At 58.0% G+C, this 111,147-nt stretch carries 99 protein-coding genes, 4 tRNA genes and 1 riboswitch; of the genes, 37 read left to right on the top strand and 66 right to left on the bottom strand.

Features of this window, described 5'->3' with window-relative positions; genetic code table 11:
- Window positions 1-105 precede the first annotated feature (105 nt).
- Window positions 106-1,053: an IS30-like element ISAeca1 family transposase gene (locus AB5Z09_RS08715; protein ID WP_012564931.1), complete on the top strand. Its 948-nt coding sequence runs from the start codon at window positions 106-108 to the stop codon at window positions 1,051-1,053.
- Here AB5Z09_RS08715 and AB5Z09_RS08710 read toward each other — a convergent pair.
- The 9 genes from AB5Z09_RS08710 to AB5Z09_RS08670 form a co-directional block, all read right to left on the bottom strand.
- On the bottom strand, window positions 1,007-2,488 hold the full coding sequence (locus tag AB5Z09_RS08710) for a S8 family serine peptidase (protein WP_368195076.1): 1,482 nt from the start codon (window positions 2,486-2,488) through the stop codon (window positions 1,007-1,009). The two genes, AB5Z09_RS08715 and AB5Z09_RS08710, sit on opposite strands and share 47 nt — an antisense overlap.
- Window positions 2,485-3,570 carry an AAA family ATPase gene (locus AB5Z09_RS08705; protein WP_081849388.1) on the bottom strand — a complete coding sequence of 362 codons (1,086 nt, stop codon included), beginning with the start codon at window positions 3,568-3,570 and terminating at the stop codon, window positions 2,485-2,487. Before AB5Z09_RS08705 ends, AB5Z09_RS08710 begins: the two co-directional genes overlap by 4 nt.
- Before the next feature lie 273 nt (window positions 3,571-3,843).
- Window positions 3,844-5,445: a Tn7-like element transposition protein TnsE gene (locus tag AB5Z09_RS08700; RefSeq protein ID WP_368195074.1), complete on the bottom strand. Its 1,602-nt coding sequence runs from the start codon at window positions 5,443-5,445 to the stop codon at window positions 3,844-3,846.
- Window positions 5,445-6,950 carry a TnsD family Tn7-like transposition protein gene (locus AB5Z09_RS08695; protein WP_368195073.1) on the bottom strand — a complete coding sequence of 502 codons (1,506 nt, stop codon included), beginning with the start codon at window positions 6,948-6,950 and terminating at the stop codon, window positions 5,445-5,447. The genes AB5Z09_RS08700 and AB5Z09_RS08695 overlap by 1 nt, the downstream gene beginning before the upstream one ends.
- A gap of 2 nt (window positions 6,951-6,952) precedes the next feature.
- Window positions 6,953-8,623 (bottom strand): AAA family ATPase, encoded by a 1,671-nt coding sequence (locus AB5Z09_RS08690; protein ID WP_368195071.1) that lies wholly within the window; start codon window positions 8,621-8,623, stop codon window positions 6,953-6,955.
- Window positions 8,624-10,708: a Mu transposase C-terminal domain-containing protein gene (locus tag AB5Z09_RS08685; RefSeq protein ID WP_368195070.1), complete on the bottom strand. Its 2,085-nt coding sequence runs from the start codon at window positions 10,706-10,708 to the stop codon at window positions 8,624-8,626.
- Window positions 10,692-11,546: a TnsA endonuclease C-terminal domain-containing protein gene (locus tag AB5Z09_RS08680; protein WP_368195069.1), complete on the bottom strand. Its 855-nt coding sequence runs from the start codon at window positions 11,544-11,546 to the stop codon at window positions 10,692-10,694. Before AB5Z09_RS08680 ends, AB5Z09_RS08685 begins: the two co-directional genes overlap by 17 nt.
- 118 nt (window positions 11,547-11,664) lie before the next feature.
- Window positions 11,665-13,497: a glutamine--fructose-6-phosphate transaminase (isomerizing) gene (gene glmS / locus AB5Z09_RS08675; protein WP_005355853.1), complete on the bottom strand. Its 1,833-nt coding sequence runs from the start codon at window positions 13,495-13,497 to the stop codon at window positions 11,665-11,667.
- 56 nt (window positions 13,498-13,553) lie between these two features.
- Window positions 13,554-14,327, bottom strand: a complete 774-nt coding sequence (locus AB5Z09_RS08670) for a DeoR/GlpR family DNA-binding transcription regulator (protein WP_064335026.1) — start codon at window positions 14,325-14,327, stop codon at window positions 13,554-13,556.
- 122 nt (window positions 14,328-14,449) lie between these two features.
- Between AB5Z09_RS08670 and blrA the strand changes: the two genes are divergently transcribed.
- From blrA to creD, 5 genes are all read left to right on the top strand, one after another.
- Window positions 14,450-15,124 (top strand): beta-lactam response regulator transcription factor BlrA, encoded by a 675-nt coding sequence (gene blrA / locus AB5Z09_RS08665; RefSeq protein WP_013724228.1) that lies wholly within the window; start codon window positions 14,450-14,452, stop codon window positions 15,122-15,124.
- A complete protein-coding gene (blrB, locus tag AB5Z09_RS08660; protein ID WP_368195068.1) occupies window positions 15,121-16,542 on the top strand; it encodes a beta-lactam sensor histidine kinase BlrB in 1,422 nt (473 codons plus the stop codon). Before blrA ends, blrB begins: the two co-directional genes overlap by 4 nt.
- A 78-nt stretch (window positions 16,543-16,620) precedes the next feature.
- Window positions 16,621-17,415 carry an OXA-12 family class D beta-lactamase gene (gene blaOXA / locus AB5Z09_RS08655; RefSeq protein WP_368195067.1) on the top strand — a complete coding sequence of 265 codons (795 nt, stop codon included), beginning with the start codon at window positions 16,621-16,623 and terminating at the stop codon, window positions 17,413-17,415.
- Window positions 17,416-17,498: 83 nt separating this feature from the next.
- On the top strand, window positions 17,499-17,978 hold the full coding sequence (locus tag AB5Z09_RS08650) for a DUF1566 domain-containing protein (RefSeq protein ID WP_159164639.1): 480 nt from the start codon (window positions 17,499-17,501) through the stop codon (window positions 17,976-17,978).
- 117 nt (window positions 17,979-18,095) lie between these two features.
- The gene (gene creD, locus AB5Z09_RS08645) at window positions 18,096-19,445 is read left to right on the top strand and encodes a cell envelope integrity protein CreD (RefSeq protein ID WP_368195065.1); all 1,350 of its coding nucleotides are present in this window, start codon (window positions 18,096-18,098) and stop codon (window positions 19,443-19,445) included.
- A gap of 51 nt (window positions 19,446-19,496) precedes the next feature.
- Here the strand turns inward: creD and glmU are convergent, their stop codons facing one another.
- From glmU to mioC, 15 genes are all read right to left on the bottom strand, one after another.
- Window positions 19,497-20,858 (bottom strand): bifunctional UDP-N-acetylglucosamine diphosphorylase/glucosamine-1-phosphate N-acetyltransferase GlmU, encoded by a 1,362-nt coding sequence (glmU, locus tag AB5Z09_RS08640; RefSeq protein WP_368195064.1) that lies wholly within the window; start codon window positions 20,856-20,858, stop codon window positions 19,497-19,499.
- A gap of 93 nt (window positions 20,859-20,951) precedes the next feature.
- Window positions 20,952-21,380 (bottom strand): F0F1 ATP synthase subunit epsilon, encoded by a 429-nt coding sequence (locus AB5Z09_RS08635; protein ID WP_005339345.1) that lies wholly within the window; start codon window positions 21,378-21,380, stop codon window positions 20,952-20,954.
- An 18-nt stretch (window positions 21,381-21,398) separates the two neighbouring features.
- Entirely contained in the window at window positions 21,399-22,787 is a 1,389-nt protein-coding gene (gene atpD, locus AB5Z09_RS08630) for a F0F1 ATP synthase subunit beta (RefSeq protein ID WP_005339344.1), read from the bottom strand.
- 33 nt (window positions 22,788-22,820) lie between these two features.
- Window positions 22,821-23,687 (bottom strand): F0F1 ATP synthase subunit gamma, encoded by an 867-nt coding sequence (atpG, locus tag AB5Z09_RS08625; protein WP_005339343.1) that lies wholly within the window; start codon window positions 23,685-23,687, stop codon window positions 22,821-22,823.
- A gap of 43 nt (window positions 23,688-23,730) precedes the next feature.
- Window positions 23,731-25,272: a F0F1 ATP synthase subunit alpha gene (atpA, locus tag AB5Z09_RS08620; RefSeq protein ID WP_005339342.1), complete on the bottom strand. Its 1,542-nt coding sequence runs from the start codon at window positions 25,270-25,272 to the stop codon at window positions 23,731-23,733.
- Between the two features lie 15 nt (window positions 25,273-25,287).
- Window positions 25,288-25,821, bottom strand: a complete 534-nt coding sequence (atpH, locus tag AB5Z09_RS08615) for a F0F1 ATP synthase subunit delta (RefSeq protein WP_005339341.1) — start codon at window positions 25,819-25,821, stop codon at window positions 25,288-25,290.
- A 13-nt stretch (window positions 25,822-25,834) separates the two neighbouring features.
- On the bottom strand, window positions 25,835-26,305 hold the full coding sequence (gene atpF, locus AB5Z09_RS08610) for a F0F1 ATP synthase subunit B (protein WP_005339336.1): 471 nt from the start codon (window positions 26,303-26,305) through the stop codon (window positions 25,835-25,837).
- 54 nt (window positions 26,306-26,359) lie between these two features.
- The gene (gene atpE, locus AB5Z09_RS08605; RefSeq protein ID WP_005307205.1) at window positions 26,360-26,602 is read right to left on the bottom strand and encodes a F0F1 ATP synthase subunit C; all 243 of its coding nucleotides are present in this window, start codon (window positions 26,600-26,602) and stop codon (window positions 26,360-26,362) included.
- Between the two features lie 58 nt (window positions 26,603-26,660).
- Window positions 26,661-27,443 (bottom strand): F0F1 ATP synthase subunit A, encoded by a 783-nt coding sequence (atpB, locus tag AB5Z09_RS08600; protein ID WP_005339335.1) that lies wholly within the window; start codon window positions 27,441-27,443, stop codon window positions 26,661-26,663.
- A gap of 8 nt (window positions 27,444-27,451) precedes the next feature.
- A complete protein-coding gene (locus AB5Z09_RS08595) occupies window positions 27,452-27,862 on the bottom strand; it encodes an ATP synthase subunit I (RefSeq protein WP_019445506.1) in 411 nt (136 codons plus the stop codon).
- A gap of 190 nt (window positions 27,863-28,052) precedes the next feature.
- Window positions 28,053-28,961, bottom strand: a complete 909-nt coding sequence (locus tag AB5Z09_RS08590; protein WP_005342343.1) for a ParB/RepB/Spo0J family partition protein — start codon at window positions 28,959-28,961, stop codon at window positions 28,053-28,055.
- Window positions 28,958-29,761, bottom strand: coding sequence for a ParA family protein (locus AB5Z09_RS08585; RefSeq protein ID WP_005357226.1), 804 nt, complete (start codon window positions 29,759-29,761; stop codon window positions 28,958-28,960). Before AB5Z09_RS08585 ends, AB5Z09_RS08590 begins: the two co-directional genes overlap by 4 nt.
- Window positions 29,762-29,787: 26 nt before the next feature.
- Window positions 29,788-30,414, bottom strand: a complete 627-nt coding sequence (gene rsmG / locus AB5Z09_RS08580; RefSeq protein WP_219594920.1) for a 16S rRNA (guanine(527)-N(7))-methyltransferase RsmG — start codon at window positions 30,412-30,414, stop codon at window positions 29,788-29,790.
- A gap of 21 nt (window positions 30,415-30,435) precedes the next feature.
- Window positions 30,436-32,325 carry a tRNA uridine-5-carboxymethylaminomethyl(34) synthesis enzyme MnmG gene (gene mnmG, locus AB5Z09_RS08575; protein ID WP_058056584.1) on the bottom strand — a complete coding sequence of 630 codons (1,890 nt, stop codon included), beginning with the start codon at window positions 32,323-32,325 and terminating at the stop codon, window positions 30,436-30,438.
- A gap of 508 nt (window positions 32,326-32,833) precedes the next feature.
- On the bottom strand, window positions 32,834-33,283 hold the full coding sequence (gene mioC, locus AB5Z09_RS08570) for an FMN-binding protein MioC (RefSeq protein WP_033138545.1): 450 nt from the start codon (window positions 33,281-33,283) through the stop codon (window positions 32,834-32,836).
- A 396-nt stretch (window positions 33,284-33,679) separates the two neighbouring features.
- Here mioC and AB5Z09_RS08565 point away from each other — a divergent pair, with 396 nt between their 5' ends.
- The 5 genes from AB5Z09_RS08565 to fhuB all read left to right on the top strand — a co-directional run bounded on the left by AB5Z09_RS08565 (window position 33,680) and on the right by fhuB (window position 41,211).
- A complete protein-coding gene (locus tag AB5Z09_RS08565; protein ID WP_346215505.1) occupies window positions 33,680-35,776 on the top strand; it encodes a TonB-dependent siderophore receptor in 2,097 nt (698 codons plus the stop codon).
- Window positions 35,777-35,855: 79 nt separating this feature from the next.
- The gene (locus AB5Z09_RS08560) at window positions 35,856-37,502 is read left to right on the top strand and encodes a multidrug ABC transporter permease/ATP-binding protein (RefSeq protein WP_368195063.1); all 1,647 of its coding nucleotides are present in this window, start codon (window positions 35,856-35,858) and stop codon (window positions 37,500-37,502) included.
- 46 nt (window positions 37,503-37,548) lie between these two features.
- Window positions 37,549-38,313, top strand: coding sequence for an ATP-binding cassette domain-containing protein (locus tag AB5Z09_RS08555; RefSeq protein WP_368195062.1), 765 nt, complete (start codon window positions 37,549-37,551; stop codon window positions 38,311-38,313).
- A gap of 34 nt (window positions 38,314-38,347) precedes the next feature.
- Window positions 38,348-39,232, top strand: coding sequence for an ABC transporter substrate-binding protein (locus AB5Z09_RS08550; protein ID WP_368195077.1), 885 nt, complete (start codon window positions 38,348-38,350; stop codon window positions 39,230-39,232).
- Window positions 39,229-41,211 carry a Fe(3+)-hydroxamate ABC transporter permease FhuB gene (gene fhuB, locus AB5Z09_RS08545; RefSeq protein ID WP_368195061.1) on the top strand — a complete coding sequence of 661 codons (1,983 nt, stop codon included), beginning with the start codon at window positions 39,229-39,231 and terminating at the stop codon, window positions 41,209-41,211. Before AB5Z09_RS08550 ends, fhuB begins: the two co-directional genes overlap by 4 nt.
- Before the next feature lie 82 nt (window positions 41,212-41,293).
- Here fhuB and mnmE read toward each other — a convergent pair whose 3' ends face one another.
- The 8 genes from mnmE to AB5Z09_RS08505 form a co-directional block, all read right to left on the bottom strand.
- Window positions 41,294-42,655: a tRNA uridine-5-carboxymethylaminomethyl(34) synthesis GTPase MnmE gene (gene mnmE, locus AB5Z09_RS08540; RefSeq protein WP_019445516.1), complete on the bottom strand. Its 1,362-nt coding sequence runs from the start codon at window positions 42,653-42,655 to the stop codon at window positions 41,294-41,296.
- 99 nt (window positions 42,656-42,754) lie between these two features.
- Window positions 42,755-44,401, bottom strand: a complete 1,647-nt coding sequence (gene yidC / locus AB5Z09_RS08535) for a membrane protein insertase YidC (RefSeq protein WP_111900872.1) — start codon at window positions 44,399-44,401, stop codon at window positions 42,755-42,757.
- 5 nt (window positions 44,402-44,406) lie between these two features.
- Window positions 44,407-44,655 (bottom strand): membrane protein insertion efficiency factor YidD, encoded by a 249-nt coding sequence (yidD, locus tag AB5Z09_RS08530; RefSeq protein ID WP_010672280.1) that lies wholly within the window; start codon window positions 44,653-44,655, stop codon window positions 44,407-44,409.
- Window positions 44,622-44,981 (bottom strand): ribonuclease P protein component, encoded by a 360-nt coding sequence (gene rnpA / locus AB5Z09_RS08525; RefSeq protein WP_005339313.1) that lies wholly within the window; start codon window positions 44,979-44,981, stop codon window positions 44,622-44,624. The genes yidD and rnpA overlap by 34 nt, the downstream gene beginning before the upstream one ends.
- Window positions 44,981-45,115 carry a 50S ribosomal protein L34 gene (gene rpmH, locus AB5Z09_RS08520; RefSeq protein WP_005307156.1) on the bottom strand — a complete coding sequence of 45 codons (135 nt, stop codon included), beginning with the start codon at window positions 45,113-45,115 and terminating at the stop codon, window positions 44,981-44,983. The genes rnpA and rpmH overlap by 1 nt, the downstream gene beginning before the upstream one ends.
- Before the next feature lie 270 nt (window positions 45,116-45,385).
- Complete coding sequence (locus AB5Z09_RS08515; RefSeq protein ID WP_005339311.1) at window positions 45,386-46,120, bottom strand: amino acid ABC transporter ATP-binding protein; 735 nt, start codon at window positions 46,118-46,120, stop codon at window positions 45,386-45,388.
- Between the two features lie 12 nt (window positions 46,121-46,132).
- Window positions 46,133-46,801: an amino acid ABC transporter permease gene (locus tag AB5Z09_RS08510; protein ID WP_019445518.1), complete on the bottom strand. Its 669-nt coding sequence runs from the start codon at window positions 46,799-46,801 to the stop codon at window positions 46,133-46,135.
- Complete coding sequence (locus AB5Z09_RS08505) at window positions 46,802-47,560, bottom strand: amino acid ABC transporter substrate-binding protein (RefSeq protein WP_005339308.1); 759 nt, start codon at window positions 47,558-47,560, stop codon at window positions 46,802-46,804. It lies immediately after the preceding gene.
- 311 nt (window positions 47,561-47,871) lie between these two features.
- Here AB5Z09_RS08505 and dnaA point away from each other — a divergent pair, with 311 nt between their 5' ends.
- From dnaA to gyrB, 4 genes are all read left to right on the top strand, one after another.
- Window positions 47,872-49,242, top strand: coding sequence for a chromosomal replication initiator protein DnaA (gene dnaA / locus AB5Z09_RS08500; RefSeq protein ID WP_005339307.1), 1,371 nt, complete (start codon window positions 47,872-47,874; stop codon window positions 49,240-49,242).
- A gap of 83 nt (window positions 49,243-49,325) precedes the next feature.
- Window positions 49,326-50,429 (top strand): DNA polymerase III subunit beta, encoded by a 1,104-nt coding sequence (gene dnaN / locus AB5Z09_RS08495; protein WP_005339306.1) that lies wholly within the window; start codon window positions 49,326-49,328, stop codon window positions 50,427-50,429.
- A 2-nt stretch (window positions 50,430-50,431) separates the two neighbouring features.
- The gene (gene recF / locus AB5Z09_RS08490; protein ID WP_005339305.1) at window positions 50,432-51,535 is read left to right on the top strand and encodes a DNA replication/repair protein RecF; all 1,104 of its coding nucleotides are present in this window, start codon (window positions 50,432-50,434) and stop codon (window positions 51,533-51,535) included.
- A complete protein-coding gene (gyrB, locus tag AB5Z09_RS08485) occupies window positions 51,532-53,943 on the top strand; it encodes a DNA topoisomerase (ATP-hydrolyzing) subunit B (protein WP_005357188.1) in 2,412 nt (803 codons plus the stop codon). Before recF ends, gyrB begins: the two co-directional genes overlap by 4 nt.
- Window positions 53,944-54,042: 99 nt before the next feature.
- Here the strand turns inward: gyrB and AB5Z09_RS08480 are convergent, their stop codons facing one another.
- Both AB5Z09_RS08480 and AB5Z09_RS08475 read right to left on the bottom strand, forming a co-directional pair.
- Window positions 54,043-55,002: a helix-turn-helix domain-containing protein gene (locus tag AB5Z09_RS08480; protein ID WP_368195060.1), complete on the bottom strand. Its 960-nt coding sequence runs from the start codon at window positions 55,000-55,002 to the stop codon at window positions 54,043-54,045.
- A gap of 91 nt (window positions 55,003-55,093) precedes the next feature.
- Window positions 55,094-55,864, bottom strand: coding sequence for an MBL fold metallo-hydrolase (locus AB5Z09_RS08475; protein WP_123174074.1), 771 nt, complete (start codon window positions 55,862-55,864; stop codon window positions 55,094-55,096).
- A gap of 280 nt (window positions 55,865-56,144) precedes the next feature.
- Here AB5Z09_RS08475 and AB5Z09_RS08470 point away from each other — a divergent pair, with 280 nt between their 5' ends.
- Together AB5Z09_RS08470 and AB5Z09_RS08465 are read left to right on the top strand one after the other, a co-directional pair.
- Window positions 56,145-56,558, top strand: a complete 414-nt coding sequence (locus AB5Z09_RS08470; RefSeq protein WP_005339298.1) for an Hsp20 family protein — start codon at window positions 56,145-56,147, stop codon at window positions 56,556-56,558.
- Between the two features lie 92 nt (window positions 56,559-56,650).
- The gene (locus tag AB5Z09_RS08465) at window positions 56,651-57,091 is read left to right on the top strand and encodes an Hsp20 family protein (RefSeq protein WP_005339297.1); all 441 of its coding nucleotides are present in this window, start codon (window positions 56,651-56,653) and stop codon (window positions 57,089-57,091) included.
- A 55-nt stretch (window positions 57,092-57,146) separates the two neighbouring features.
- Here AB5Z09_RS08465 and AB5Z09_RS08460 read toward each other — a convergent pair whose 3' ends face one another.
- The 3 genes from AB5Z09_RS08460 to AB5Z09_RS08450 all read right to left on the bottom strand — a co-directional run bounded on the left by AB5Z09_RS08460 (window position 57,147) and on the right by AB5Z09_RS08450 (window position 60,079).
- A complete protein-coding gene (locus AB5Z09_RS08460) occupies window positions 57,147-58,301 on the bottom strand; it encodes a VopS family T3SS effector adenosine monophosphate-protein transferase (protein WP_128815757.1) in 1,155 nt (384 codons plus the stop codon).
- The gene (locus AB5Z09_RS08455) at window positions 58,288-58,719 is read right to left on the bottom strand and encodes a CesT family type III secretion system chaperone (RefSeq protein ID WP_128815756.1); all 432 of its coding nucleotides are present in this window, start codon (window positions 58,717-58,719) and stop codon (window positions 58,288-58,290) included. Before AB5Z09_RS08455 ends, AB5Z09_RS08460 begins: the two co-directional genes overlap by 14 nt.
- Window positions 58,720-58,831: 112 nt before the next feature.
- On the bottom strand, window positions 58,832-60,079 hold the full coding sequence (locus tag AB5Z09_RS08450) for a valine--pyruvate transaminase (RefSeq protein WP_368195057.1): 1,248 nt from the start codon (window positions 60,077-60,079) through the stop codon (window positions 58,832-58,834).
- A 293-nt stretch (window positions 60,080-60,372) separates the two neighbouring features.
- Between AB5Z09_RS08450 and AB5Z09_RS08445 the strand changes: the two genes are divergently transcribed.
- The gene (locus AB5Z09_RS08445; protein ID WP_005342304.1) at window positions 60,373-60,606 is read left to right on the top strand and encodes a hypothetical protein; all 234 of its coding nucleotides are present in this window, start codon (window positions 60,373-60,375) and stop codon (window positions 60,604-60,606) included.
- On the opposite strand, the gene AB5Z09_RS08440 is transcribed toward AB5Z09_RS08445, so the two are convergent.
- Window positions 60,536-61,360, bottom strand: a complete 825-nt coding sequence (locus AB5Z09_RS08440; protein ID WP_368195056.1) for a helix-turn-helix domain-containing protein — start codon at window positions 61,358-61,360, stop codon at window positions 60,536-60,538. The two genes, AB5Z09_RS08445 and AB5Z09_RS08440, sit on opposite strands and share 71 nt — an antisense overlap.
- A 92-nt stretch (window positions 61,361-61,452) precedes the next feature.
- Between AB5Z09_RS08440 and AB5Z09_RS08435 the strand changes: the two genes are divergently transcribed.
- Complete coding sequence (locus tag AB5Z09_RS08435; RefSeq protein ID WP_368195055.1) at window positions 61,453-62,580, top strand: multidrug effflux MFS transporter; 1,128 nt, start codon at window positions 61,453-61,455, stop codon at window positions 62,578-62,580.
- A gap of 4 nt (window positions 62,581-62,584) precedes the next feature.
- Here AB5Z09_RS08435 and AB5Z09_RS08430 read toward each other — a convergent pair whose 3' ends face one another.
- The 10 genes from AB5Z09_RS08430 to AB5Z09_RS08385 form a co-directional block, all read right to left on the bottom strand.
- Entirely contained in the window at window positions 62,585-63,268 is a 684-nt protein-coding gene (locus AB5Z09_RS08430; protein ID WP_368195054.1) for a response regulator, read from the bottom strand.
- Window positions 63,268-65,856, bottom strand: coding sequence for an ATP-binding protein (locus AB5Z09_RS08425; RefSeq protein WP_368195053.1), 2,589 nt, complete (start codon window positions 65,854-65,856; stop codon window positions 63,268-63,270). Before AB5Z09_RS08425 ends, AB5Z09_RS08430 begins: the two co-directional genes overlap by 1 nt.
- Before the next feature lie 126 nt (window positions 65,857-65,982).
- Complete coding sequence (locus AB5Z09_RS08420; RefSeq protein ID WP_042054362.1) at window positions 65,983-66,510, bottom strand: potassium-transporting ATPase subunit C; 528 nt, start codon at window positions 66,508-66,510, stop codon at window positions 65,983-65,985.
- A 62-nt stretch (window positions 66,511-66,572) separates the two neighbouring features.
- Window positions 66,573-68,630, bottom strand: coding sequence for a potassium-transporting ATPase subunit KdpB (gene kdpB, locus AB5Z09_RS08415; protein ID WP_368195052.1), 2,058 nt, complete (start codon window positions 68,628-68,630; stop codon window positions 66,573-66,575).
- A 67-nt stretch (window positions 68,631-68,697) separates the two neighbouring features.
- Window positions 68,698-70,392: a potassium-transporting ATPase subunit KdpA gene (kdpA, locus tag AB5Z09_RS08410; RefSeq protein WP_368195051.1), complete on the bottom strand. Its 1,695-nt coding sequence runs from the start codon at window positions 70,390-70,392 to the stop codon at window positions 68,698-68,700.
- A gap of 562 nt (window positions 70,393-70,954) precedes the next feature.
- The gene (gorA, locus tag AB5Z09_RS08405; protein ID WP_368195050.1) at window positions 70,955-72,304 is read right to left on the bottom strand and encodes a glutathione-disulfide reductase; all 1,350 of its coding nucleotides are present in this window, start codon (window positions 72,302-72,304) and stop codon (window positions 70,955-70,957) included.
- 76 nt (window positions 72,305-72,380) lie between these two features.
- Window positions 72,381-74,348 (bottom strand): ATP-binding protein, encoded by a 1,968-nt coding sequence (locus AB5Z09_RS08400; protein WP_368195049.1) that lies wholly within the window; start codon window positions 74,346-74,348, stop codon window positions 72,381-72,383.
- Window positions 74,349-74,466: 118 nt separating this feature from the next.
- On the bottom strand, window positions 74,467-77,547 hold the full coding sequence (locus tag AB5Z09_RS08395; RefSeq protein WP_005355755.1) for a multidrug efflux RND transporter permease subunit: 3,081 nt from the start codon (window positions 77,545-77,547) through the stop codon (window positions 74,467-74,469).
- 15 nt (window positions 77,548-77,562) lie between these two features.
- Window positions 77,563-78,696 carry an efflux RND transporter periplasmic adaptor subunit gene (locus tag AB5Z09_RS08390; RefSeq protein WP_005355753.1) on the bottom strand — a complete coding sequence of 378 codons (1,134 nt, stop codon included), beginning with the start codon at window positions 78,694-78,696 and terminating at the stop codon, window positions 77,563-77,565.
- Window positions 78,693-79,289: a TetR/AcrR family transcriptional regulator gene (locus tag AB5Z09_RS08385; RefSeq protein WP_005339267.1), complete on the bottom strand. Its 597-nt coding sequence runs from the start codon at window positions 79,287-79,289 to the stop codon at window positions 78,693-78,695. The genes AB5Z09_RS08390 and AB5Z09_RS08385 overlap by 4 nt, the downstream gene beginning before the upstream one ends.
- Before the next feature lie 232 nt (window positions 79,290-79,521).
- On the opposite strand from AB5Z09_RS08385, the gene AB5Z09_RS08380 reads away from it, so the two are divergent.
- The 5 genes from AB5Z09_RS08380 to AB5Z09_RS08360 all read left to right on the top strand — a co-directional run bounded on the left by AB5Z09_RS08380 (window position 79,522) and on the right by AB5Z09_RS08360 (window position 80,679).
- Window positions 79,522-79,598 (top strand) — tRNA-Arg (locus AB5Z09_RS08380).
- 51 nt (window positions 79,599-79,649) lie between these two features.
- A tRNA-His gene (locus AB5Z09_RS08375) sits at window positions 79,650-79,725 on the top strand.
- Between the two features lie 20 nt (window positions 79,726-79,745).
- A tRNA-Leu gene (locus AB5Z09_RS08370) sits at window positions 79,746-79,831 on the top strand.
- Window positions 79,832-79,907: 76 nt separating this feature from the next.
- Window positions 79,908-79,984 (top strand) — tRNA-Pro (locus tag AB5Z09_RS08365).
- 179 nt (window positions 79,985-80,163) lie between these two features.
- Window positions 80,164-80,679: a ricin-type beta-trefoil lectin domain protein gene (locus tag AB5Z09_RS08360; protein ID WP_005339265.1), complete on the top strand. Its 516-nt coding sequence runs from the start codon at window positions 80,164-80,166 to the stop codon at window positions 80,677-80,679.
- A gap of 34 nt (window positions 80,680-80,713) precedes the next feature.
- Here AB5Z09_RS08360 and AB5Z09_RS08355 read toward each other — a convergent pair whose 3' ends face one another.
- The 8 genes from AB5Z09_RS08355 to AB5Z09_RS08320 form a co-directional block, all read right to left on the bottom strand.
- Window positions 80,714-81,529: a Cof-type HAD-IIB family hydrolase gene (locus AB5Z09_RS08355; protein WP_005339262.1), complete on the bottom strand. Its 816-nt coding sequence runs from the start codon at window positions 81,527-81,529 to the stop codon at window positions 80,714-80,716.
- Window positions 81,530-81,618: 89 nt separating this feature from the next.
- A complete protein-coding gene (locus AB5Z09_RS08350; protein ID WP_139429249.1) occupies window positions 81,619-82,659 on the bottom strand; it encodes an alpha/beta fold hydrolase in 1,041 nt (346 codons plus the stop codon).
- Entirely contained in the window at window positions 82,659-83,318 is a 660-nt protein-coding gene (locus AB5Z09_RS08345) for a CatB-related O-acetyltransferase (RefSeq protein WP_219265249.1), read from the bottom strand. Before AB5Z09_RS08345 ends, AB5Z09_RS08350 begins: the two co-directional genes overlap by 1 nt.
- Entirely contained in the window at window positions 83,318-84,049 is a 732-nt protein-coding gene (gene trmH / locus AB5Z09_RS08340) for a tRNA (guanosine(18)-2'-O)-methyltransferase TrmH (protein ID WP_123174060.1), read from the bottom strand. Before trmH ends, AB5Z09_RS08345 begins: the two co-directional genes overlap by 1 nt.
- A 44-nt stretch (window positions 84,050-84,093) precedes the next feature.
- Window positions 84,094-86,211, bottom strand: coding sequence for a bifunctional GTP diphosphokinase/guanosine-3',5'-bis pyrophosphate 3'-pyrophosphohydrolase (gene spoT, locus AB5Z09_RS08335; protein ID WP_019446267.1), 2,118 nt, complete (start codon window positions 86,209-86,211; stop codon window positions 84,094-84,096).
- 131 nt (window positions 86,212-86,342) lie between these two features.
- Window positions 86,343-86,618 carry a DNA-directed RNA polymerase subunit omega gene (gene rpoZ / locus AB5Z09_RS08330; RefSeq protein ID WP_005307060.1) on the bottom strand — a complete coding sequence of 92 codons (276 nt, stop codon included), beginning with the start codon at window positions 86,616-86,618 and terminating at the stop codon, window positions 86,343-86,345.
- A gap of 79 nt (window positions 86,619-86,697) precedes the next feature.
- Window positions 86,698-87,324, bottom strand: a complete 627-nt coding sequence (gmk, locus tag AB5Z09_RS08325; protein ID WP_139405247.1) for a guanylate kinase — start codon at window positions 87,322-87,324, stop codon at window positions 86,698-86,700.
- 299 nt (window positions 87,325-87,623) lie between these two features.
- Window positions 87,624-88,679, bottom strand: coding sequence for a glycosyltransferase family 9 protein (locus tag AB5Z09_RS08320; protein WP_368195048.1), 1,056 nt, complete (start codon window positions 88,677-88,679; stop codon window positions 87,624-87,626).
- Between the two features lie 222 nt (window positions 88,680-88,901).
- Here AB5Z09_RS08320 and AB5Z09_RS08315 point away from each other — a divergent pair, with 222 nt between their 5' ends.
- Window positions 88,902-89,615: a 3-deoxy-D-manno-octulosonic acid kinase gene (locus AB5Z09_RS08315; protein WP_005339249.1), complete on the top strand. Its 714-nt coding sequence runs from the start codon at window positions 88,902-88,904 to the stop codon at window positions 89,613-89,615.
- Window positions 89,616-89,685: 70 nt separating this feature from the next.
- Window positions 89,686-90,549 (top strand): sensor domain-containing diguanylate cyclase, encoded by an 864-nt coding sequence (locus AB5Z09_RS08310; protein ID WP_368195047.1) that lies wholly within the window; start codon window positions 89,686-89,688, stop codon window positions 90,547-90,549.
- Between the two features lie 6 nt (window positions 90,550-90,555).
- Here the strand turns inward: AB5Z09_RS08310 and AB5Z09_RS08305 are convergent, their stop codons facing one another.
- On the bottom strand, window positions 90,556-91,410 hold the full coding sequence (locus tag AB5Z09_RS08305) for a carboxylate/amino acid/amine transporter (protein ID WP_129503003.1): 855 nt from the start codon (window positions 91,408-91,410) through the stop codon (window positions 90,556-90,558).
- 39 nt (window positions 91,411-91,449) lie between these two features.
- On the opposite strand from AB5Z09_RS08305, the gene AB5Z09_RS08300 reads away from it, so the two are divergent.
- On the top strand, window positions 91,450-91,911 hold the full coding sequence (locus AB5Z09_RS08300; RefSeq protein ID WP_368195046.1) for a DUF6314 family protein: 462 nt from the start codon (window positions 91,450-91,452) through the stop codon (window positions 91,909-91,911).
- 124 nt (window positions 91,912-92,035) lie between these two features.
- Here AB5Z09_RS08300 and AB5Z09_RS08295 read toward each other — a convergent pair whose 3' ends face one another.
- Window positions 92,036-92,197, bottom strand: a complete 162-nt coding sequence (locus AB5Z09_RS08295; RefSeq protein ID WP_005339236.1) for a hypothetical protein — start codon at window positions 92,195-92,197, stop codon at window positions 92,036-92,038.
- Window positions 92,182-93,081: a DMT family transporter gene (locus AB5Z09_RS08290; protein ID WP_005357113.1), complete on the bottom strand. Its 900-nt coding sequence runs from the start codon at window positions 93,079-93,081 to the stop codon at window positions 92,182-92,184. The genes AB5Z09_RS08295 and AB5Z09_RS08290 overlap by 16 nt, the downstream gene beginning before the upstream one ends.
- Window positions 93,082-93,172: 91 nt before the next feature.
- On the opposite strand from AB5Z09_RS08290, the gene AB5Z09_RS08285 reads away from it, so the two are divergent.
- Window positions 93,173-94,132 (top strand): LysR family transcriptional regulator, encoded by a 960-nt coding sequence (locus tag AB5Z09_RS08285; protein ID WP_005357110.1) that lies wholly within the window; start codon window positions 93,173-93,175, stop codon window positions 94,130-94,132.
- On the opposite strand, the gene trpS is transcribed toward AB5Z09_RS08285, so the two are convergent.
- On the bottom strand, window positions 94,111-95,124 hold the full coding sequence (gene trpS / locus AB5Z09_RS08280) for a tryptophan--tRNA ligase (RefSeq protein ID WP_069529120.1): 1,014 nt from the start codon (window positions 95,122-95,124) through the stop codon (window positions 94,111-94,113). The two genes, AB5Z09_RS08285 and trpS, sit on opposite strands and share 22 nt — an antisense overlap.
- Before the next feature lie 192 nt (window positions 95,125-95,316).
- Window positions 95,317-95,754 carry a universal stress protein gene (locus AB5Z09_RS08275; protein ID WP_005339229.1) on the bottom strand — a complete coding sequence of 146 codons (438 nt, stop codon included), beginning with the start codon at window positions 95,752-95,754 and terminating at the stop codon, window positions 95,317-95,319.
- A 401-nt stretch (window positions 95,755-96,155) separates the two neighbouring features.
- Here AB5Z09_RS08275 and fabV point away from each other — a divergent pair, with 401 nt between their 5' ends.
- The 6 genes from fabV (at window position 96,156) to AB5Z09_RS08245 (ending at window position 103,140) form a co-directional block, all read left to right on the top strand.
- The gene (gene fabV, locus AB5Z09_RS08270; protein WP_368195044.1) at window positions 96,156-97,343 is read left to right on the top strand and encodes an enoyl-ACP reductase FabV; all 1,188 of its coding nucleotides are present in this window, start codon (window positions 96,156-96,158) and stop codon (window positions 97,341-97,343) included.
- A gap of 92 nt (window positions 97,344-97,435) precedes the next feature.
- Window positions 97,436-97,960, top strand: a complete 525-nt coding sequence (gene ftnA / locus AB5Z09_RS08265) for a non-heme ferritin (RefSeq protein WP_005339225.1) — start codon at window positions 97,436-97,438, stop codon at window positions 97,958-97,960.
- 150 nt (window positions 97,961-98,110) lie between these two features.
- Window positions 98,111-99,295 carry an NAD(P)/FAD-dependent oxidoreductase gene (locus tag AB5Z09_RS08260; protein ID WP_005355716.1) on the top strand — a complete coding sequence of 395 codons (1,185 nt, stop codon included), beginning with the start codon at window positions 98,111-98,113 and terminating at the stop codon, window positions 99,293-99,295.
- Between the two features lie 81 nt (window positions 99,296-99,376).
- Entirely contained in the window at window positions 99,377-101,050 is a 1,674-nt protein-coding gene (locus AB5Z09_RS08255) for a sensor histidine kinase (protein WP_005357096.1), read from the top strand.
- Window positions 101,051-101,096: 46 nt separating this feature from the next.
- The gene (locus AB5Z09_RS08250) at window positions 101,097-101,840 is read left to right on the top strand and encodes a LytR/AlgR family response regulator transcription factor (protein ID WP_368195043.1); all 744 of its coding nucleotides are present in this window, start codon (window positions 101,097-101,099) and stop codon (window positions 101,838-101,840) included.
- A gap of 109 nt (window positions 101,841-101,949) precedes the next feature.
- Window positions 101,950-103,140 carry an MFS transporter gene (locus AB5Z09_RS08245; RefSeq protein ID WP_040069602.1) on the top strand — a complete coding sequence of 397 codons (1,191 nt, stop codon included), beginning with the start codon at window positions 101,950-101,952 and terminating at the stop codon, window positions 103,138-103,140.
- Window positions 103,141-103,213: 73 nt separating this feature from the next.
- Here the strand turns inward: AB5Z09_RS08245 and AB5Z09_RS08240 are convergent, their stop codons facing one another.
- From AB5Z09_RS08240 to AB5Z09_RS08225, 4 genes are all read right to left on the bottom strand, one after another.
- A complete protein-coding gene (locus AB5Z09_RS08240; RefSeq protein WP_368195042.1) occupies window positions 103,214-104,338 on the bottom strand; it encodes a 5-(carboxyamino)imidazole ribonucleotide synthase in 1,125 nt (374 codons plus the stop codon).
- Window positions 104,335-104,844, bottom strand: a complete 510-nt coding sequence (purE, locus tag AB5Z09_RS08235) for a 5-(carboxyamino)imidazole ribonucleotide mutase (RefSeq protein WP_368195041.1) — start codon at window positions 104,842-104,844, stop codon at window positions 104,335-104,337. Before purE ends, AB5Z09_RS08240 begins: the two co-directional genes overlap by 4 nt.
- 63 nt (window positions 104,845-104,907) lie before the next feature.
- Window positions 104,908-105,210 (bottom strand): transcriptional regulator, encoded by a 303-nt coding sequence (locus tag AB5Z09_RS08230; protein WP_368195039.1) that lies wholly within the window; start codon window positions 105,208-105,210, stop codon window positions 104,908-104,910.
- Between the two features lie 4 nt (window positions 105,211-105,214).
- Window positions 105,215-106,141 carry a sodium-dependent bicarbonate transport family permease gene (locus tag AB5Z09_RS08225; RefSeq protein WP_005342109.1) on the bottom strand — a complete coding sequence of 309 codons (927 nt, stop codon included), beginning with the start codon at window positions 106,139-106,141 and terminating at the stop codon, window positions 105,215-105,217.
- A gap of 109 nt (window positions 106,142-106,250) precedes the next feature.
- Between AB5Z09_RS08225 and AB5Z09_RS08220 the strand changes: the two genes are divergently transcribed.
- The 3 genes from AB5Z09_RS08220 to murI all read left to right on the top strand — a co-directional run bounded on the left by AB5Z09_RS08220 (window position 106,251) and on the right by murI (window position 110,156).
- Complete coding sequence (locus tag AB5Z09_RS08220; protein WP_368195038.1) at window positions 106,251-107,153, top strand: LysR family transcriptional regulator; 903 nt, start codon at window positions 106,251-106,253, stop codon at window positions 107,151-107,153.
- A gap of 35 nt (window positions 107,154-107,188) precedes the next feature.
- Window positions 107,189-107,367, top strand: a riboswitch (cobalamin riboswitch).
- A gap of 51 nt (window positions 107,368-107,418) precedes the next feature.
- Window positions 107,419-109,242, top strand: coding sequence for a TonB-dependent receptor (locus AB5Z09_RS08215; protein ID WP_368195037.1), 1,824 nt, complete (start codon window positions 107,419-107,421; stop codon window positions 109,240-109,242).
- A 110-nt stretch (window positions 109,243-109,352) separates the two neighbouring features.
- A complete protein-coding gene (gene murI, locus AB5Z09_RS08210) occupies window positions 109,353-110,156 on the top strand; it encodes a glutamate racemase (protein WP_368195036.1) in 804 nt (267 codons plus the stop codon).
- A 7-nt stretch (window positions 110,157-110,163) separates the two neighbouring features.
- Here murI and AB5Z09_RS08205 read toward each other — a convergent pair whose 3' ends face one another.
- The gene (locus AB5Z09_RS08205; protein WP_005339200.1) at window positions 110,164-110,655 is read right to left on the bottom strand and encodes an RNA-binding protein; all 492 of its coding nucleotides are present in this window, start codon (window positions 110,653-110,655) and stop codon (window positions 110,164-110,166) included.
- Window positions 110,656-111,147 lie beyond the last annotated feature (492 nt).

Below are 111,147 nucleotides of genomic sequence, written 5' to 3'. Positions count from 1 at the left end.
CGTGAATTCAGATAATAAGTGCAATGCCCATGGTGCATAGGAGAGAGGCGGTCAACTACCAGTTAGGGTACGCTTCTTCTCGCCAAAGAAACAAAGCGATACACCATGAAATACCAGCAGTTGACCGAGGGGCTACGATACCAGATTGCCTGCCTCCGTGACCATGGCCTGTCACAGGCCCGCATTGCCAAACAGCTCGGGGTTCATCCATCGACTATCAGTCGTGAGCTTCGTCGTAATTGTGCTGGGCAGGCCTATCAGCCGCAGCAGGCTCACCAACTTGCCACGGCACGACGGCTGACGAGTCAGAAGCGTACTGTCCCGTCTGATACCATCGACTTTGTTTGCATGGCGCTGGTCGCGGACTGGAGTCCCGAGCAAATCAGTGGCGTTGGAGACATGATTAACTGCCCGGTTAGCCACGAGTGGATATACCGCTATGTGGCACGCGACAAGGCCAACGGTGGCACGCTATACCGGCATCTGCGTCAGGGTCACAAACGCTATCGCAAGGGTAAGAACAGCAAACGCAGTGTCATTCCCAATCCGGTATCGATTGATGAACGCCCTGCGATAGTCAATGAGCGGAGCCGTGTGGGAGATTGGGAAGTCGATACCGTGTTGGGTAAGCAAGGCAGCGGTGCAATAGTGAGTCTGTTGGAGCGTAAGAGCCGGCTCTACCTGGTTCAATACGTTCCCAGCAAAACAGCCAGCGCGGTGGCGGACACCATTATCAGCATGCTGAAACCCTACCAGGCACATGTCCATACCATCACAGCTGACAATGGTAGCGAGTTTGTCGAACATGAACGTGTTGCAGCAGAGCTGGAAGCGCAGGTGTACTTTGCGCATCCATACAGTGCATGGGAACGGGGACAGAATGAGAATAGCAATGGTCTGCTGCGGCAATATGTGCCCAAAGGCAGTGATTTGAGTGTGGTGACAGCAGAGGCACTGTCAGCCGTCGAAAAGCGGCTGAACTTCAGGCCGCGCAAATGCTTGGGATTCAAACAGCCACAGGTGGTTTTTGACGAACTTCTGAAAGCAGCCTGATTTTTAATCGGGAATTGCACTTCGAAGTTGAATTCGCGCCACCGAACATAACTCCATCCGGCTTGACTAATCCAGGGCTTCTTCCAGGGCCAATGCAGCTATATTCAGCACGACTCCAACTTTCACCATCAGCATCCGATGCACCTATTGAAAAACAATTTACCATATCACTAGGTGGTTGAATTCGAGCATATTCACCCTCTAAATCCCCATCATTTCCAACAGCGACAGTTGCCAAACAGTGACCATCTTGCAATAGAGCATCAATAACTGAAGTCCACACATGAACATCGTCATCCTCAATTGCTAATCTTGGGCCTAGACTAAGATTTACATATTTATATTGTTTGGTTTTAAGTACATTTTCTATACGGGTTAGAACATCAAAAAGGTCTGGATCTGTATCACTTTCAGACAGAACCCTCACAATATCTACTGTTGTATATGGTTCATCGAAAACCTTATTCTTGGAATTATAAGGACCAAATAAATACGTCGAACAAACTTCACTACCATGAGCAAGTAAACTTGGATGGCTACTTATAACATCAGAAGGAACATTCTCATTTACCCACTGAGAGAGTAAATGATTACTCCCAATCCCACCATCAAAAATGCAAACTTTAAAGTCATTATTAAGAGGTTTGAAGTCTGGTAGTGAAAAATCATCATTAATAGTTTTTCGCATTATTTCTGGTTTGTTAAACCTCAACTTAGGCATGCTTCTCAATGCTCTTAAGTGTGAAAACTCTGCTAAACTTAATTCGCAACCCTTATGTATAGCTACTGGCAGGAACGTCAATCCACCGACAACTTTTGCGCGATCCCAATCAGCAACCCCACCTAAAGACTCAGAATATCCATTGAAAGAGCTCCTAATATACTCATCATGTACTGATGCATGCAAAACCACTTCTAGCTTTAATTTTTCTGAGCCAAGTTCAATGTTTTTAACTTTCTCATTAATACTGATTGTACTTACCTGCTCAAACGTTCTTATGGCTGTTTTTGTTGTTTCAGGTAAATCATCATACCTTATACTATTCAACATGGCCTCAAACTGATTCCGCCGACCTGACACGAAGATACAGGACGCCAATCCTTCTTCTGGGTGATTTGTAACAGCCCATTTTCTTGGCTTTATTTTTACCGAGCGAGAACCAACATCCTTAACACCAAATCGCTTAAAAAACTTATTTGGGTAATAAGATTTTGCGAGATATGATGGATGTTGCACAAACTTAATAACGAATTCGCCATTAGCAGATTGAATTATTGGTTTATTATCAATTTCATTAAGTACTTTCGTTAAATTATCTACAAATAAAGATCGAGCTTCTGAAAAGGTATATGGATGCTTTTTGGGACCAGAACCTGAGTTTATGGTTACACTTTTTGTTAATGTCTCACCATAACCAATCATGAAGTTTTTCATTTCATCCCCTTATTCCGTGACAAATCTTCTATTGCTTTTTTTACTGTAGGTCGACTAATATTTAATTTACTCGCGATAACACGTTGAGATAACCCCTGGGAGTGCAATTTAAAAGCCATAGATTTTTTGTCTTCCATGCTTAATGTTTCAAAACAACCTATATGCACATCCCCAGCTAGTTCTCTTAATGAGATAGCAGATATAACTCGCTCTCTTTTAGCTTGTTTTAACTCACGATCAATATTACTAAAAGACATTCCTTCAAATGAATCAACACTCCAAACTTTGCTATCAAAAATATCTGGCCAATATTCTTGCAGATATTTCTTTATCATAGATTGAGATGGCATTCCAAAAGAAACTTCCATATCAAATCTTCGCCAAATAGCAGGATCGAGTAGTTCACCGTGATTTGTCGCAGCAACAAGCAATGATGTTGATGGCCATTCATCAATCGTCTGAAGAAGTACTGTCACCAGTCTCTTCAACTCCCCCAGCTCTCTATCATCATCACGTCTTTTAGCAATTGCATCAAATTCATCTAGTAAAAGCACACAAGGGAATGACATTGCGTGTTCTAGCACTGATCTTACGTTGCTACCTGTTTTCCCCAAAAAACTGCTCATCACAGTAGCCAAATCCAGAACTAGAAGAGGCAGCCCCAACTTACTGGCAAGCCAACGGGCAGACATTGTTTTACCAACGCCAGGAGGCCCCTGAAAAATTATAGATTTTGTTGGCTGTAATCCTTCGGAAAGTAATGCATCAAAATATTTCCTTTCTAATAAAACCTGTTCAAATAATACATTAATCTCTTCTGAGTGAATCGGTGCTTTATCTATAAAAACAGGATCCTCAACTCGAACTAAACTTTGTCGACTGTCTGAGTCAACAGGTAATGGACGATTTTTTTGAGGAAGGCCTCTCAAGGCCCCCACAGCCAGCCTCTCCGATACCTGTTCATATAATGAACTATTTGTCGTTCTAATCTTGGAAGCAAGTTTACGAACAGCCATCTGAGCTACAGCTTTATCCCCTTTCAGGGCGGCGTCGACTAAACCTAAAATAACATTATCTTCCATTTTGTGGCCTGTAAATCAAAAATACACCTCAACATGGTAAAGCAAGAGACCAAAAACTGCCACCAAAACAGGCAAAAGTGCCACCAAAAACAGTTGATCTGCCCACCCAAAACCAGAAAAAAACCACCAAAAACGCCACCAGATCTCATATGAAGCCAAGACTGAGATTTAGGTATCAAAATATAACTGGACTCTCCCCAAAGGACGCATCTGTCTGCTTGGTCATCCAAAATGGAGTGATAAATAATGATTAAAAATCAATCACATAAAACACTATCCCATTCTAGTCATCCAGCTGTAAAACCTGGACGACCAACATTCTATTGATTCCATCTGCAACTTTCCCTTGTCCGTTGACTTAGTCTGTGGATGAGGAATACTGGAATAACAATCTTTGCCACACAGCTCATTCAGCCGCTTGCTTGGCCAGTGCAGTGATTTCTGAGTTAACTCTTCTTCCAATAATCTCAGCTGCTCCTGCCACCCCTGCTGCGATGTCAGCCTCAATAATTGGGTTGATAAGGAGCAGATCCCATCAGAGGTATCCACTTCAAGGATATGAAAAATCCGGTTCTGCGACTCGACTTCGACAACAGCCAGGCATCTCGGATTACCATCCAGAAGCAGATGCCGATTGCATCGATAGAGTTTTGGTAACTTGCGCAGTTGCTTGGATCTAATCACGCAACCATGAGCTGTGACCAACTGATCCAGCATTGTCCCAAAGCAATCAAACTTGTTGGCGTAGAGGTGCAGATCATCAGTTTCGTCCGATTCGGCAGTCCACTCGGCGCAGGGCAGCACACCGCCAACAACTGACTCCTCTGTACTGACATCGGCTGAAGCCGGAGCTCCTAACTCTTCATCAGCCTTGCCCTTTGCGCCCTCCTGCTTTTTCTCGGCAACCTTGCGTGTATTGAAGGCCTTGGAAAACTCAAAGACTACGGCTGGCGCCCGTAATAACACTGGTGAGGTATCCGCGTTGGCTTCCACACCATCATGCACCGAGTGAATATGAGGACGTTCACCTACCAAGCGCACCGAACCTTCCCCCTCCCCACGTACATACTCCCGCAGCTTGGGATGGAAAAACTGGACCTCATCTGGGATAGCAGCCTTAATATTTTTCAGACTGGCAATCTCGTAAACCAGCATGCTTCTGGTTTGTTTATCAAACCGGCCCCTGACCTCAAAAGAGACTAACTGCAAAGGCGGGGGAGTAAACTCGAACTCCCATTGCCGGTACCCCCCTTTCTCATAACCGTTCAGCTTCTGATAGTGACCGATGCTCTCATAGGAGGCTCGGGCGTCCGGATCGATCAAGATCCAACTCAATAGGCGCCGCGACTCATAGTCATCAAGAGACTTGAGCGGATAGCTGGAGGAAGGCAACACATTCACCCGGGCAACATCGGGACTGACGTGTTCAATCGAAAACTCACTTCTTAGACAATCCGGATCCAACGCTGAACGGGAGAGGTAACCATCATGCAACAACAGCGCTCGCGCCAATTCCATTTGGGGAAGATAAATCTCTATGTCATTGGCAAGAAAACAGAAACAGTGTTGGCGCTTGTCCATAGCACGAACCGTCGACGCAACCGGGTAATCACCCAGTTTCTTTCTTTGCCAAGTTCCCGTGTTATCGATAGTAAAAACGAGATGATACCCCGCAGGCTTATGATCCTGAGTCGGGTTCAATACTCTCTTACGGGCCAGAACCGGGATATTCGAGAGCCTCAATGAAGCAGTTGCTGCCTTGGGAGAAAGATCCAGATTGATTCCCCATTGGGAGTTATCAATCCGTCGAAAAAGCGAACCTATCGCCAAGATGGTGGTATCGTCAGACACCTTTTCAAAACGGATATCCTGCATCAATTCCCCAACACATCTCGCAATAGGTCATCAGCCAGCGAGGTTAATCGCTCATCACTCAATCCAGCTAAACGAAGAAGTCGCCACCGGCGCAATGAATGCCCATTCTGCACCAGCAATCTGGCAGCAAGAGCCAAACGACGAATCTGATAATCAGCTATATCTTCACAATATCTCTGCAAAAACAAGCTTGTAAGTGGCATTTTGCTGAGGTTCTTCTCAATCATCGCGCTTGATGAAAGCTCTGATAGAAACCATCGCCTAGATAGCCGGGGACAATCTAAACTCAGCTCATGCACATTGAGGATTTTGAGTAACTGGCGGCAAGTTACACGGTCCTTTTGTGGCCAATTGACCCGCTGATTTTCTCTAACACTGCTCTGGTAGTTCTGTCTGTTAAACTCCAGAAGCCAACGACGATCATGACGGTACAACCAAGCATATAGCGCCTGATGATATAAACGGGCCTGCTTCACCCCATGGCTTTCCAGCAACTGCTGCCATCTGGCTCGATACCCTGCCGATAGGGAGCTCTTTTTATCTGGAGGACAGGGATGAAAAGCATGAATGCCAGTTGGAATACTCAGCACCTCACCCAGCACTGTGTCCATGTCCCAAGAATCGGGCAACAGGCTATCCAGGACAACGATATGTTCCAGATAGCTGAAAGATTTTCGGTGCTTGCGAAAGATAGCCTGCAACCAATTACCCGAATCGTTATTAAGCGCCAATCCATGCTGCTCTAGCCAATAAACCGACCAGCGAGCCATGACAAGTTCATGGATAGTTTGATGATTTACATGCCTCGCCTTAGCACAACCCACCAGATTGGCGAGCTGATGGTAAAAAGCACTCCATTGCGAAAATGAGGGCGAAGTATCAGGTTGCCGTTGCAACAGAGCAGTCACTTGGCGAGTGATCCGAATGGCATGCACATCCGCTACAGGCTGGGACGATAGGGGACAAACCAAAGGAGAGGCCGCAACAAACTGGTGGCGATGATAGGCGTGGCGCTCAATATTGGCCTCCAGTAACCCACCATGCACCAGACAACAATCAGCCCCCATCACCTGCCATTGCCGTTGCCAGTAGTATTCACCATGGGCACTGCGCTGATTTTGCAAACATTGCGGACAGTAGCGCAGGGCGTGAGACTGTTTAATTCGGGATGCAGCTACCCCCAGGATCAGATGAATGGCGCCTTGCGAATCCCCGCCCATCTGCTCAAGACAGTAACGCCTGCGCTCTTCAGTGGTAAATGGGGCATAAAGAGGAAATAGCGTATTCAGATAAGCCAAACGAGCGACATCGAGCCCCATACTCTCCGGTAATAATTGGACCAGAGGTGCCAGATGATTGGGCAGATCAACCGTTGCAATGACATGCCGGTTTGCAAAAACCTCATCCAGCAACTGCTTGGGGCTGGTTAACCCCAGATGTATTCCGGCTCTGGCCACCAAGCTGTAAATCAGCTCATCGGGATAGGGAACCGGAAAGTTCAGCACGGCTAACCCATCCTTCTCAACCAATCATCCACATCGAAGGTGAGCCCAGCTTTCTTGAATACAGGGTAGAGGTGGTTGCCCTTGCCACATTGGGAAAATTTGAAACGCAGGTCATCGGAGTGCAGCGTGTGCCACTCCTTCTGCCCAATGCCAGCAAGTTTGGGCTTAGTCTTTTTCTCTGGCTTTTCATCCGGGTTGTACCAATCAAGAACAATGGGCATCAACTCTCTGACGGACAGATTGGGATATGAGCTAAAAGCGCGTTCAATTAACGGCACAATCAATTCAGAATGACAGTCCATTCCCACAAGCAGGTTATGCAAGCGGATGGTCTGCTCATTGCTACCATAACGATTCTGATGTGAGTCCTGAGAAGCTTTTGCCTCATCAATCTTGGTACTCAACGCCAGGATCTTTTTGTCTATGTCCGGGATACTCAGGTCCGAATATCTGGCGATTAACTCAGGATCTCTGGAGCGTAAAGCCGCCAACATGGAATGAACAGGCTTGAGCTCATCCTCATAAACCTGTCGCAACAACTGAGGGGTGATCCGTTCAATACGGGTGGCAATGGCTCGTAACTGGGCAAGAACAAAGAGTTTTACCACTATATCCAACACCCCCTGAGACAGCTCGAACCAGCATTCCCGTACCTCATCAGACAAGATTTCCTCTCGTCGTTGTAGCCATTGGAATTGCCAAAGCTTATCGGTGAAGGCCATCCACTCCGTGAGTTTGGGCTGATTGGTTTCCGGATCAAAACTTGGTTTGGTTGCCTGCATAGGCTCCCAGAGCAATGACCCAAAACCGGCTCCACGCCTTGCCGATCTCAAATCCATTTCAAAAATAGCTCTCGCCTTGGGTGTGCCAACCATGACAACAGGCAAGCCAATCACATTCACCAACGTCACGAAGAAGTTGAGCATCTTCTCCACCCCGCCGGAACGACTCATACTGAGATGCTGAATCTCATCGATAACCAGCACCCCAATTGCATGTACATTGGCGATTTGGCTCATCAAAGCCATCAACGTCTCAACACTATGGCGCTTGAGTGCATACTTGCGTTCATAGTCGGTATGCAGCACCGCATCGATAGCCCTGAAGAAATGATGACACAGGCTTTTCAGTGAACCATCATGGGGGCAATCCAGCTTCAAGTAGACAATCTGGGTAAAGTTGTATTGCTCGTGGTAGATCACCTGAGGGTAGGTCGCCAATATCCGGTTGATAGTGCTGCTTTTCCCTGATCCAGAACACCCGATCAGAGAAAGGCTGCGAGCAGTCGATTTAACCTGCTCGAACCGAAAAACATTCAGCTCGCCGGACATAACCCGCTCATAGCCATTTTGCAGATGAGCATTCAAAGAACCATCACTAAGGTTACGTCCGACATATCCCTGCCGGATCATAATGGATAATTTTGACTCCAACTGTAAGTGGCGGCTTATCGGTTGGAAAAAGTCATCCAGTAACTGGGATATCACATGAACACGCCAAGGGCCGTCTACATAGATATCCTTTGGATCAAACTTGATGGAGCCGCTTAACCCCTGCTTTATCTGCTGTGTGGTCATGATAGGTGGCAACGCCTCTATCAGAGGATTGCCACGGTACTGTTCTATGCTTGGGTCGTTGTATACGGCTTTGGCCATATTGGCTGGTAATACCATCTAGTCATCCTTGAAGAGCTCATCGATATAATCCGGATACTTATAGTCATCGGTACTTGGGGAAAGAGGTATCACGGTTGCAGGCACTGCTGATGGCTCGGATGTTGTAACCGGCTCGGCGCGTTTTCTCTCCTCGTCCTTCGCCTTGGCTCGATTACCCCTGATAGCGGCAATCCGCTGACGATCTGACGCTTCTGGTGAATATTCAGCTTGCACGTGGGCTTTTGCTTGCTTAATTTTTGAGTCAATCAGGTCATCAGCTTTTCGCTTCTCACGATCAGCAACCAGCTTACCCTCCGCCACAACGACCTTCTGTTGTTTGGTTATTAACCATACATCCCAGAAAGAACAACCACGGAACTCTCGGGCACGATCGGTTAATCCACATACCCAATATTCAGCGCTGTTTTGTCGAGGAAGCAAATAGACAACATCAGCAACAGCTGGATCATAAGCAACCTCTACTGATTCTGGCCTAGAGACATCCTTGCCCCTATGCAACCACCCCATTTTGAGTATTTCTTGGCAGGTGTAATACACACCAAAGACGCGGAGCCCCAGAGGTGAGATAGTCGCCAGAGTTCTCGGCAGCAAACTAACCCGGAGAGCATCCTCCGGAACCATCCGTAACCGCCCAGACCTATGCTGCAATCCCCAGTTCCATAGCGATAATGGCGTCATAGGCAAATCGGTAGGCATATCGATATCGCGATCATAGGTTGCAAGCACGTGGTATCGGTTGTGAAACAAGATGGCTGACAGAATGATGGATGTGAACTCATGGATATTAAGCATCGCATCCAACCGGTAATCCTTTCCTCCCCGTTTCTTTATTGTGGTGCCAGACACAACTCCGGGAGCAAAAGGTTTGAATACCGCCTGTATGGTTCTGAAAAAACGCTCGACTATGCCTTTGCAATCACCTCTAAAAGGGGGGGTATTCTCAATCCGGGTAGAGAAGCTTTTTTCCAGAGATTCGATCTGGCAACCCAGCAATTCGCCCCGATCAGCTAATATGGCATCTGGGATACCTGCAACCGGCCAGTCAGATTCATCAATCTCTATACCAAACTGTTGGCAAAACTTGATCTTGTCAGTCATGGCCATCGACAGAGTCTGCATTGCTGCCACATAGGAGGGATTCTCAAAACCGATGTAAAAACCGGCTACCATGCGGCTAAACACATCAATGACCATATAGACAATAGGCCGACCCACAATGTTTTGTCGGTCGCTATCGGAAACCAGATAGATATCGGCTATCGTTGCATCAATCTCATATCGGGACCCGGGGCCGAGGGCTTGCGTGTTCGCTGTTGCCCGTAATGGCTTGATATCCTTGTTGTAATCTATCTTGCTGATTCTCTTCTGCAGTTTTTCAACCTGGGAGTATTCCCTCTTGAAGAAGTGTTTCATCTGCCAAATAGTAGGAAACTCCGATTCTGGAACACTTGGGTTATAGTTTTGATACATCCCCTTGAAACGATTGTGAGTTTCAACGAACGATTTACCATTGTTGATCAGATAGTGTTTTTCTATAGCAGTACGAAAAAGTCGTTCTATATGCTCATCAACGACGACTCCGGCCCCCGCTACCATCTGTCTTGGACGACCAAGTTTTCCACCCTTTGAAACCCTCTTCTTTCCCCTCGCGCCTGAGTTTTTATAATCAGGTAAAAGAGCATTCGGCGTCTGCCCCCGCTGCCAATAACGACGGACTAACCGGTAAAGAGTCTGTTTTGTTGATCTTTGAGTGGAGACAATCTCATTTACCGCTCTTGTTCTGGCCCTGGGAAAAAGACATTCTGGATTGGTTATCAGCGGTTGGATAAGCTGGTAATTTTTATCACGCAGCTCTCTTGCCTTTGTTCCCTCATCGGGCTGTGCGTAGTAAAGCTTGGTATAGGGGTCTTCGCTCCGTTGCAGTACTTCATTATCGATAGCATCCAGCAATACCTGTCGAGAGATCAGTGAAGGAAAAGCCGACTCGTCATCCAGAGAAATCCAGACTATTTCATCCTGCTGTTCAGCCAGAATGCGGTAGGTCACACCTTCAACACAGATAACCTCATTGATTCGAAACACGTAACGCTCCTGACATCGCCTCAATATTTTCTAACTGCAAATCCCCGGCTTTCAACTTGGTCACAGGTGTCAAAATGTCGAACAGGAAACAGCGCTGAGCCAGTAGCTGCCTAATCTCCAATAATGATTGCCCTATGGGTTGCTGATAGGCCGTATCCAGCTGTTTGGCCACCTCAATTACGCTTCTCCTTGGAGCATTCTGAAAGTGATGCTGATAAAACGCAGCTCGCTCCATCAGGACATCAATCTCTATCTCATCCCGTTGTGCCGGATAGAGCCAACTGATGTTTTGCGTAACCACGCCGGGAATGTCCTTCTCCGTGATCAGCCACCAGGGAACACCTTTTTGTAACCAATAGCGGCGTTCCAGTTCCAATTTTTCAATGGTTCTGGCATCACTCAGTGCCTCTGCATACTTGGCTTGCAATGCAAATTTTGGCTGGCTGGCGTTAGTGGTGTTGACGAGGAAATCTGAACTCATCACTTGCAAAACGCCGCGAACGGATGGGTGACCTATCCCAGACTCCAAAGCCAAGGCCTTGGTATCTTCCAATCGAAGAGGAAATTGCTCACGAATATCTACAGTTGAACGATTCCACTCCAAAAGCAGGAATACAGCCAATTCCAGATCTGACAACAAGTGGTGGGTTCGTTGGGATTTATGGCCAAATACACGATGTGAACGCCCTTGAGAGGATAGGTCCCTGACAGTTAGCCATGGTTTGTAATCAGAACCGTGGCCACTACCTCGCCCCTCACGTAGCCACTTCTGACTCTGCAACTCGGTGTTGACGTACTTTTTCCCAGCCATGAAAAAACCGCCCAGCCATTGGCTCATAAATTGAGCTTAGCTAGGGCGGCCTTAGTATGCAACTTTATTACTTAGTATGATTCTTTATTACTTGGTATGAATCTTTATTGCTCGCATACAGCTCTTTGTCATTTAAGAGAGTGACTTACTCGACGGTCACCGATTTTGCCAGGTTGCGCGGCTGGTCAACGTCAGTGCCCTTGATCAAGGCAACGTGGTAGGAGAGCAGCTGCAGCGGCACGGTATAGACGATGGGGGCGATCACCTCTTCCACATGGTTGAGGTTCATGACCCGCATGGTCTCGTCGCTCTTGAAGCCGGTATCGGCATCGGCGAACACGTAGAGGATACCGCCACGTGCGCGCACCTCTTCCACGTTGGACTTGAGCTTCTCCAGCAGATCGTTGTTCGGCGCCACCACAATGATGGGCATCTCGGCATCGATCAGCGCCAGCGGGCCGTGCTTCAGTTCGCCAGCGGCATAGGCTTCGGCGTGGATGTAGGAGATCTCTTTGAGCTTGAGCGCCCCCTCCATGGCGATGGGGTACTGGCTGCCACGGCCGAGGAACAGGCTGTGCTGCTTGTCGGCAAACTCTTCGGCCAGGGTTTCGATATCCTTGGCCAGCGCCAGACTCTCTTTAATACGCAGCGGCAGGGCTTGCAGCGCCTTGACCAGTTCGGCTTCGGCGGCGGCGCTCAGGTGGCCACGGCAGTGACCGACCGAGGCCACCAGCATCAACAGGCCAGCCAGCTGGGTGGTGAACGCCTTGGTGGAGGCCACTCCAATTTCTGCCCCCGCGCGGGTCATAAAGGCCAGATCCGATTCACGCACCAGCGAGGAGCCCGGCACGTTGCAGATAGCCAGCGAGCTCATGTAGCCGGATTCCTTGGCCAGACGCAGCGCCGCTAGGGTATCGGCGGTCTCGCCGCTCTGGGAGAGGGTCACCAGCAGGCTGTTGGGGCGCACTACCGATTTGCGATAGCGGAACTCGGAGGCGATCTCCACATCGCAGGAGACACCAGCGATCTCTTCGAACCAGTAGCGAGCCACCATGCCGGAGTGGTAGGAGGTGCCGCAGGCGACGATCTGTACGTGCTCGACCTTGTCAAAGATGGCGCGTGCACCGTTGCCGAAGGATTCGACCACCACGTGATCGCTGCCCAGACGCCCTTCCAGGGTGTTGGTGATCGCTTTGGGTTGCTCGTGGATCTCCTTGAGCATGTAGTGACGGTATTCGCCCTTGTCACCGGCATCGTGGGAGAGTTCGGACTCCTGCTCTTCACGCACCACGGCGTTGCCGTTGGTATCGAAGATGTGCACGTCACGGCGGGTCACTTCGGCCACATCACCCTCTTCCAGGAAGATGAAACGGCGGGTCACCGGCAGCAGCGCCATCTGGTCGGAGGCGATAAAGTTTTCGCCGATACCGCGGCCGATCACCAGCGGTGAACCGGAACGGGCAACCACCACGCGGCTGTCGTCGCGGCTATCCATCACCACGGTACCGTAGGCTCCGCGCAGCTGCTTCACCGCAGTCTGCATGGCGGCCAGCAGGCTGCCGGCGCTCTTCAGCTCATGATGGACCAGATGGGCAATCACTTCGGTGTCAGTGTCGGAGCTGAACACATAGCCCAGCGCCTTCAACTCTTCCCGCAGCTCTTCGTGGTTCTCGATAATGCCGTTGTGCACCACCACGATATGCTCGGAAACGTGAGGGTGGGCGTTGCGCTCGGAGGGCTCGCCGTGAGTGGCCCAGCGGGTATGGGCGATGCCGGTACCACCATGGACGGACTGCTCGTCGAGCGCCTTGGCCAGCTCGGCCACCTTGCCCAGACGGCGAACCCGCTGCAACGGCTGGTTGGCGCTGAACACGGCCACACCGGCTGAGTCATAACCGCGGTACTCCAGACGGCGCAGGCCCTCTACCAGAATTTCAGCCACATCACGTTGGGCGACAGCCCCGACGATGCCACACATACACTTCTCCTTGAGATGCAAATCGTAAAGTCAGTTGGATGGTTCAGAGCTCGATGTCAGCAAGTGACCGGGGCGCAGATAAGCGTCACCCCCTGGGCTTGAATCTGTTCTCTGGCCTCGCTGGCCAGCCCCTCGTCGGTCACCAGGGTATGGATGCTCGACCAGGGAAGTTCGAGATTGGGGATCTTGCGGCCGATCTTTTCCGATTCGACCATCACAATGACCTCCCGCGACACCTCGGCCATCACCCGCGACAGGCCCACCAGCTCATTGAAGGTGGTGGTGCCCCGCTCCGGGTCGATGCCGTCGGCACCGATAAAGAGCTGGTCAAAGTCGTAGGAGCGCAGCACCTGTTCCGCCACCTGCCCCTGGAAGGATTCGGAGTGAGGGTCCCAAGTGCCACCGGTCATTAACAGGGTGGGCTCATTTTCCAGCTCGCGCAGGGCACCGGCCACATTGAGAGAGTTGGTCATCACGATGAGGCCGCGCTTGTTGCCCAGCATGGGGATCATGGCGCTGGTGGTGCTGCCGCTGTCGATGATGACGCGGTTGTGATCACGCAGCCGCTCGGCCGCCGCACGGGCAATAGCTAACTTTCGGTTCGAAACTTGTTCAGGGTTGACCTCGACCACCATCTCGTTCGGCAAGGGAACGGCACCACCGTAACGGCGCAGCAGCAGACCGCCGGTCTCCAGTACCGCCAGATCTTTACGGATAGTCACTTCGGAGGTAGAAAAGTGTTTGGCGAGGGCGTCGACGCTCACTTCACCCTGCTCTTGTACCAGGGTCACTATGGTGTGTCGGCGTTGTTGAGTATTACGTTTAGTCATTTTTAAGTTTCGATTCGAAAGAACATCGAAATATTAGCCCCTTTTTCGGAAAAATAAAACAGCAAATAGGATCCGATTTGGTTCGATGCCAGAATGGGGTGCCAATTTGCGACGAGGATGCCATGCAAAAGAGAGTCATCTGGCTGGTGGAGGATGAGGCCAGCATCGCCGACACCCTGATTTATGCCCTGCAGACCGACGGGTTCGAGGTGGAGTGGTTCATGTTGGGCCAACAGTTGCTGACACGACTGGAACAGACGCGACCCGACTTCCTGATCCTCGATGTGGGGCTGCCCGACATCAGCGGCTTCGAACTCTGCAAGCAGGTGAGGGCGTTGACCGATATCCCCCTGATGTTCCTCACCGCCCGCAGCGAGGAGATAGACCGGCTGATCGGACTGGAGATCGGTGCCGACGACTATGTGGCCAAACCCTTCTCGCCACGGGAAGTGTGCGCCCGGGTGCGGGTCATCCTGCGCCGCAGCCAACCCGTCGCTCCCCAACCCAGCGCCCTGCTGGTGCTGGATGAGGAGCGTGCCCGCATTCACTTTCGCGGCCAGCCGCTGGCCCTCACCCGCTACGAATATCTGCTGCTCAAGACCCTGATGCTGGCGCCGGGGCGGGTCTACTCCCGCCAGCAGCTGATGGATCTGGTGTGGCAGGATGCCGAGGAGAGTCTGGATCGCACCGTCGATACCCATATCAAGACCATCCGCGCCAAGCTGCGCGAACATGATCCAGAAGCCAACCTGATCCTCACCCATCGCGGGCTGGGCTACAGCCTGGAGCTGGCATGAGACTCGGGTTGCAACTGCTGTGCGGCCTGCTGCTGATCTTCGCGCTGGCCGCCTGGTTCGTGCTGGAGATCTTCGTCGAGGAGATCAAACCCGGGGTGCGCAGCGCCACCGAGGATACTCTGGTAGACATGACCCAGCTGCTGGCGCCGCTCGCCCTCGATGATCTGCAAGAGGGGAATATGATGAACGGGCGGTTGGCCAGCGCCTTCGCCCGCCTCAACCAGAATCCCATCAATGCGATGATCGATGGCCACCTCAAGCAGCAGGCGGAGTACCGCATCTATGTCACTGACCAGAAGGGCATGGTGATTTACGACTCCGACGGCACGGATCTGGGCAAAGACTATTCCCGCTGGAACGATGTCTACCGCACCCTGCGCGGCCAATATGGCGCCCGCAGCACCCGCACCGATCCCGACGATGCCGCCAGCTCGACCATGTATGTGGCGGCGCCGCTGCGGGAGGGGGCCGAGATCATCGGCTCCCTCACCGTCGCCAAACCCAATCGCACCCTGATGCCCGCCATCGAGCGGGGGGAACAGGAGCTGCTGCGGGCCGGCGGCCAGATGCTGCTCATCTCGCTGCTGATCGGCAGCCTGCTGGTGTGGTGGCTCAACCGCGCCATCGGCAAGCTGGTGCACTATGCCGACTCGGTCAGCAAGGGGGAGGCGGCACCGCTGCCACGGCTGCACACCGTCGAGCTGGATCGGCTCGGCCGCTCACTGGAGACCATGCGCCACCAGCTCGATGGCAAGAGCTATATCGAGGGCTATGTCCACAGCCTGACCCACGAGCTGAAGAGCCCGCTGGCCGCCATTCGCGGGGCAGGGGAGATCCTGGCCGAAACGCCGCCCCCCGAGGTGGCCAGGCGCTTTATCGGCAACATCAATCAGGAGAGCGCCCGCATGCAGCAGCTGATCGAGCGAATGCTGCAACTGGCGCGGCTGGAGTCGGGGCAGGGGCTGGATCGGCAAGCGGTAGAGCCAGCCGGGCTCGGCAAGCGGACGCTCGATGCCCGCCAGATTATCGCCCAGCGCCGGCAGGTAGCGCTGATGGCCGAGCTGGCCAGCGCGCCGAAACAGAAGTGGGACCCGCTGCTGGTGGAGCAGGCCATCGGCAACCTGCTGGACAACGCCATCGACTTTTCACCGGCAGGCTCCAGCGTCACTCTCAGCGGCACCCAGCAGGAGGATGGCTACTGTTTTCGGGTCACCGACAGCGGCCCCGGCATTCCCGACTACGCATTGCCACGGATTTTCGAGCGCTTCTACTCCCTGCCACGCCCCGACAAGGGCAAGAGCAGTGGTCTCGGGCTCAGTTTCGCCCATGAGGTGGCCCACCAGCATGGCGGCCGTCTGACCCTCGCCAACCGGCCGGAAGGTGGCGCCATCGCCGAATTCTGGCTGCCGCTCATCTAGCAACGGCCACTTCACATTCACCACACAGAGCGGCGCTATCCTGCCGCTCTTTCACTTATCAACCCAAGGAATCGCCCCATGTCTCGCCTGCTTCTTTCCGGCCTGCTGGCTACCGGTCTGCTCTGCGCAATGCCGGCCTCCGCCGCCAGCGGCTGCTTTCTCTATGCCGATGGCAACGGTCAGACCCTCTCCAGCGAAGGGGACTGCTCCAGCCAGCTGCCGCCCGCATCCACCTTCAAGATCCCGCTGGCACTGATGGGTTATGACAGTGGCTTTCTGGTGGATGAAGAGCATCCGGCGCTGCCCTACAAGCCTAGCTATGACGGCTGGCTACCCGCCTGGCGCGAAACCACTACCCCGCGCCGCTGGGAAACCTACTCGGTGGTCTGGTTCTCCCAGCAGATCACCGAATGGCTGGGGATGGAGCGCTTCCAGCAATATGTCGACCGCTTCGACTACGGCAATCGGGATCTCTCCGGCAATCCGGGCAAACATGACGGCCTGACCCAGGCCTGGCTCAGCACCAGCCTCGCCATCAGCCCGGAGGATCAGGCTCGCGTCCTCGGCAAGATGCTCAGCGGCAAGCTGCCGGTCTCGGCGCAAACCCTGCAATACACCGCCAATATCCTCAAGGTGAGCGAGATCGACGGCTGGCAGATCCACGGCAAAACCGGCATGGGCTACCCGAAGAAGCTGGATGGCAGCCTCAACCGCGATCAGCAGATCGGCTGGTTCGTCGGATGGGCCAGCAAACCGGGCAAGCAGCTGATCTTCGTCCATACCGTGGTGCAAAAGCCAGGCAAGCAGTTCGCCTCTCTCAAGGCTAAAGAAGAGGTGCTGGCCGCCCTGCCTGCACAACTTAAAAAGCAGTGATCTCGCTTCCCGCCAGATAAACCCCGATAACCACGGTCAGCCCACCAGCGACGGGCTGACCGCCATTCGTAAACGAGACAAACATGAAATTATTTCTATTGCTGCTCTGGCTTCCGGCCAGCATGGCGCTTGCTGCCTGTGATCTCTCCGACCGCCTGACGCGGCAGGGAGAAGTCATCCATGATCGGCTCAACCACCTCGAATGGCAGGCGTGCAGCCTCGGCAGCCAGTGGCTGGAGGGGAAAGGGTGCGTGGGCACACCGGCCCTGCTGACGCTGCTTGAAGCCAAAGATGAAGCTGCCCGCCTTGGCGAGGGGTGGCGACTCCCCACCATCGAGGAGCTCTTCACCCTGCTCGACGAAAATTGCCGGGCGCCGATGACAGACCCGCGCTTCTTCTCCGATATCCATGACAACGGGGAAAATTCAGCCCCCTACTGGACCTCCAGCTCCATTGAGGAGATGCCGGAACTGGTCTATTACATCGACTTTATGCACGGACTCATCGACGGCCACACCGATCGTTTCGCACAAGCCGCTCGGTTGGTGCGCTCCCGCCCCTGAACAATCCCACGGCGTCTGATGGCGCCGTTTTTCAACAGTTCACCGCCACTTCACACAAGCCCATCACCACTTCACGCCGGACTGACAGACTCACTCCATCCAACAAGGAGACGTGTCATGGTCAAACAGATATTCACCCACAAGATATTTCTGCTGCTGTTGCTCAGCCTGCTGTTGATGGTGCCGGTGCAATCCATCATGGAGCTGAACCGGGAGCGTCAGGCTTACCGCAGTCAGGCCATCAAACAGATAATGGCCAGTACGAGTGGACCGCAGCGCCTAATAGGCCCCGTAATTGTCCTCCCATATACAAGAGAGCTGATCCTGACCAATGGCAAGGACACTCGGAGAGAGGTGGAGACACGCTATCGCTACCTGTTGCCAGAACAGTTAACGGCCACAGCGAATATGGAAGTAACGCCACGCAAACTGGGGATCTACCAAGCCCAGCTGTATCAGGCTAACGTCACTCTAACCGGCCAATTACCAGCGATCCCTGATTGGCAGCCACCACGTGACAGCATACCCGGCCAACCCTATCTCAGCCTCATCGTCTCCGACGCTCGAGGCATCATTCAGATACCAACCATCACCTTCGCCAACGAGCTACTGACTGTCACCCCCGGTGCACGGCTTGGCAACCGATCCGGCGTGCATGTCCCGCTAACCACCAAACAACAGCAAGGAGGGTGGTTCGATATAAAGATTTCCCTACAGGGTATGGAAAAATTCACCCTGATTCCGGTCGGTCGTGACAGCAAACTAACCTTGTCCGGTAACTGGCCCCACCCCAACTTCCTGGGCGATTTCCTGCCAACCACCCGTACAGTAAAAGATCAAGGTTTCAATGCTGACTGGCAGACAAGTTGGTTTGCCACAGATATGGAGAATCAGTTCCCTGACATGATCCAAAGCGCCTCCAAACATCTGCCCAGCTTCAGCGTCAGTCTGGTGCAGCCGGTGGATCACTATCAGCTCAACGAACGGGCGGCCAAATATGCCCTGCTCTTCATCGGCCTCACCTTTATCAGCTTCTTTATGTTCGAGCTGCTCAAGGGGCTGCGGGTCCACCCGATCCAGTACGCGCTGGTGGGCATGGGGCTGGCTATCTTCTATCTGGTGCTGCTGGCCCTGACCGAGCACCTCGGCTTTGGCTGGGCCTATCTGGTAGCCGCGCTGGCCAGCGTGCTGCTCAACGGCTTCTATCTCAGTCATGTGCTGGGCGGCACGAAGCAGGGGATCGGCTTCGCAGCGCTGCTCGGGCTGGTCTATGCCATCCTCTACAGCCTGCTGCAAGCCGAAGAGATTGCTCTGCTGCTCGGCGCCCTGCTGCTGTTCGCCACTCTGGCACTGATCATGCTGCTGACCCGCAAGCTCGACTGGTATCAGGTGATGGACTACAGCGCACCCGCGACCACATGGGCGGCCCCCCAGTCATCGACCAGTGACACCAACCATCAGTCATAAGCCAAAAAAACCGGCGCCATCAGGCGCCGGTTCTATTTTATTGATCGGGCATCACTTCTTCTTGACCGGGCGAGCCCAGTTCTTGATGTGGCGCTGGGGCACCCGGGTGATCACCAGCTCATTCTCGGCCACATCCTTGGTGATGGTAGAACCCGCCCCCAGGGTCGCACCCTTACGGATGCGCACCGGCGCCACCAGCTGGGTATCAGAACCGACGAACACGTCATCCTCGATGATGGTCTGGAACTTGTTCACGCCGTCGTAATTGCAGGTGATGGTACCGGCACCGATATTCACTTTGGCACCCACCTCGGCATCCCCCAGATAGGTGAGATGGCCACATTTGGAACCAACTCCCAGACGAGCCTTCTTCATCTCGACGAAGTTGCCGACGTGGGCATCCTGCTCCAGCACGGCACCCGGGCGCAGACGGGCAAACGGGCCGACCGAGCACTGATCCGCCACCTGAGCCCCTTCAACGATGGAGTAGGGCTTCACTTCGGTGTGATCGCCAATGACACAATCCTTCAGCACGGCACCGGCACCGATACGGACGTGGTTGCCGAGAGTTACCTTGCCTTCGATGATGACGTTGACGTCGATCACCACCTCTTCACCGATCTCGAGGGTTCCGCGCAGATCAAAGCGGGCAGGGTCAATCAGGGTGGCACCGGCGATCATCAGCTTCTCGGCCTGCATCTGCTGGTAACTGCGCTCAAGGGCAGCCAGCTGCACCCGGTTGTTGGCCCCTTCCACTTCAGCGGCGCGCTCCGGATGGACCGCTGCGATCGGGCAGCCATCGGCGTGCGCCATGGCGATCACGTCGGTCAGGTAGAACTCGCCCTGAGCATTCTTGTTGTCCAGACGGGAGAGCCAGCTGCGCAACTGACCTCCGTTGGCCACCAGCACGCCGGTATTCACCTCACGGATCAGCAGCTGTTCGGCATTGGCATCCTTCTGCTCGACGATGCCGACTACCTGACCATTTTCACGGACGATACGGCCATAGCCGGTCGGGTTGTCGAGCACTACGGTCAGCAGTGCCATCCCGTTTTCAGCCTTGGCAGCCAGCAGTCGCTGCAGGGTCTCGGGCTGGATCAGCGGGGTATCGCCGTAGAGCACCAGCACGTCGTCTTCATCCTTCCAGAACGGGATCGCCTGGGCGACGGCATGACCGGTCCCCAGCTGCTGCGCCTGCAGCACCCAGTTGACATCGGCCGCCACGATCCGCTCTTTCAGCAGCTCGGCACCGTGGCCATAAACCAGATGCAGCTGCTCGGCACCGACCTGACGGGCAGTATCGATCACATGGGAAACCATGGGTTTGTTGGCTACCGGGTGCAGTACCTTGGGCAGAACGGAACGCATACGGGTACCTTTACCCGCAGCCAGGATCACGACGTTGAGGGACATAAATTGGCCTTTGGAACATGAGAAATACTCGGCGGAGTCTATCCAACGGGTAAAAAAAAAGCGACCCGAAGGTCGCTTTTTACATCACCGTTATTAGCGGTAATTCTTTTTGACGATATCGATGACTCGCAGTTGAGCCATCGCCTTGGCCAGCTCGGTGGCGGCCTGGGCGTAGTCGATATCACCATGGGAGCTGTGGATCCGCTCTTCGGCTGCGCGCTTGGCTTCCTGGGCTTTCGCCTCATCCAAGTCGTCAGCACGAATCGCGGTGTCCGCCAGCACGGTCACGGATTCAGGTTGTACTTCCAGCATACCGCCGGAGATGTACAGCACCTCTTCAGTTCCGTTCTGCTTCACCAAGCGGACCAAGCCCGGCTTGATGGCAGTCAGCAACGGAGCATGACCGTGGCGGAGACCCAACTCACCTTCGGAGCCTGATACCTGAGCGGATTGTACGCGACCGGAAAACAGTTTTCCTTCGGCGCTCACCACGTCCAGGTGAAAGGAGATCATCTCTGCCATGGGCCCTCCTGTCGAGGCTTACAGTTTCTTGGATTTCTCGACGACTTCGTCGATACCGCCAACCATGTAGAACGCCTGCTCGGGCAGATCGTCATACTCGCCTTTCAGGATGCCCTGGAAACCACGGATGGTCTCTTTCAGCGGCACGTATTTACCCGGAGAACCGGTAAACACTTCTGCTACGAAGAACGGCTGGGACAGGAAACGCTCGATCTTACGGGCACGGGCTACGGTCAGTTTGTCTTCTTCTGACAGTTCATCCATACCCAGGATGGCGATGATGTCCTTCAGCTCTTTGTAGCGCTGCAGTACGGTTTGAACGCCACGAGCAGTCTCGTAGTGCTCTTTACCAACTACCAGCGGATCCAGCTGACGAGAGGTAGAGTCCAGCGGGTCAACGGCCGGGTAGATACCCAGTGCCGCAATCTGACGGGACAGTACCACGGTCGCATCCAGGTGGGCGAAGGTGGTCGCCGGAGACGGGTCAGTCAAGTCATCCGCAGGCACGTAAACGGCCTGTACGGAGGTGATGGAACCGGTCTTGGTGGAGGTGATACGTTCTTGCAGAACACCCATCTCCTCGGCCAGGGTCGGCTGGTAACCTACTGCGGAAGGCATACGGCCCAGCAGTGCGGATACTTCAGTACCGGCCAGGGTGTAACGGTAGATGTTGTCCACGAAGAACAGTACGTCACGACCTTCGTCACGGAACTTCTCGGCCATGGTCAGGCCGGTCAGCGCAACGCGCAGACGGTTTCCGGGCGGCTCGTTCATCTGACCGTAAACCAGAGATACTTTGTCCAGTACGTTGGACTCCATCATCTCGTGGTAGAAGTCGTTACCCTCACGGGTACGCTCACCTACACCGGCGAACACAGAGTAACCACTGTGCTCGATCGCGATGTTACGGATCAGCTCCATCATGTTTACGGTTTTGCCTACACCGGCACCACCGAACAGACCAACCTTACCACCCTTGGCGAACGGGCATACCAGGTCGATAACCTTGATGCCGGTCTCCAGCAGATCGTTGCTGTTGGACTGATCTTCGTAGCTGGGGGCAGCGCGGTGGATAGACCAGCACTCTTCTTCACCGATCGGACCTTTTTCGTCGATTGGCTCGCCCAGTACGTTCATGATCCGACCCAGAGTCGCAGTACCGACCGGAACCTGGATGGATTTACCGCTATTCACTACTTCCAACCCACGACGCAGACCGTCGGAGGAGCCCATGGTGATGCAACGAACGACGCCGCCACCGATCTGTTGCTGAACTTCCAGCACCAGACCCTGGCCTTGACCTTCGCTAACGACCTTCAGTGCATCGTACACCTGGGGCACGGCATTCTGCGGGAACTCGATGTCCACCACAGCGCCGATGATTTGGACGATGAAACCGTTACTCATGTCAAATCCTCTAAACCTTTGATAACCCTTGCCTTACACCGCAGCAGCACCGGATACGATCTCTGTCAGCTCCTGGGTAATACTGGCCTGACGGGCCTTGTTGTATACCAGTTGCAGATCGTTAATCAGGTTACCGGCGTTGTCAGTCGCGGCTTGCATGGCAACCATTCGGGCTGCCTGTTCACTTGCCAAGTTTTCCACTACGCCCTGGTAAACCTGAGATTCGACGTAGCGAACCAGCAGGGTATCCAGCAGCTTCTTGGGATCCGGCTCATAGAGGTAATCCCAGTGGTGTTTCTTGGCGAGCTTGCTGTCTTCAGTTACGGGCAAAGGCAGCAGTTGATCGACCCGTGGTTGCTGCACCATGGTGTTGACGAACTTGTTGTACACCAGATACAGCTTGTCAATCTCACCGTTGTCGTAAGCCTTCAGCATGACCTTGACTGAACCAATCAGGTCATTGACGCTCGGACTATCGCCCAGTCCTGCGACATGAGCTTTAACCTTGGCGCCGTGCCGTTCAAAGAAGTTGGAGGCCTTGTTACCGATCAGTGCCAGGTCAACCTTGGCACCTTTCGCGCTCCATTGCTTCATATCATTGAGGGCAGCCTTGAACAGGTTGATGTTCAGACCACCACACAGGCCACGGTCGGTGGAGACGACGATGTAACCCACTCGCTTGACCTCACGTTCGATGAGGTAGGGGTGCTTGTATTCCAAGTTCCCCTGAGCGATATGGCCGATCACCTTGCGCATGGTTTCAGCGTACGGACGGCTGGCAGACATGCGTTCCTGCGCACGGCGCATTTTGCTTGCTGCCACCATTTCCATAGCGCCGGTGATCTTCTGAGTGTTTTTCACACTCCCGATCTTGTTACGTATCTCTTTTGCGCCGGCCATCTCTTACTCTCCATCAAGTGGCAGCTCACGCTGCCACACACGCTTACCAGGTCTGGGTTGCTTTGAAGCTATCCAGCAACGCAGTCAGCTTGCCAACGATCGCGTCGTTGTAGTCGGCTTTGGCATTGATTTCAGCCATCAGCTCGGCATGCTGGGTATTGGCGTAAGAGAGCAGAGCGGCTTCGAAGTCGACGATTTTGTTCAGCTCGACATCGGAGAGATAGCCTTTCTCGGCGGCGAACAGCACCAGAGACTGGTGAGCCACGCTCAGCGGAGAGTACTGCTTCTGCTTCATCAGCTCGGTCACTTTCACACCGTGATCCAGCTGCTTGCGAGTCGCCTCGTCCAGATCGGAAGAGAACTGGGCGAATGCCGCCAGTTCGCGATACTGGGCCAGCGCGGTACGGATACCACCGGACAGCTTCTTGACGATCTTGGTCTGAGCAGCACCACCTACACGGGATACGGAGATACCCGGGTCAACCGCCGGACGAATACCGGAGTTGAACAACTGTGAAGTCAGGAAGATCTGACCATCGGTGATGGAGATCACGTTGGTCGGAACGAACGCAGATACGTCACCCGCCTGGGTTTCGATGATCGGCAGCGCGGTCAAAGAACCGGTTTTACCTTTCACTTCACCCTTGGTGAACTTCTCTACGTACTCGGCGTTAACGCGAGCAGCACGCTCCAGCAGACGGGAGTGCAGATAGAAAACGTCACCCGGGTAAGCTTCACGTCCTGGCGGACGGCGCAGCAGCAGGGAGATCTGGCGATAAGCTACGGCCTGCTTGGACAGGTCATCATAGATGATCAGCGCGTCTTCACCGCGGTCACGGAAGTACTCACCCATGGAGCAACCGGCATACGGAGCCAGGTACTGCAGAGCAGCCGCTTCGGAGGCAGAGGCAACAACCACGATGGTGTTGGCCAGGGCGCCGTGCTCTTCCAGCTTGCGCACCACGTTGGCGATGGTGGAGGCCTTCTGGCCAATCGCAACGTAGACACACTTAATGCCGGAATCTTTCTGGTTGATGATGGTGTCGATCGCGATGGCGGTCTTACCAACCTGACGGTCACCGATGATCAGCTCACGCTGGCCACGACCGATAGGGATCATGGCATCGATGGCTTTCAGACCGGTCTGGACCGGCTGGTCAACAGACTTACGCTCGATAACGCCCGGTGCGATCACTTCGATCGGCGAGAAGCCGTCGTTGTCGATCGGACCTTTACCGTCGATCGGCTGACCCAGGGTGTTCAACACCCGGCCCAACAGACCACGACCTACCGGCACTTCCAGAATACGGCCAGTACCTTTTACTTTCATTCCTTCTGACAGACCGTCATAGGAACCCATAATCACCGCACCGACGGAGTCACGCTCCAGGTTCAATGCCAGAGCGTAGCGGTTGCCCGGCAGCTCGATCATCTCACCCTGCATGGCATCAGCCAGGCCGTGAATACGAATGATACCGTCGCTCACAGAGACGATAGTACCTTCGTTACGCGCTTCGCTCTTTACATCAAACTGCGCAATGCGCTGCTTGATCAGCTCGGCGATTTCAGTGGAATTCAGTTGCATGCTCTAATACCCCAATCAAGATTGCAGCGCGTCAGCCATGCGATCCAGCTTACCGCGGACTGTGCCGTCGATTACCAGATCACCGGCCTTGATGAGCACCCCGGCCATCAAGGACGCATCGATGCTGCAATTCAGCTTCACTTTGCGCGCGAGACGTTGTTCCAGAGAAGCCTGAATATTGGCTTTCTGCTGGTCGGTCAGTTCGATCGCCGAAATCACGTCAGCCTGAACCTCTTTATCCAGTTCAGCTTTGAACGCTACAAATTCAGCAACGACCGCCGGCAGCACACCCAAGCGACCATTCTCGGCCATCACCCGGATCAGGTTCTGGCCATGCACGTCGAGTTGCTCACCGCAGACACCGACAAACAGCGTTGCCAGCTCTTCGGCGGCCACAGAGCCGTTTACCAGGTTGTGCATGGTCTCGTTTTCCACTACTTGCGCAGCGAAACCGAGCATACCCAGCCACTGGTCAACCGCCTTGTGCTCAACGGCAAACTCGAAAGCAGCCTTGGCGTAGGGGCGAGCGATTGTAGTCAGTTCAGACATAGCCCCGTTCCCGTTACAGTTCTGCTACCAGTTTGTCGACGATGTCGCTGTTGGCAGCCTGGTCGATTTGACGCGCCAGGATCTTCTCTGCACCAGCAATGGCAAGAGCAGCAACCTGCTTACGCAGTTCTTCTTTGGCACGATGACGTTCAGCTTCGATCTCGGCACGGCCCTGAGCCAGGATTTTTTCCCGCTCAGACTGGGCACCAGCGGCAGCTTCATCAATGATCTGGGCTTTACGTTTGTTAGCCTGCTCAATGATTTCAGCAGCCTGCAGCTTGGCTTCTTTCAGCTGATCGGTGGCGTTGGCCTTGGCCAAATCCAGATCTTTCTTGGCACGTTCGGCAGAAGAGAGACCGTCAGCAATGGCTTTCTGACGGGCTTCGATGGCAGCAATCAGCGGCGGCCATACGTACTTCATGCAAAACACTACGAAGAAGAAAAAAGCAATTGCTTGGCCGAGGAGGGTGGCATTGATATTCACAGCCGATGTCCTCTTAAGTTAGTTAATGGGTTATGCCTGGAGAGTCGTAACGACTTAGCCAGCAACCGCAAACATCACGTACAGACCCAGACCAACGGCGATCATCGGGATCGCATCCACCAGACCCATTACGATGAAGAACTGGGTACGCAGAACAGGGATCAGATCCGGTTGACGAGCAGCACCTTCCAGGAACTTGCCACCCAGGATACCGATACCGATGGAAGCGCCGATAGCAGCCAGACCCATCATCATTGCAGCAGCGATGTACAGCAGGTCCATGTTCAAGTTTTCCATGAGGATCTCCAGTTATTTAGATGTAATTGATTGTATAAAAAGGATTATTTGAGTTGCATCAACCATGGTCTTCCTGCGCCATCGACAGATAGACGATGGTCAGAACCATGAAAATGAATGCCTGCAAAGTGATGATCAGGATGTGGAAAATTGCCCAAGGCACGGACAGGATCCACTGTGACCACCAGGGTAACAAACCAGCAATCAGGATAAAGATCAGTTCGCCAGCATACATGTTGCCGAACAGTCGAAGACCCAGAGAAACAGGTTTGGAAATCAGCGTAACAGTTTCCAGGATGAGGTTAACCGGGATGGCCGCCGGGTGGTTGAAAGGCTGAAGCGTCAGCTCCTTCACAAACCCGCCGATACCCTTGACCTTGATGCTGTAATACAGGATCAAGAAGAACACGCCCAAAGCCATGGACATGGTGATGTTAACGTCAGCAGAGGGAACCACACGCAGATAGGGAATACCCATCAATTGTGCAGCGTGAGGGATAAAGTCAACGGGGATCAGATCCATGAAGTTCATCAGGAAGATCCACACAAACACCGTCAGCCCCAAAGGTGCGATGACCTTGTTGCGACCGTGAAAGATGTCTTTGACGTTACCATTCACAAACTCGACCAGCATCTCCACAAAGCACTGCAGCTTACCCGGCACCCCGCTGGTAGCGTTAACGGCTACTTTGCGGAACAGCAGGATAAACAGGGCGCCTAGCACGACGGAAAATACCATTGAGTCGATATTGACCGTCCAGAACCCGGACCCGACTTGAAGGTGGGTCAGGTGGTGGGAGATATATCCCTGAGGAGTCAGGACTTCTCCGGTTGCAGACATGAGTTTTCCTAATAGTGGTTGTTAAGCGTGAATGAAACCATCCACTGTACAACGAGGGCGAGGATATAAGTGGCGAAAAACGAGACGGTAACGACCTCGACTCCCGCACCAAACATCAGGGCGAATAGACCTGTTGTAGAAATGAGCTTAATCCCTGCCCCACCATAAAAGTCCCGCAAAACCAGGCCCACACTCTCGGTTGTCACCTTGCGGCGCAGCACCCAGACAGTAAACAAGGCTTGAGGAACCCAGTACATCCCCCCTCCGTAGAGGGCGGAATAACCGGCGCTGGCACCAGTCAGGTAAAACCAGACGGCACTCATCGCCAGGATCAGGATGAGCTGACAAACGAGCATAACCAAGGCCAGTGTCAAACCTTCCAAGGCTATTTTCTGCTTCACCAACCTACCCCTGAACATTACAGAACTGTAAAAAATCGGGATCCGAAGACCCCATGTTAACAGCTCTTAAAGCCGGTCAAATTATACCCTTGAGGGCAGCTATTGCAATATGACAAAAATCCTTAATTTTTGCGGCTTTCCGCGGCAAATCAGGGTTATGGTCATATCAAAAGGAATGGATGTTTTATTACTACAAAAAGCGTAAAAATCACGATTCCGACACGCCAAAATAGCCCAATATACGGTCCAAATCGGACAAATTCTCGTAACTTATTACTAACTTCCCGCTATCCCGCTTGCCAGGCTGAAGTTGCACCTGATTGCCAATTTTTTCTGCCAGTTGGCGCTCCAGGTAGCCGATCTGCGGATCACGGGCCGGTTCGACCCTGGCTTTTGCCGGTTCAAGCGCTTTTTGCACCAGCTTCTCGGTATCGCGTACGGTCAGCCCTTTCTGGGCAACCAGCTTGGCCAGTTCGGACTGGGCCTGGCCGCTCAGAGCCAGCAGGGCACGGGCATGGCCCATGTCGAGGTCGCCATGCTCGACGAAACGCTTCACATCGTCGTTGAGCTGGTTGAGACGCAACAGGTTGGTCACCGTGGTGCGGGACTTGCCCACCGCCTCGGCCACCTGCTGGTGGGTGAGTTCAAATTCGGTCAGCAGTCTTTGTAGAGCGACAGCCTCTTCGATGGCATTAAGGTCTTCCCGCTGAATATTCTCAATCAGCGCGATGGCGACGGCAGCCTCGTCGGGTACATCCTTGACGATGCAGGGCACCACCTCAAGCCGCGCCAGCTGGGACGCGCGCCAGCGCCGCTCACCGGCAATGATTTCGAAGGATTGTTCGCCGAGAGGGCGTACCACGATGGGCTGGATCACCCCCTGAGCGCGGATGGAGTTGGCAAGCTCTTCCAGTGCATCCTGGGACATGTCTTTGCGGGGCTGGTACTTGCCGGACTGCAACCACTCCACCGGCAGCTTGCGCAGCTCGCCCTGATTGGTGGGGGCCATGGCCTCTTCAGTACGTTGATCGCTCATCACCTGTTTCTGGCGGGCAGCCGTGCTGGTACTGAGCAGGGCATCCAGCCCCTTGCCCAGTCCACGTTTTTTCGGAGTCATATGCTCTCTCGGTCTGCGATGGTCGCCTGACGTTCCTGCTCCTGGCGGCGCAGGATCTCGCCAGCCAGTGCCAGGTAGGCCTTGGCGCCCACCGATGATTTGTCATAGTGCATGGCCGGGGCACCGAAACTCGGGGCCTCAGCCAGTCTAACATTGCGGGGAATGATGGTGCGGTAGACTTTGTCGCCAAAGTGCTGTTTTAGCTGATCGGACACATCATTGGCCAGCCGGTTGCGGTGATCGAACATGGTGCGCAGCACCCCTTCGATCTTGAGCTCCGGATTGACCACTGCGGCCAGCTTGCTGATGGTGTCGACCAGAGCGGTGAGCCCCTCCAGCGCGTAATATTCGCACTGCATGGGCACCAGCACGGAGTCGGCGGCGGCCATGGCGTTCACGGTCAGCATGTTGAGAGAGGGCGGGCAGTCGATGAAGACGTAGTCGTATTTGTCCCGCACCGAGGCCAGCGCATTGCGCAGGCGGATTTCGCGGGCGAAAAATTCCATCAGACGGATTTCGGCCGCGGTCACGTCGGCGTTGGCGGCGATCAGGTGATAACCCCCGGTAGTTTCGGGGATGATCACTTCGCTGATGGGGGCATCCTCGATCAGCAGCTCATAGGCGGTGCGCTCGACGTCATACTTGTCGACACCGCTGCCCATGGTGGCATTGCCCTGCGGATCCAGATCGATCACCAGCACCTTGCGCCGGGTGGCAGCCATGGAGGCGGCCAGATTCACACAGGTGGTGGTTTTACCCACTCCACCCTTCTGGTTGGCTATGGCGATGACTTTTCCCACACGATCCCCTAAATGAAACTGCGACCCTATTCGGGCTGGATATGTTTGAATTCCAGCAGATGACGTTCGCCTTCCAGCTCCGGCACCCGCAACTCATGACAGGCTACCAGACGGATATTGGCAGGCAACTGGGCCAGCTCCTGCTCGGGATATTGTCCCTTGAGTGCCAGGAAGCAGCCCTGTTCTGACGGCAGGTGGTGACACCAGCTCAGCATGTCCTCAAGTGAGGCAAATGCCCGACTCAGTACACCATCAAATCCCACGTCAGGTTGATACTCTTCAACCCGGGATTTGACCGGCGTCACATTGGTCAGACCCAGCTCCAGGATCACCTGACGGATGAAGTTGATCCGCTTGCCCAGACTGTCGAGCAGGACGAACTGCTTGTCTGGATTGATGATCGCCAGCGGCAATCCCGGCAGGCCGGGACCAGTCCCCACGTCGATGAAGCGCTCACCGTGCAAGTGGGGGCTTACCACCAGACTATCGAGGATATGCTTGACCAGCATGGCGTCCGGATCTCGCACCGAGGTGAGATTGTAAGCCTTGTTCCACTTGTGCAGCAACTCGACCAACTGCACCAGTTGGCTCTTTTGGGTATCGGTGATAACAATTTCGGCCTGCTTGAGCAGGCCGTTCAATCTTTCCAGCATATTTTCCAACGGTAAGAATCCTCAGGCGGTTTTACGCAGCAGGCCGTGTTTTTTCAGGTGAACCAGCAGGATGGAGATGGCAGCCGGGGTGATGCCGGAGATGCGGGAAGCCTGACCGATGGTCTGCGGCTTGGCATCGTTCAGCTTGGCTTTCACCTCGTTGGAGAGGCCGTTCACCTCGCGATAGTCCAGATCCAGCGGCAGCAGGGTGTTCTCGTTGCGCAGCTGCTTTTCCACTTCATCGTGCTGACGCTCGATGTAACCGGCGTACTTGATCTGGATCTCAACCTGTTCGGCCGCGGCAGGATCGGTCACGGATGGGCCGACCCCTTCGATGGCCATCAGCGCATCATAGGTCACCTCGGGGCGACGCAGCAGCTCTTCCAGACTCTGTTCGCGGGTCAGCGGGGTGTTGACCAGGGCGTTGACTGCCTCCAGTGACGGGTGTTGCGGGTGGATCCAGGTTGAACGCATGCGCTGACGCTCCAGCTCGACCTGTTCCATCTTGGCGTTGAATTTGCTCCAGCGCTCGTCATCCACCAGACCCAGCTCGCGACCGATGGCGGTCAGACGGATATCGGCGTTGTCTTCCCGCAGCAGCAGGCGATATTCGGCGCGGCTGGTGAACATGCGGTAAGGCTCGCGGGTCCCCAGGGTGGAGAGATCATCCATCATCACGCCCATGTAGGCCTGATCCCGACGCGGGTTCCAGGGATCCTTGTCCTGGGCACGCAGGGCCGCGTTCAGACCGGCCATCAGGCCTTGTGCCGCCGCCTCTTCGTAACCGGTCGTGCCGTTGATCTGGCCGGCGAAGAACAGGTTTGGAATGCACTTGCTCTCCATGTTGGCCTTGAGATCCCGCGGATCGAAGAAATCATATTCGATGGCATAGCCGGGGCGGGTGATGTGGGCGTTCTCGAAGCCGCGCACGGAACGGACGATCTGCACCTGCACGTCAAACGGCAGGCTGGTAGAGATCCCGTTCGGATAGAGTTCGTGGGTGGTCAGACCTTCCGGCTCGACGAAGATCTGGTGCGCCGTCTTGTCGGCGAAACGGGTGATCTTGTCTTCGATCGACGGGCAGTAGCGCGGGCCGATCCCCTCGATCACCCCGGCGTACATGGGGCTGCGATCCAGGTTATTGCGGATCACTTCGTGGGTACGCTCGTTGGTGTGGGTGACGTAGCATGGCACCTGACGGGGATGCTGGCTGGCATCGCCAATAAACGAGAAGACCGGACGAGGATCGTCGCCGTGCTGTTCCTGCATGACGGAGAAATCGACGCTGCGGGCATCGATGCGCGGCGGTGTGCCCGTCTTGAGACGATCGATGCGCAGCGGCAGTTCACGCAGGCGCTGGGCCAAGGCGATCGAGGGAGGATCCCCGGCACGACCGCCCTTGTAGTTTTCCATCCCGATGTGGATCAACCCGTTCAGGAAGGTACCGACCGTCAGCACAACAGTCTTGCCGCTGATGCGGATCCCGCTCTGGGTGACCACACCGGCAACACGATCCCCGTCCATAATCAGATCGTCACAGGCTTGCTGGAAGATCTTCAGGTTCGGGTAGTTCTCCAGCATCTGGCGAACGACGGCCTTGTAGAGCAGGCGATCCGCCTGGGCACGAGTGGCTCGCACTGCCGGGCCCTTGGAGGAGTTGAGGGTGCGGAACTGGATCCCGCCAAGATCGATGGCACGCGCCATGATCCCGCCGAGTGCGTCAACTTCCCTGACCAGGTGTCCCTTGCCGATCCCGCCGATCGCCGGATTACAGGACATGTGTCCCAGCGTATCGATATTGTGGGTCAGCAACAGGGTGTTCATGCCCATACGGGCTGCCGCTGTTGCTGCTTCGGTTCCGGCATGACCGCCACCGACGACGATCACATCAAATTGTTCATGGTATTGCATTGGGATCACCTTGATCTGCACGCCTGAAGATCTTTATTTGCCTGGGCTAAAGGGCGGAACATTCTATCTGTTTCGCGTCCTGAGGGGAACGTCTACTTAACGTTCAGTATGAAGGGAGGATCCACTAATTAGATCTTAAGGATCTTTAGATCGATCTTTTACTGGATCTCTTATTAGGATCCGCCCTTTCTGTTGATAAGCACTTTTTGATCATAAAGATCATTAATTTAAGGACGATCCTAGCTTGTGGAAAAGCTTGGATCCTGGCCCGGTGAACGAGGGGATAACCAGGACTTTTATACACAGAGGTCTGTCGGTCTGGATCTAATACATGGATAACTATAGGTTTTGCAGAGCTTTACACCGTAGTTATGCACATTACCCCTGGGCGTTGTGGGTAACCTTGTAGAACAACTCCCTCGGATCAATCTGTTAATAACATGGTGGATAGTCGATCTGGGGATAAGTGGGGAGATCAAGTTTTTTTTCAGGATCTCCCGCACGCTGATCAGGCGATCATCGTCATCCAGTCGCGGATCCACACTTCTGCGGCATCTTCGGGGATCTCGTGTTGGGTCACATCGATGTCGAGCCGCTCGCCGATCCGGCTGGCACCGCACTCGGCCAGCAGCCGATCCAGCGTCTTGCCACCCTGGCAAAAGGTGTCATAACTGCTGTCACCAAGGGCGATCACGCCATATTTCAATGAATTAAGATCCGGATGCTGCTCGGCAAGATCCTTGGCGAAGGGTTGCAGGTTGTCGGGCACATCCCCGGCACCATGGGTGGAAGTGACCACCAGCAGGATGGATCCCGCATCATCCAGCACCTCTGCCAGCTTGGCCGGGTTGTGGATCCGGGTCTGGTGGCCAGCCTGTTCCAGCAGGTTGGCGACGTGGTCTGCGACATATTCGGCGGCGCCCAGCATGGAGCCGACGACGAGATTGAGTTTGGCCATGGAATGGATCCTGATTTCAGACAAAGAAACGGAAAGCCGGATTCTACCGCCAAAGGGTGTGGATAAATATGGATAAAGCTTGGGGATAATGGATCCAGTCAGATAATGCCGCCGGATCCATCCCGTCGATCTTTTTTCTGCTTCTTTATATTCCTCTTCATTTTCTTCTCCACCCATGGCTCTCCTGATGGCTCCCGTCTCCCGCGAAATCCTGCCAACGATGCAGATAGATAACAATGTAGATGCAAATGATTAGCAATTATTGAATCGATTCGATCACGGCTCCTGTAGTAGGATTGCGCTGCTTTATTCGCCCATGGAACAGGGTGATGTCGTGACAAACGACCACAAATAACAATTAAAACAACATAACTCATTGATAAACGAGACTTTAATATGATTGCGCAAAAATACACTACAGGACCCGGCAAGAAGGGCGCCTTCGGCGTGCTTTCGCTCTCCGGTTTGCTCGTCTCCCTGCCGCTGATGGCCGAACAAACCACCGCTGAGCTGCCCAAAGCCAGCGAAACCATGGTGGTGACCGGTACGGCCATGAAGGTGGAAGTGCCGATGGCCGAGACGCCTCGCGCCGTCTCCGTGGTTAATCGCGAGGAACTGGATCAGCACGCCGTGTTGCAGCTGGATGAAGCGATTCGCTACCGTTCCGGCGTATTGACCGGCCTCTATGGCTCAGACAACAACACCGACTGGTTCAAGGTGCGTGGCTTCGATGCCGCCTCTTATCTGGATGGCAACCGCTTGTTTGGCACCGGCTACTACGTCTGGACGCCGGAACCGTTTGGTCTGGAGAGTGTGGAAGTGCTGAAGGGGCCAGCCTCGATCCTTTACGGTGAGGCGCCTCCGGGCGGGGTGATCAATGCCATCAGCAAGCGGCCGACCGCCACGCCGCAAGGGCAGGTGGATCTGCAGCTTGGCAGCCGGGATCATCGTCAAGTCGGGGTGGACGTATCTGACGCGCTCTCCGACAACAGCCGTTACCGCATGGTTGCTCTTTATAAAGAGCGTGATGGGGTGCTCACCGGCACCTACAACGATCGGGTTTATCTGGCGCCCAGCGTCACCTTCGATCTTTCGGATCGTACCAGCCTGACCCTGCTGGCCAGCTTCCTGCACGACGAAGGGGTCCCGACCAACGGCTTCTTCCCGGTCTATGGCACTCTGAATACGTCAGGTGGCCAGATTGATCCCTCCACCAACCTGAGCCAACCGGATTACGATCGCAACCGCAATACCCAGATCTCCACCGGTTACGAGCTGGCCCACCAGCTCAACCAGACCTGGGAGTTCAAGCAGAACGTCCGCTTCAACTACAACGATCTGCTGTTGCGCCAGACCTATATCTTCCCGACCTATGAAGGCACAACCGCCAGTCGTGGCCTGGTTTACCGCGATGGCAATACCAAGAGTGCCACCATGGACAACCAGATGGTGGGCTACTGGAACACCGACAGCACGGAGCAGACCTTGCTGCTGGGGGTGGATCTGCAGCGTCACGTCAATGAAGGGGTCGAGGCCGACAACTACGGTATGGGCTCCATCAATACCATGAACCCGGATTACAGCGGCTTCCCCGGTTTTGACGAATCGACCGCCACTCACCAGAAGAGCAGCAAGGGCCAGAGCGGCCTCTATGCCCAGCACCAGATCCGCTGGGACGATCGCTGGTTGCTGACTGCCGGTGGCCGTTTCGACTATGTGGAGACCCACAATACCAATACCAGCAAGGACGAGCGCCAGTACGATCACGAGCTCTCCCTCTCGGGCAGCCTGATGTATCTGGCTGACAACGGCCTCTCTCCCTACTTTGCCTATGCCGAGTCGTTCGAGGTGCTGCCGGGGATCGATCCTAACACCCGAAACTCCTACAAGCCGCTCAAGGGCAAGCTCTACGAGACCGGCGTGAAGTATGCGCCTGCCTTCCTCGACGGTTACATCAATCTGGCGCTGTTCGATCTGGCCCAGACCAACTCGCTGGTCTCTACCGGTTCCGGCCAGCAGACCCAGGCGGGTGAAGTGACCTCTCAGGGGGTTGAGCTGGAAGGGAGCGTGCAGGTGACCGATGCGCTGCGTCTGACCGCTGCTTACACCTACACCGATGCCAAAACCAACGACACCGGCAGTGGCGATCGCCGTGCCAGTCTGATCCCGCGCCACATCGCCTCCTTCTGGGGCAACTACAAGGTGCAGCAAGGGGTGGCTTCGGGTCTGGAGCTGGGTACCGGTGTGCGTTATATCGGTTCCAGCGTGGGTATTGGCGCCGTGAATGCGGACTACACCCCCATCTACGGCTCTGCCGAGGTGCCAGCCCATACCGTGTGGGATGCGATGATCGGGTATGACTTTGCCAAGAACTGGCGTGCCCAGCTCAACGTCAACAACCTGCTGGGTGAAACCTACGTGGCCAGTTGTGACTACTACTGCTACTACGGCGAGCCGCGCAGCGTAGTGGGCAGCATCAACTACCGCTGGTAATCGAAGTCGGGCGGGAACCGGATTCCCGCCCTTCTTTTCACCCGCAGTTGTTCTGATCTCTCTGGAATACCGGTCCGTTATGGAACTCTTATCTCTGGTTTATCGCCAATATCGTTGGCCCTTTATCGCCATTACCCTGCTCAGTCTGCTCAGTGCCGTCAGCGGGATTGGCGTCATTGCCTTTATCAATCAGTCTCTTATCGAATCTATAGGTGATCCGCTGCCGATCCTCGGTCAGCTGGTCGGCCTGATTGTGCTGCTGCTGGTGATCACACTCGGATCTCAGCTGGCCCTGACCACTCTCGGTCACCATTTTGTCTACCGGTTGCGCGGCCGTCTGCTCAAGCAACTGCTGGATACCGATGTCGCCCGCATTCGCCAGATTGGTCAGGGGCCGCTGCTGGCCTCCCTCTCCAGCGATATCGGCCAGATCACCATTGCCTTCGTGCGCCTGCCTGAGCTGGTGCAGGGGCTGGTGCTCACGCTGGGTTCTGCCCTCTATCTTGGCTGGCTCTCTCCTGCATTACTCGGGGTGACCGCGCTCTGGGTCACGATTACCATGGTGGTGGGCTGGTTGCTGGTGAACCGTGTTTATCGCCATCTCTCCCACATGCGTCAGGCCGAAGATCGGCTCTATCAGAACTATCAGGCCATCATCGCTGGCAGCAAGGAGCTGGCGCTCAACCGCGAGCGGGCTCACTTCGTCTATCACCAGCTCTATGAGCAAAATGCCCGTGACTATCGCCAGCAGATCATTCGCGCCGACACCTATCACCTGAGCGCGGTGAACTGGTCGAATATCATGATGCTGGGGGCGATCGGTCTGGTCTTCTTTCTGGCCAACGGCCTTGGCTGGGCCAACACCAATGTGGCCGCCACCTTCGCCCTGACCCTGCTGTTCCTGCGCACCCCGCTGTTGCAGGGGATTGGCGCCCTGCCGACCCTGCTTGCCGCTCAGGTGGCGTTCGACAAGATCGCCGCCCTCAATCTGGCCGAGCCGGATGCGGACTTCCCGCTGCCGCCCGCCATCCGCCCCTGGCAGCATATCGAGTTGGAGCAGGTGAGCTTTCACTATCAGGGGGAGGGCGGCTTTGCCGTCGGCCCCATCGATCTGGTCATCGAAAAGGGGGAGCAAATATTCATCATCGGCGGCAATGGCTCCGGCAAGTCGACGCTGGCCATGCTGCTGACCGGCCTTTACCAGCCTGTATCGGGCCGGATCCTGCTGGATGGTGAGCCGATCACCGATCGCAACGGCTATCTGGCGCTCTTCTCTGCCATCTTCACCGACTATCACCTGTTCCAGCACCTGCTGGGGCCGGAACCCAAGGATGAGCTGGTGGCCGAGTGGCTGGAGCGGTTGCAGATGGGCAGCAAGCTCACCATCGAGGATGGCTTTATCGCCGATATCGATCTCTCTCAAGGGCAGCGCAAGCGGGTCGCCCTGCTGCTGGCGCTGGCCGAGCAGCGCGAGGTGATGCTGTTTGACGAGTGGGCTGCGGATCAGGATCCCCAGTTCCGCCGCATCTTCTATCAGGTGCTGTTGCCGCGCCTCAAGGAGATGGGCAAGACGGTGATTGCCATCAGTCACGACGATCACTACTTCCCGCTGGCCGATCGCCTGCTGGAGATGCGTCAGGGCCAGCTCACCGAACTGACCGGCGTGCGCCGCGCCGCAGTGAGCCGTGATGCGATCGCCCATCTGGATTGCGAGGTGCCGGTTTGATACCGGCACCGATGAGACTGGCGGCAAGCCAGCACAGGAATTGCTTATGTTCGAGATGAAATCAGCCAGCTTCACGGTCAATGATCGCACGCTGCTGTACCCCACCGACCTGCGTTTCGAGCAGGGACAGGTCTATGGCCTCATCGGCCACAATGGGTCGGGCAAATCGACCCTGCTCAAGCTGCTGGCACGCCAGCAACCCCTCAGCGACGGCGAGATCCTGTTCGATGGCAAGCCGCTGCCCGACTGGGGCAATCGGGAGTTTGCCCGTCAGGTGGCCTATCTGCCCCAGCATTTGCCGAGCGCCGAGAATCTGCTCGGGAGGGAGCTGGTGGAGATGGGCCGCTACCCCTGGCGCGGCCTGCTGGGCCGGATGGGGGCGGAGGATCACCGTCAGGTCGATCGGGCCATCGCTCTGACTCATACCGAACGTTTTGCCGATCGGTTGGTGGATACCCTCTCCGGCGGCGAGCGGGGCAGGGTCTGGCTGGCGATGCTGCTGGCGCAGGAGAGCCGCTTCATCCTGCTGGACGAGCCGCTGGCCGCGCTGGATGTGGCCCATCAGGTGGAGGTGCTGACGCTGGTCAAGCAGTTGAGCCGTCAGCTCAACCTTGGGGTCATCATCGTCATTCACGACATCAATATGGCCTCCCGCTTCTGTGATCGGCTGGTGGCGCTCCACTCAGGGCGCCTGCTTACCCACGGCAAACCTGAGGGGCTCATGACCAGTGAGACCCTGCACGCCATCTATGGCATTCCGATGGAGGTCATTCGCCACCCGGCTCATGCTCATCCCATCGCCATCGTCTGACCGGGGGGCTCTCTTGAACCGTTTATTTAAGAAAATGGCACCCTGCCTTATCAGCCTGCTGCTGCCACTTGCGGCGCAGGCCGACACATCTCCGAGCGCCTCTGCACCGCTACCCCGTATCGCCACCGTCGACTGGACCATAGCCGAAACCCTGCTGGCACTCGGGGTGACGCCGCTGGCCGTTGGGGATGCAGGCCCCTATCAGGCATGGGTCGGCGAGCCACGGCTACCTGCCGGAGTGGTGGATATAGGCCTGCGCACCCAGCCCAACCGTGAGCTGCTGGCGGAGCTCAAACCCGATCGCATCCTCATCTCGCCGCTGGCGGCCCCGCTGGTGCCAACTCTTTCCCGCATTGCACCGGTGAGCACCATCGCCCTCTATGATGGGCAAACCGATCTGTGGCAGCGGCTGCACGAGGTGACCCTGACCCTCGCCCGCATGGTGGACAAAACCGCCGAGGGCGAGCGGCTGCTGGCCGGGCTGGATCGGGATCTCGCCAGAATGCAGGCCAGATTGCCTGCGGATCTGCCGCCTCTGCTGGTGGCGCAGTTTATCGATGAGCGCCATGTGCGGGTGTTTGGTCGCCACAGCCTGTTCGATGCGGTGATGACGCGGCTTGGGCTGCGTAATGGCTGGCAGGAGCAGACCAATGACTGGGGTTTCTCGGTGGTCAGCATCGAGCAGTTTATGACCTTGCCAACCGCGCGGCTGGTGGTGGTCGATCCCATCCCGGTAGGGGTGAGCGAACGGCTGCAGGAGCCTGGGCTGTGGCAGCATCTGCCGCTGGTACGGCAGGCGCCCGTGCTGCATCTACCTGCGGTCTGGAGTTTTGGCGGCGTACTTGCAGCCCGTCGTTTCGCCGGTCTGCTCAGCGATGCATTGCTGCAAGATGCCGAGCGTATGGAGGCGAGCCGATGAAGCGACTGCTCACATCGCCGCTGCTGCGGCCGGTCTCGATCCTGCTGGGGTTGACCCTCTTGCTCGCGTATTGGGAGCTGGCTCGCCAGCTGCCCGGTGCGCTCTGGTGGCAGAGCCTCTTTGCCCCCAATCTGGATGATGTCAGCCAAGCGGTGGTGCATTTCAGCTGGCTACCCCGCTTGGCGGTCACCCTGCTGGCCGGGGCGGCGCTCGGGCTGGCGGGCACCCTGATGCAGCAGGTGCTGCGCAACCCGCTCGCGTCACCGACCACCTTGGGGATAGCCTCCGGTGCCCAACTGGCGTTGATGATAGTGACCCTGTTTGCCCCCTCCTGGTTGCTGTTGGGGCGGGAGTGGATCGCCATGGCCGGTGGCAGCCTCGCGATGGCACTGGTGTTTGCCCTGGCCTGGCGTCGCCAGCTCAATCCGGTGGTCATCGTCTTTGCCGGGCTGGTGATCAACCTCTATCTGGCGGCCATCAGCATGGGACTCTTGCTGTTCTTTCAGGAGGAGCTGAAAGGTTTGTTGGTGTGGGGCAGTGGCTCGCTAGTGCAGAACAGCTGGAGCGGGGTGAGTTACCTGTTGCCCCGCCTGCTGGCAGCCGCTTTGCTGGCCGCAGTACTGGTGCGCCCGCTGGCGGTGCTGGAGCTGGATGATGCCAGCGCCCGCAGTCTGGGGGTCTCCCTGCAGCATCTGCGTTTTGCCGGACTGGGGCTGGCGGTGTTTGTCACCGCTTGCGTGGTGAGCGTGGTGGGGCTGATCGGCTTTATCGGGCTGGCCGCACCCGCCATGGTGCGGCTGCTCGGGATCCGCCAGCTCGGCCAGCGGCTGTTGTGGGCACCGATCCTCGGCGCCCTGCTGCTGGCGGCGACCGATCTGCTACTGCAGAGCCTGAGCCGCTTCTGGCCAGTCTTGATCCCCACCGGCGCCATGACCGCCCTGCTGGGGGCGCCGCTGCTGCTCTGGCTGATCCCGCGCCTGGGTATCAAGTCGGGTACGCCGAAGGCTAACGCCGGCCTGCTGGTGGCCCGCCATCCGGCACCGGCTCGCCTTATTGGCCTGTTGTTGGTCGGGCTGCTGCTGGCCGTGGTCGCCTCCCTGCTGGTTGGGCAGGGAATGACGGGCTGGAGCTGGCCGAGCTGGCTCCGCTGGCAGGCCCAACTGGAGTGGCGGCTGCCGCGCACTCTGACGGCGGGGGCGGCTGGCGTGCTGCTGGCGCTGGCGGGCACCCTGTTGCAACGGGTCAGCAACAATCCTATGGCGAGCCCGGAGCTGCTGGGGGTGAGCGGCGGCACCTTTATGGGAGTGATTACCACAGCGCTGCTGCTGCCCGCGTTGCCTCTGCCGCTGATGCTGGCCGGTGGCTTGCTCGGTGCCTTCGGCTGCCTGTTGCTGCTGGTGGTGGTCAATCGCAAGCACGGCTTCCAGCCGGAGCGGATCCTGCTCTCCGGTATCGCCATCACGGCACTGTTTGAACCGCTGCAGGCCATTGCACTGGCCAACGGCGACCTGCGGGTGCAGCAACTGCTCTCCTGGATGTCCGGCTCCACCTACTACGTCACCCTGCCGGTAGCCTATGGGTTGGTGGGGCTGGCGCTGTTGATGCTGGCCGCCTGCCTTTTGGTGAGCCGCTGGCTCGATCTGCTGCCGATGGGTAGTGCTGTCGCGACCGCGCTTGGCATTCGTCTTAATCGCGCCCAGCTCGCCATCCTGCTGCTGGTGGCCGTACTCACTGCCAGCGCCACCCTGGTGGTGGGGCCGCTCTCGTTCGTCGGTCTGTTGGCGCCACACATGGCCAAGCTGATGGGGCTGGTGCGGGCACGCTGGCACCTGCTTGGGGCCGCCGCTTCCGGCGCCCTATTGATGGTATCGGCTGACTGGGTCGGTCAGCAGATCCTCTTCCCGCAGGAGGTGCCGGTCGGGCTGGTCTCCACCCTGTTAGGGGGCGCTTACTTCATGTGGTGCCTGCGCCGCCTCTAGGTTTGCGGACAAAAAACGCACAACAAAAAGCCCGGGATGAGCCCGGGATGAGCCCGGGCTTTTTATTGTTTGCCGAACCGGCTTACTTGCCGATGCAGAAGCTGGAGAAGATACGACCCAGCAGATCGTCGGAGCTGAATTCGCCGGTGATCTCGGAGAGGGACTCCTGCGCGAGGCGCAGCTCTTCGGCCACCAGCTCGCCAGCCACGAACACTTCCAGTTGCTCTTTGGCCACCAACAGGCGCTCGGCTGCACGCTCCAGCGCATCCAGATGGCGGCGGCGGGCCATAAAGCCCCCTTCGGTGTTGCCCTGGAAGCCCATGCAGGCTTTCAGGTGCTCGCGCAGGGCAGGCAGCCCCAGCTCGGTCTTGGCGGAGATGCGGTAGACGGCGTGGCCCTGCTCCTGGCTCGGTGCCAGATCCTCGCCGGTCAGGTCGGCCTTGTTGCGAATGACGGTGAGGCCGATGTTTTTTGGCAACCGATCAACAAATTCCGGCCAGATCTCCCGCGGGTCGACCGCGTCCGTGGTGGTGCCATCCACCATAAACAGCACCCGATCTGCCTGTTCGATCTCGGCCCAGGCTCGTTCTATACCGATTTGTTCCACCTTATCCTGGGTGTCGCGCAGACCGGCGGTATCGATGATGTGTAGCGGCATGCCATCGAGATGGATATGCTCGCGCAGCACATCGCGGGTGGTGCCAGCGATCTCGGTGACGATGGCCGACTCACGGCCCGCGAGGGCATTTAGCAGGCTTGATTTGCCGGCGTTGGGACGACCGGCGATCACCACCTTCATCCCTTCCCGCAGCAGGGCGCCCTGTTTGGCTTCCCCGCGCACGTCGTCCAGCTCGGACATGATGGCGTAGAGGTCGCCCGCCACCTTGCCGTCGGAGAGGAAGTCGATCTCCTCGTCCGGGAAGTCGATGGCCGCTTCCACATAGATGCGCAGCCGGATCAGGCTCTCCACCAGTTGCTGGATTTTGCTGGAGAACTGCCCCTGCAGGGAGTGCATGGCACTGCGGGCGGCCTGTTCGCTGGAGGCTTCAATAAGGTCAGCGATGGCTTCGGCCTGGGCCAGATCCAGCTTGTCGTTGATGAAGGCGCGCTCGCTAAACTCGCCGGGGCGGGCAGGGCGGATGCCATCGATTTTCAGAATGCGGCGGATCAGCATGTCCATGATGACGGGGCCGCCGTGGCCCTGCAGCTCCAGCACATCCTCGCCGGTGAAGCTGTTGGGTGCTTTGAACAGCAGGGCGATGCCCTGATCCAGTACCTGGCCTTGCTCATCCTTGAACGGCAGATATTCGGCGTAGCGCACCCGCGGGAGCTTGCCGAGCACTATCCCGGCGACCTGTTCGGCGGCGGGGCCGGAGACCCGGACTATGCCGACGCCACCACGGCCTGGCGCGGTGGCCTGGGCCACGATCGTATCTGTTGTCATCTTGCTTGGCTCGTTTGTTCGCTGATAGGAAAACGTAGTGGGAGACATTGTAATAAAAAAGGCGGCCCGAAGGCCGCCTCTTTTGTCATCACGGGAAGATTAGCTGCGTGAATGCAGTCCTTTCTTCTCCAGCTGACGATAGATGATGGTCTGCTGGATGATGGAGATGACGTTGCTCACCAGCCAGTAGAGAGTCAGGCCAGCCGGGAACCAGAGGAACATGAAAGTGAAGATGATCGGCATGAACTGCATCACTTTCTGCTGCATCGGGTCGGTTACGGTGGTCGGGCTCATCTTCTGCAGATACCACATGGAGGCACCCATGAGGATTGGCAGCACGAAGAAGGGGTCCTTCACTGACAGGTCAGTGATCCACAGGGCAAACGGCGCGTGACGCAGTTCAACGGACTCCATCAGTGCCCAGTAAAGGGCGATGAAGATCGGCATCTGAACCAGGATCGGCAGGCAGCCACCCAGCGGGTTGACCTTCTCCTTCTTGTACAGCTCCATCATGCCCTGAGACATCTTCTGGCGGTCATCGCCGAAGCGCTCGCGCAGGGCCGCAATCTTGGGTTGCAGCATGCGCATCTTGGCCATGGAGGTGTACTGGGCCTTGGTCAGCGGGAACATGATGCCGCGCACCAGCAGGGTCAGCATGATGATGGCCAGACCCCAGTTCTGGACGAAACCGTGGAACACGGTCAGCAGCCAGTGCAGCGGTTGGGCGATGAACCACAGCCAGCCGTAGTCGACGGTCAGGTCGAGGTGGTTAGCCACCTTGGCCATCTGGTCTTGCAGCTTGGGACCGACCCACAGCTTGCTGGTCACTTCAGCCTGTTGGCCGGCAGCCACGTCAACCAGCGGCGCCTTGTAACCGATGATGGCCTGGCCTTTGCCCGGGATCACACGGCTGTAGAAGCTGTTGGTATCGTCGGCATTCGGTGCCCAGGCAGAGACGAAGTAGTGTTGCAGCATGGCGACCCAACCACCCTTGGTGGTCTTGTTCAGGTCGGCATCCTTCATCTCGTCGAAGGTGTACTTCTTGTAGCGGGTATCTTCAGTGGAGAAGGCACCACCACGGTAAGCGCTGGCTACCATGGCATGACCTTCCTGATCCTTCGGCGTTGCTACGGTCTGCTTCAGCTGACCATAGAACTGCACCTGAACCGGCTCGGCAGATTTGTTGTCGATCTTGTAATCAACGCCAACGGCATAGTCGCCACGCTTGAGGATGAACTCCTTGGTGAAGACCACGCCTTTGCTGTCGGTCCAGGTCATCGGGACGACGACTTGATCCTGACCATCGGCCAGCTGATAGCTGGTCTGGGCGGCTTCATAGGTAGGACGACCTTCGGCCTGACTGTCCGGACCGTTGCGACCCACCAGACCGCTCTGGGCGATATAGAGGTGCTCAGGCTGGCTGGTCAGCAGCACGAACGGTTGGTCCTTGCCCTCTTCCAGTTTGTGAGACAGCAGTTCGGCAGACACGACGTCACCACCCTGGGTATCCAGGGTCAGCTTGAGCACGTCAGAGGAGACGGTGATCAGCTTGCGTGCGGCAGTCGCGTTGGCTTGCTCGGAAACCTGAGGAATATCACCGGTCTGACCGGCTTCAGGTACGAAATGTTCGGTTTGGGCCACGGTAGTCGGGGCCGGCTTCGGAGCCTTGTCGGACTCCCACTGTTGCCAGAGCAGAAAGCTCACGAACAGCAAACCGATCAGGAGTAGATTGCGTTGTGATTCCATAGTCTTCAGTTTCTTCGCTTTGGTTGCGGAACCGGGTCATAACCACCCTCGGATAAGGGATGGCATTTTAATAGACGTTTGCTAGCTAACCAAACGCCTTTTATGAAACCGTGAAGTCGGATGGCTTCTATCGCAAATTGGGAACAAGTTGGAGTAAAACGGCAGCGCGGCCCGAGCAGAGGGCTAATGATTAGCTGATACAGGCGTATCAGTTTGATAGCTACCCATTGCAACGGCGTGACAGAGTGCGCCATAGCTTTTCCAGTAACTTGAACAGTTCCTCGTTATCCATCTCTTTCACACCGGCTTTGGCGATCACCACGATGTCGATAGCGGGCAGCTGATGTTGTTTGAGGCGGAAACTTTCCCGGACCACCCGTTTGACACGGTTACGCCAGACGGCACGCTTGAGTGCTTTTTTGGGCACAGCGAGACCAAGACGAGAGTGTTCGAGTGAATTGGGGCAGGCGAGAAGCGTAATTTGCGGGGAAGCAGCCCGGACAGGCTCGGCGAAAACGCGTTTGAAGTGTTCGGGAGTTAACAGACGTAACTCCCGAGAGAAGGTGTGCTGGGTAGGCATTAGACTACCAGGCGGGCACGACCCTTGGCACGACGAGCGGCCAGAACTTTACGACCGTTGGCAGTTGCCATGCGGGCGCGGAAACCGTGAGAGCGCTTGCGCTTCAGGTTGGACGGTTGAAAAGTACGTTTCATGATTCGATTCCGTATTTCTGTACAGTTTTGATTGTCACACTTAGCCGACGCGCCAGCTATAGCGTGTGACGACTAGCAAAAGAGGCCGAATTCTAAACAGAGTTCGGCTTTTAGTCAATCCGCCGTTCCCTCTCATCCTGCCATGGTCTTGAAAAGGCCACTGCCGAGCGTGAGGATCCAGAGGATCAAGGGCTCCGGATTATACTGGCAACCCGGGGTTAAACAAGGGATCCCTCAATAAAAAAGGCGGCCAGGCCGCCAAAGAGAGAGCTATTTAAGGACTTTCCGCAAGAACTCCCGGGTACGGGGATCCTTGGGATCGACCAATATCTGATCCGGCGGGCCCTGCTCGACGATCCGCCCCCCTTCCATGAAGATCACCCGATCGGCAACATCACGAGCAAATTCAATCTCATGAGTCACCACCACCATGGTCTGGTGCTGGCGGGCCAACTCTTTCATCAGTCCCAAAACCTCGTCGACCCACTCGGGATCGAGGGCCGAGGTGGGCTCGTCAAACAGGATCACCTTGGAGTGGGCCGCCATGGCGCGGCCAATGCCGACCCGTTGCTGCTGGCCGCCGGAGAGGGAGGCCGGATAGGCATCCTGCTTGTCGGCAAGACCAATGTCCTTGAGGATGCCGAGTGCTGTGGCGCGGGCCTCCGCTTTTGGCTGCTTCCAGACGGTGATCAGCCCTTCGGCGATGTTGTCGAGCGCCGTCTTGTTGGCAAAAAGGGCGTAGTTCTGGAACACGAAGGAGGCCCGTTTGCGCAGCTCGATCGCCTGCTGTTCGCTGGCCTTGGCCAGATTCAGCTCAAGATCGTCGATGGCAAGGGTGCCCGCATCCGGGGTCTCCAGCAGGTTCAGGCAGCGCAACAGGGTCGACTTGCCGGTGCCGGAGGGGCCGATGATGACGACAATTTCCCCCTTTTTGACCTCCAGATCGATGCCGTTGAGCACCTGATTGCCGTGATATGCCTTGGAGAGGCCGGTTAGCTTGATCATGAGAGCCCTCCTTTAATAGGCACGGTTGAGACGGACTTCCAGCAGATGCTGCAAGCGGGTAAAGAAGATCACCACCACCCAGTAGATCAGCGCCACCGCCATAAAGCTCTCGAAGAACTTGAAGGAGGAGGAGGCTTCCATCTGCGCCTTGCCCATGATCTCGGCCACCCCCAGGGTGAAGGCCAGCGAGGTGCTCTTGATCATATCGATGAAGTAGTTCATCAGTGACGGGGTGGCGATACGTGCCGCCTGCGGCAGGATGATCCGCTGCATCGCCTGATAACGGCTCATGCCGATACTGAGCGCCGCTTCCATCTGGCTTTTGTGAATGCCGAGGATGGCTGCGCGGATCGACTCGGCCATATAGGCGGCGAAGTGCAGGGTCAGACCGACGATGGCGGCGGTAAAGGCATCCATCCCCACGAAGATCGGGAACAGCTGCGGCAGTCCGTAGTAGAGCAGGAACAGCTGAACGAGTAGCGGTGTACCCCGAAAGAACGAGATATAGAGCATCGCCAGCCAGTGAATCGCGGGGACGCGAAACACCCGTACTATCGCCAGGGCCAGCGAGAGTACGAGTGCCAGCACGAATCCCCACAGGGCCATTTCCATCGTGGTGCCCAGGTATTTGAGCAGGATGGGAAACAACCCCAGCGTGTATTCGAGGTCAAATTCCATCATTTATTTGTCGGTGATGTCGGAAGCGAACCATTTCTCGGAGATCTGACGCAGGGAGCCATCCTTGCGCATGGCGGTCAGGGCCTCGTCGACCTTCTTCAGCAGCGCCTGTTTCTCCGGGGTCTTCAGGAAGGGCAGGGCGTTCTCGATAGTCTCGAACGGTGCGCCAGCCTGTTGCAGCGGCAGCTTGGACTCTTTGATCAGCTGGGCGGTGGAGACGCGGTCCATCACGAAGGCATCGATGCGACCCAGGGCGACATCCTGCTCGAAGGCGGAGTCATAGGTGCGGATATCGATCTTCTTGTTCGGGTCGTTCTTGCGCAGCAGCTCTTCAAAGTTGGAACCCAGGTTCACGGCCACCTTCTTGCCTTCCAGATCCTTGATGCCGTGGATGGTGCTGTTGCCCTTGCGTACCACGATCTGGGCGCCGTCATAGACGTAAGGCTGGGAGAAGTCGTACTTCGCCTTGCGCTCGTCGGTGATGGTGATCTGGTTGGAGATGGTGTCGATACGGCCGGTTTCCAGCATGCCGAACAGGCCGGAGAAGCTGGCAGTCACGAATTCGACCTTGTAGCCGGTACGCTCGCCGATCTGGTTCCACATATCCACTTCAAAGCCTTGCAGCTTGTCCTGCTTGACGAAGGTGAACGGGAAATATTTGCCAGACATGCCGACCTTGATGGTCTCCTGGGCGATGGCCTGACCGGACAGGGTGGCGAGCAGGATGGCTGCGCCGGAAATCAGTTTGATGGATGTTTTCATGGTGTTTCTCTCTCTCAATGTCTTGTATTTGTAGTTGTAATAGCTGGTTTGGCCCTGATGTTATTGGAATAAAATTTAAAAAATAAATGACATTTGGTTATATGAAATAACAGGAGAGAAGCACGGGATCGACCAATCCGGACGGTGGATCAAGCTGTGGGTAACTTTGGGGATGAAATCCGATCCAAAGGCGCTGGATCCTTGAAAGTCAAGGATCTTATTTGCTGGATCCACCGGGCGATGGCTGGAGATCCGGCGGCTAAAAACGTAGAATAGCCGGTCTTTAGTTAATCAATCGACAGGAGTTTAGAGTGACTGCTTCGCTATGGCAGCAGTGCCTTAACCGGCTGCAAGATGAGTTGCCCTCGGCAGAATTCAGCATGTGGATCCGGCCGCTTCAAGCGGAGTTGAGTGACAATACTCTGACCCTGTATGCACCGAATCGCTTTGTTCTGGACTGGGTACGAGACAAGTATCTCATCCGGGTTAACGGCATCATCAACGAACTCTGCGGGGTCGACGGCCCCGCCCTGCGTTTTGATATAGGCAATCGTCCCCATCCTGTTGCTGTCGCCAGAGCGCCGGTACAGGGTGCCGCGCCTGTGAATAACTTGCAGAAGAGCTGGGAAAGCAAGGCTGAAGCCAAGCCCGAGCCGAACCACAAGAGCAACACCAACGTGAACTATACCTTCGAGAATTTCGTCGAGGGTAAGTCCAACCAGTTGGCGCGTGCGGCTGCCCGTCAGGTAGCGGACAATCCGGGTGGTGCTTACAACCCGCTGTTCCTCTATGGCGGCACCGGCCTGGGTAAAACCCACCTGCTGCACGCCGTTGGCAATGCCATCAAGGAGAGTAAAAAAGATGCCAAAGTCATCTATATGCACTCCGAGCGGTTTGTTCAGGACATGGTGAAAGCGCTGCAAAATAACGCCATTGAAGAATTCAAGCGTTACTACCGCAGCGTCGATGCCCTGCTCATCGATGACATCCAGTTCTTCGCCAACAAGGAGCGCTCCCAGGAGGAGTTCTTCCATACCTTCAATGCCTTGCTGGAAGGTAACCAGCAGATCATCCTGACCTCGGATCGCTATCCGAAGGAGATCAACGGTGTCGAGGATCGCCTCAAGTCCCGCTTCGGCTGGGGCCTGACCGTGGCGATCGAACCGCCGGAGCTGGAGACCCGCGTCGCGATCCTGATGCGCAAGGCAGACGAGAACCAGATCCATCTGCCGGACGAAGTGGCCTTCTTCATTGCCAAACGTCTGCGATCCAACGTCCGTGAACTGGAAGGCGCCCTCAACCGGGTGATCGCCAACGCCAACTTCACCGGCCGTGCCATCAACATCGATTTCGTGCGCGAAGCGCTGCGCGACCTGTTGGCACTGCAAGAGAAGCTGGTCACCATCGACAATATCCAGAAGACGGTGGCGGAGTACTACAAGATCAAGCTGGCGGATCTGCTCTCCAAGCGTCGTTCCCGCTCTGTTGCCCGTCCGCGCCAGCTGGCGATGGCACTGGCCAAGGAGCTGACCAACCACAGTTTGCCGGAGATAGGTGATGCCTTTGGTGGCCGTGACCACACTACCGTTCTTCATGCCTGCCGCAAGATCGAGCAGCTGAAGGAGGAGAGTCACGACATCAAGGAGGACTATTCCAACCTGATCCGTACCCTTTCTTCCTGATAACGGAATCGAGTGGACAGATGCAGCGCGAATATTCCAACCTGATCCGAATCTTTTCCTCCTAATCACAACGGAGAGCACAGATGCAGCTCGAAATTAGCCGTGAGGCCCTGTTACGTCCTCTGCAACTGGTGTCCGGCGCCCTCGGCGGCCGGCCGACCCTGCCGATCCTCGGCAACGTGCTGCTTGATGTCAGCAACGGTCTGCTGTCACTGACCGGTACCGATCTCGAAGTAGAGATGATCGGTCAGGTCTATCTGAACGGGGCCAGTGAAGATGGCCGCACCACAGTACCGGCGCGCAAGCTGCTGGATATCTGCCGTGGTCTGCCGGAAGGCGCCGAGATCCGTCTCAATACCGAAGGCGAGCGCCTGATCATCCGCTCCGGTCGCTCCCGCTTCAACCTCTCGACCCTGCCGGCGACCGAGTATCCGAACATCGAGGATTGGGAATCCGTGCTCGAGTTCGATATCAGCCAGCTGGAGCTGAAGAAGCTGATCGATGCGACCCAGTTCTCCATGGCCAGCCAGGACGTGCGTTACTACCTGAACGGCATGCTGTTCGAGAGTGAAGGTCACGGTCTGCGTACCGTGGCGACCGACGGTCACCGTTTGGCTACCTGCCGCCGCGAGGTAGTAGGGGAATCGCTGCCCGATCATCAGGTTATCCTGCCGCGCAAAGGGGTACTGGAGCTGGTGCGTCTGCTGGAAGCGGAAGACAAGCCGGTGCGGCTGCAGATCGGTCGCAGCAACCTGCGTGCTGCGCTGGACGGCTTCATCTTCACCTCCAAGCTGGTGGATGGCCGCTTCCCGGACTGGCGCCGCGTCATTCCGCGCAACAGCGACAAGGCCCTGATCGCCGGCCGTGAGGATCTGCGTCAGGCGTTTGCCCGCGCCGCCATCCTCTCCAACGAGAAATTCCGTGGGGTGCGTCTCAATCTGCAGGAAAACCTGCTGCGCATCACCGCCAACAACCCGGAACAGGAAGAAGCCGAAGAGCTGCTTGACGTACAATATGCCGCTGGCGAGATGGAGATCGGCTTTAACGTCTCTTATGTGCTCGACGTGCTGAATACGTTAAAATGTGACCAAATTCGGATTAGCCTGAGCGATTCCATCAGCAGTGCCATTATTGAGGATTTTGAACATCAGGATGCTCAGTACGTGGTGATGCCGATGCGGATCTAGTCGTGTCCCTGGTCAAACTCCAGCTCAGCGACTTTCGCAATATCCAGCAAGCCAGTCTCAAGCTGTCGCCCGGCCTCAACATTCTGGTCGGATGCAATGGCAGCGGCAAGACCAGCGTGCTGGAAGCCATTCACTACCTTGGTCTGGGGCGCTCCTTTCGCACTCATTTGACCGGGCGGGTCATCCGCCAGGGGGAGAGGGCATTTACCCTGTTTGCCCAGTGCGAGCTGGAGGGACGTCAGGTACCGATCGGTCTTGCCAAAGACAAGAGTGGCGAGACCCAGCTCAAGATTGCCGGGGCACAGGCCCAGCGGCTGGCCGATTTGGCGGAGCTGTTGCCGGTGCAGTTGATCCATCCCGATGGCTTCAACCTGCTGACTGGCGGGCCTCAGGCTCGCCGCGCCTGGCTCGATTGGGGTGTTTTCCATCAGGAGCCGACCTTCTTTGCCCTCTGGGGGCGAGTGCGGCGGCTGCTGAAACAGCGCAATGCGCTGTTGCGCCAGAGCACCCAGTACCGCCAGCTGGCGTTCTGGGATCAGGAGTTGGTGCGGCTGGGTGGTGAGCTGGCCGAGTTTCGCGCCAGTTATTGTCAGGCCATTACGCCCCTGATCAAGGAGATGACGGCGGATTTTCTGCCGGAATTCGATATCAGTCTCGGCTTTTACCGGGGCTGGGAGAAAGATACTCCCCTCGGCGATCTGCTGGAGGCGGGGTTTGAGCGGGATCGGGCGCTGGGCTATACCGGGGTCGGTCCACAGAAAGCCGATGTGCGCCTCAAGGCTAACGGGGTACCCGCTCAGGATATTTTGTCCCGGGGTCAGCTGAAGTTGCTGGTCTGCGCCATGCGACTGGCCCAAGGGCTCTATTTGAATCAACATAGCAGCCGTGGCTGTATTTTTTTAATTGACGATTTTGCCTCTGAACTGGATGTCGACAAGCGCCGCTTGCTGGCCGCAAGGCTGAAGCAGTGTGCGTCCCAGGTGTTTATCACCGCCATCGACACCGGTCAGCTCGCAGACATGATGGATGCGAATGACTGCAAGTTGTTCCACGTGGAACAGGGTAAAATCTCCGAAACGTTAGAGAAGGCAGAGAGTAAGCTATGAGTGAAAATACTTACGACTCCTCGAATATCAAGGTGCTGAAGGGCCTGGATGCGGTCCGCAAGCGCCCGGGGATGTATATCGGCGATACGGATGATGGCTCGGGTCTGCACCACATGGTGTTCGAGGTCGTCGATAACTCCATTGACGAGGCGCTCGCTGGCTACTGCTCCGATATTCTGGTCAAGATCCATTCCGACGGTTCTGTCTCTGTGCGTGATAATGGCCGGGGTATCCCGGTAGACATGCACGAGGAGGAGGGCCGCTCCGCCGCAGAGGTCATCATGACCGTGCTGCACGCTGGCGGTAAGTTTGATGACAACTCCTACAAGGTATCTGGCGGCCTACATGGCGTGGGTGTCTCCGTCGTTAACGCCCTCTCTGACAAGCTGTTGCTGACTATTCGTCGTAACGGTCACGTCTACGAGCAGACCTATCATCTGGGTGAGCCGCAGGCGCCGCTCAAGCAGATTGGCGACAGCACCGGCACCGGTACCGAAGTTCGCTTCTGGCCGAGCCCTGCCATTTTCAGCGATACCCTGTTCCACTACGAGATCCTGGCCAAGCGCCTGCGCGAGCTCTCCTTCCTCAACTCCGGTGTCTCCATCCGTCTGCAAGACGAGCGTGATGGCCGCGAGGCGCATTTCTGCTACGAGGGTGGCATCAAGGCGTTCGTTGAATACCTGAACCAGAACAAGACCCCGATCCACCCGAAGGTGTTCCACTTCACCACCGAGCAGGATGGTATCGGCGTTGAAGTGGCGATGCAGTGGAACGACGCCTATCAGGAAGGGGTCTACTGCTTCACCAACAACATCCCGCAGCGGGATGGTGGTACTCACCTCGTTGGTTTCCGTACCGCGCTGACCCGTACTCTGAACTCCTATATGGACAAAGAGGACTACAGCAAGAAGGCCAAGTCTGCCGCCAGTGGCGACGACGTACGTGAAGGTCTGATTGCCGTTATCTCCGTCAAGGTGCCGGATCCCAAGTTCTCATCCCAGACCAAAGACAAGCTGGTCTCTTCCGAAGTGAAGACCGCCGTTGAACAGGCGATGGGTGAGAAGCTGGCTGACTTCCTGCTGGAAAACCCGGGCGATGCCAAGATCGTGGTCAACAAGATCATCGATGCGGCCCGTGCCCGTGAAGCGGCCCGCAAAGCCCGCGAACTGACCCGCCGCAAAGGCGCGCTGGATATCGCCGGTCTGCCCGGCAAGCTGGCTGACTGTCAGGAAAAAGACCCGGCTCTCTCCGAACTCTACATAGTGGAAGGGGACTCTGCTGGCGGTTCCGCCAAGCAGGGTCGCAACCGTAAAAACCAGGCCATCCTGCCGCTCAAGGGTAAAATCCTGAACGTAGAGAAGGCCCGTTTCGACAAGATGATCTCCTCGCAAGAGGTGGGCACCCTGATCACCGCACTGGGTTGCGGTATCGGTCGTGACGAGTACAACCCGGACAAGCTGCGTTATCACAACATCATCATCATGACCGATGCGGACGTCGATGGTGCGCACATCCGAACTCTGCTGCTGACCTTCTTCTATCGTCAGATGCCGGAAATCATCGAACGTGGCTACGTCTACATCGCCCAGCCGCCGCTCTACAAAGTGAAAAAGGGCAAGCAGGAGCAGTATCTGAAAGACGAAGACGCGCTGCTGCAGTACCAGACCGCCATGGCGCTGGATGGTGCGACCCTGCACGTTAACGAGTCTGCCCCGGCTATCGGTGGCGAGGCGCTGGAGCGTCTGGTCAACCAGCATCGCTCGGTGACTCACCTGATCACCCGTATGTCTCGTCGTGCGCCGGAAGCCGTGCTGACCCAGCTGATCTATCAGCCGGAGCTGAACGAAGCGCTGCTGAACAGCGAGAGCGATCTGCTGGCCTGGTGTCAGGGTATGGAAGCCGTGCTCAACGAGAGCAACCACGGTATCCAGTACCAGATCCAGGTTCGTCGTGATGAAGAGCGCAGCCTGTACGTGCCGCACGCCGTGGTACGTCAGCACGGTGTTGACCGCGAATATCCGCTCAGCTACGACTTCCTGCAATCCGGTGAATACCGTCAGCTGGTTTCGCTGGGCAAGGAGATCGCCAACCTGATTGAGGAAGGTGGTTTCATCAAGCGTGGTGAGAAGGTGAAGCCGGTTGCCAACTTTGTGGAAGCCGTCGAGTGGTTGATGGGCGAAGGCAAACGCGGCATCTACATCCAGCGCTATAAAGGGCTGGGCGAGATGAACCCGGACCAGCTGTGGGAAACCACCATGGATCCGGAAGCCCGTCGCATGCTGCGCGTCACCATCGACGACGCCGTCGGTGCTGACCAGCTCTTCTCCACCCTGATGGGTGATGCCGTTGAGCCCCGTCGCGACTTTATCGAGACCAACGCCCTGCGCGTAGCCAACCTCGACGTCTAATCGACGCAGTCAGACAGCAAAAAGCCGCTCCCTATGAGCGGCTTTTTGTTTTTGGGCGAAAGAAGTTGCATGTTCCACGTGAAACATCGTGCTTTGGTATCAGGGGTTCTGGCCACGAAAAGATCGTCGCCACTCGCTGGGAGAGATGGCAAAGCGGGATCGGAAGTGATTGCGCAGGGAGGTGGCACTCTTGAAGCCGACCAGCTCGGCGATGCGATCGATGGAATGGCCGCTTACCTCCAGCAGCTCCTGACTGCGCCTGAGCCGTTCCGCCAGCAGCCATTCACCCACCGAGAGGCCGGTTGCCTGATGAAAACGGCGGGTAAAGGTGCGTCGACTCATCAGGGTGAGATCTGCCAGAGAGTCCAGGGTGTGAGGGTCGGCCAGATGGGCACGCAGGTGGTCGAGCAACTGGTTCATCCGGACATCGCGGGTGGAGGCGGGCACCGGCTGCTCGATAAACTGGGCCTGCCCCCCTTCCCGGTGAGGCGGGATAACCAGCCGCCGCGCCACCTTGTTGGCGATGGCCGAGCCGTGGTACTGGCGCACCAGATAGAGGCAGCAGTCCAGCCCGGCGGCAGTACCTGCCGAGGTGACCTGCCCCTCGTCATCCACATAGAGGGCGTTGGTATCGAGCTGCACGCAGGGAAAGCGGTGGCAGAAATCCTGTTCGTACTCCCAGTGGGTCGATGCCTTGCGACCATTGAGCAGCCCAGCGTAGGCGAGCACATAGGTGCCGAGACAGAGCCCGACCAGTCGGGCACCTCTGGCTCTGGCGGCAATCAGGGCATCGAGCAGCGCTGCGGGTGGCCGTGCTGCCGGGTCGTGCCAGAAGGGGATGACGATGATCTCCGCCTCGGCCAGCACCTCCAGCCCATGAGGAGCCTGAATGGTGAAGCCTTGCGCCGAGTGTGAATGAGGGTTGCCATCACCGCAGCAGATCTTGAGCTCGAACAGCGGCTGGCCCGGCAGGATATCGCCGAAGATGAGGCAGGGGACGGCGCAGTGAAAAGGGCTGAAGTGATCGAAGGTCACCACGGCAACGATCGGGGTGGTCATGGAGTAGGCTCCTCTCTGCGCGCAGACCACTCATCATAAGCGTTTGGCAGTGAAAGCCGAAGGGCCATCTTTGACATGGCCCTCCTGCGGATCACAGTGATATCGCCTCGCCATCTTCTGGCACCCGTACCCGATCCATCATGCCCCGCTTCGCCAGATAGTCGCGCAGCTCCTGGCGTGACAGCACCGCGTGGTTAACCGCCTCCATATGGCTGGCGATCAGCGTGGCCTGCGGTGCGGCCTGATAAACGGCGGCGACATCCTCCTTGCTCATGATGATGGAACCGAGTCCGGGCACCTGTGCATCGCCGCAGTTGAGGATGATGACCTCGGGCTGATGCTGTTGCAGGGCTTGCTCGACCCGGGGATGCCAGATTGTATCACCGGCCAGATAGAGGCACTGTTCATCGGGGTGGGAGAAGACCACGCCGCATACCTCTCCCATGCGCTCGCCCAGTACCGCCATCAACTGGTCGTTGCCGTGCTGGCCACCGGTCTGCTGCAGGCGAATGCCGGCAAACTCGGGCTGGTCGCTCAGCAGGCGCACATCCTCAAAGCCACTGGCACGAATGGCATCGGCATCTTTCTGATGTTGTACCAAGAGCGGCAGATGCTTGGGGATCAGGGCTCTGGCTGCGTCATCCCAGTGGTCGGGATGGTCGTGGGTGACGATAACGGCGTCCACATCGACCAGCTCATCGATCGGCAGCGGCAGCTCGACCAGCGGATTGCGCAGCTGGCTATTGGCTGTACCCTCAAAGCCGGGGAAGGCCCCCTTGGCCGAGAGCATGGGGTCGATCAGAAAGCGGGTGCCGGCATAGTCGAGCAGCAAGGTGGCGTTGCGAACCTGGGTAATCTTCATGGGATGGCTCCATGTTGGCTGGTGGATATGCAACCAATTATGGGGCGCTAAGCGAGTTGCCATCAGTGGCCCACGGGTCGATTATCATCACTATCGGGCCAACTGGTTGATGTGCCAAAGGTCGGCAAGGCCATTTAAAAAATTTGAAAAAATCCCCTTGAAAGGAAAAAGTGAGCCCCTATATAGGTAACAAGGCCGCAACGCTCGACAGAGGTTTCGACCAGGCGCCCGTCCATAAGGAGGACAAAAAATCCGTTATCGCTCACAAGAGGGTAATACTATGCGTTCTATCGACTTTTCTCCGCTCTATCGTTCTGCCATCGGTTTCGATCGTCTGGCCAATCTCATCGAATCTGCGGCCAGCAATGGCAATGCCGGTTATCCCCCCTACAACATCGAGCAGTTGGGTGACAACGACTACCGCATCAGCATGGCGGTGGCGGGCTTTACCCAGGAAGAGCTGGAGCTGAGCTTCCAGGAAAATCTGCTGACGGTGAAGGGCAACAAGCAGGCCGACACCGGGCGCAACTATCTCTATCAGGGGATTGCCGAACGTGGTTTCGAGCGCCGCTTCCAGCTGGCCGACTATGTGCGGGTGAAAGGGGCCGACCTGAAAAACGGCTTGCTGCACATCGAGCTGGTACGTGAAGTGCCTGAGGCGATGAAGCCGCGCAAGATCGAGATCAACGGCTGATAGCCTGAATTCACTGAAATTTTAAAATTTCCCGGGTGCCGATGACGGGCCTGTGGAGAGTTGAACCTGTTGCTTATTAGAAGGATAGGATTATGCGTAACCTCGATTTTTCTCATCTCTATTCCAACGCCGTCGGCTTCGAGCGGATGGCCCGTGAGCTGGAAGGTCTGTTTGAGCAGAAGACCGCCGCTTACCCCCCGTACAACATTGAGAAGCGCGATCAGGATGGCTATCGCATCACGGTCGCCGTGGCTGGCTTCGAGCGCGAAGAGCTGGAGCTGGAGACCGAAAACGGCACCCTCAAGGTGAAGGGGCGCAAAGGGGCTGCGGCCGGTGAGCGTCAGTTCCTCCATCAGGGGATTGCCGAGCGTGACTTCGAGCTCGCCTTCAAGCTGAGCCAGCACGTGGAAGTGCAGGGCGCCAAGCTGGAGCATGGTCTGCTGACCATCGATCTGGCACGCGAACTGCCGGAGGCGCTCAAGCCCCGCGCCATCCCGATCGGCAAACCCGAGCAGCTGGCGCTGCCCGGCTAAGCAAACCGGATCGCGATAAACAAGAGAGGCCTGCATTTGCAGGCCTCTCCGCTATTTACTTGATCCCATGCAGGGCATTCTCTGCGGGTAAATCGAGAGGGGAAAACCGTCCTTCACGCAGTTCGCTTAGAGCATAAAGCAATCTTCCCATCCGGCCGTTTCCATCAGTAAAGCCATGGAAACCAACAACTGCTGCAAACAGTTTTTTGCCCAGTTGAGGATCCTGGTTATCAAGCGTAGTCAGATGCTTCTCCAGCACAGCAGCTCCACCGATGCTCGATGGCAGGCTGCCTCCACTGATCGCTGGCCCACGATAGTCCCGTGTGAGATTGGGAACAAGCTGGCGATGAAGTTGCTTGAGAACCGAGCTGTCTGTCAGGTCTTGAGACCCCTTACTATATTCCTTGAGCAAGGCGGTAAAATTGTTCCACTCATTGCCACCGGATGTTGATGCCTTAAGAATCCATGCCGCTGCGCGATCCACATTGTCGGTAAAACCGGTTGGATTGTAGAACGATTCGTCTAGGGTGCCAGCAAAGACGCCTTGACCCAGATTCTGAGTGAGAAGTGCTTGCTGGTGTTGTCGGGCTGCTTGCAGGTTTTTCACTTCTATCTGCAACAGAGGATCAAGGGCGTTGATTGCCTGTGCTGCTGAGGGTTGCCGGTAAAGTTGATCCAGGCTGGTCATTGACTGTTTTGGATCGGTCAGCTTGTTCAATAGCTGAGTCAGAGCCTGTTCTCCAACTAGGGAGAGCAGTTCATTACCGGTTGGGCTCTGCCTGAGCGCTTCTGACATAGCCCGTTGAAACAGCATGGTATGCTCGTTGTCATGTGCAGTTGGTTGCTGGGTTCTCAGTCGTTCCAGCACATCTTCCGGTGTTGCAATAAGACGGTCTTTAAACAGCATGCGAGCGTGTGCAACAGAATTGTCACTTTGCAGGCGCTGTTGTTGGGCGCCTGGGGTCGAGAAGATCTGCTGAGTTGCCACTTTGGCGATTGAGGCTGAAGAGCCCTGACTGAACAGCTTGCCAACACCCTCAAAAAAGCGAGCAATCTTGCTGTTCTGAGGATGGGAGCGCAAAACCTGCTGCAGGTTGGCATCGATGTGATACTCCTTGCCAGCGATCTTAAGGGTACCCTCATTTTTAAATTGTTCCTGCTGCTGTTGCGTAGCATGCAGCAAGGCGGTCACACTTTTAAATTCGATCATGAATACCTCTTTCTGTTGGGATTGTCGGGGTAGTGCGAGGTAGCGAGGCTACGAATGTACGTGTCCACTCGATGAAAGTGCCCACATGCTGTGCTAGCTGACAGCCTGTCATTCCATCCAGCATATGGCGTCGATAGGCAATCAAATGGAGCTCGGGATGCCAGCCAATACCTGGTTCTTTGTCGAAAGCCGGGTTCAAGGCTGCAGTGAGAATGCGCTGCTGCAACTCGGTATTATTGAATGAGAAGGTGGGGAGCATTAAAGGGGCCATGATGAGCAAGGCACATGGCTCTAGGTGCAAGATGAGTGGCAGTTCGCGGTCGATAAGAAGCGGGCAACTGCCGCTCTCATCAACGGCAAGCGAAGATAGTTGTAACTCTGTGGCCAGTTCGGCCAGCAGTATTTCACCAATACCCATGATTAGCCCTTCAATATGATGATATGGAAGGGGATTCTAAGTGGGCTTCTTATATATCTCTGTCTGATTCAGTCCGGCTTTTTTAGAGTCAGATTGATACTCAGCGTCAGTTTCATGCATAGAGGGCGTTGATCTCGTCGGCCAGAATGGCTATGCCGCGACGCACCAGCTCCTCGCTCTGGGAGTAGTTGAGGCGGATGCACTCCTGGCTGTGGCGCCACTCGGGGTCATCGATGCCGGGGAAGAAGTAGTGACCCGGCACGGTCAGCAGATTCTTCGCCTTCAGTCGCTCGTACAGCTCCTGACAGTGGATCGGCAAGCCTTCGAACCAGAGCCAGAGGAAGAGGGCCCCTTCCGGTTTGTGAATGTGGAAGCGCCGGTCTGGGATCGCTTCACGCAGCAGCTGTACCGCCAGCTCAGCCTTCTGTTGATAGAAGGGCTTAACCACCTGTTCGCTGAGAGCGATGATCTCGCCGCTCTCGATCATCGGGATGGTGATGGCGGGACCCAGACTGCCCGGCGCCAGATTGATGATGCCGCTCAGGTTGGTGATGGCTTGGATGATCTTCTCGTCGGCGATGACGATGCCGCAGCGGGTGCCCGGCAGGCCCAGCTTGGAGAGGCTCATGCAGAGGATTGTGTTGGCGTTCCAGAACGGCTTGGCTTCGCTGAAGATGATGCCCGGGAAGGGGACGCCGTAGGCGTTGTCGATCAGCAGCGGAATCCCCTTGTCGCGGGCGATCTGATCGAGGTGTTCGATCTCTTCGTCGGTCAGCACGTTGCCGGTTGGGTTGGTGGGGCGGGAAACGCAGATCACCCCGATATCGTCACCCACCTGCAGGCTCTCGAAATCCACGTGGTACTTGAACTGGCCATCGGGCAGCTTCTCGATGGTGGGTTTGTAAGCCACGAAGTAGTCGTCGGCCAGCGCCGAGTCGGCATAGCCGATGTATTCGGGGGCGAGCGGGAACAGCACCTTTTTCTTGCGGCCATCGGCAAATTCACCGGCCAGCAGGTTGAACAGGTAGAAGAAGGCATTCTGACTGCCGTTGGTGAGGGCAATGTTGCGGGCGGAGATGTCCCAGCCCAGCTCCTTGCTGAGCAGGGTCGCCAGCGCCTTGGTGAACCTGTCTTTGCCCTGGGGGCCGTCGTAGTTGGCCATCGCTTTGACCAGCTCGCCGTTGTCGAGCAGGCTCTTGGCCTCGGCCTGAAAGCGTTCCAGCATGGCGGGGATGGGGGCCGGATTGCCGCCACCCAGCATGATGGCGTCCGGATTGGTCAGCCCCTGATTGAGGTCATCCATGAGTTGGGTAATACCGGCGTGGCGAGTGAACTTCTCGCCGAACAAGGAAAATTCCATTCAGTGACAGATCCAGATTTGAGTTACGGGGATGTAGCACCATAGCTCAGTTTAAAAGCGGGTGTCGATCAAAAAGATGGGACGTTCCACGTGGAACATGGTGCAAAAATCAAGCGTGGTTAAAAGCACCAACTGTTGGTTTAAAAATGACCGAGCGGGATGCATTTTGCGACTCAATTTGGTATCGAGATATAGTTAATTTAAACAAAATCATCATGTTATGAATTGCGTGAGGATTGGCACAACTATTGGAATAGCTATCTGGTCATCTCAACCATACCGGAGCAAACCAGATGAAAAGCCTGATCGCTACCCTGATTGTGAGTGCCCTGAGCCTGAACGTGATGGCCAACGAAAACCCGCGGCCCGAGCTGGAGAGTGCCCAGCTGGAACAAGATGTGCAGAGCGAGTTGCAACAGGCATCCCACGCCGTGGTGCAGGATGCGCTGCACAATCTCAAGCCGCTGGCGCTGGATACCCTGGTGGTGGAAGCGAGCCAGGCTGTGGCGACTCACCCCGAGAGCTGAGATAGCGCAGGGGGGTCTGTCCCGTGTGTTGTTTGAAGAAGCTGATGAAGGCGCTGTCACTGGCGAACTCCAGCGCAGCGGCAATCCGGCTGATGGACTCGCTTTCTGCCAGCAGCTCCATGGCGCGCAACAGCCGCCACTGCTGACGCCACGCCTGATAGCTCATGCCGGTCTCCCGCATGAAGATGCGGCCAATGGTCTTGTCACTGGCACCCACCCGTTCGGCCAGCCGGTTGAGCCGATCGGGCAGGACATCCTCCCGCTTCAACTGCTGTAGCCAGTCGCCCAGTCTGGGATCCGTCGGCAGCGGCAACTGCCACGACTCCCGCGGCGCCTGCCCCAACTCCTCCATAAACAGTGCAACCGTCCGTAGCTGCTGCTCTTGCGGTTTGTCCCACGGCCAGAGCGCCATCCGTTCGATCAGTTCGTGCAGCAGCGGATTGACCGCCAGCACCTCCACCGTGCCGGGCAACTCGGGGTGCGGCTGGAAGTAGAGGGAGCGGTAGGCCACCACACCACGCATCAGTACCCGGTGGGCGGTGCCCGCTGGCAGCCAGGCGGCGCGGGTGGGTGGCAGCAGGCAGACCCGACCTTCCAGCTCCATGGTCATGCAGCCGGATTGGGCGAACAGCAGCTGATGGCGCTGATGCTGATGCAAACCCGAGTCGTGCCAGCCGAGGGCGGAGGCAATGCCGATCACGCTGCCTGTCAGCTGGTCGGGGTCAAAAGGGTGATCGGGAAGAATAAAGGCCATATGTCCGATTTTTGATGTTTATAGTCCTGCTTATTGTAATCGGACAATCGGTATCTCTCTAGAATGGCGACCTCTTATGAAGGAGGTTTGTCATGAACAACAAGTTGCCACCGCTCTGGCTGGTGGTGGGATTGATGATGTTTCCCCAGATCGTGGAGACCATCTACAGCCCGGTGCTGACCCACATCGCCACCCAGTTTCAGGTGAGCGAGGGGCAGGCATCCCAGACCCTGTCGGTCTATTTTCTGGCGTTTGCGGTGGGCGTGGTCTGCTGGGGACGGCTCTGCGATTTGATCGGGCGGCGTCCCGCCATGCTGGCGGGTCTGCTTACCTATGGCGTCGGCACCCTGCTGGCGCTGTTGGCCAATCACTTTGAAATCCTGTTGCTGGCCCGGGGTATCTCGGCCTTTGGTGCCGCCGTGGGATCTGTGGTGACCCAGACCATGCTGCGCGACAGCTATCAGGGCAGCGATCTGGCGCGGGTCTTCTCGGTGATGGGCATTGCGCTCTCCCTGAGCCCGGTGCTGGGGTTGCTCAGTGGTGGTCAGCTGGCGAGCGGGTTTGGCTATCTCGGGGTGTTCAGCGGTCTGCTGGTACTGGCGGTAGGCTTGCTGCTGGTGACCTGCTGGCAGCTGCCGGAAACCCGTCCGGCCTGCACCCAGCGAGTCGCACTCTGGCCGCTGGCATGCCGGATGATGAAGGATGGCGGACTCTGGCGCAGTGCCATGCTGGTCGCCCTGTTCAACACTATGCTGTTCGGCTACTACAGTCTGGCCCCCTTCCTGTTTGCCGGATTGGGATTGAGCACCGGCGAGTTTGGCTATTCGGGGATCTTGCTGGCGCTGACGACTCTGCTCGGCAGCCTGCTCAACAAGCATCTGCTGGGGAGGGGGTGGCTGCCGTCCTCTCTGGTCAGGTTGGCTTGCGCTCTGGTGCTGGTCGCCGGGCTGCTGGTCTGGGCGAGTCAGTCCAGCCTCTGGTTCCTGTTGCCCATGATGGGTGTCGTCGTCGCTTTTGGGCTGGCGATCCCCAATGTGCTGAGTCAGGCGCTGCTGGCCTATCGCGAGGTGGCAGGCAGCGCTGGCGCCCTGTTCGGGCTTGGCTACTACCTGCTGCTCAGTCTGGGGTTGGCGGTGGCGGCCGGATTGCAGGATCTCGGCCTGTTGCTGAGTGGCTGCGGTCTGCTGGCGCTGATTTGCAGCGGGCGTCGTTCCACGTGAAACGTCAGTTGCCGATAAAGCGGTAGCCGATACCGGATTCGGTCTCGATAAGCGTCGGTTGCTGGGGGTTATCCCCCAGTTTTTTGCGCAGGCTGGCGATAACAATGCGCAGGTAGTGGGTGTCCTCCTTGTGGCTCGGCCCCCAGATGTCGTTGAGCAGCTGGGTCTGCATCACCAGCTTGCCGGGGTGGCATACCAGCGCCTGCAGCAGGGCGAACTCCTTGCGGGAGAGAGGGATTTCTTCTTCCTTCATGGTCACCTTGTGGCTGCTTATATCGAGCGTCAGGCCACACTGGGGGAAGTGGCGCCGCTCGCCGCTGCTGACGCCAGCCCGCTGGCGCAACAGCACGCGAATGCGGGCCATCATCTCGCCGATGCCAAACGGCTTGCTCATGTAGTCGTTGGCACCGGCATCCAGCAAGCGCACCTTCTCCTGCTCCGAATCACGGGCCGACAGCACCAGCACCGGGTTGGGGTGGTGTTCGCGAATGGTCTGCAATACCTGGATACCATCGCCATCCGGCAGGCCGAGATCGAGGATCACCAGATCGGGGTTGAGATGGCGGTATTGCTCCAACCCCTCGGTGACGCTGACCGCCTCGCTCACCTGATGCCCTTCGGCGATCAGGCTGATCCGCAGAAAGCGACGGATCGCCGCTTCATCATCTATGACCAGAATGTGCGCCATCAAACCTCCGGTGAATTGAGTGCGAGCGGCAGGGAGATGCGCATGCAGGTGCCGTTGCCATTGGGGCCGGAGAAGGCCCAAATCTTGCCGCCGTGGGCCTCTATCATAGCGCGGGAAATGGCGAGGCCAAGCCCGGTGCCACGGCTGCCGCAATCGCCCACCGGCTGGGTGTAGAAGAGATTGAAGATCTTCTCCCGATCCGACTCGGCGATACCGACCCCGATATCGATGATGTCGATGATGAGGTCGGGCTCGGCCACCATCACCTTGAACTCGATAGGGGTGCCTGCCGGCGAGTAGCGGGAGGCGTTGTCGAGGATATTGACCAGCACCTGCTCGATCAGGGCGCCGTGCACATAGAGCTGGGGCACATGCTGATCGAAATGGACCAGCAGCTTGTGCTGGCGCCAGGAGGAGTCGAGCCGCTTGCGGGCGCTCTCCACCAGATCCGCCAGATCGACCCAGTCCCGTTTCAACTGGAAGTCGGGGGAGCCGATGCGGGTCATATCCAGCAGATTCTGCACATAGCTGTGCAGGCGGCGCGCCTCCTCCTGCACCGAGTGGAGCAGTTCGTCACGGTCTTCGGCGGGGATCCGGTCACCATATTCCAGCAGAGTGCTGCCTGCCCCCATGATGGTCGCCAGTGGCGTCTTCAAATCGTGGGAGACCGAGGAGAGCAGAGCGGCGCGCATCCGGTCGGTCTCCGCCTGTAGCTGACTGTCGGCCAGCCGCTCGTTGAGGTCGATCCGCGCCAGCGCGGCGCGAATGTCGGTGAGCAGGGCCTGCAGCTGGTGTTCGGCAGAGGAGGAGAGCGGATTGGCAAGCATTATGCCGATCACCAGATCATCGCTGAGGTGGTGATACTGGGCCTCGGCGGCATTGAGGGTGGCGGTGTGGGCCCCGGCGCTCTGCTTCTGGGCCAGACACCAGTCGATAGCCGCCTTGTCGGTCTGGCCGGGCCTGTGCTTCTCGTTGCCGAGCCGATCGTTGAACTCCTTGTCGATCACCACGGTCGGCTGGCCGAGCGCCAGTGAAATGGCCTGGGCACCTTGTCTGAGCACCTCCTCCGGGCTGCTGGCGGTGGCCAGCCCCTGACTGAGGGAGAGCAGAGCATTGCCCAACTGCTGGGTCTCGCGCAGACCGATCAGCTGTTGCCGCTGGCGGGAGGCGAGCCGGCCCGCCGTCATGCCGACGATAAGCAGCACGAACAGGGTGAGCAGATCGCTGTGGTTGGCGACGCTCAGGGAGAAGTAGGGGGCGGTGAACAGCAGATTGTGGGCGATAAAGCCCAGCACCGCCGCCAGCGTGGCGGGTACCAGACTGGTGGTGAGGGCCGTCGCCAGCACCCCCAGCACGAAGATGAGCGGTAACGCTGCGGGCGGCAGCCAGTAGGAGAGCCCCCAGGCGGCGGCCGAGGTGATCCCCATGATGGTCACCGCCAGCAGGCTGTGGTGAATATCCTTCGGGGTCGGGACGCGCATTCCCACTTCGGGCTTCTGCTTCTCGGTATCGACCAGCGTGATTTCGAGCCCCTGCGCCTGCTTGAGCAGGTGTTGCACCAGCGAGCGGCGCCACGGCGCCTTGTGAGGTTTGCCGAGCAGCAGCTGGGAGACCTGCTGCTGTTCGGCGGTCTCCAGCAGGGTGTTGGCGACCGCCGGGCTGGAGAGCGTCAGCACCTTGGCACCGAGGTGAGAGGCGAGCGCCAGTGCTTGTTCCACATCAGCAGAGCGGCGGCCATTGCTGTCGACATGCACCACCAGCCACGGAAGCTGGCGGCGCTGGGCAAAGCGGTGGCCGTAGCGCACCAGCGCCGAGCCGTGCAGGTCACCGAGGCAAACCATCAGCTTGCCCCGCAGCGGCAAGGTGCTCTTGCCTGCCGCTTGCCACTGCAGTTGCAGATCGCCCTCCACATGGCTGGCGGCGGTCTGCATCGCCAGCTCCCGCAATGCGGTGAGGTTGTTGAGGGAGAAGAAGGATTGCAGGGCAGCCTTGGCCTGATGGGGCACATAGACCTTGCCCTCCTTGAGGCGGCCGAGCAGCTCCTTGGGGGGCAGGTCGATCAGCACCAGACTGTCGGCTTCCAGCAGCACCTGATCGGGCAGAGTCTCTTTCACCCTGACCCCGGTGAGCTGCCACACCAGATCGTTGAGACTCTCCAGATGCTGCACGTTGAGGGTGGTGTAGACGTCGATCCCGGCGTTGAGCAGCTCCTCCACATCCTGCCAGCGCTTCTCGTGGCGGCTGCCGGGGGCGTTGCTGTGGGCCAGCTCGTCCACCACGGCGATGGCCGGTTTGCGGGCGAGCAGGCCGTCGAGATCCATCTCTTCCAGTCGCTGCTGGCGGTGCATGTGGATCTTGCGCGGCATGATGGCGAGCTTGTCGAGCAGAGCCAGGGTCTCCTGACGGCCATGGGTCTCCACCACGCCGATCAGGATGTCGACCCCCTCTTTGGCCTGTTCCCGCACCGCCTGCAGCATGGCGTAGGTCTTGCCCACGCCGGGAGCGGCGCCGAGAAACACCTTCAGCTTGCCCTTGTGCTCCTGTTCCAGGCTCGCCAGCAGGGCGTCGGCCCTTACCTCATCACGCATCCCCATGCTCCTGCATCAGACTTGTCAGCAGGGCATCAGCGCTTGCTACATCAGCCATTGTTATCCCTATCGAGCCAACTGCCCGTTTCGAAAATCGAGGTCATCACCAAACCGGAATGGGCACCATCAGGCGCCCTTTTGATGATCCAGTTGCAGATTCAGCTGGAGAATGTTGACCACCTGCGGGCCAAGGATACCAGCTTGTGTGGCCGACTTGACCTGCTCCGTCAGTTGGGCTGGATCCAGTCCACGTTCTTTGGCGACGCGGTCGACCTGAGCCAGTACCGCATCCAGCGGCAGGTGGGGATCGAGGCCGGAGGCGGAGCGGGTCAGCATGGCGGGGGAGCGGGTTCCCGGCTGTGCCTTGGCTGCCTGTTCGGCAAACTCTGCCCGCAGCGGTGAGCTCATCCCCAGATTGCTGGCGCTGCCGCCAATGGTGTTGAAATCGCTGGCTGAGGGGCGGGGATGGAAGTAGTCAGCCCGCTCGAATTTCTGCCCCAGCAGGGCGCTGCCGATGAGTTGCTGCTTGCTGTCGGTCAGCTGGCTGCCGTTGGCCTGCCAGGGGAACAGCAGTTGGGCCAGCCCGGTGACCGCCAGCGGATAACCCACGCCCAGCAGCAGGGTGAGGGTCAACAGGGTTCTGATTGCTATCATGATTCGCTTGCTCCAAAAGGATGGCTGGGGATGCGGGTCTGCCCCGCATCCCGGTTATGTCGTTACACCAGACCCAGGCCGGTAATGACCAGATCGATCAGCTTGATGCCGATAAACGGCACCAGCAGGCCACCGACACCGTAGATCAGCAGGTTGCGGCGCAGCAGGCTGGCGGCCGACCCTTTCAGGTCGACACCGCGCAGGGCCAGCGGCACCAGCGCCACAATGATCAGGGCGTTGAAGATGATGGCCGACAGGATGGCGCTCTGCGGGCTGCCCAGCTGCATCAGGTTCAACGCGCCCAGTTGCGGGTAGGCGGCGATGAACAGGGCTGGCAGGATGGCGAAGTACTTGGCCACGTCGTTGGCGATGGAGAAGGTGGTCAGGGCGCCACGGGTCACCAGCAACTGTTTGCCGACCAGCACCACATCCAGCAGCTTGGTGGGGTTGGAGTCGAGATCCACCAGATTGCCCGCCTCCTTGGCGGCCTGGGTGCCCTCGTTCATGGCCAGACCCACGTCAGCCTGCGCCAGTGCGGGCGCATCGTTGGCGCCGTCACCGCACATGGCGACCAGACGGCCATCGGCCTGCTCCTGCCGGATATAGGCGAGCTTCTTCTCCGGCGTCGCTTCGGCGATGAAGTCATCCACCCCGGCTTCGGCGGCGATGGCGGCGGCGGTTTTCGGGTTGTCACCGGTGATCATCACGGTACGGATCCCCATATGGCGCAGGATCTGGAAGCGAGCCTTGATACCGGGCTTGATGATGTCCTTGAGGTAGACCACCCCCAGCAGTTTCTCCTGAGTGCAGACCAGCAGCGGAGTCCCACCCTGACGGGCGATGCTGTCGACTGACTTGAGTACCAGCTCCGGCACCGCCTTGCGGTCGAGGCTGAGGTAGTTCAACACGGCATCCACCGCACCCTTGCGATATTGATGACCGTTGCGATCCAGTCCGCTCAGCCGGGTTTCGGCGCTGAAGGGGATCACCTTGTCGCTCTCCAGCTGACTCGGCTTGGCCATGCTCTTGCTGGCCAGAGTCAGGATGGATTTGCCCTCCGGGGTGTTGTCACCCAGCGAGGCCAGCATGGCCGCTTGTGCCAGCAGGGCAGGGTCGACGCCGGGGGCCGGGATCAGCTCATCCGCCATCCGGTTACCGAAGGTGATGGTGCCGGTCTTGTCCAGCAGCAGGGTGCGCACGTCACCAGCCGCTTCCACGGCACGGCCAGACTTGGCGATGACGTTCAGCTTCACCAGTCGATCCATACCGGCAATGCCGATGGCGGAGAGCAGGCCGCCGATGGTGGTCGGGATCAGGGTGATAAAGAGAGCGATCAGGTAGAGACGCGGGACCTGGGTGCCGTTGTAGTCGAGGAACCAGGGCAGGGTGGCGACCACCAACAGGAAGATCAGGGTCAGGCCCACCAGCAGGGCGTCGAGCGCCATCTCGTTGGGGGTCTTCTGGCGCTTGGCCCCTTCCACCAGTGCGATCATCCGATCCAGCGTGCTCTCGCCCGGATTGTTGCTGACGCGCACCCAGATCTCGTCGGAGACGACCGTCGTGTTGCCGGTCACGCCGCTGCGGTCGGTACCCGACTCGCGGATGACGGGGGCGGATTCGCCGGTGATGGCGGCCTCGTTGACCGAGGCGATACCGGCGATCACTTCACCGTCGGCCGGGATCATCTCGCCGCTGCGTACCAGCACCAGATCCCCCTTCATCAGGCTGGTGGCGGGGACCCACTCGCCCTGACCATCTTTGGCATTCGCCACACGACGGGCCTTGAGCTGGCTCATGCCAGCCTTGAGACTGTCGGCTCGCGCCTTGCCGCGACCTTCGGCCAGCGTCTCGGCGAAGTTGGCAAACCAGAGGGTGAGCCAGAGCCAGGCTGTCAGCTGCCAGGCCAGCGAGGGGGCGACCCCGGATAACGGCTGCCCCAGCAGTGACTCCACCGTCGCCATGACTGCTGCCAGCCAGAGGGTGAACAGGATGGGGCTGCCAAACAGCGCCTTGGGATTGAAGCGATAGAGGGCCTCAACCATTGCCTGGATGATCGGTGATTTCTGTTTTTTGCCCTTCACCAACATGGTGTCGGTGCTCATTGCAGTGGACTTGCTCATTGGAAAGCTCCCAGCATCAGATAGTTGGCCATTGGCATCCGGATGGTGATCGACAGGGTCGGGTTCATCAGAGTGCCCCTCCGATCAGGCTCAGATGTTCGGCCACCGGGCCCAGTGCCAGCACCGGCAGGAAGGAGAGGCCACCTATCAGCAGGACGGTGATGATCAGCAGGGTAACGAACAGCGGGCCGCTGATGGGGAAGTCCCCTTCGCTCGTCTCCTGACGGGGCGCACGGGCCAGCTGACCGGCGATGGCCAGTACCGGAATGATGTAGCCGAAGCGACCGAGCAGCATGGCCAGACCGATGGCGATGCACTGCCAGTTGTCACCGGCGGCAAAACCGGCGAAGGCGGAGCCGTTGTTGCCGGCAGCCGAGGCGTAGGCATAGATGAGCCGTGACAGACCGTGCGGGCCGTCGTGACCGATGACGGTGGCGGAGTTCGGCATCAGCAGGGTAATGCCGCCGATCACCAATACCCCGACCGGCATGACCAGCATGCTGGCGACGACCCACTTCATTTCGGTGATGCCGAGCCGTTTTCCCAGATAGGTCGGGGTGCGTCCTACCATCAGGCCGCACAGGAACACGGTCAGCAGTACGAACAGCATCATGCCGTAGATACCGGAGCCGACCCCGCCGAAGATGACCTCACCCAGCAGCATGTTGATCATGCCCACCATGCCGCCGAGCGGAGTAAAGCTGTCGTGCATGGCGTTGACGGCACCGTTGGAGGCGGCAGTGGTCGCCACTTCCCAGATGCTGGAGAGCACGGGGCCGAAGCGGCTCTCCTTGCCTTCCCAGTTGCCAGTCATGTTGCTGGCGTCAGTGGTGAGCTGGGCGAGGGCGTGATCCGGTTTCAGCTCTTGGGAGAGGGAGACGAAGAGCCCCAGCACCAGCATGAGGGTCATTGCGCCGAGAATGGCGCGGCTGTGGGCCATGTCTTTCACATAGCGGCCCAGAGTAAAGACCATGGCGGCGGCGATGGTGAGCAGGGCGACCATCTCCAGCCAGTTGGAGAGGGCTGTCGGGTTCTCGAACGGATGTGCCGAGTTGATGCCGAAGAAGCCGCCGCCGTTGGAGCCCAGCTGCTTGATGGCGATCTGCGAGGCCGCCGGGCCGAGGGGTAGCAGCTGCTCCTGACCTTCCACACCGTGGAACGGCAGATAGGCGGAGAGGCTTTGCGGCACCCCTTGCCATACCAGCACCAGCGCCATGATCAGCGCGATGGGCAGCAGCACATAGAGGCAGAAACGCACCAGATCCTGCCAGAAGTTGCCAAGGTTGATGGTCTGCTGGCGGGCGATACCGCGGAACAGGGCAATGGCGACGGCGGCGCCCGTCCCTGCGGAGACGAAGTTCTGGGTGGTCAGCCCAACCATCTGGCTGAAGTAGGAGAGGCTGGCCTCACCGGAATAGGCTTGCCAGTTGGTGTTGGTCATAAAGCTGACCGCAGTGTTGAATGCCAGTTGCCAGCTCAGACCCGGCAGTTGTTGCGGGTTGAGGGGCAGCAACCCCTGCGCCATCAGGATCAGGAACAGCAGACCGAAACCGGCGCCATTGAAGGCCAGCAGGCTGAGGGCGTAGGACTTCCAGTCCTGCTCTCGTCCATCGGTGCCACAGCAAGCCAGCGTGGCGCGCTCGACCGGTGCCAGCCAGCGGATTTTGCCTTCAAATACCCGGTAGATGTAGTTGCCCAGCAGCGGTGCCGGTAGCAGAACCAGCAGCACGAAGGCCACCGGATAGATTATTTCTTGCCACATGTTCTAGTTCCTCACTCGTGGTCACGGTGCGTCAGGGCACGCATTGGATTGCTCACGAGGCTCGGCAGTTTGCTGGCCACCGGGTAGATAATTTCTTGCTGCATATAGGTAGTCCCTCACTCGTGACTGCGCGTGAGTGCGCGCATCAGATAGGCCATCAAGGCGAGGACGAGCAGCAGATATAGCCAATTCATATCGACTCCATTGAGATAATTAGCTGCGAGAGCCGATGTAAGACCATATCGACTCTGTTGGTGTCATTGACGCTGAAAAGGGTATGTAAAACAGGCGTAAAGGCGCCATAAAGCGCCATGTGGCAGGCGTAAAATCGGCGTAAAGAACGACGGATTTGCGAGATAAATGGCGAGGAGTGATCAAAAAACCCGGCCTGAGCCGGGTTTGGAAGAAGGGGTTACATGGCTGTAGACGCCGGCAGCTCGTGACAGGCCAACTTCATCTGCCCCTAGCGCATAGTGACGAACTCTTCCGCGCTGGTGGGGTGAGGCGTGGGAACGCAGTTGTTGAAGTTGGCCTGATAATGACAGGCCTGCTTCAAACGTGCTTATCGCATTGTCACGAACTCTTCAGCACTGGTCGGATGGATAGCCACGCAGTTGTCGAAGTCCGCCTTGGTGGCACCCATCTTCATGGCGACGCCGAAACCTTGCAGGATCTCGTCCATCGCAAAGCCGATGCCATGCAGACCGACCACCTTCTCTTCCGGGCCGACACAGACCAGCTTCATCCGGGTGGGCTGGCGATGCTGGGTCAGTGCCGAGTACATGGCGGTGAACTGGCTGCGGTAGACCTTCACCTGGTCCTCGCCGTATTCGGCGATAGCTTCAGGTTCGGTCATGCCTATGGTGCCGATGGGCGGGTGGCTGAACACCACGGTCGGTACCAGATCGTAGTTGAGGTGCTCGTTCGGCTTGTTGTTGAACAGCCGTTCGGAGAGGCGACGGCCCGCAGCGACGGCAACCGGGGTGAGCTGGATGCGACCAGTGTTGTCACCCACTGCATAGATGTTGGCAACGGAAGTATTCTGGAACTTGTCGGTCGGGATAAAGCCCTTCTCGTCCAGCGCGATACCGGCAGCGGCCAGATTCAGGTTGTCGGTAGCCGGGACGCGGCCGATGGCCCAGATCAGGCAGTCGACGGTGAGGTGGCGACCATCTTCCAGCTGCAGGGTCAGGCTGTTGTCAGCGTTCTTGAGCACGGCCTTGGGAATGGCGTGGGTATGCAGCTTGGGTCCTTCCTGCGCCATGATCTCCACCAGTGTCTCGTTGATCATGGGATCGAAATTGCGCAGCGGGGCGTGCTTGCGCACCACCAGATGGGTCTCGGAGCCGAGCGCCTGCATCACGCCAGCAATCTCGACTGCGATGTAGCCCGCACCCACTACGGCAACCCGCTTGGGTTGGCTTTGCAGGTCAAAGAAACCGTCGGAGTCGATACCCAGCTCGGCACCCGGGATTGCCGGAATTTCCGGGCGGCCACCGGTAGCGATCAGGATATGATCGGCCGTGTAGTGCTCGCCATTAACCTCAATGGTGTTGCTACTGACGAAGCGGGCGAAGCCCTTGATGACGGTGATCTGGTTCTTGCCCAGCACGTTCTGATAGGACTGGTGAATGCGGCCGATGTAGGCCTGGCGGGACTCGACCAGCTTGGCCCAGTTGAAGTGGTTGAGGGTGGTGTCAAAGCCGTAGTCGGCGCCATATTTCATGGCATCGGCGATCTGGCCGGCATACCACATGGCCTTCTTCGGTACGCAGCCTACGTTGACGCAGGTTCCACCCAACTCTTTGGCTTCAATCAGGGCAACTTTCTTACCGTACATGGCAGCCCGGTTGGCAGAAGCAATACCGCCGCTGCCGCCGCCGATGGCGATATAGTCAAAATGCTGTGCCATTGCGAGGTTCTCCGCTCATTAAGAATGCAATCACAGCATGATGGGGATAAAGCGGCTGGCTCACAAGAGCCAGCGCTCAGTTATGTTGGATCGGCAGGCGAATATGGAACTGGGCGCCCTGGCCCGGTTCGCTGGCACAGCTGATACGGCCTTTCAGCAGTTGCACCACCAGGTTGTAGATGATGTGGGTGCCCAGACCGCTGCCACCCTGACCCCGCTTGGAGGTGACGAAGGGATCGAAGATGCGCGGCAAGATTTCGGGCGGGATGCCGCGGCCGTTGTCCGAATAGTCGATAAACAGCTCCTCTCCCTCCTGTTCCACCTTGATGGTGATCTTCTTCGGTTTGTCCCAGCTGTCGAACCCGTGGTTGATGGAGTTGAGGATCAGGTTCGAGTAGATCTGGGTAAAGCTGCCCGGGAAGGAGAAGATCGACAGCTTGGGATCGCACTGGATATCCACTTCGCACTGGCTCTTCTTCAGTTTGTGGCCAAGCGAGACCACCACCTGATGGAGGTTGTCGGCGAGGCTGAAGTTGTAGCGTGCTTCCGATGACTGGTCGACAGCCACCTGTTTGAAGCTGGCGATCAGCTCGGAGGCGCGCCGCAGGTTGCTCTGCAGCAGTTGCATCGACTCGTCGAGGTTGACGGTGAACTCGTTGAGATAGGAGCGCGACAGCTGCTTGGAGTCGATATGAGACTTGAAGTCGGCGACCCGCTCTTGCAGGTAGGAGGAGGCGGTCACGCTGATGCCGATCGGAGTGTTGATCTCGTGTGCCACCCCGGCCACCAGCGAGCCGAGGGAGGCCATCTTCTCCGACTCCACCAGGGTCTGCTGGGCCTGTTTCAGGTCGTCGTACGCCTTGCCGAGCTGGTTGTTGGCTTCACTCAGGCTGCGGGTGCGTTCCACCACCTTGCCTTCCAGCTGTTCGTTGAGCTGGATTATCTCCCGCTCGACCTTTTTCAGCTGAGTGATGTCGTAGCCAAACCCGATCTGGTACTTGAGGTTGGGACCATCGTAGAAGGGTACGAAGGTCCATTGCAGTACCAGCTCATGAGCCTGCTGGTCATGCATGATGACCTCTTTGTCTGACAGTGAACCTTCCGCCGCCAGAATATCGTTCAGCTCTTCCCGTTGCGCCGGGCTGACAAAGAGATCCAGCCAGTTGTGTTGCAGCAGCTCCTGCTGGTGGTAGCCGGTCAGCAAGATGGCTGCCGGGTTGATGCTGGCGATGGTCAAATCCGGTTCCATGCAGCAGATGACCATGTTGGCGGAGTTGATCAGGGTGGCGGAGAAGTCCCGCTCCTTTTGCAGTTGTTCGACCGCCTGATGGCGGGCAACCAGCTCGTCACGCAGTCGGGTACGCATCTGGTTGAGGGTGGCGACCAGGGTATCAAGCTCATCGGGTTTCTTGCGTGGCTGCGGGCGGCCTTCCAGCTCCAGCGCCATGTCGAGCCGATCGAGGTTGAACTTCTGGGCGTAGTTGGCGATGCGGTTGATGTGCCTGACCACCAGATAGTAAATGATGATCAGGATGCAAAATGAGACCACCAGGGTCTTGATGGTCTGGCTGACCATGATCAGCACCGATTTTTCGATGAGGCGCTGGTAGATCTGCTCGAGAGAGGCAGCAACGAACAGCTTGCCGACAATCTCCCCCTGATAGGTGAGGTTGAATTCTCGGGAGATATCATAGCTTTCCCGCTCGACCCCCTGGGTCAGCAGCGGGACTTCGGAGTTGCCGAGCATCTCCTTGACCATCACGAACTGCATATTGGGCAGGTTCATGATCCCTTCAATTTGCACTTTGACCTGCTCTTCATCCAGGTTCCACAAGCTGGCGGCGATGGGTTGCAGGAACGAGGCCTCGATCTGGCCGATGCTGTCTTCGATGACGGCAACATCCTTGCGGTAATCCCAGGCGAGTTGCAGCGCCGTAATGATCATCGCCAATACGGTACTGCAGACCAGAATGTAGGAGAGCAGGCGATATGAGAGTCCGTTGCGGCCTACGGCCCTGGCGGTCTTGGAGAAGAGTCCTGACATGGCGTCCTTGCGGTCTGGATGTGGTGTTTTTTAGTTTAACTGCTTCATGCACTTATGTCGTCTTTCCTGCGAAGCATAAAAAAGGCCCCGTATCGGGGCCTTTGCATGTGATTGATGATTAATGTCCACCGTTTGCTTTGGGCGGAATGGTTTCATCGAATACCGGCAAGGGTTTGTGCTCGGAAGCCAGATAGGTGTAGATCACCGGCAGTACGAACAGGGTAAACAGGGTACCGATGGCAAGACCAGCCACGATGACGATACCGATACTGAAACGCTGTGCCGCACCGGCGCCAGCGGCGTAGAGCAGCGGGATCAGACCGGCAATCATGGCCGCCGTGGTCATCAGGATCGGACGCAGACGCACCTTGGCGGCCTGCATTACTGCTTCCATCCGGTTCATGCCGCGCAGCAGCTGCTCTTCCTTAGCTACTTCACAGATCAGGATACCGTGCTTGGTAATCAGACCCACCAGGGTGATGAGGCCCACCTGGGAGTAGATGTTCATGGTCGCCATACCCCATGCCAGGGCAATCAAGGCCCCGCTGATGGCGAGCGGTACAGAGACCATGATGACCAGCGGGTCACGCACCGACTCGAACTGGATCGCCAGCACCAGGAAGATGATGGCCAGTGCCAGCGCGAAGGTGGCATAGAGCGCATTGCCTTCGGTGACGAACTGACGGGCTTCACCCATAAAGTCGTAACGATAGCCTTGCGGCAGCTTCTCGTCGGCGGTGGTCTGGAACCAGTTGATCGCATCACCCATGGCCACGCCCGGAGCCGGAACGGCGCCAATGGTGGCGGAGTTCAGCTGGTTGAAGTGGGGCAGGGCGCGGGGCTCGCCAACCACTTCAATGCTGATCAGGCTGCCGAGCGGGATCGACTTGCCGTCTGCGGCCCGCACGTAATAGCCCTTGATGGACTCCGGATTGAGACGGTATTTGCGCTCGACCTGCGGGATCACCTCGTAGGAGCGGCCATCCAGGTCGATACGGTTGACGTAACCGTCCGCCATCATGGTGCCCATGGTGATTCCGATATCCTGCATGGTGATGCCGTAGGCACCTGCCTTGTCCTTGTCGATGCGGATCTTCATGGTGGCGGAGTCGTAGTTCAGATCGAGATCCGAATAGACGAACTGACCGTTACTCTGCGCCGCGGCCAGAATTTCACCGGCCACCAGGAACAGGCTTTCGAAGCTGTTCGGGGTGGTGATGACGAACTGGATCGGCAGACCACTCGATGCACCCGGCAGCTCCGGGAACTGGAAGGTGGTGATGGCCATACCCGGGATGTCTTTCACCAGATTGGCGACCCGATCCAGCACCTCTTTCTGGCTCGCTTCACGCTGGCTCCAGGGCACCATGGAGGCGATACCGAACGCCTGGTTGGCGTTGAACACCCCTGAGAAGACCTGGGAGAAGGCGATCTCGGGCTGGTCGTCCAGGATCTTGTTCACATCCGCCATGGTGTTTTCGATGTAGTCCAGGTTGGCGTTGGACGGTGCGGTACCCAGCACGGCCATTACCCCCTTGTCCTCTGACGGTGCCAGTTCGCTCGGGATGAACTTGAACAGCAACGGCAGGCTGGCGAAGACAATGACGGCGAACACCACGATGACGGGGCGCTTTTTCATCACGGCGTGCAGCATGCTGTCGTAGCGATCGGTCATCCGCTCCAGCAGGTGATGGACTGTGCTCTCGAACTTGCCTGGCTGCTCGTTGGCCTTGAGCATCTTGGAACACATCATCGGTGACAGAGTCAGGGCGATGATGCCCGAGACGAACACGGCACCGGCCAGCGTCAGGGCAAACTCCTTGAACAGAGAGCCTGTGATGCCCCCCATCAAGGCGATAGGGGCGTATACCGCCGCCAGAGTAACTGTCATGGCGATAACCGGCACCGCAATTTCACGGGTACCGATAATAGCGGCCCGGAAGGGTTCTTCCCCCTCCTTGATATGACGGTCGACGTTCTCCAGCACCACGATGGCGTCATCCACCACCAGACCGATCGCCAGCACCATCGCCAGCAGAGTCATCAGGTTTATCGAGAAGCCGAACATATCCATCATCATCACCACGCCGATAAGACTGAGCGGAATGGTGATGATCGGGATGATGACCGCGCGGAACGAACCGAGGAACAGGGTGATGACCACCAGAACGATGGCGGCTGCCTCCAGGATGGTCTTGATAACCTCGTGGATGGACTCGTTGATCGCCACTGTTGAGTCATACATCACGTTGAGACGCATGGTGCTCGGCATATTGCGCTCAAGGCTCGGCAGCAACGCCAGCACATCGTGGGCGATGTTGATGGGGTTGGCTGTCGGCGCGGCGTTGACCGCCATGACCACTGCTTCGCGGCCGTTGGCGCTGGCGCGATAGATGTCGTGGCTCTTCTCGAGGGTCACCTTGGCAATGTCGGAAAGGCGGATTACCTTGCCGTCACGGGTAGCAACGACCAGACGCTTCAACTCGTCGACATCCTTGACCTGGGTCTCGGCGTTGCCGTTGAACAGGGTGAAGTAACCGGTCGCCTGACCTGTCGCGGACTGATAGTTGTTGCTGTTGAGCACCGTCATCACGTCACTGGCAGTCAGGTTGAAGGCCGCCATCTTGGCCGGATCCAGCCATACCCGCAGGGCAAACTCGACACCGCCGTAGAGGTCAACCTTGGAGACCCCGCCGACAGTAAAGAGCTGCGGCTTGATAACCCGCTCCAGATAGTCGGTGATCTGGCTGGAATTGAGCTCCGGGCTGGTAAAACCGAGGTAGAGCACCGCTGTGGTTGAACCGGTGGAGGAGGTGACCGACGGGTCTTCCGCCTCTTTCGGCAACTGGGAGCGCACCGAGTTCACCTTCGCCAGGATGTCGGACAGCGCGGCGTTGGGGTCGGTGTTGAGCTTCATGTACGCAGTGATGGTGGAGCTACCCAGCTGGCTGGAGGAGGTCATGAAGTCGATGTTGTCGGCTTGCGCGACCGCCTGTTCCAGCGGCTGGGTGATGAACCCCTGGATCAGATCAGAACTGGCGCCATAGTAGCCAGTGCTGACGGTGATCACCGTGTTGGTCACCTCGGGGTATTCCCGTACCTGCATCTTGAAGATGGCCTGAAAGCCCAACAAGGCGATCAGGAAGCTGAGCGAGATCGCCAGCACAGGCCGTTTTATAAATATGTCAGTAAATCGCATCGCAGATCTCCGCGCTTACAGCATCGGGGTTTGTGCCGGAACGGCCAGGGCATCGTTCTCGACCACATGCACCTTGGTGTCGTTGCTCAGGCGAACCTGACCCGACAGTACGATCTGGTCACCGGCCTGGATGCCGGAGAGCACATGCACATCGTTGCCACGGCGCTCACCGGCCTTGACCACAACCTGCTTGGCTCGCAGCACTTTCACCTTGTTACCCTCTTTGTCGGTCTCTTCGCCCTCTTTGAGCACATAGACGTTCTGACCGTAAAGGGTGAAGGAGATAGCGGTTTGCGGGATCACAATCTGATCTTTCACCGTCGGCAGAATGATGCTGGCGCGGGCGAACATACCGGAACGCAGCTGACCGTCGTTGTTCGGAATGTCTGCCTGTACCTGGATCAGGCCGCTCTGGAAGTTGACCGCAGGCTCGATGGCGGTGATATGACCGTCAAACTGGGTTTGCGGATAGGCATCCACATTGATCTTGATGGTCTGGCCCAGCTTGATTTTGGAGATATCGGTCTGGGGCACGGTGAAGCGCAGGCGCATCACGCTGGTATCTTCCAGGCGCACGATATCTGTGCCCGGCTGCAGATACTGACCGAGGAACACATTGCGCAGGCCGACCACGCCGCTAAAGGGCGCACGCACTTCACGACGGGCAATGGTCGCCTTCAGACTCTCGATATCTGCTTCCAGTGAGCGATAGGCCGCTTCCGCCTCATCCAGCTGCTCTTTGGAGATGGAGCTGGTCTTGTAGAGGTTCTGGAAACGATCGAACTTGGCTTTTGCCGCCGGTAGCTTGGCCTGGGAGGCGCGCAGATTGGCCCGCTCCACGGTGGAGTCCAGGCTCAGCAGCAGCTGGTCAGCCTTGACCGGTTTGCCCGACTCGAAGGTGATGGCGTCAATGGTGCCTGCCAGTTCGGTGGAGAGGGTCACCCCCTGATTCGGCTCGATGAAGCCGATCGCTTCGATGGTCGGTACCCAATCCTGCGCCTTGGTCACCATGGCGGTGACGGGGAACTCGGGTTCCGGCCGGTTGGCCATATATTGGGCAATCATCTTCTGTTTGAACAAATTGAAGCCGATGACGCTGCCAAACAAGGCGATCGCTATCAGCAACATAATGGCCATCCACTTTTTCATGAACAGGCTCCTGAGGTGGAAAGATTGGGGGATAAAATGGCATTCCAGCTGGCCCGGATCGCGGTTTCCAACTGCGATTCGGTCAGCGTGATGTTGTGCACCCTGCACTGCAGGGCCAGATGCATGACACTGTCCAGACTCAACACCTGGAGTGCCCGTATCGGTAAATCAATAAACAATCCTTGTTCAACGCCCTGTTCAAAAAATCGGTCCAGAGGCTCCCAGGCGGCCAGAATGACAGGATTGGTTTCCAATTCTGCCCCTAGCGGAGAGCTCTCGTACTGCAATTTGCACCGGATAGCGTTGGGTTCGTTAACAAAAATGGCATGAATATTGAGCCATAATTGGCGAAATTGTTGAAATGAAACTTTATCGATTGCTACATCGGCCATGACCATGGGCACACACTGCAAGATAGTGTGCTGGTGCAGTTGCCGGATCAGATCATCCTTGTCGCCGAAGTAGCGATAGATGGTGCCTGTGGCAACATTGGCTTTCTTGGCGACTTCCGCAATCGACAGACCATGAAAACCCCGTTCACCCAGTACCTCATGGGCCGCGTTGAAGATGCTCTCTTTTTTATCCAGAATCATCAGTGTGACTTTCGATTGAATGAACGTTCATTCATTCTAGATGGGCATCAAATCAAGTCAAGGCAGCAAGGCGATTTGCGACTGCGATCTGCCCCTTTTCGGCTGTCAGCAGGGGAATAGTGGAAGAAAAGTGCGCAATGTGCTTGAAAAAACAACGAACAGTGTTTCGGTGACAGAAAAGTGTAGACAAACCAGCAACCATCATTAATAATGCGCCCCGTTCGACAGCGTAGCGCCCGTAGCTCAGCTGGATAGAGCGCTGCCCTCCGGAGGCAGAGGTCACAGGTTCGAATCCTGTCGGGCGCACCATCAAAAGTGCGTCGGTTAAACGGGCGTTGTTGTGGAACGAAAACAGCTGTGGTGGCTGTAGCTCAGTTGGTAGAGTCCCGGATTGTGATTCCGGTTGTCGTGGGTTCGAGCCCCATCAGCCACCCCATTTTACAGCTTGTCAGGTACGCGAAGGTGGCGGAATTGGTAGACGCGCTAGCTTCAGGTGTTAGTGCCCCCCGGGTGTGAGGGTTCGAGTCCCTCTCTTCGCACCATACTTGCTGTATGACGAGGATGACCATCAGGTCGTCTTTGTTTTTTTGAAGTAAACTATTTTGAAAGAAATAGCCTCGGTGATTAGCGCAGTCCGGTAGCGCATCTGGTTTGGGACCAGAGGGTCAAAGGTTCGAATCCTTTATCACCGACCACATTTAGAAAAACCTCGCTTCGGCGGGGTTTTTTGCTTTCCGGCCTCCGCTGGGCCAGCACTCTCTCCCTGTTACGTCTGTTTACACTCTATTTGGGCAGCGCGCCCCGCCTTTCGGTTATGCTTCAGCCTCGAGTCACTGACAACCGGATGTCATCGGCCCATTTCAGGCATTTTTCCATGAATAACAAAATTTCCTTTGCTTGCTCTCCCGCCCTGCTGGCTGCCTTGCTGCTGGGTGGCTGTACCATCAAGCCGCCATCCACCGATGTGATGATGGGCTCCATTGCTTCACAACCGCAGGAGGAGCGCTCTCTTTCCCCCTTGCTGACCAGCGGTGATTTTTGCGTTGCGGTGTCCCAACAGAAGGTGTTGGCACAACCTTGCAGCGGAAAAGACGATCAACTGTTCGAGTGGGATCTGGGTGAGTTGCGCCTGCAGGATCTCTGTTTGCAAGCCAAAAACGACAGCGAAGTGATGCTGGCCCCCTGTGACGGTCAGGCGCAGTGGGAGTGGCAGAAAGACAGGCTGTTCAACAGCAAGGTTTCCCGCTGCCTCGATGTGGCCGGGCGACGCCATACCCCCGGCACGCCGCTGCGGCTGGCTGAATGCTACGGCGGTGCGAACCAGAGCTTCAGCTGGCAGCGGCCCAATCCCTGGCTGGAAACCCTGAAAAAACAAAGCCTCACATGGTGAGGCTTTGCTGAATCGGATGTCGGGATGAAGAGGATCAGGCTGCGCTGACGCTCTCCAGTTCGAACAGTTTTTCCAGATAGACGGCGACGCCATCTTCATCGGAGGTGAGGGTCTGCTCGTACTCCGGCAGCGCCATTTTCAGGCGGTCATGGGCGTTGCCCATCACGATACCGCGTCCCACCATGGTCAACATCTCGAAGTCGTTCATGCCATCGCCGAAGGCGATCGCCTCCGACATATCGAAACCGTTCTGTTCCAGCACGGCTCGCACAGCATTGCCCTTGTGCACCCCGGCGTGCATCACTTCGAGGCAGTCCGGCAATGAGAAGGTGACGTTGAGCTGATCGCCGTAGCGCTGGTTGAGGTGCGCCTCAATCTTCAGCAGCTTCTCGTGGTCACCGATGTAGAACACCTTGTTGATCTGCTCTTTCGGTTCCTGTTTCAGGTCATCGACGAGGCGGTAGGTAAACCCTGACTCGTCGTGGAACTGCAGCAGCCAGGGCAGCTCCTCTTCCACCACCCAGTCATCACCCTGATAGACATTGAGGTGGATAGAGGGGTCGCGCTCCAGCGCAATCAGTTCGGCGGCGATCTCGGTCGGCAGCGGCTGGTTGAAAATCAGCTGATCCTGTTTGTCATGGACCACGGCGCCATTGGAGGTAATGAGGTAGATGTCCATCCCCAGCGCATCGCGGAAGCTGCGAACGTCAACATGATGACGGCCGGTGGCGACCACGAATTTCACACCTTGTTCTACCAGGCGGTGCAGGGTATCCCGGGTACGGGGAGAGATCTGGTGCTGCTTGTTGAGCAGAGTGCCATCGAGATCGGATACAACTACCTTGAACATCATTACCTCGGCATCGATTGAAAACAGGGGCAGTTTACCTTAGCCCGCACTGTCACCCCATTTATTTAGGGTTACAAAAAATAGCCAGCTCAGAAGCGGGCGAAAAAGTCGACCATCGCGGTCAGGGCGGGCTGGCGCTTGTCGTCGGATTCGATAAACAGCTCGTGCCAAGCACCCTCGATGCGCAGCGGTTTGCCCCCTTCACACTTGGCAATGGTGCAGAAGCGATCCTGCGCGGCATTGTCTACCACGCTGTCGCTGCCAGCCTGCAGCACCAGCAGCGGGGTTTTGATGGCGCCCGCATCGGCGATGGCGGCATCGGCACCGGTGATCCCCTGATAAATCCAGTGCGCGGTAGCGCCACCCAGCTTGATCTGCGGGTGCTGCTCGTAGATTTGGCGAAACGCCTGATAGCGGGACTGACTGTGAGTCAGCTCGTTGTCGGCAAAGCCGTGATCCTGATAGGCGCCCTGACCGGGGCCGTAGGGAGGCTCGCCAAGCCAGCCGCCGACCGTGCCTATGGTGCTCGCCAATCCCTTGGCCAGCCACTTGGGCAGACCGCCGAGATTGATGCCCAGCATGGGGGAGGAGAGCACGGCCGCCTTGATATCATCCGGCCAGCGTTCCAGATAGCGGGCCGAGATGGCGCCGCCCATGGAGTGGGCCAGCAGGAACAGCTTGGCAGGCTGGTCCGCCATGATGATCTGGTCGTGAAACTGCTTGAGATCGACCACATAATCGTCGAACTGGTCGACATATCCCTTCTGCGGGTCATTCAGCATCCGGTCGGACATCCCCTGACCACGATGGTCGATGAGATAGAGGCTGTAGCCCTGACGCCAGAGATCCCACGCCAGCTCCTGATACTTGAGGTAGCTTTCGACCCGGCCATTGACGATGAGGATGGCGCGATCAACCTTCTCCTGCCGCAGCGCGGCATAGCGGATGGTCACCCCGTCCTTGCCCTTGAACTCCCCTTCAACCGCATGCTGGCGCCAGAAGTCGGGCAGGGTTTGCTGGTAGAGGCTGGGTACATCGGCTTCGCTGGTGAGCTGATAGGTATTGGTCACGGCAAGGGCTCCGGCAGAAAACAGGGTCAGGGCCAACAGGGAAAGAGAGAGGGGTTTCATCAGGCACACTCCTGTTGCCAATGGTGATAAAGGGCGGCGATATCCCCCGAGCAGAGCAGCGCCATGCTGGCTTGCAAGCGGTGCAGGGGCCAGTCCCACCACTGCATCTCTTGCAGCATGAGGATCTGCTCATCACTGAAGCGACGGCGGATCGGCTGGGCCGGGTTGCCGCCGACTATGGTGTAAGGGGCCACATCCTTGGTCACCACGGCGCGGGTGGCGATGACGGCGCCATCACCGATAGTGATACCGGGCATGATCATCGCTTCCGAGCCGATCCAGACATCGTTGCCAATCCGGGTGTCCCCCTTGCGCAGAAAGCCGCTGCGGGTCCCTTCGCCAAAGGTGTCGGGATTGAACGGGAAGGTGGAAACCCAATCCAGCCGGTGGCCCTGATTGCCTGCCAGCATGAAGGTGGCGCCCGAGCCGATGGAGCAGAATTTGCCGATGATCAGCCGATCCACCTCGCCCCAGAGGCCGCTCTCCCAGGTGTCGCGGGTCGAGCCATCGCCGAGCAGGTAGCGGACGCAGTGATCCTCGAACGGCTTGCCGTGGTAGTAGCCGGAGTAGTAGCTGTAGTCGCCGGCCTCTATGTTCGGGTTGGTCAGGTGATCCCGGATGATTTGCGATTCCAGCCAGCTGCCAAAAGGGTTATCCATCACTCCTCCTGCGGATCGTCCTGCTCGCTCTGCTGCGCCCACCCTTTGCGGGTCAGCTGCATCCGTTGCCACCACTCTTCGTCCGCCAGAATTTCACCGGCCGGGCCGAGCTGGGGGTAGGGCATCTCTTTCTCTTTGCAGAGCTGGGCATAGATAGGATAACCCCCCTCGAACAGGATGCTGTTCTGCTCCTCCAGTGTGAGCGGGCAGCCGCGCTGATAGTAACCGGCCAGCTCGCGCTGGCGCTGCGCCTCGTAGAGGATGGCGGCGGCAGCCACCGAGACGTTGAGGGACTGCACCATGCCCACCATGGGAATGACGATATGGTGGTCGGCCAGCGCCAGCGCCTCTTCACCGATGCCGTGTTTCTCCTGACCCACCAGAATGGCGGTCGGTTTGGTGTAATCGATGGCGCGAAAATCGACCGAGCTGTCTGAGAGGTGAGTTGCCAGGATCTGCATGCCTGAAGCTTTCAGCTCGGCAACGGCTGTGCCGATATCCGGGTGCAGTTTTACATCCACCCAGTTCTGGCTGCCGCGGGCGGTGCCCTTGCGCTTGTGGATCCAGGTTTTGGGCCAGACCGCGTGTACCCGGTGGATGCCGATGGCATCGGCGGTACGCACGATGGCGGCCAGATTGTGAGGTTTGTGTACCTCTTCCATACAGACGGTCAAATCGAGCTGACGCTGGGCCAGCATATCGGTGATGCGCTTGAAGCGTTCGGGGGTCATGGCTTGTCTCTATAAAAGCAGCAGGCGGCTTGCGCCGCCTGTGTTCAGTTCTTCTGTCGGCTCACCTTGAGCACGTTGGGCATCACGCGGATCTTGCGCATGATGTTGGCTAGGTGGATGCGGCTCTTGGTGGTGATGAGCAGGCTGACCTGATAGACCCGGCCATCCTTCTCTTCGGTGCTGATGGCGTGAATATTGGCGCCGGTGGCGGCAATCACGTTGGCCAGCTCGGCCAGCGCTCCCTGATGGTTGACGATCTCGATGCTGATACCGGTGCGGAACTCCTGCTCCTGCTCCTTGTCCACTTCCCACTGCACCGGCAGGTACTTGTCCGGCTCCTTGCTGTAGCCCTTGATGTTGCGGCAGGCTTCCTGGTGAATCACCAGACCCTTGCCCGGGCTGATATGGGCGATAATGGCATCTCCCGGGATCGGACGGCAGCAGTTGGCGAAGGTGACCAGCATGCCGTCGGCACCCTTGATCGGCATCTTCTTGCTGCTGGACTTGGGTTGCTCTTCCGGCGGTAGTTCATCCCCCAGCATGCGGCGCGCCACCATCACGCTCATGGCGTTGCCGAGGCCCACATCGGCCAGCAGCCCCTGCAGGTTCTCATGCTTGGTATCGGCCAGCACCTGCTTGATGCGTGGCTCGGGAATGTCTTCGATATTCTTGGCGCCCAGCGCATGGTTGAGCAGGCGGCGACCCAGCACCACCGACTCTTCGGTGCGCAGGTTCTTGAGGAACTGGCGGATCTTGGAACGGGCCTTGGTGGTCACCACGAAGTTGAGCCAGGCCGCGTTGGGGCGGGCGCCCGGTGCAGTAATGATCTCCACCGTCTGGCCCGAGTGCAGCGGGCTGCTGAGCGGGTAGGGGTGGCGGTCGACCCGTGAACCGACGCAGGCATGGCCGATATCGGTGTGCACCGTGTAGGCGAAGTCCACCGGCGTGGCGCCAGCGGGCAGCTCCATGATGCGTCCTTCCGGCGTGAACACGTAGATCTCGTCGGGGAAGAGGTCGGTTTTGACCCCTTCGATAAATTCAAACGAGCTGCCGGCGCTCTGCTGCAATTCCAGCAGACTCTGCATCCAGCGCTGGGCGCGGATCTGGGCGGTAGTACCCGAGCTGTCGCCATCCTGCTTGTAGGCCCAGTGGGCAGCAACCCCTTTGTCGGCCATCTGATCCATAAATTCGGTGCGGATCTGCACCTCCACCGGTACCCCGTGCGGCCCCACCAGCGAGGTGTGCAGCGACTGGTAGCCGTTGGTCTTGGGGATGGCGATGTAATCCTTGAAGCGGCCGGGGCGCGGCTTATAGAGGCTGTGCATCTGCCCCAGCACCCGGTAACAGGTATCTATGTCCTTCACCTTGACCCGAAAGGCGTAGATATCCATTACCTCATGAAATTGCAGCTCTTTTTTCTCCATCTTGTTGTAGATGGAGAAGAGGTTTTTCTCGCGGCCACTGACCTGATGCTCGATTCCTGCCTCTTTTAGACGACCGCTGATTTCGCTCTGGATGGAGTCGATGATCTCGCGGCGATTGCCACGGGCGCGGCGCACCGATTCGCGCAACACGCGGGATCGCATGGGATAGAGCGCCTCGAAACCCAGCTCTTCCAGCTCGTTCTTCATGGTGTGAATACCGAGGCGGTTGGCGATGGGGGCGAAGATTTCGAGGGTTTCCCGGGCGATGCGGCGGCGTTTGTCCGGTCGCAGGGAACCCAGGGTTCGCATATTGTGGGTGCGGTCGGCCAGCTTGATCAGAATGACCCGGATATCCTGGGTCATTGCCATCACCATCTTGCGGAAGTTCTCGGCCTGCGCCTCTTTGCGATCGCGAAATTTCAGCTTGTCGAGCTTGGAGACCCCGGCCACCAGTTCTGCAACCGCATTGCCAAACTGTTCGGCCAGATCGGCCTTGGTGACAGAGGTGTCTTCGATGACGTCGTGCAGCACGGCGGCCATCAGGGTTTCATGATCGAGGCGCATGTCACCCAGGATTCGGGCAACGGCAACAGGGTGGGTGATGTAGGGTTCGCCACTGGAACGCATCTGACCCTGGTGGGCATCACGGGCCACCACATAGGCTTGCTTGAGCTTCTCAACCTGCTCTGGCGGCAGGTAGGAACTGGCTATTTCTTTAAGGTTTTCAAATAAATACAAGACAGTCCCCGCAGCGGTGAAACGGCAATTCGTGGAATTGAGGGTATAGCCCTGAGTTTGCGAGGTTTTCGAGCGGTTGTAAATGGGGATGAACAGTCGGCACCCGGGCGGGTGCCAACCGGAGGAATAACTTAACCGCGGCCTTCGGCGATGGCAGCAACGGCAGCCAGCTCGGCGGCTTCCTGCTCTTGCTGTTCGTAGCGGTCCTGGGTGTCCATCACTTGATTGTTCACCAGACCCAGCTCGATCTCACGCAGGGCGATCACAGTCGGCTTGTCGTTCTCTTCGTCGACCAGGGGATCTTTGCCTTGTACCGCGATTTGACGAGCGCGGCGCGCGGCGACCAGCACCAGGTCAAAACGGTTACCTACCTGTTTTACAGCATCTTCTACAGTAACGCGTGCCATGCAGGACTCCAGTGTTTGGGCTTTCTGTATTTAGAAAAGCAGTGTTTAAAAATGACGCAAAAGTTTACTTGTTTTTGGCTTACTCTGCCAGTAGCTGTTGCAGCAAGTTTTTTTGAGCCTGTTGCTGGTGACGCATCTCCAGCCGTTGGCACTCAATAATGGACCTGAGCTGGAACAGCGCCTGCTCGAAGTCTTCGTTGATAATGACATAGTCATACTCGTCGTAGTGCACCATTTCGGCAATGGCTTTCGCCATCCGGCCGGCAATCACTTCGGCGCTGTCCTGACCGCGCCCAATCAGGCGGCGTTCCAGCTCTTCGCGGCTGGGGGGCAGGATGAAAATGGATTTGGTCGGCATCTGCTCGCGGATCTGGCGGGCACCTTGCCAGTCGATGTCGAGGAATACGTCGATCCCCTTGGCCAGACAGGCTTCGATGGTGGCGCGGGAGGTGCCGTAGTAGTTGCCGAACACTTCGGCCCACTCCAGAAAATCACCGCGCTCGATCAGCGCCTTGAACTCTTCCACCTGAACGAAGTGGTAGTGTACGCCGTGCTCTTCGCCAGGACGGGTGGCGCGAGTGGTGTGGGAAACCGACAGCTGCATCTTGCCAGCTTGATTGTGGTTGGTCAGCAAGGCATTGAGCAGACTGGATTTACCCGCGCCGCTCGGAGAAGAGATGATATAGAGAGTGCCTTGTTGCGCCATATTATTACCTTTAATCGAAACCGCTGTTTTGGTTGTAGCAGAGACCGCCGTCTTGTGCCCGAAAGGGAGACAGCCAAACGCAAAACGCGGAAAATTCTTGAGTCAGGAGGATGTAAAGGCGGCGAATTTTACCAGAATGCGGCGAATAAAAAAACGGCCGGAATCATATTCCAGCCGATCAAAGATTCGTAGCTTGCTGCGGGAGCGTAACCCACATCAGCCTGCATTGTGCCTTTGGCTGAGGGCAGAGGCTATCAGGTTATCCCTGCCTGATGGCTCGGAATTCCCGAGGTGCCCTGTCACTGCGGCAGCTGACGATCGGCGCAGAGTCGATCGAACGCGGCGATCACCTGCTCGCTGGTGATTTTTCGCATGGCCTCCGGGTCTTTGAGACGGGTGCGCCAGCTCAATTCGGCCAGCGGCTTGCCGGTCTCCTGCTCGACCAGCTCCTGATAGACGCTGACCACGTAGTCGCGGCACAGATAGGGGCCGGTGCGGGCCGGATTGTGGTGGGCATAGAGGCCGATCACCGGCGTGCCTACAATGGTGGCCATATGGGTGGGGCCGGTATCGGGGGCCAGTACCAGACTCGCCTCGCCAATCAGTGCCAATAACTGCTTGAGGTTGGTCTGCCCCACCAGATCGACCGGTTTGCTCTGGCTTAAGCGCTGGATCTCGGCAGCCAGATCCCGCTCCAGTTTGGCAGGCCCGCCACAGAGATAAACTTGAAAGCCCTTGTTGGCGGCGTGATCTGCCAGCGCAGCATAGCCTGCGGCCGTCCAGTTCTTGAAGGCCTTGCTGGCGGCGGCGCAGATTAGCAGGGTCGGTTTGCCGCCAATCTTCTCCCTTGCCCACGCCTGATGCTCGGCGCTGATGGGCAGTTGCCAGTCCGGGGTCAGATCCTTGATGCCGAGCTCTTTGGCGAAAGCGAGGAAACCGTCCAGCACATGGGGGGAGGCAGGCGAAGGCACCTTGTGGTTGGTGAACAGCCACTGGCCGTCGTTGGCCCGTTCCCGATCAAACCCTAGTTTGACCTTGGCGCTGATGCCGAGGGTGGCGATGCTGGCTCGCATCGCTGCCTGCAGGTGGAGCAGGGCATCGAATTTGCGCCCCTTGAGGGTCTGCCAGAGATCGCGATAGCCGCGCCACCCCTTGCTCTTGTCGAAGGGGATTACCTCGACGCCGGGCAGATCAGCAAACAGGGTTGCCTCGATTTTGCCGGTGATCCAGGTGATGCGGGTTTGTGGCCACTCCCGCTGGATGACGCGCACCAGCGCCAGTGCGTGGCAGCAATCCCCGATGGCGGAGAGCCGCAGGATGCAGATGGAGGAGGGGGGCGTTTGAAATAGCGGCATGTTGTGGCGCACGGCTGGCAAAAAGGGTGGATGGCATTATGCAAACTCCCCTCTGGATTGTAAAATTGCGCACAATCGTCAGCCGGGATAGGCCGGGCCCAGCGCCATGACCTGTTTCTGCACGTCGTTGATTAAAGGCCACTATTGCGGGCATGCCAGAGCGGCAGCCTCATCGCCAATTGAAAAATTGCGATCCATGACCCACCGAGCGGGATCTCCACGATGCGAGTACAGACCGAACACAACCAGATCTGCTGGTATGCCGAAGGGGCCTTTCGCGACCCCTCTCCCCAGTTATTCGATCCTGCCTGGTGGCAGAACAACCGTCAGGTGGTGGGAACCTCCATCGGGCGGGGGGTGACCTGGTTCGTCAAGGATGAGTCCCGCCATCTGGTGCTGCGCCACTACTATCGTGGCGGCATGGTGGGCAAGGTGGTGCGGGATCGCTTCTGGTTCGAAGGGGTTGAGTCGAGCCGCGCCATGGCCGAATACACCCTGCTGGCCAAGCTGTGCGAGCTGGGTCTGCCGGTGCCGCGTCCGTTTGGTGCCCGCATGGTCAAACAGGGCCCATTCTATCGTGCCGATATCCTGATAGAGCGAATTCGCGGTGCCAAGGATATGGTGGCACTGCTCAAGCAGGGGCCGGTGGCGACCGAGGTATGGCACAAGATAGGTCAGACGGTGCGTCAGCTGCACGATGCCGGGGTCTATCACGCCGATCTCAACAGCCACAATCTGCTGCTCGATAAAGAGGGCAAGGTGTGGGTGATCGATTTTGACAAGGGGGCGATCCGCTCCCCCGGCGAATGGCAGAAGGCCAATCTGGAACGCTTGCTCCGTTCATTCAATAAAGAGTCTCAACTGCATACCAGTTTCCACTTCGTACCGGAGAACTGGCAGACCTTGATGAACGGGTATCAGGGAAAAGCGCTCTGACCCTGTTGCTCGGCGTGAACGCCAATGTTACTTATTGAGCAAGTATTCAGATCCCGTTTCGAGGCGCCCCATGGAAATGCTCAAGACACCTTTGGTCGATGTGACTGCCCGGCTTGATCCGGGTCTGCTGTCTGATGCCATGGCGCTGCTGGAGGCGGGGATCTGGAGCTGGTCAGCCCAACATGGACTGCAGCGTGATCCCTCCTGCCTGCGCCTGTTGGGATTGGGAGAGTGCTGGCCGGATGATCTCGGCTGGCTGGATCGGGTGCATCCCGACGATGTTGCCCGGCTGGAAGATGCCCTGCTCGCCTGCCAGAGCGGCCGCAGCAGCGGTCTGCGCCTCGAATACCGCATTCTGCATCATCACGGTCACTACATCCGGCTGGAAGAGCGGATGCGTCGTGATGAGCGGGGTTACCTGCTGGGGGTCGTCCGTCACCTCGATCCCGCTGCCGTGCTTGTGGAGGAGCGACATGGCACCGATCCGCTGACCGGACTGGAGAGCCGTGGCCGTTTCGAGCAACTGCTTGAAGAGCGGCTGGCGACCGAGAGCGGCACTTTCAGTTTGCTGCAGTTCTCGGTCGATCACATGGCCAAAATCCAGCAACTGTTTGGCGAAGCGGCTTGCGACGCCATGCTGGCCAAGCTGGCGCGTATCGTACGCCACGAACTGCGGCGGGAAGATCCCTTCGCCCGCTGGGATGAGGACGGTTTTATCCTGATGCTCTCCCAGACCGAGCGGATCAGTGCGCTGGAGATCGCCGAGCGGCTGCGCCTCGAGATTGCCGATGCCAGCCTGCTGTCACAGCGGCCGGTCACCGTCAGCATCGGGCTGGTGCAGAGTCAGGCTGGCGAGCAGCTCGATCATCTGCTGGCCCGGCTGGCCAGCTGTCACAGTCAGGCCAGACGGGAGCACAACACCGTCGTCGGCTGAGTGTGGTCAGGGTTGGCCGCGCTTGTCACGCTGGCAGACCCAGAGCGAGGCCAGCATCAGCAGGCCGCCGATGGTCAGTCGGGTCAGGTCGGTATCCTTGCCCCAGAGCAGCAGATTGACCAGCAAGCCGGCCGGAATGAGCGCATTGTTCATGATGGCCAGCACCCCGCTGGTGACCAGCGTCGCCCCCTTGTTCCAGAGGAAGTAGCCGAGGCCGGAGGCACCCACCCCCAGCCAGAGCAGAATACCCCACTGCAACCCTGACGTTGGGTATTGCGGCTTGCCCAGCAGCCACCAGGCGGGCAGTGCGATCACCAGCGCCCCCAGATAGAAGCAGCCGAACACCGCCAGTTGCGGCGGTTGCTCCGCCTCCCTTGCCAGCAGTACCTTGTAGCCCACTTGACCCAGGGCGAAACAGAGGTTGGCCCCCTGCACCACCAGAAATCCCAGCACATAGCTTTCGGTCAGGCCGTCGAAGCGGATGACGGCAGCCCCGAGCACCGCCAGCAGGGCGCCCCACAGATAGGTGGGCTTGAAGCGCCCTTCCAGCAGGTCGTGGAGCAGGGTGACGTAGATGGGGGTGAAGATGGTAAAGACCAGTACTTCCGGCACCGTCAGCAGCAGGAAGGAGTGGTAGTAGAAGAGATACATGATGCCGAGCTGGATGGCGCCCAGCGCCATCAGCTTGGCCGCCAGATCGGGGCGCAGCCAGCGGCGGCGCAGGAAGGGGAGAAACACCAGACTGGCGAGGGCAATGCGGGTCAGCACCGAGAAGTAGGCATCCACCTGACCGGCGAGGTAGACCCCGATCAGGCTGAAGGAGAATGACCAGAGCAGGGTGACCCCTATCAAGTAGTTCATGTGTTTGATTTATCATCAGTTGTCAATTTTAAGGGGGCTATGATGGCCGAGATGGAAGCGGCAATCCAGCGTTTATGGGCGCGATTGCCACAGGTCGGAGCATTTTCCTTTACCGCCAACAATGGCGAGGGGTCGGCGACCGACTGGAATGGTCGGGGCGAGGGGCGTGTGCAGGTGACCGATCATCAGGGGGGCTGGCTCTTTAACGAGCAGGGTCGCTACACCACGCCGCATGGCAGGGAACTCGCCATGCATAACCGCTTCTGGTGGCAGCGTAGCGAGCGGGGGATCCGTCTCTCCCATCTGCGTTATCAAGCGCCGGTCGAACTGTTCGAGTTGCTGCCGCAGGGGGATGGCCGCTGGCTGACCGCCGAGCCCCATCTGTGCGGGGCGGATCACTACAGTGCCGAGTTGACTGAGATAGACGGCGGTTTCTTGCTGAGCTGGCAGATCACCGGGCCGCGCAAGAACGAGCGACTCAGCTATCGCTATCTGATCTGATGCCGGTTGGCAGGCATAAAAAAACCGGCGCAGAGCGCCGGTAGCGGGGGACAAATCGGAGGTTTTTTAAAACAGTCCCAAAAACAGGAGAGATAGACTCTCGTCACACATTCAGAGATGGACTTCAGGCATTCAGGGCATAGCTCAGCATGGCTTGCAGCTTGCTATCGAAGAACCAGGGCAGCAGTACCATCAGCAGGCCCAGGATCCCGGCCAGCCGCTGGCGATACTGCCAGCCGGCAATCAGAACCAGACCACCGCAAAGTGTGGTCAGGATGCCTGACATAGGGAGACCTCGCGCTGCATGCGACGCTGTTGCGCCCACTGGTTCATGGCGACCGAGCCGAGGATCAGGGCCAGAGCAACACCTGTGGTGGGATGGATCTGCTCGCCGAGGAACAGGGCGCCCAGCATCACACCGAACAGCGGCACCAGATAGTTGCTGAAGGAGGCGAACGTCGGACCGGCCTTCTGGATCAGCGCCATGTAGAGGAAGTAGACCAGACCGGTACAGAGGGTACCCAGCACGGTGATCGCGCTCAGGGCCTGGGTGCTCGGCAGGGTCAGGCTGCCGAGATCAACCATGAAGGGGGCGACCAGCAGCAACTGGATTGCCGAGGAGATCAGGATATTGCGGGCGACCACGACCGGATGGTCCTTGGCGAAGCGCTTGATCATCAGCAGGCCGATGGCGAAGCAGCTGGCACCCAGCAGGATGGCCATGGCACCGAGCAGACCGGCGTTCATGCCCTGGGAGAGTTTCGGCCAGAACAGGGTGAGTACACCGGCAAAGCCGATGATCACGGAAAGCAGACCGGTTTTGGTGATTCTTTCACCAGAAATAAACAGCGGTGCAGCCAGAATGGTCACAAACGGGATACAACCCATGACCACGGCGGCGATGGCGCTATCCACATACTGTTGGCCCCAGGCGACCATGATGAAGGGGATGGTGGCATCCAGCAGGGCGATCAGCATATAGGTGCGCCACGGGGTGTGCTCACTCTTGAGTCGCATGAACAGGCAGAGCAGACCCAAGGTCAGGCTGCCGCACAGGGCACGACCGGCAGCCACCAGAATGGGGGGCAACTCGGCAACGGCCTGGTGCATGAAAATGAACTGGGAACCCCACAGCAGGCCAATGGCCAGCAATAACAGATAGCTACGCATTTGAATCTCCGATGTATTAAGCCAGCGCATTCTAGGCAATCTGTTACTATGGTAAAAATGAATTGTTGGCATTTAACTATGGCTAATATCGATGGATAGCTCGCTCGCCCGTCTCGACCTCAACCTGCTCGCCGTATTCGACATGCTGATGCAGGAGCGCAATGTCACCCGTGCCGCCGAACGGCTGCATCTCTCCCAATCCACCGTCAGTCACGCCTTGGGGCGGCTGCGAGTGGCGCTGGATGACCCGCTGTTCGTGATGAGTCGGCGCGAGATGATGCCGACCGAGCGAGCCAAGGCGCTGGCCGGGCCTGTTCGCCAGGCGCTGGCGATGCTGGAGCAGGGATTGCGGCAGGCCAAAGGGTTTGATCCCGCCACCGCGCGGCGGATTTTCCGTATCGCCACCCCGGGCTCGGTGGAGCACGGGCTGGTGCCGGTGCTGGTGGAGCGGCTCCATCGGCAGGCGCCTCACTGTCGGCTTGAGGTGTGCGAGTTGGCGGACAGCGACTACGAGCGGGAGCTGGAGAAGGGGGAGCTGGATCTGGTGATCGGTTTCGCCGGGGCGAATCATCTCTCACCCCGCTTATGGCGGGAGGAGTGGTTCAACAACCCTCTGGTCTGCCTGTCGCCGCTCGGCAGCGAATTGCCCGATGTGCTGACTCCGGTTGAGCTGGTGAGCCGTCCCCACATCCACACCTCCAGCTGGGGTCACAGTCAGGCGATGGTGGAGCTCTGGCTGGCCCGTTTCGGGGTGGAGCGGGAGCTGGGCGTGCGGTTGCCGAGCTTTATGGCGGTGCCGCCGCTGATGGCGACCGGCCGCTATCTGGTGGTGGTGCCCGAGATGATCGGACGCCACTTCTGCCGCTACTACCCGCTGCGGATGCACCAGCTCGACCCCGCCATCCCCATCGTCTACCTAATGGCGGGGCACCCGCTCACCGCCCACGACGAGGCGATCGGCTGGTTCAAGAGCCTGTTGCACCAGCTGGTGTTCGACCTCTACGGCGACGATGCGCTCGGGACTCCCGCTCAGCGGATGCTGGCGAAGTAATCCAGCCCCATGGCGCTTTTCACCTCCGCCAATACCTCATCGGTGATGATGCGGGCCTGCTCGGTGCCCTGATAGAGCAGTTCCAGCAGCATCTTCTTGTCGGCAATGGCCGCGGCCCGGCGCTCCCGCATCGGGGCGAGCAGGGTCTGCAGGCAGTCATTGAGCACCTGTTTGCAGCGCATGTCCCCCAGTCCGCCGCGCCGGTAGTGCGCCTTCATTTCGGCGACCAGCGCCTTGTCGGGGTGGAAAGCATCCAGATAGGCGAACACCGTATTTCCCTCCACCTGACCGGGATCGCTCACCTTGAGGTGGTTGGGGTCGGTATACATGGCGAACACCGCCTGTTTGATCTCTTCCGCCGACATGCCGAGCTCTATGGTATTGCCGAGGGATTTGGACATCTTGGCCTTGCCGTCGATGCCGGGCAGGCGGCCGGTGTCGCTCAGGATCGGCTGGCATTCGGTCAGCACCTCTTTGCCTACCAGAGAGTTGAAGCGGCGGACGATCTCGTTGGTCTGCTCCAGCATCGGCAGCTGATCTTCCCCGACCGGCACATGGCTGGCGCGAAAGGCGGTGATGTCGGCTGCCTGACTCACCGGATAAACCAGAAAACCGGCCGGCAGCGTGCGTTCGAACCCTTTCTGCTGGATCTCCGCCTTGACGGTGGGGTTGCGCTCCAGCCGGGCGACGCTGACCAGATTGAGGTAGTAGCAGGTGAGTTCGGCGAGGGCGGGCAGGGCGCTTTGCAGACAGAAGGTTGTCTTGGCCGGGTCGAGGCCGACCGCCAGATAGTCGGCCATTACCTCCAGTACGTTGTCGGTCACCTTGGCCGGGTTGTGGCCGTTGTCGGTCAACGCCTGTAAGTCGGCGATCATCACGAATTGACGGTAGTGGTGCTGGGCTTCGACGCGCTGGCGCAGGGAGCCGACATAGTGGCCGATGTGCAGTTTGCCGGTGGGACGATCGCCAGTCAGGATTACGGGGTTGTGCATGTCACTCTCTCCAGTTGGGTGAGCCGGGAGGCGACAAAGGGATAAAAACAGTTGACCGCCTCTCGGCGGTCACGGTGTTTTCTTTGGGAAATTTACAATAGAAACGCGGTGCCGCCTGTTTAGGAGCAGCACCACCAGTAGTTGTGATTGAATGCGGTCATATTCATAGCAAATCACACTACGCCGGTTTCATTACTTCTGCAATGGGACGACCAGCAGATCGCAGGGCACTGTATTCATCAGCTGACGGGCGCTGGAGGTGAGCAGGCTCCAGAAGCTCTGGCGATGGCCGCACACCAGCAGGTCGATCTCGTACTCCTTGACTGCCTGATTGACCCGCTCGCTCAGATCGCCGCAGATCACCAGCTTCTTCTCGATGGGATAGTCCACCGAGGCCAGAAATGCCTCCAGCTTCTCTTTCGCTTCGGCGATAACCTGATCCTGCACGTTGTCGATGTCGATATCGATCATCTCGGTGTAGAGATCCTTGAGGTCCACATCGACATGGATAACCGACAGCTTGGCGCCGTTGGAGCGGGCTCTGTCCACCGCCTTGTCGATCACCTTGCGGTTGTCTTCAGAGAGGTCGATCGCAGCCAGAATATGCTTGTAATAGGTTGTTCCACTCATGGGGGTTCTCCTTACCGATCCTTCAGCCCACTATACCAATCTCTGCTGAAACTAAAATGGTGCCTCAGGCACAGTTTTGGGATTTAAATGAGTTTAATGACGTGTGACACAGGGTCAACCACTCAGTTATTAACCACTATTTGCCTATAAATTAAACAAGAGTTTGACGCCGGTCACACCCCTCGGCTTGCCGATCTGGGGGGAGAGGCATAGGATGGGCCCGTGCTTCGCAATGAACACAAAACAACAAAAAGCATCTGAATACCGCTTTGGGGAGCCACGTGCTCCCTTTTGTTTTTCTGCCTCATTTCTTGCCGCTTTTCTGACTGATAGCGATCCGGCATCAAGTTAATCTCCTTCGATTTGGTTATGCTGTAGCCAGTTTCTTTGGAGGCCTTCCCATGATCATTCATCCCCAGATTCAAGGTTGTGTTGCCCGCAACTGTCACCCTATCGGCTGTCGCGCCGCCGTGCAGCAGCAGATCGAACGCATCAAGGCTGCTGGCCCGTTCAACGGCCCCAAGCGGGTGCTGGTGCTGGGGGCCTCCTCCGGGTTTGGGCTGGCGTCGCGCATTGCACTCGCCTTTGGTGCCGGTGCCGATACCATCGGTATCTCCTTCGAACGTGGCCCTTCCGACAAAGGATTGGGTAGCGCCGGCTGGTACAACAACATCTGGTTTCGCAAGGAGGCGGAGCAGGAGGGGCGTATCGCCATCAACCTGATTGGCGATGCCTTCTCCGACGGGATGCGCCAGCAGGCCATCGATACCATCCGCCAGCAGCTTGGGCAGGTGGATCTGGTGATCTATTCGCTGGCGAGCGGCATCCGGGTGCTGCCCGATGGCACGCAGGTGCGCTCGGTGCTCAAGACCACCGGCCAGCCGTTCAGCGGTTGGGGGTTGGATCTGGAGCGCGATACCTTGGTGCAGCAGTCGCTGGCGCCCGCCACGCCGGAGGAGATCCGCGACACCGTCACCGTGATGGGGGGCGAGGATTGGCAGCTCTGGATGCAGGCGTTGCAGCAGGCCGGTTGTCTCGCGCCCGGCGCGCAAACCGTGGCCTACTCCTATATCGGCCCCGAATCCACCTATCCCCTCTATCGCGATGGCACCATCGGTTATGCCAAGGAGCATCTGCACGCCACCGCCGAGACCATCAACCTGCAGCTGGCCGAGATTGGTGGCCATGCCTGGGTGTCAGTCTGCAAGGCGCTGGTGACCAAGGCGAGCGCCTATATTCCGGTGCTGCCGGTCTATCTCGGCTTGCTGATGGGGGTGATGAAGGAGCGCGGTGTGCACGAAGGCTGCATCGAGCAGATGCAGCGACTGTTTGCCGCAAAGATGTACGGGCCCAATGGGGTGGTGGCCGATGGTAACCGGCTGATCCGGATGGATGACCACGAGCTCGACCCGGCCATTCAGGCCGCCGTCTCGGCGCTCTGGCCCAAGGTGACGCCGGACAATTTCCACGGGCTGGGGGACTTTGCCGGGCTGCGGCAGGATTTCATGCAGCTCAATGGCTTCGAGCTGCTGGGCGTCGATTATGCTGCGCCGGTGGATGTCGCCTCCCTTGGGGAGCTGACCCCCTGAGCTGAAAGAAACGGGATCTCCCTCTCGTTGGCGGGTTGATTCGCGGCGGGAGTGTGGCGACAATCGATACCAAATCACTGAGGAGAAACAAGATGCTGGCCCAAGCCATGATCGAGAAGTTGAACGAGCAGATTAACCTGGAGTTCTACTCCTCCAATCTCTATCTGCAGATGAGCGCCTGGTGCGAAGACAAGGGCTTTGAAGGGGCGGCGACCTTCCTGCGTCAGCACGCGGTCGAGGAGCGCCAGCACATGGAGCGTCTGTTCACCTATGTGAGCGAGACCGGCGCCATGCCCAAGCTGGGTGCCATCGATGCCCCTCCCCACGAGTTCAAGTCGCTGGGCGACGTGTTCCGTACCACCCTGGAGCACGAGTACCACATCACCAAGTGCATCAATGGTCTGGCCCACGTAGCCTTCACCACCCAGGACTACTCCACCTTCAATTTCCTGCAGTGGTATGTGGCCGAGCAGCATGAAGAGGAGAAGCTGTTCAAGAGCATCGTCGACCGTCTGGGTCTGGTGGGTGAAGATGGCAAGGGCCTCTACTTCATCGACAAGGAGCTGGCCGAACTGGCCAAGGGCGCCCCTGCCAGCATCATGGACAGCAACGCCTGATAGTCGTGGACACTTAGTGTTCAGCCAGTACAATAACGGCCCTTTTAAGGGCCGTTGTTTATTCTGGTGGGCAGCCACTATGGTTGTGTTCCGCCAGAGGCAATCACGGTTCTGGCCAGGTGCCGTTTCTATTTTGATAAGTGAGTGATGATGAAGCAGGTCGATGTGGTGGTGATCGGGGCCGGTGCGGCCGGATTGATGTGTGCGGCGCAGGCAGGCTACCGTGGCCGCTCCGTGCTGGTGCTCGACAACGCCAAGAAGCCGGGCCGCAAGATCCTCATCAGTGGCGGTGGTCGCTGCAACTTCACCAACCATCAGGCTGGTGCTCACGCCTACTTGTCGGAAAATCCCCACTTCAGTAAGTCGGCGCTTGCTCGCTACACCCAGCAGGATTTCATCGATCTGGTGGATCGCCACGGGGTCAACTATCACGAGCGTACTTTGGGGCAGCTGTTCTGTCTCGAGAGCGCCAAGGATATCGTCGATGTGCTGCTCACCGAATGTGACTGGGCCGGGGTGACCCTGCAGTTCCAGACCGAGATCCTCACTGTCAGCAAGCAGGACGAAGGGTTTGTGTTGACGACCAGCAAGGGTGAGATCGGCTGCCACTCGCTGGTGGTGGCGACCGGCGGTCTCTCCATGCCCAAGCTGGGGGCGACCCCTTATGGCTTCAAGCTGGCGGAGCAGTTCGGCCTCAAGGTGCTGCCGACCCGCGCCGGTCTGGTGCCCTTTACCCTCCATCAGGCGGAGAAAGAGGCGTTCGCCGATCTGGCGGGCATCAGCCTGCCGGTGGCGGTGACCGCCGAGGATGGCACCCGCTTCAAGGAGGCGATGCTGTTCACCCATCGCGGCCTCTCCGGCCCCGTCATCCTGCAGATCTCCTCCTACTGGCATGCGGGTGAGAAGATCCATATCAACCTGCTGCCGGAGCTGGATATTCCGGCTGCCCTGCGTGAATGGGCGCAGGCGCACCCGGCGCAGGAGCTGAAAACCGTGCTGGGGCGCGAGCTGCCCAAGCGCTTCGTCGACAAACTGGTGGAGCTGGGTCAGCTGGTCAGCAAGCCGATGCGCCAGTACAACGAGCGTGAACTGGAAGCAGTGGCCAATCTGCTGGGTGACTGGCAGATCCTGCCCAACGGTACCGAGGGGTATCGCACCGCTGAAGTGACCCTTGGCGGCGTCGATACCAACGAGCTCTCCTCCAAGACCATGGAGGCGCGCAAGGTGCCCGGCCTCTACTTCATCGGCGAAGTGGTGGATGTGACCGGCTGGCTCGGTGGCTACAACTTCCAGTGGGCCTGGTCCTCCGGCTGGGTGGCCGGTCAGTACTGTTGATGTCACAGGGGCTGGTTTATCCGGCCCCGATTTATTGGTAAGGGTTATGGTGATCGGTCGGGTTGCCGCAAGGGGGCGCAGATGCTTGAGAATCAGATGATGTTGTTGGCGGTGTTCGAGCGGGCGGCGCTGATGCTGATGACCCTCTTCTTCCTGACCCGTACCCGGCCGTTCCAGCGGCTATTCCAGAAGCGGGATCACACCCCGGCGGAGCTGGTGCTGGTGGCCTCCATCTTCGGCTTGTTTGCGGTGTTCAGTACCTACACCGGCATTCCGGTGGAGGGGGCGCTGATCAACGTGCGGATCATCGCCATCATCTCCGGCGGCATCCTGTTCGGCCCCTGGGTCGGCATTCCGGCCGGGGTCATCTCCGGTCTGCACCGCTATCTCATCGATATGGATGGCCACACCTCCATCCCTTGCCTTATCGCCAGCATCATCGCCGGTCTGCTCGCCACCTGGCTGCACCTGCGCTGCCGCAAGTCGCGGCTCTGGCTCTACGGTATTCTGGCGGGGATGCTGTGCGAAGGGCTGACCATGCTGCTCATCTGGCTGCTGACCGAGCCCCACGAAGTCGGGGTGGAGATCGTCAACCATATCGCCTATCCGATGATCGCCGGGGCGCTCTGCATCGGCCTCATCATCAAGCTGGTGCAGGATCTGGATGACGAGAAGGAGCTGATTGCCGCCAAGCAGGCCAAGCTGGCGCTCGATATCGCCAACAAGACGCTGCCTTTCTTCCAGAACATCGATCGCCACTCCCTCAGTCAGGTGTGCGATGTGATCCGGCGCGACATCAGCGCCGATGCGGTGGCCATCACAGATACCCATGACGTGCTGGCTTATGTCGGGGTGGGCAAGGACTATTACGAGCTGGACGAGCATCACGCCATCAGCGGCATGACCCAGCAGGCGGTGCTGCTCGACCAGATCATCATCAACAACGATCTGCGCCAGTATCACCTCTCCGATTTCCACTCGGTCATCATTATTCCGTTGCGAGAAAACGGCTCGGTGAGCGGCACCCTCAAGATCTACTATCGCCGCACCCACAGCATCACCAGTTCCCTGCGGGAGATGGCGGTGGGCCTCTCCCAGCTCATCTCCACCCAGATGGAGGTGTCGCGCATCGAGCAACTCAAGGAGATGACCCGCAAGGCGGAGTTCACCGCGCTGCAGAGCAAGATCAACCCGCACTTCCTGTTCAATGCCCTCAACGCCATCTCGTCGCTGATCCGCATCCGGCCCCAGCAGGCGCGCCAGCTCATCGCCAATCTGGCGGATTATCTGCGCTACAACCTCAACAAGGGGGATGAGCTGATCGACATTCAGGAGGAGCTGCAGCAGGTGCGCGACTACGTGGCCATCGAGCAGGCCCGCTTCGGCGACAAGCTGGAGGTGGTGTTCGAGGTGGACGACGTGCACATTCAGGTGCCGAGCCTTCTGTTGCAGCCGCTGGTGGAAAACGCCATCCTGCACGGCATCCAGCCCCGCAGCGCGCCGGGTCGGGTCACCATCGAGGTGAAACAGTTGGCGGGCGGTATTCGGGTCGCTGTGCGTGACACCGGTTATGGCATCAGTCAGGCTGTGATCGACGGGGTAGCCGCCGGTCGGGTGGAGAGCCGCAGCATCGGCCTGATGAACGTGCATCAGCGGGTCAAGCTGCTCTATGGCGATGGCCTGCACCTCAAGCGGCTGGAGCCGGGTACCGAAGTGAGTTTCTATCTGCCGGATCAGGAGTCGATGCCATGCTGAGTGCCATCATGGTTGAGGATAAGTGTGTGCCGCGAGAGGTGTTGTCATGCTGAAAGCGATCATAGTGGAAGACGAGTATCTGGCCCGCGAGGAGCTCATCTATCTGGTGAACCAGCACAGCCAGATCGAGATAGTAGCGAGCTTTGAGGATGGGCTGGAGGCGTTCAAATACCTGCAGGATCACGAGGTGGATGTGGTGTTTCTGGATATCCAGATCCCCTCCATCGATGGCCTGCTGCTGGCCAAGAACCTGCACAAGTCGAGCCATCCGCCCCACATCGTCTTTGTCACCGCCTACAAGGAGTTTGCGGTGGAGGCGTTCGAGCTGGAGGCGTTCGACTATATCCTCAAGCCCTACAACGAGCCACGCATCATCAATCTGCTGCAAAAGCTCGAGCATGCGGGCAAGTCACAGCCAGCCACCACCGGGGAGGTGAACGGCGAGGGGAACAGCCCCCACAATCGCACCGTCAATCTGGTGAAGGGGGAGCGCATCATCGTCACCCCTTGCGAGCAGATCTACTACGCGGAAGCCGACGAGAAGCTCACCTATGTCTACACCCGCGATGATCGCTACGTGATGACCATGACCATCAGCGAGTTTGTCAGCCGGCTGCCGGCCGAGGGCTTTTTCCGTTGCCACCGCTCCTACTGCGTCAACATCAACAAGATCCGCGAAATAGTTCCCTGGTTCAACAGCACCTATCTCATCCGGCTCCATGATCTGCCGTTCGAGGTGCCGGTCAGTCGCAGCAACATCAAGGCGTTCCGTCAGCTGATGCGGCTCTGATTGTCATTCATTCCCGCCGATCTGCATTTCATGCCTTAATCGATCGGCGCGAGCTGCGTCTTGCCTATAGTGGCCTCAATTTCCTTAAGGCCATCGACCGAGACGCATCATGACCAAAGAGATGAACCGCACCCGGTACCTGACACTAATCGGTACCATCATCACCCAGTTTGCACTGGGTTCTGTCTATACCTGGAGCCTGTTCAACGCCCAGCTCTCCGACAAGCTGGACGAGCCGGTGAGTCAGGTCGCCTTTGCCTTCGGTCTGCTCAGCCTCTCGCTGGCGGTCGCCTCCTCCATGGCGGGCAAGCTGCAGGAGCGATTCGGGGTGCGCAACGTGACCCTGGGTGCCGGCGTGCTGCTCGGCATCGGCTTCTTCCTCACCGCCCACGCCAGCAATCTGGCGATGCTCTACCTCTGCGCTGGCATTCTGGTCGGTTTTGCCGACGGCACCGGCTACCTGATGACCCTCTCCAACTGCGTGAAGTGGTTCCCGGAGCGCAAGGGGCTCATCTCCGCCTGCTCCATCGGTGCCTATGGCCTCGGCAGCCTCGGTTTCAAATACATCAACCTGCTGCTGCTCTCCAGCTCCGGCCTTGAGACCACCTTCCAGCTGTGGGGGCTGATCGCCATGTCCATGGTGCTGGTGGGCGGTATGCTGATGAAGGATGCGCCCAAGCAGGCCGCCTCCGTGCAGCAGAGCGAGAGCCGTGACTTCACCCTGGCCGAGGCGATGCGCAAGCCGCAGTACTGGATGCTGGCGCTGATGTTCCTCACCGCCTGCATGAGCGGCCTCTACGTCATCGGCGTGGCCAAGGATATCGGCGAGAAGATGGTGGGTCTGCCTGCCGTGGTCGCCGCCAACGCCGTCGCCATCATCGCCATGGCCAACCTGGGTGGCCGTCTGGTGCTGGGTATCCTCTCCGACAAGATGTCCCGCATCCGGGTCATCACCATCGCCCAGCTGATTACCCTGGCGGGCATGGCGCTGCTGCTGTTCGTGCCGCTCAATGCCAACCTGTTCTTCGTGGCGGTCGCCTGTGTGGCATTCAGCTTCGGTGGCACCATCACCGTCTACCCCTCGCTGGTGAGCGACTTCTTCGGTCTCAACAACCTGACCAAGAACTACGGCGTCATCTATCTGGGCTTTGGTCTGGGCAGCATCATCGGCTCCATCGTGGCCTCCCTGTTTGGCGGCTTTATGGCGACCTTCCACCTGATCCTGGTGTTGCTGGTGGTGGCGCTGGTGCTCTCCCTCACCATCCGCCTGCCGGCACCGGTAGCGGTCGAGCGGGCCTGATAAGTCTCCCTGCCACAGCAAGCAAAAACAGAGACCCGGGCCCTGCCCGGGTCTTTGCATTTCCGATGGTCGATCAGCGCGGCGCTAGCCCCAGCAGCTGGCGGGCCTGACGGCAGCGCTCCTCCACCGTTGACCACTCATCACCGGTTACCGTGATATGGCCCATCTTGCGGCCGGGGCGGGGTTCGCCCTTGCCGTAGAGGTGCAGATGCAGGCCGGGCAGCGCCAGCAGGGTGGCCCAGTCGGGCGTGCCGTTTTGCCAGAGATCCCCCAGCAGGTTGATTAACAGGGCGGGGTGCACGGAGATCTGCTCCGGTAGCGGCAGATCGCACAGGGCGCGCACCTGCAACTCGAACTGGCTGCATGCGGCGTTATCGAGGCTGGGGTGACCCGAGTTGTGGGGACGGGGCGCCAGCTCGTTGACCAATAGCCTCCCCTCCACCAGAAAGAACTCCACCGTCAGCACCCCGACGTAATCGAGGGTCGCGATCAGCCGCTCGGCTATTGCTTTGGCTTCGCTCTCCAGCGCCGGCATGTTAGCCGGGGAACGAGTCTGATCGAGGATGCCGCCGCTGTGCCAGTTCTGCACCAGTGGCAGGGCGCTGATGGTACCGCTCGGGCTGCGGGCCAGGGTCAGGGCAAATTCCCCCTCCAGTGCCAGCCGTTGCTCCAGCACGCAAGGCACACCACTGCCTGTAAGTGCAGTCGCCAGCTCATCCAGATTGTTCACTTGCCACTGTCCCTTGCCGTCGTACCCTTCGCGGGCAGTCTTGAGAATTGCGGGCAAGAGTTCGCTGGCCTGTGCGGGGATCGGCGCTTCCGGCAGTAGCGCCAGAGAGGGGGCGACCGGGATGTCAGCTCTGCGCAGAAAGGCTTTCTCCTCGCGGCGATCCTGACAGACCTGCACCGCGCTGGCGGCCGGGCGTACCGGCTTTTGTTTTTCGAGCTGCGCGAGGGTGGCGGCGGGCACGTTCTCGAACTCGCAGCTGATGGCCTCGCAGTAGCTGGCCAGCTCGTGCAGGGCGGTCTGGTCGTCATAGGGGGCGACAATATGGTGATCGGCTGCGGCACCGGCGATGCTGGCCGGGTCGGGATCCAGCACCACCACCTTGTAGCCGAGGCGGTGGGCGGCCATCACGAAGTAGCGGCCAAGCTGGCCGCCCCCCAGCATGCCGAGGGTGGCGGGTGGCAGGATCATGTCGGCTCCTCCAGTTGCAGTGCCAGCACCCGATCTCGCTCGTGAGTGCGGAAGTCGTCGAGCTGTTGCCGGTAGCGGGGGGCGTCGCCATCTTGTGCAACGGAGAGCAGAGAGACCGCAAACAGGGCGGCGTTGGCGGCCCCCGCCTCGCCGATGGCGAAGGTGGCGACCGGCACCCCTTTGGGCATCTGCACGATGGAGAGCAGGGAGTCCATTCCCTTGAGATGGCGGGAGGGGATGGGCACCCCCAGCACCGGCAATGTGGTCTTGGCGGCGACCATACCCGGCAGGTGGGCGGCGCCACCGGCTCCTGCGATGATGGCACGCAGGCCGCGCGCGCGGGCAGTGGCGGCATACTCGAACAGCAGATCCGGGGTGCGATGGGCCGAGACTACACGCGCTTCGTAGGGTATGCCGTGCTCCTTGAGGATGCGGGCGGCGGCTTGCAGCACGGGCCAGTCGGAGTCGGAGCCCATTACCAGGCCGATCAGGGGAGGGGTGTTCATTTTCTCTGAATCCTTGATGTTAAACGTTTGCTTTTGGTGAACAAAAAGAGCCGGCAAGCCGGCTCAAAATTTCTCGGGTCGCACGATTTCGACCGGTTGCAGAAAGGCGATCATGGCGTAGTCGGGGTAGTAGCGGCTCTGCAGGTGGGCCAGCAGCCGCTCCGCCTGCTCCCGACTGCAGATCGCCTCCAGCCGGATGTTGCCGCTCTCGCTCCAGCTGGCGTTGCGCTCGCCATGATCGCCACGGCCGCGGGCATCTGTGATGGTGTAGCCGCGCAGCCCCTCGCGGGTGAGGGCGCGCAGCAGGGTCGGCTCCAGATTTGCCTCCGTGATGACGGTCAGCAGGGTGCGGGTCTCGGTCTGCATGTGGCTACTCCGTGAAGTGGCGGGCCCAGCTGTGGTAGAGCGGGATCCCCAGCATGATGTTGAACGGGAAGGTGACCCCCAGCACTGCGCTGAGGGACAGCCCCGGGTTGGCCTGAGGCACGGCGATGCGCATGGTGGCCGGCACGGCAATATAGGAGGCGCTGGCTGCCAGGGTAGCCAGCAGGGTCAGGCCGCCGAGAGAGAGGCCCATCAGCTGGCCAGCCGCCAGCCCCAGTCCCGCCGAGGCGAGCGGCATCAACAGGGCGAAGCCGAGCAGGAACAGGCCGTGGCGGCGCAGATCCTGACACTGGCGGGCGACGATGAGGCCCATCTCCAGCAGGAACAGCGCCAGCGCCCCCTTGAACAGGTCGACAAACAGCGGTTTGAGCGGGGCAATTCCGTCCGGCCCGGCCAGATAGCCGATGGCCATACCGCCCAGCAGCAGGGTTACCCCTTTGCCGAGGAAGGTCTCGTGGGCCAGCATACGCCAGCGGGTCTCGCGACTGATGCCGCGGGCCAGCACTATGCCCACCAGAATGGCGGGGATCTCCATCACCGCGAGGAAGATGGAGAGCTGGGATTCAAAGCTGATGCCCCGCTCGGTGAGCCAGTTCACCCCGACCGCAAAGGTGGCGACGCTGACCGAACCATAGTGGGCGGCGGTGGCGGCGGCATCCACCCGGTTCATCTTGAGGCGCAGCACGGCAAAGCCGAGCAGGGTCTGCACCACGCCGAGCAGGATCACCAGCGCCAGTTGCGGCAGCAGAGGTTGCAGGGATTGCTGGGCCAGACCGACGCCGCCCTTGAGGCCGATGGCCAGCAGCAGAAAGAGGGAGAGTGTGTCGTAGAGGGCGGGCGGCAGCTTGAGCTCGGAGCGTACCAGACCGGCCAGCAGACCAAACAGAAAGAAGAGAACAACGACGTCCAGCATGATGATTCGCAGGGCAGTTCAGATAATGGTTGCATGCTAGAGCGCGCAATGTTTCGATAAAATCAGATTCTTGCTGATGGTTGTTCGGTAAAAACTGATAAGGAACGGCATGCTCAACTACAAACAGCTCTACTACTTCTGGCATGTGGCACGCAGCGGCAGCGTGACGCAGGCCGCCGAACAGCTGCATCTCACGCCGCAGACCATCAGCGGTCAGGTTGCCGAGCTGGAGCAGTCCCTCGGGGTGGCGCTGTTCAACCGGGTGGGGCGGCGTCTGGTGCTGACCGCTGCCGGACGGCAGGCGCAGGAGCAGGCGGGGGCGATTTTCTCGCTCGGCGCCGAGCTGGAGCACACCCTGCGCCATGCCAGTCAAGAGTTGACAATGCAGGTGGGGATCGCCGATTCGGTACCCCGTACTCTGGCGTTCGAGCTGCTGGCCCCCGCCATGGCGCTGGCGACGCCGCTGCGGCTGGTGTGTCACGAGGAGCGGGCCGAGCAGCTGTTCAGTGAACTGGCCCGCCACAAGCTGGATATGGTGCTGATCGATCGCCCGCTTCCCCCCGACAGTGGCGTGCGCGGCTACAACCACGAGCTGGGGCGCAGCCCGCTGGCGCTGTTTGCCAGCCCGGAGCTGGCGGCGCGGGCGCGGGATGGCTTTCCCGCCTCGCTGGAGGGGTTGCCGTTGCTGATCCCCGGAGAGAAGTCTGCCACCCACGATCGGTTGCTGGAGTGGTATCGCCAGCAGGGCATTCATCCCCATCTGGTGGGGCAGTTTGATGACTCCACTCTGATGAAGTCGTTCGGCAAGGCGGGCATGGGGATCTTCCCGGCGCCGCTGGCGATGGCTGACGAAATTGGTCGCCTCTACGGGGTGGAGCGGATTACGACCCTCACCGACGTTACCCTCTCTTATTATCTGGTCTCGGCAGGGCGCCATCTCTCCCATCCCGGGGTACAGGCGGTGATGGAGGGGGCCCAACAGCGGCTGGCGGTGCTGGCGGGTAACAAATAGAAATCTGGATGGCTATACATCCAGCTTGGCTCTGCCTATAATCCTCCCGCTTTGGCGCATCATGCTTAATAGGGAATCCGGTGAAAATCCGGAGCTGGCGCGCAGCGGTAAGGGGGAACGAAGCGACATCAGGGCACTGCCATCAGGCGGGAAGCCGTCGCCGTAGGCTATCAGCCCCCGAGCCCGAAGACCTGCCAGAGTTCGTATTTCGGGCCGAGAGAAACCGGCCACGAAGTAGATACTTACGCGAACTTAAGGATCTCTCATGTCGAAGAAATTTCTGGCGGCTGCCCTGTTGCCGACGGCGGCGTTTGCCCAAACAACCATCCCCATTAATCCAACTCTGGTCATTACGGCCAACCGCGTGGAACAACCGGTCAGCTCGGTGCTGGCGCCCGTTGTGGTGATCGATCGCGCCGAGATCGAATCTCGTCAGGTGCAGAGTTTACCCGACCTGCTGAAAACCCTGCCCGGTGTACAGATGGCGACACTGGGAGGCCGGGGTCACATCAGCAGCCTGTTTATCCGTGGAACCAACTCCAACCACTCGCTGGTTTTGATGAATGGTCGTCCGATTGCAGCCATGGTGGCGGGTACGCCTGATCTCAGCCAAATCCCGCTCGGCAATATCGAGCGCATCGAGTATATCCGTGGCCCACGCGCGGCAGTGTATGGTTCCGATGCCATTGGCGGCGTTATCAACCTCATCACCAAAACATCCGCCAAAAATGGCAGCGAGACACACCTGAAGGGCGGTGCTGGGAGCCATGGCTATGGTCAGGGCGAGCTCAGAACGGTTCAGTCATTGGGTCAAAAAACCGATATGAACATGCTGATCGGCTACGAGCGTACCGATGGTTTTGATGTCGTAGCCAATGCCCAGCAGCCGGATCGGGATGGTTTCTCCGGCCGCAATGGTCAAATCGGTTTGAACCACGCTTTTAATGATGCATGGAGCGCGGATTTCAATGCTCAGGGCTATGACAATCTTACCGACACAGATGGCAGCACGGATCAGAGTCGGGTACAGGCTTTCCAATATGATGGTGGTGTCAAGTTCCAGGGTAAGGATCTGATCAGTCGACTTGAAGCCAGTTACGGTGAGAACAAGCTGAAGACTTGGCAGGAGGCTAAAGGAGAGGCTAGCGGTGAGCCTATTCATACTGGTTTAACCCGTTTCTCCTGGATCAATAGTTGGAACGGTATCGAAGGGGCTAATCTGACCGGTGGCGCAGATTGGCAGCGTGAGGAGATGAAATCAGACTCCCGCGGCTATGGCAAAACCTTCAGCGCACCTAATCGCGACAATACCGGTCTGTTTGCTGTGGGAAGCTATCGTTGGCAGGCGCTGCTATGGGAACTGTCCGGTCGGACCGATGACAACCAGCAATATGGTCGTCACAACACCTGGTCTGCCGCCAGCGGGCTGGATATCGATGAGAACCATAATGTCCGGTTGAGTTACGGTACTGGCTTCAAGGCCCCCACCTTCAACCAGCTCTATTATCCAGGGTCTGAGAATCCGACACTCAAGCCGGAAGAGAGCAAAAACCTGGAGTTGGGCCTGTCAGGTCGCTATTCGGCCTGGGATTGGTCTGTGAATCTGTATCGCAACCGCATCGACAATCTGATTTATTGCCTGACCAGCATGAGCTACACCTGCAACCCCAAAAATACCACGGCGGATATCAAAGGAGTGGAAACGGAGCTCGGCATCGACACCGGACCTGTGCATCATCGTTTGAGCTACGACTACACCAGAGCCAAAGATACGGGTAACCAGGATTTGCAGCTGCTGCGTAGAGCTGAACATAAAGGCAGCTGGATCGCAGATACCCGATTTGATGCCGCAACACTAACTGCTGAACTGCTCTATGTGGGCAAGCGCTATGACAACAACTGGGCGACTAGCCAGCGGGTGGAACTCAGTGCCTATACGCTGTTGAACCTGGCTACCAGTTACGAGGTGACTCAGCAATTTACCTTGGGTGGACGTATCGATAACTTGTTTGATCGTGATTACGCCCCCGCTTATGGTTACGCATCGCCGGGTACCGAGTTCAAAGTGACTGCCGACTACCGCTTCTGACGCTTTATTCGGTTCATCCTTGAAAAACCGAGGCCCTGCCATTGGCAGGGCCTTTTCTATTGGCTGCAGGCGGGAGTATGATCGCCGCCTTGCACCAAAGGGGAGCTCAAGTGGCCAATATTCTCGTGTTCGACTCCGGTATGGGTGGCCTGACCATCTACCGCGAGATCCGCCGCGTTCTGCCGGCACACAACTATTTCTACTGCTTCGACAACGCCAACTTCCCCTATGGTGAATTGAGCGAGCCCGCCCTGATTGCTGCCTGCACCCGCTTGGTGACCACCATGGTAGCCCGTCATCATATCGATCTGGTGGTGATTGCCTGCAACACGGCCAGCACCATAGCGCTGCCGGCCTTGCGTGAGGCACTGGATATTCCCGTGGTGGGGGTGGTGCCAGCCATCAAGCCCGCCGCTGCACAGACTCGCAACGGTTGTATCGGTCTGCTGGCCACGCCGGGCACGGTCAGCCGCGACTATACCCATGAACTGATCGCCCAGTTTGCTCCCGGCAAGCAGGTGCTGCTCAAGGGCACCACCGAGCTGGTCATAGAAGCCGAACACAAGCTGGCGGGCCTGCCGGTCAATATGGCGCTGCTGCGCGAGGTATTAGCCGACTGGCTGGAGGGGGAAGAAAAGCCGGATACGCTGGTGCTCGGTTGCACCCACTTCCCGCTACTCAATGAAGAGATTGAGCAACTGATGCCGCAATGTCAGCTTATTGACTCGGGCAGTGCTGTTGCCAAACGGGTGGCCTGGTTGCTGAACAATGGTGGGCATGCCACCGTGCAGCCTGTACATATAGAAGAGGTAATTGCCAGGGCTTACTGTACCCGGCTGGATGGGGAGGCTCAAAAACTGACAGCCCCCTTGCAAGCATGGGGGCTGTCATCGCTGGAAGAGGTGAAGTACTGACGAGCGGTTAGGCGTCAGTTTCGCTACCTTCTCTTTCCTCTTTATCACGTTTGTCATTCGCTTCACGCACCTTGAGGGTGCGCTGCTGGTACTCTTTATCATTCAAAGCGGCAATCGCTTTGGCGGCATCGGCGGCGGGCATCTCCACGAAACCGAAACCTCTGCGCTTGCCGGTTGCCTTGTCCTTCATCAACCGCACGGAAATGACCTGGCCCTGTTCGGCAAACAATTCGCGCACTGCAATCTCATTGGCGCGATAGGGCAGGTTGCCTACATATAAGGTGCAAGTCTCCTGATTGGCGATCGACTCGGCGACATTGGCCGGGGTTCGCTTCAGGAACAGCGGTACCACGAAACCGCCGATGGCCAGACCTGCTGCAAAAATCACTTCCGCTTTCAAAGAGAACTGCAGGGCCTGGGCAACCAGGTAGCCAACCACTGCCAATACCAGAGCAAGGATTGCGGCCTGCATATATACGGGAAACTTGGATAAATTCATCTTAAAAGACCTTTTGTAAATGAAAGCAAAAAAGGTGCAACACTATATTCACCTCCATGGTAACCAGCTTTCCTGATTGGCGCTACCATGGACCACTCGGGAGAGGTTATCGGCTCCAGTATGGCATTCCCAAGGTCACTGAAGGCGACATAAATGACGCTAAAATGGGAGTGAAATAACCGGATTGTGGATAACATTGTATATATACACTGAATAAGCTGTTTCTAATTGAGTAATTTGAAATTTTCGTGATTTTCTTCAAAAAAAGTCTTGTCATCGCAGCGCCGCTCCCTATAATGCGCCCCTACCAGCACGGCGGAACACGCCAACCTGATGAGCCAGCTTCCTAGCGAAGTGGGCGCCGAAAGAAAAGCGAAAACAATCGCTTGACTTTCGAAGTGAGAAGCGTAATATGCGCCTCCTCAACGCGACAAGCGTGACGCTCTTTAACAATTTGAATCAAGCAATCTGTGTGGGCACTCACAGCATCGA

This window comes from Aeromonas sp. R2-2 (assembly GCF_040908355.1).
Taxonomy (GTDB): Bacteria; Pseudomonadota; Gammaproteobacteria; order Enterobacterales; family Aeromonadaceae; genus Aeromonas; species Aeromonas veronii.
The sequence above is the reverse complement of the archived record's forward strand: the minus strand, read 5'-3'. Positions and strand labels throughout refer to the sequence as shown.

Bases quoted from the DNA above. Each gene is read 5' to 3' on its own strand.
- AB5Z09_RS08220 (WP_368195038.1), top strand. From the start codon at position 106,251: ATGCTCAACTACAAACAGCTCTACTACTTCTGGCATGTGGCACGCAGC.
- blrB (WP_368195068.1), top strand. From the start codon at position 15,121: ATGAGACTCGGGTTGCAACTGCTGTGCGGCCTGCTGCTGATCTTCGCG.
- AB5Z09_RS08700 (WP_368195074.1), bottom strand. From the start codon at position 5,445: ATGCAGGATATCCGTTTTGAAAAGGTGTCTGACGATACCACCATCTTG.
- AB5Z09_RS08515 (WP_005339311.1), bottom strand. From the start codon at position 46,120: ATGATCAAGCTAACCGGCCTCTCCAAGGCATATCACGGCAATCAGGTG.
- AB5Z09_RS08240 (WP_368195042.1), bottom strand. From the start codon at position 104,338: ATGATCCTGCCACCCGCCACCCTCGGCATGCTGGGGGGCGGCCAGCTT.
- rsmG (WP_219594920.1), bottom strand. From the start codon at position 30,414: ATGCTGGAAAGATTGAACGGCCTGCTCAAGCAGGCCGAAATTGTTATC.
- AB5Z09_RS08690 (WP_368195071.1), bottom strand. From the start codon at position 8,623: ATGGTATTACCAGCCAATATGGCCAAAGCCGTATACAACGACCCAAGC.
- AB5Z09_RS08650 (WP_159164639.1), top strand. From the start codon at position 17,499: ATGAAATTATTTCTATTGCTGCTCTGGCTTCCGGCCAGCATGGCGCTT.
- AB5Z09_RS08250 (WP_368195043.1), top strand. From the start codon at position 101,097: ATGCTGAAAGCGATCATAGTGGAAGACGAGTATCTGGCCCGCGAGGAG.
- AB5Z09_RS08435 (WP_368195055.1), top strand. From the start codon at position 61,453: ATGAACAACAAGTTGCCACCGCTCTGGCTGGTGGTGGGATTGATGATG.
- AB5Z09_RS08395 (WP_005355755.1), bottom strand. From the start codon at position 77,547: ATGCGATTTACTGACATATTTATAAAACGGCCTGTGCTGGCGATCTCG.
- AB5Z09_RS08715 (WP_012564931.1), top strand. From the start codon at position 106: ATGAAATACCAGCAGTTGACCGAGGGGCTACGATACCAGATTGCCTGC.
- trpS (WP_069529120.1), bottom strand. From the start codon at position 95,124: ATGCACAACCCCGTAATCCTGACTGGCGATCGTCCCACCGGCAAACTG.
- AB5Z09_RS08215 (WP_368195037.1), top strand. From the start codon at position 107,419: ATGTCGAAGAAATTTCTGGCGGCTGCCCTGTTGCCGACGGCGGCGTTT.
- AB5Z09_RS08465 (WP_005339297.1), top strand. From the start codon at position 56,651: ATGCGTAACCTCGATTTTTCTCATCTCTATTCCAACGCCGTCGGCTTC.
- kdpB (WP_368195052.1), bottom strand. From the start codon at position 68,630: ATGAGCAAGTCCACTGCAATGAGCACCGACACCATGTTGGTGAAGGGC.
- AB5Z09_RS08355 (WP_005339262.1), bottom strand. From the start codon at position 81,529: ATGTTCAAGGTAGTTGTATCCGATCTCGATGGCACTCTGCTCAACAAG.
- AB5Z09_RS08710 (WP_368195076.1), bottom strand. From the start codon at position 2,488: ATGAAAAACTTCATGATTGGTTATGGTGAGACATTAACAAAAAGTGTA.
- trmH (WP_123174060.1), bottom strand. From the start codon at position 84,049: ATGACCCCCGAACGCTTCAAGCGCATCACCGATATGCTGGCCCAGCGT.
- blrA (WP_013724228.1), top strand. From the start codon at position 14,450: ATGCAAAAGAGAGTCATCTGGCTGGTGGAGGATGAGGCCAGCATCGCC.
- AB5Z09_RS08390 (WP_005355753.1), bottom strand. From the start codon at position 78,696: ATGAAAAAGTGGATGGCCATTATGTTGCTGATAGCGATCGCCTTGTTT.
- AB5Z09_RS08310 (WP_368195047.1), top strand. From the start codon at position 89,686: ATGGAAATGCTCAAGACACCTTTGGTCGATGTGACTGCCCGGCTTGAT.
- AB5Z09_RS08470 (WP_005339298.1), top strand. From the start codon at position 56,145: ATGCGTTCTATCGACTTTTCTCCGCTCTATCGTTCTGCCATCGGTTTC.
- AB5Z09_RS08400 (WP_368195049.1), bottom strand. From the start codon at position 74,348: ATGTCAGGACTCTTCTCCAAGACCGCCAGGGCCGTAGGCCGCAACGGA.
- glmU (WP_368195064.1), bottom strand. From the start codon at position 20,858: ATGTCCCTCAACGTCGTGATCCTGGCTGCGGGTAAAGGTACCCGTATG.
- AB5Z09_RS08680 (WP_368195069.1), bottom strand. From the start codon at position 11,546: ATGAGCCAATGGCTGGGCGGTTTTTTCATGGCTGGGAAAAAGTACGTC.
- AB5Z09_RS08385 (WP_005339267.1), bottom strand. From the start codon at position 79,289: ATGATTCTGGATAAAAAAGAGAGCATCTTCAACGCGGCCCATGAGGTA.
- AB5Z09_RS08225 (WP_005342109.1), bottom strand. From the start codon at position 106,141: ATGCTGGACGTCGTTGTTCTCTTCTTTCTGTTTGGTCTGCTGGCCGGT.
- fhuB (WP_368195061.1), top strand. From the start codon at position 39,229: ATGAAGCGACTGCTCACATCGCCGCTGCTGCGGCCGGTCTCGATCCTG.
- AB5Z09_RS08295 (WP_005339236.1), bottom strand. From the start codon at position 92,197: ATGTCAGGCATCCTGACCACACTTTGCGGTGGTCTGGTTCTGATTGCC.
- rpoZ (WP_005307060.1), bottom strand. From the start codon at position 86,618: ATGGCACGCGTTACTGTAGAAGATGCTGTAAAACAGGTAGGTAACCGT.
- kdpA (WP_368195051.1), bottom strand. From the start codon at position 70,392: ATGTGGCAAGAAATAATCTATCCGGTGGCCTTCGTGCTGCTGGTTCTG.
- AB5Z09_RS08205 (WP_005339200.1), bottom strand. From the start codon at position 110,655: ATGAATTTATCCAAGTTTCCCGTATATATGCAGGCCGCAATCCTTGCT.
- glmS (WP_005355853.1), bottom strand. From the start codon at position 13,497: ATGTGTGGCATCGTCGGGGCTGTCGCCCAACGTGATGTGGCTGAAATT.
- atpE (WP_005307205.1), bottom strand. From the start codon at position 26,602: ATGGAAAACTTGAACATGGACCTGCTGTACATCGCTGCTGCAATGATG.
- AB5Z09_RS08460 (WP_128815757.1), bottom strand. From the start codon at position 58,301: ATGATCGAATTTAAAAGTGTGACCGCCTTGCTGCATGCTACGCAACAG.
- AB5Z09_RS08260 (WP_005355716.1), top strand. From the start codon at position 98,111: ATGAAGCAGGTCGATGTGGTGGTGATCGGGGCCGGTGCGGCCGGATTG.
- AB5Z09_RS08555 (WP_368195062.1), top strand. From the start codon at position 37,549: ATGTTCGAGATGAAATCAGCCAGCTTCACGGTCAATGATCGCACGCTG.
- AB5Z09_RS08510 (WP_019445518.1), bottom strand. From the start codon at position 46,801: ATGATGGAATTTGACCTCGAATACACGCTGGGGTTGTTTCCCATCCTG.
- AB5Z09_RS08635 (WP_005339345.1), bottom strand. From the start codon at position 21,380: ATGGCAGAGATGATCTCCTTTCACCTGGACGTGGTGAGCGCCGAAGGA.
- gyrB (WP_005357188.1), top strand. From the start codon at position 51,532: ATGAGTGAAAATACTTACGACTCCTCGAATATCAAGGTGCTGAAGGGC.
- fabV (WP_368195044.1), top strand. From the start codon at position 96,156: ATGATCATTCATCCCCAGATTCAAGGTTGTGTTGCCCGCAACTGTCAC.
- AB5Z09_RS08475 (WP_123174074.1), bottom strand. From the start codon at position 55,864: ATGAAGATTACCCAGGTTCGCAACGCCACCTTGCTGCTCGACTATGCC.
- AB5Z09_RS08595 (WP_019445506.1), bottom strand. From the start codon at position 27,862: ATGTTCAGGGGTAGGTTGGTGAAGCAGAAAATAGCCTTGGAAGGTTTG.
- AB5Z09_RS08345 (WP_219265249.1), bottom strand. From the start codon at position 83,318: ATGGATAACCCTTTTGGCAGCTGGCTGGAATCGCAAATCATCCGGGAT.
- AB5Z09_RS08450 (WP_368195057.1), bottom strand. From the start codon at position 60,079: ATGGAATTTTCCTTGTTCGGCGAGAAGTTCACTCGCCACGCCGGTATT.
- AB5Z09_RS08350 (WP_139429249.1), bottom strand. From the start codon at position 82,659: ATGAAACCCCTCTCTCTTTCCCTGTTGGCCCTGACCCTGTTTTCTGCC.
- mnmG (WP_058056584.1), bottom strand. From the start codon at position 32,325: ATGCAATACCATGAACAATTTGATGTGATCGTCGTCGGTGGCGGTCAT.
- yidC (WP_111900872.1), bottom strand. From the start codon at position 44,401: ATGGAATCACAACGCAATCTACTCCTGATCGGTTTGCTGTTCGTGAGC.
- AB5Z09_RS08560 (WP_368195063.1), top strand. From the start codon at position 35,856: ATGGAACTCTTATCTCTGGTTTATCGCCAATATCGTTGGCCCTTTATC.
- AB5Z09_RS08430 (WP_368195054.1), bottom strand. From the start codon at position 63,268: ATGGCGCACATTCTGGTCATAGATGATGAAGCGGCGATCCGTCGCTTT.
- AB5Z09_RS08445 (WP_005342304.1), top strand. From the start codon at position 60,373: ATGAAAAGCCTGATCGCTACCCTGATTGTGAGTGCCCTGAGCCTGAAC.
- rpmH (WP_005307156.1), bottom strand. From the start codon at position 45,115: ATGAAACGTACTTTTCAACCGTCCAACCTGAAGCGCAAGCGCTCTCAC.
- mnmE (WP_019445516.1), bottom strand. From the start codon at position 42,655: ATGACAACAGATACGATCGTGGCCCAGGCCACCGCGCCAGGCCGTGGT.
- AB5Z09_RS08455 (WP_128815756.1), bottom strand. From the start codon at position 58,719: ATGGGTATTGGTGAAATACTGCTGGCCGAACTGGCCACAGAGTTACAA.
- AB5Z09_RS08315 (WP_005339249.1), top strand. From the start codon at position 88,902: ATGCGAGTACAGACCGAACACAACCAGATCTGCTGGTATGCCGAAGGG.
- mioC (WP_033138545.1), bottom strand. From the start codon at position 33,283: ATGGCCAAACTCAATCTCGTCGTCGGCTCCATGCTGGGCGCCGCCGAA.
- yidD (WP_010672280.1), bottom strand. From the start codon at position 44,655: ATGGCGCACTCTGTCACGCCGTTGCAATGGGTAGCTATCAAACTGATA.
- AB5Z09_RS08290 (WP_005357113.1), bottom strand. From the start codon at position 93,081: ATGCGTAGCTATCTGTTATTGCTGGCCATTGGCCTGCTGTGGGGTTCC.
- AB5Z09_RS08550 (WP_368195077.1), top strand. From the start codon at position 38,348: ATGGCACCCTGCCTTATCAGCCTGCTGCTGCCACTTGCGGCGCAGGCC.
- AB5Z09_RS08425 (WP_368195053.1), bottom strand. From the start codon at position 65,856: ATGCGTGATGAGGTAAGGGCCGACGCCCTGCTGGCGAGCCTGGAACAG.
- ftnA (WP_005339225.1), top strand. From the start codon at position 97,436: ATGCTGGCCCAAGCCATGATCGAGAAGTTGAACGAGCAGATTAACCTG.
- AB5Z09_RS08505 (WP_005339308.1), bottom strand. From the start codon at position 47,560: ATGAAAACATCCATCAAACTGATTTCCGGCGCAGCCATCCTGCTCGCC.
- AB5Z09_RS08670 (WP_064335026.1), bottom strand. From the start codon at position 14,327: ATGACTAAACGTAATACTCAACAACGCCGACACACCATAGTGACCCTG.
- atpA (WP_005339342.1), bottom strand. From the start codon at position 25,272: ATGCAACTGAATTCCACTGAAATCGCCGAGCTGATCAAGCAGCGCATT.
- gorA (WP_368195050.1), bottom strand. From the start codon at position 72,304: ATGGCACAGCATTTTGACTATATCGCCATCGGCGGCGGCAGCGGCGGT.
- atpD (WP_005339344.1), bottom strand. From the start codon at position 22,787: ATGAGTAACGGTTTCATCGTCCAAATCATCGGCGCTGTGGTGGACATC.
- purE (WP_368195041.1), bottom strand. From the start codon at position 104,844: ATGAACACCCCTCCCCTGATCGGCCTGGTAATGGGCTCCGACTCCGAC.
- AB5Z09_RS08360 (WP_005339265.1), top strand. From the start codon at position 80,164: ATGAATAACAAAATTTCCTTTGCTTGCTCTCCCGCCCTGCTGGCTGCC.
- dnaN (WP_005339306.1), top strand. From the start codon at position 49,326: ATGCAGCTCGAAATTAGCCGTGAGGCCCTGTTACGTCCTCTGCAACTG.
- atpB (WP_005339335.1), bottom strand. From the start codon at position 27,443: ATGTCTGCAACCGGAGAAGTCCTGACTCCTCAGGGATATATCTCCCAC.
- rnpA (WP_005339313.1), bottom strand. From the start codon at position 44,981: ATGCCTACCCAGCACACCTTCTCTCGGGAGTTACGTCTGTTAACTCCC.
- AB5Z09_RS08480 (WP_368195060.1), bottom strand. From the start codon at position 55,002: ATGACCACCCCGATCGTTGCCGTGGTGACCTTCGATCACTTCAGCCCT.
- AB5Z09_RS08590 (WP_005342343.1), bottom strand. From the start codon at position 28,961: ATGACTCCGAAAAAACGTGGACTGGGCAAGGGGCTGGATGCCCTGCTC.
- AB5Z09_RS08245 (WP_040069602.1), top strand. From the start codon at position 101,950: ATGACCAAAGAGATGAACCGCACCCGGTACCTGACACTAATCGGTACC.
- blaOXA (WP_368195067.1), top strand. From the start codon at position 16,621: ATGTCTCGCCTGCTTCTTTCCGGCCTGCTGGCTACCGGTCTGCTCTGC.
- AB5Z09_RS08565 (WP_346215505.1), top strand. From the start codon at position 33,680: ATGATTGCGCAAAAATACACTACAGGACCCGGCAAGAAGGGCGCCTTC.
- atpG (WP_005339343.1), bottom strand. From the start codon at position 23,687: ATGGCCGGCGCAAAAGAGATACGTAACAAGATCGGGAGTGTGAAAAAC.
- AB5Z09_RS08420 (WP_042054362.1), bottom strand. From the start codon at position 66,510: ATGATAGCAATCAGAACCCTGTTGACCCTCACCCTGCTGCTGGGCGTG.
- AB5Z09_RS08705 (WP_081849388.1), bottom strand. From the start codon at position 3,570: ATGGAAGATAATGTTATTTTAGGTTTAGTCGACGCCGCCCTGAAAGGG.
- AB5Z09_RS08300 (WP_368195046.1), top strand. From the start codon at position 91,450: ATGATGGCCGAGATGGAAGCGGCAATCCAGCGTTTATGGGCGCGATTG.
- AB5Z09_RS08285 (WP_005357110.1), top strand. From the start codon at position 93,173: ATGGATAGCTCGCTCGCCCGTCTCGACCTCAACCTGCTCGCCGTATTC.
- creD (WP_368195065.1), top strand. From the start codon at position 18,096: ATGGTCAAACAGATATTCACCCACAAGATATTTCTGCTGCTGTTGCTC.
- AB5Z09_RS08320 (WP_368195048.1), bottom strand. From the start codon at position 88,679: ATGCCGCTATTTCAAACGCCCCCCTCCTCCATCTGCATCCTGCGGCTC.
- AB5Z09_RS08255 (WP_005357096.1), top strand. From the start codon at position 99,377: ATGCTTGAGAATCAGATGATGTTGTTGGCGGTGTTCGAGCGGGCGGCG.
- AB5Z09_RS08275 (WP_005339229.1), bottom strand. From the start codon at position 95,754: ATGAGTGGAACAACCTATTACAAGCATATTCTGGCTGCGATCGACCTC.
- AB5Z09_RS08305 (WP_129503003.1), bottom strand. From the start codon at position 91,410: ATGAACTACTTGATAGGGGTCACCCTGCTCTGGTCATTCTCCTTCAGC.
- atpH (WP_005339341.1), bottom strand. From the start codon at position 25,821: ATGTCTGAACTGACTACAATCGCTCGCCCCTACGCCAAGGCTGCTTTC.
- AB5Z09_RS08230 (WP_368195039.1), bottom strand. From the start codon at position 105,210: ATGCAGACCGAGACCCGCACCCTGCTGACCGTCATCACGGAGGCAAAT.
- gmk (WP_139405247.1), bottom strand. From the start codon at position 87,324: ATGGCGCAACAAGGCACTCTCTATATCATCTCTTCTCCGAGCGGCGCG.
- AB5Z09_RS08440 (WP_368195056.1), bottom strand. From the start codon at position 61,360: ATGGCCTTTATTCTTCCCGATCACCCTTTTGACCCCGACCAGCTGACA.